General features: G+C 60.5%; 102 protein-coding genes, 2 tRNA genes, 1 pseudogene and 1 riboswitch (1 of these 106 running past the window's edge). Of the genes and pseudogenes, 51 read left to right on the forward strand and 54 right to left on the reverse strand.

Features of this window, described 5'->3' with window-relative positions; genetic code table 11:
* Window positions 1-447: 447 nt before the first annotated feature.
* The 3 genes from ADM64_RS00005 to ADM64_RS00015 all read right to left on the reverse strand — a co-directional run bounded on the left by ADM64_RS00005 (window position 448) and on the right by ADM64_RS00015 (window position 4,073).
* Window positions 448-1,785: a sodium/glutamate symporter gene (locus tag ADM64_RS00005; protein ID WP_053087322.1), complete on the reverse strand. Its 1,338-nt coding sequence runs from the start codon at window positions 1,783-1,785 to the stop codon at window positions 448-450.
* Window positions 1,786-2,010: 225 nt separating this feature from the next.
* Window positions 2,011-3,114 (reverse strand): trypsin-like serine protease, encoded by a 1,104-nt coding sequence (locus ADM64_RS00010; protein WP_049192833.1) that lies wholly within the window; start codon window positions 3,112-3,114, stop codon window positions 2,011-2,013.
* A 2-nt stretch (window positions 3,115-3,116) separates the two neighbouring features.
* Window positions 3,117-4,073: a DUF418 domain-containing protein gene (locus ADM64_RS00015; RefSeq protein WP_049192834.1), complete on the reverse strand. Its 957-nt coding sequence runs from the start codon at window positions 4,071-4,073 to the stop codon at window positions 3,117-3,119.
* 211 nt (window positions 4,074-4,284) lie between these two features.
* Between ADM64_RS00015 and ADM64_RS00020 the strand changes: the two genes are divergently transcribed.
* A complete protein-coding gene (locus tag ADM64_RS00020) occupies window positions 4,285-4,791 on the forward strand; it encodes a hypothetical protein (protein ID WP_049192835.1) in 507 nt (168 codons plus the stop codon).
* Here ADM64_RS00020 and ADM64_RS00025 read toward each other — a convergent pair.
* Window positions 4,788-5,216, reverse strand: a complete 429-nt coding sequence (locus tag ADM64_RS00025) for a low molecular weight phosphatase family protein (protein ID WP_048733886.1) — start codon at window positions 5,214-5,216, stop codon at window positions 4,788-4,790. The genes ADM64_RS00020 and ADM64_RS00025 overlap by 4 nt on opposite strands.
* Window positions 5,217-5,231: 15 nt before the next feature.
* A complete protein-coding gene (gene arsB / locus ADM64_RS00030; protein WP_049172185.1) occupies window positions 5,232-6,299 on the reverse strand; it encodes an ACR3 family arsenite efflux transporter in 1,068 nt (355 codons plus the stop codon).
* A gap of 72 nt (window positions 6,300-6,371) precedes the next feature.
* Between arsB and ADM64_RS00035 the strand changes: the two genes are divergently transcribed.
* Window positions 6,372-6,710, forward strand: a complete 339-nt coding sequence (locus ADM64_RS00035; RefSeq protein ID WP_016423238.1) for an ArsR/SmtB family transcription factor — start codon at window positions 6,372-6,374, stop codon at window positions 6,708-6,710.
* Between the two features lie 42 nt (window positions 6,711-6,752).
* On the opposite strand, the gene hisN is transcribed toward ADM64_RS00035, so the two are convergent.
* Window positions 6,753-7,553, reverse strand: a complete 801-nt coding sequence (gene hisN / locus ADM64_RS00040; protein WP_049172187.1) for a histidinol-phosphatase — start codon at window positions 7,551-7,553, stop codon at window positions 6,753-6,755.
* 10 nt (window positions 7,554-7,563) lie between these two features.
* On the reverse strand, window positions 7,564-8,448 hold the full coding sequence (locus tag ADM64_RS00045; RefSeq protein WP_049192836.1) for an inositol monophosphatase family protein: 885 nt from the start codon (window positions 8,446-8,448) through the stop codon (window positions 7,564-7,566).
* A gap of 47 nt (window positions 8,449-8,495) precedes the next feature.
* Here ADM64_RS00045 and prfB point away from each other — a divergent pair, with 47 nt between their 5' ends.
* Entirely contained in the window at window positions 8,496-9,608 is a 1,113-nt protein-coding gene (prfB, locus tag ADM64_RS00050; RefSeq protein WP_049192837.1) for a peptide chain release factor 2, read from the forward strand.
* Between the two features lie 2 nt (window positions 9,609-9,610).
* Here prfB and ADM64_RS00055 read toward each other — a convergent pair whose 3' ends face one another.
* A complete protein-coding gene (locus ADM64_RS00055) occupies window positions 9,611-10,993 on the reverse strand; it encodes an HNH endonuclease signature motif containing protein (RefSeq protein WP_224784263.1) in 1,383 nt (460 codons plus the stop codon).
* Between the two features lie 420 nt (window positions 10,994-11,413).
* Here ADM64_RS00055 and ftsE point away from each other — a divergent pair, with 420 nt between their 5' ends.
* The 4 genes from ftsE (at window position 11,414) to ADM64_RS00075 (ending at window position 15,257) form a co-directional block, all read left to right on the forward strand.
* Window positions 11,414-12,103 (forward strand): cell division ATP-binding protein FtsE, encoded by a 690-nt coding sequence (gene ftsE, locus ADM64_RS00060; RefSeq protein WP_016423233.1) that lies wholly within the window; start codon window positions 11,414-11,416, stop codon window positions 12,101-12,103.
* Between the two features lie 48 nt (window positions 12,104-12,151).
* Window positions 12,152-13,054, forward strand: a complete 903-nt coding sequence (gene ftsX, locus ADM64_RS00065) for a permease-like cell division protein FtsX (protein WP_049192839.1) — start codon at window positions 12,152-12,154, stop codon at window positions 13,052-13,054.
* Between the two features lie 83 nt (window positions 13,055-13,137).
* Window positions 13,138-14,043 (forward strand): polyphosphate kinase 2, encoded by a 906-nt coding sequence (gene ppk2 / locus ADM64_RS00070; RefSeq protein WP_048733906.1) that lies wholly within the window; start codon window positions 13,138-13,140, stop codon window positions 14,041-14,043.
* Between the two features lie 86 nt (window positions 14,044-14,129).
* Entirely contained in the window at window positions 14,130-15,257 is a 1,128-nt protein-coding gene (locus ADM64_RS00075) for a 3-hydroxyisobutyryl-CoA hydrolase (protein ID WP_049192840.1), read from the forward strand.
* 11 nt (window positions 15,258-15,268) lie between these two features.
* On the opposite strand, the gene ADM64_RS00080 is transcribed toward ADM64_RS00075, so the two are convergent.
* On the reverse strand, window positions 15,269-16,225 hold the full coding sequence (locus ADM64_RS00080) for a MinD/ParA family ATP-binding protein (protein ID WP_224784264.1): 957 nt from the start codon (window positions 16,223-16,225) through the stop codon (window positions 15,269-15,271).
* Between the two features lie 51 nt (window positions 16,226-16,276).
* A complete protein-coding gene (locus ADM64_RS00085) occupies window positions 16,277-17,071 on the reverse strand; it encodes a YwiC-like family protein (RefSeq protein WP_065428868.1) in 795 nt (264 codons plus the stop codon).
* Between the two features lie 109 nt (window positions 17,072-17,180).
* A riboswitch (FMN riboswitch) is annotated at window positions 17,181-17,350 on the forward strand.
* Between the two features lie 10 nt (window positions 17,351-17,360).
* Here ADM64_RS00085 and pnuC point away from each other — a divergent pair.
* Together pnuC and ADM64_RS00095 are read left to right on the forward strand one after the other, a co-directional pair.
* Window positions 17,361-18,080 carry a nicotinamide riboside transporter PnuC gene (gene pnuC / locus ADM64_RS00090; protein ID WP_049192843.1) on the forward strand — a complete coding sequence of 240 codons (720 nt, stop codon included), beginning with the start codon at window positions 17,361-17,363 and terminating at the stop codon, window positions 18,078-18,080.
* Between the two features lie 10 nt (window positions 18,081-18,090).
* A complete protein-coding gene (locus tag ADM64_RS00095; RefSeq protein WP_016423226.1) occupies window positions 18,091-18,750 on the forward strand; it encodes a hypothetical protein in 660 nt (219 codons plus the stop codon).
* On the opposite strand, the gene ADM64_RS00100 is transcribed toward ADM64_RS00095, so the two are convergent.
* The 3 genes from ADM64_RS00100 to ADM64_RS00110 form a co-directional block, all read right to left on the reverse strand.
* A complete protein-coding gene (locus ADM64_RS00100) occupies window positions 18,747-20,447 on the reverse strand; it encodes an FUSC family protein (protein ID WP_049192844.1) in 1,701 nt (566 codons plus the stop codon). The genes ADM64_RS00095 and ADM64_RS00100 overlap by 4 nt on opposite strands.
* A gap of 24 nt (window positions 20,448-20,471) precedes the next feature.
* Window positions 20,472-22,118: a peptide chain release factor 3 gene (locus ADM64_RS00105; protein ID WP_049172204.1), complete on the reverse strand. Its 1,647-nt coding sequence runs from the start codon at window positions 22,116-22,118 to the stop codon at window positions 20,472-20,474.
* A 98-nt stretch (window positions 22,119-22,216) separates the two neighbouring features.
* Window positions 22,217-23,110, reverse strand: coding sequence for a Cof-type HAD-IIB family hydrolase (locus ADM64_RS00110; protein WP_049172207.1), 894 nt, complete (start codon window positions 23,108-23,110; stop codon window positions 22,217-22,219).
* Window positions 23,111-23,293: 183 nt separating this feature from the next.
* Between ADM64_RS00110 and ADM64_RS00115 the strand changes: the two genes are divergently transcribed.
* Both ADM64_RS00115 and ADM64_RS00120 read left to right on the forward strand, forming a co-directional pair.
* Window positions 23,294-24,745, forward strand: a complete 1,452-nt coding sequence (locus ADM64_RS00115) for a glyceraldehyde-3-phosphate dehydrogenase (RefSeq protein ID WP_049172209.1) — start codon at window positions 23,294-23,296, stop codon at window positions 24,743-24,745.
* A gap of 78 nt (window positions 24,746-24,823) precedes the next feature.
* Window positions 24,824-25,135, forward strand: coding sequence for a hypothetical protein (locus ADM64_RS00120; protein ID WP_065421662.1), 312 nt, complete (start codon window positions 24,824-24,826; stop codon window positions 25,133-25,135).
* A 96-nt stretch (window positions 25,136-25,231) separates the two neighbouring features.
* On the opposite strand, the gene ADM64_RS00125 is transcribed toward ADM64_RS00120, so the two are convergent.
* Entirely contained in the window at window positions 25,232-26,053 is an 822-nt protein-coding gene (locus tag ADM64_RS00125) for a transposase (RefSeq protein ID WP_414630313.1), read from the reverse strand.
* A gap of 129 nt (window positions 26,054-26,182) precedes the next feature.
* Here ADM64_RS00125 and ADM64_RS00130 point away from each other — a divergent pair, with 129 nt between their 5' ends.
* The 11 genes from ADM64_RS00130 to ADM64_RS00180 all read left to right on the forward strand — a co-directional run bounded on the left by ADM64_RS00130 (window position 26,183) and on the right by ADM64_RS00180 (window position 45,352).
* Complete coding sequence (locus ADM64_RS00130; protein ID WP_224784316.1) at window positions 26,183-26,764, forward strand: ECF transporter S component; 582 nt, start codon at window positions 26,183-26,185, stop codon at window positions 26,762-26,764.
* A 107-nt stretch (window positions 26,765-26,871) separates the two neighbouring features.
* Window positions 26,872-29,073, forward strand: a complete 2,202-nt coding sequence (locus ADM64_RS00135) for an ATP-binding cassette domain-containing protein (protein WP_239660039.1) — start codon at window positions 26,872-26,874, stop codon at window positions 29,071-29,073.
* A gap of 174 nt (window positions 29,074-29,247) precedes the next feature.
* Window positions 29,248-31,020 (forward strand): AMP-binding protein, encoded by a 1,773-nt coding sequence (locus ADM64_RS00140; protein ID WP_049172216.1) that lies wholly within the window; start codon window positions 29,248-29,250, stop codon window positions 31,018-31,020.
* 10 nt (window positions 31,021-31,030) lie between these two features.
* Window positions 31,031-37,363 (forward strand): non-ribosomal peptide synthetase, encoded by a 6,333-nt coding sequence (locus tag ADM64_RS00145; RefSeq protein WP_049172315.1) that lies wholly within the window; start codon window positions 31,031-31,033, stop codon window positions 37,361-37,363.
* Complete coding sequence (locus ADM64_RS00150) at window positions 37,356-38,534, forward strand: saccharopine dehydrogenase (protein ID WP_239660040.1); 1,179 nt, start codon at window positions 37,356-37,358, stop codon at window positions 38,532-38,534. The genes ADM64_RS00145 and ADM64_RS00150 overlap by 8 nt, the downstream gene beginning before the upstream one ends.
* Window positions 38,531-39,574, forward strand: a complete 1,044-nt coding sequence (locus ADM64_RS00155) for an ABC transporter ATP-binding protein (RefSeq protein ID WP_049172221.1) — start codon at window positions 38,531-38,533, stop codon at window positions 39,572-39,574. Before ADM64_RS00150 ends, ADM64_RS00155 begins: the two co-directional genes overlap by 4 nt.
* Window positions 39,571-40,323 carry an ABC transporter permease gene (locus tag ADM64_RS00160; protein WP_049172223.1) on the forward strand — a complete coding sequence of 251 codons (753 nt, stop codon included), beginning with the start codon at window positions 39,571-39,573 and terminating at the stop codon, window positions 40,321-40,323. The genes ADM64_RS00155 and ADM64_RS00160 overlap by 4 nt, the downstream gene beginning before the upstream one ends.
* Window positions 40,320-41,057: an ABC transporter permease gene (locus tag ADM64_RS00165; protein ID WP_049172227.1), complete on the forward strand. Its 738-nt coding sequence runs from the start codon at window positions 40,320-40,322 to the stop codon at window positions 41,055-41,057. Before ADM64_RS00160 ends, ADM64_RS00165 begins: the two co-directional genes overlap by 4 nt.
* 106 nt (window positions 41,058-41,163) lie before the next feature.
* Window positions 41,164-41,847, forward strand: a complete 684-nt coding sequence (locus ADM64_RS00170) for an SAM-dependent methyltransferase (protein WP_049172229.1) — start codon at window positions 41,164-41,166, stop codon at window positions 41,845-41,847.
* Window positions 41,844-43,622, forward strand: coding sequence for an ABC transporter ATP-binding protein (locus ADM64_RS00175; RefSeq protein ID WP_049172230.1), 1,779 nt, complete (start codon window positions 41,844-41,846; stop codon window positions 43,620-43,622). Before ADM64_RS00170 ends, ADM64_RS00175 begins: the two co-directional genes overlap by 4 nt.
* Window positions 43,619-45,352, forward strand: a complete 1,734-nt coding sequence (locus tag ADM64_RS00180) for an ABC transporter ATP-binding protein (RefSeq protein ID WP_049172232.1) — start codon at window positions 43,619-43,621, stop codon at window positions 45,350-45,352. The genes ADM64_RS00175 and ADM64_RS00180 overlap by 4 nt, the downstream gene beginning before the upstream one ends.
* A gap of 178 nt (window positions 45,353-45,530) precedes the next feature.
* Here ADM64_RS00180 and pth read toward each other — a convergent pair whose 3' ends face one another.
* From pth to ADM64_RS00205, 5 genes are all read right to left on the reverse strand, one after another.
* A complete protein-coding gene (gene pth, locus ADM64_RS00185; protein WP_016423208.1) occupies window positions 45,531-46,139 on the reverse strand; it encodes an aminoacyl-tRNA hydrolase in 609 nt (202 codons plus the stop codon).
* Window positions 46,140-46,286: 147 nt separating this feature from the next.
* On the reverse strand, window positions 46,287-46,928 hold the full coding sequence (locus tag ADM64_RS00190) for a 50S ribosomal protein L25/general stress protein Ctc (RefSeq protein WP_049192845.1): 642 nt from the start codon (window positions 46,926-46,928) through the stop codon (window positions 46,287-46,289).
* Window positions 46,929-47,178: 250 nt separating this feature from the next.
* On the reverse strand, window positions 47,179-48,156 hold the full coding sequence (locus ADM64_RS00195; protein WP_016423206.1) for a ribose-phosphate diphosphokinase: 978 nt from the start codon (window positions 48,154-48,156) through the stop codon (window positions 47,179-47,181).
* Between the two features lie 7 nt (window positions 48,157-48,163).
* Window positions 48,164-49,654, reverse strand: coding sequence for a bifunctional UDP-N-acetylglucosamine diphosphorylase/glucosamine-1-phosphate N-acetyltransferase GlmU (gene glmU, locus ADM64_RS00200; protein WP_049172238.1), 1,491 nt, complete (start codon window positions 49,652-49,654; stop codon window positions 48,164-48,166).
* Between the two features lie 87 nt (window positions 49,655-49,741).
* A tRNA-Gln gene (locus tag ADM64_RS00205) sits at window positions 49,742-49,812 on the reverse strand.
* A 99-nt stretch (window positions 49,813-49,911) separates the two neighbouring features.
* Here ADM64_RS00205 and ADM64_RS00210 point away from each other — a divergent pair.
* From ADM64_RS00210 to ADM64_RS00250, 9 genes are all read left to right on the forward strand, one after another.
* Complete coding sequence (locus ADM64_RS00210; protein ID WP_141744756.1) at window positions 49,912-50,604, forward strand: TetR/AcrR family transcriptional regulator; 693 nt, start codon at window positions 49,912-49,914, stop codon at window positions 50,602-50,604.
* 44 nt (window positions 50,605-50,648) lie between these two features.
* Window positions 50,649-54,275: a transcription-repair coupling factor gene (mfd, locus tag ADM64_RS00215; RefSeq protein WP_049172242.1), complete on the forward strand. Its 3,627-nt coding sequence runs from the start codon at window positions 50,649-50,651 to the stop codon at window positions 54,273-54,275.
* Window positions 54,276-54,282: 7 nt separating this feature from the next.
* Entirely contained in the window at window positions 54,283-55,323 is a 1,041-nt protein-coding gene (locus ADM64_RS00220; RefSeq protein ID WP_049182369.1) for a MazG nucleotide pyrophosphohydrolase domain-containing protein, read from the forward strand.
* Window positions 55,324-55,394: 71 nt separating this feature from the next.
* Complete coding sequence (locus ADM64_RS00225; RefSeq protein ID WP_049172246.1) at window positions 55,395-56,255, forward strand: lytic transglycosylase domain-containing protein; 861 nt, start codon at window positions 55,395-55,397, stop codon at window positions 56,253-56,255.
* An 85-nt stretch (window positions 56,256-56,340) separates the two neighbouring features.
* Window positions 56,341-57,615, forward strand: coding sequence for a phosphopyruvate hydratase (gene eno / locus ADM64_RS00230; RefSeq protein ID WP_048733955.1), 1,275 nt, complete (start codon window positions 56,341-56,343; stop codon window positions 57,613-57,615).
* 112 nt (window positions 57,616-57,727) lie between these two features.
* On the forward strand, window positions 57,728-58,264 hold the full coding sequence (locus tag ADM64_RS00235) for an FtsB family cell division protein (RefSeq protein WP_048733957.1): 537 nt from the start codon (window positions 57,728-57,730) through the stop codon (window positions 58,262-58,264).
* Between the two features lie 139 nt (window positions 58,265-58,403).
* A complete protein-coding gene (locus ADM64_RS00240) occupies window positions 58,404-58,940 on the forward strand; it encodes a DUF501 domain-containing protein (protein ID WP_049192846.1) in 537 nt (178 codons plus the stop codon).
* Window positions 58,941-59,930 carry a Ppx/GppA phosphatase family protein gene (locus ADM64_RS00245; RefSeq protein ID WP_049172251.1) on the forward strand — a complete coding sequence of 330 codons (990 nt, stop codon included), beginning with the start codon at window positions 58,941-58,943 and terminating at the stop codon, window positions 59,928-59,930.
* Between the two features lie 12 nt (window positions 59,931-59,942).
* A tRNA-Leu gene (locus ADM64_RS00250) sits at window positions 59,943-60,019 on the forward strand.
* Between the two features lie 62 nt (window positions 60,020-60,081).
* On the opposite strand, the gene ADM64_RS00255 is transcribed toward ADM64_RS00250, so the two are convergent.
* On the reverse strand, window positions 60,082-61,665 hold the full coding sequence (locus tag ADM64_RS00255; protein ID WP_049172253.1) for a succinic semialdehyde dehydrogenase: 1,584 nt from the start codon (window positions 61,663-61,665) through the stop codon (window positions 60,082-60,084).
* Between the two features lie 71 nt (window positions 61,666-61,736).
* Window positions 61,737-62,069 carry a hypothetical protein gene (locus tag ADM64_RS00260; protein ID WP_048733964.1) on the reverse strand — a complete coding sequence of 111 codons (333 nt, stop codon included), beginning with the start codon at window positions 62,067-62,069 and terminating at the stop codon, window positions 61,737-61,739.
* A gap of 235 nt (window positions 62,070-62,304) precedes the next feature.
* Here ADM64_RS00260 and ADM64_RS00265 point away from each other — a divergent pair, with 235 nt between their 5' ends.
* The gene (locus ADM64_RS00265; RefSeq protein WP_048733966.1) at window positions 62,305-63,132 is read left to right on the forward strand and encodes a Bax inhibitor-1/YccA family protein; all 828 of its coding nucleotides are present in this window, start codon (window positions 62,305-62,307) and stop codon (window positions 63,130-63,132) included.
* Window positions 63,133-63,380: 248 nt separating this feature from the next.
* On the opposite strand, the gene greA is transcribed toward ADM64_RS00265, so the two are convergent.
* Together greA and ADM64_RS00275 are read right to left on the reverse strand one after the other, a co-directional pair.
* Window positions 63,381-63,893, reverse strand: a complete 513-nt coding sequence (greA, locus tag ADM64_RS00270; protein ID WP_049192847.1) for a transcription elongation factor GreA — start codon at window positions 63,891-63,893, stop codon at window positions 63,381-63,383.
* A 173-nt stretch (window positions 63,894-64,066) separates the two neighbouring features.
* On the reverse strand, window positions 64,067-64,534 hold the full coding sequence (locus tag ADM64_RS00275) for a DUF4307 domain-containing protein (protein WP_049192848.1): 468 nt from the start codon (window positions 64,532-64,534) through the stop codon (window positions 64,067-64,069).
* A gap of 261 nt (window positions 64,535-64,795) precedes the next feature.
* On the opposite strand from ADM64_RS00275, the gene mca reads away from it, so the two are divergent.
* The 4 genes from mca (at window position 64,796) to ADM64_RS00295 (ending at window position 68,191) form a co-directional block, all read left to right on the forward strand.
* Complete coding sequence (mca, locus tag ADM64_RS00280; protein ID WP_049192905.1) at window positions 64,796-65,650, forward strand: mycothiol conjugate amidase Mca; 855 nt, start codon at window positions 64,796-64,798, stop codon at window positions 65,648-65,650.
* A 27-nt stretch (window positions 65,651-65,677) separates the two neighbouring features.
* A complete protein-coding gene (locus tag ADM64_RS00285; protein WP_048733974.1) occupies window positions 65,678-65,962 on the forward strand; it encodes a hypothetical protein in 285 nt (94 codons plus the stop codon).
* Window positions 65,963-66,275: 313 nt separating this feature from the next.
* The gene (locus tag ADM64_RS00290) at window positions 66,276-67,367 is read left to right on the forward strand and encodes a 3-deoxy-7-phosphoheptulonate synthase (protein WP_049172260.1); all 1,092 of its coding nucleotides are present in this window, start codon (window positions 66,276-66,278) and stop codon (window positions 67,365-67,367) included.
* 38 nt (window positions 67,368-67,405) lie between these two features.
* Window positions 67,406-68,191 carry an isoprenyl transferase gene (locus ADM64_RS00295; RefSeq protein WP_016423188.1) on the forward strand — a complete coding sequence of 262 codons (786 nt, stop codon included), beginning with the start codon at window positions 67,406-67,408 and terminating at the stop codon, window positions 68,189-68,191.
* 30 nt (window positions 68,192-68,221) lie between these two features.
* On the opposite strand, the gene coaA is transcribed toward ADM64_RS00295, so the two are convergent.
* A complete protein-coding gene (coaA, locus tag ADM64_RS00300; protein WP_038626177.1) occupies window positions 68,222-69,157 on the reverse strand; it encodes a type I pantothenate kinase in 936 nt (311 codons plus the stop codon).
* 150 nt (window positions 69,158-69,307) lie between these two features.
* Here coaA and glyA point away from each other — a divergent pair, with 150 nt between their 5' ends.
* Complete coding sequence (gene glyA / locus ADM64_RS00305) at window positions 69,308-70,609, forward strand: serine hydroxymethyltransferase (protein ID WP_049192849.1); 1,302 nt, start codon at window positions 69,308-69,310, stop codon at window positions 70,607-70,609.
* A 71-nt stretch (window positions 70,610-70,680) separates the two neighbouring features.
* Here the strand turns inward: glyA and ADM64_RS00310 are convergent, their stop codons facing one another.
* Entirely contained in the window at window positions 70,681-71,898 is a 1,218-nt protein-coding gene (locus ADM64_RS00310; RefSeq protein WP_241486300.1) for an HNH endonuclease signature motif containing protein, read from the reverse strand.
* 158 nt (window positions 71,899-72,056) lie between these two features.
* A complete protein-coding gene (locus tag ADM64_RS00315; RefSeq protein ID WP_049192850.1) occupies window positions 72,057-72,602 on the reverse strand; it encodes a GNAT family N-acetyltransferase in 546 nt (181 codons plus the stop codon).
* 80 nt (window positions 72,603-72,682) lie between these two features.
* Between ADM64_RS00315 and ADM64_RS00320 the strand changes: the two genes are divergently transcribed.
* Entirely contained in the window at window positions 72,683-73,441 is a 759-nt protein-coding gene (locus ADM64_RS00320) for an enoyl-CoA hydratase-related protein (RefSeq protein WP_048733985.1), read from the forward strand.
* A gap of 42 nt (window positions 73,442-73,483) precedes the next feature.
* Here ADM64_RS00320 and metS read toward each other — a convergent pair whose 3' ends face one another.
* The 5 genes from metS to ADM64_RS00345 all read right to left on the reverse strand — a co-directional run bounded on the left by metS (window position 73,484) and on the right by ADM64_RS00345 (window position 78,586).
* Window positions 73,484-73,651, reverse strand: coding sequence for a methionine/alanine import NSS transporter subunit MetS (gene metS, locus ADM64_RS00325; RefSeq protein WP_048733989.1), 168 nt, complete (start codon window positions 73,649-73,651; stop codon window positions 73,484-73,486).
* Window positions 73,652-73,656: 5 nt separating this feature from the next.
* Complete coding sequence (locus ADM64_RS00330) at window positions 73,657-75,267, reverse strand: sodium-dependent transporter (protein ID WP_049190690.1); 1,611 nt, start codon at window positions 75,265-75,267, stop codon at window positions 73,657-73,659.
* A gap of 295 nt (window positions 75,268-75,562) precedes the next feature.
* The gene (locus tag ADM64_RS00335) at window positions 75,563-76,735 is read right to left on the reverse strand and encodes an acyl-CoA dehydrogenase family protein (protein ID WP_005510658.1); all 1,173 of its coding nucleotides are present in this window, start codon (window positions 76,733-76,735) and stop codon (window positions 75,563-75,565) included.
* Between the two features lie 634 nt (window positions 76,736-77,369).
* Window positions 77,370-78,143 carry an alpha/beta fold hydrolase gene (locus ADM64_RS00340; protein ID WP_016423180.1) on the reverse strand — a complete coding sequence of 258 codons (774 nt, stop codon included), beginning with the start codon at window positions 78,141-78,143 and terminating at the stop codon, window positions 77,370-77,372.
* A gap of 50 nt (window positions 78,144-78,193) precedes the next feature.
* A complete protein-coding gene (locus ADM64_RS00345; protein ID WP_042389451.1) occupies window positions 78,194-78,586 on the reverse strand; it encodes a DUF5997 family protein in 393 nt (130 codons plus the stop codon).
* A gap of 40 nt (window positions 78,587-78,626) precedes the next feature.
* Here ADM64_RS00345 and ADM64_RS00350 point away from each other — a divergent pair, with 40 nt between their 5' ends.
* Together ADM64_RS00350 and ADM64_RS00355 are read left to right on the forward strand one after the other, a co-directional pair.
* Window positions 78,627-79,379 carry a LysR family transcriptional regulator gene (locus tag ADM64_RS00350; protein ID WP_049172269.1) on the forward strand — a complete coding sequence of 251 codons (753 nt, stop codon included), beginning with the start codon at window positions 78,627-78,629 and terminating at the stop codon, window positions 79,377-79,379.
* Between the two features lie 64 nt (window positions 79,380-79,443).
* On the forward strand, window positions 79,444-80,076 hold the full coding sequence (locus tag ADM64_RS00355; protein WP_016423177.1) for a GNAT family N-acetyltransferase: 633 nt from the start codon (window positions 79,444-79,446) through the stop codon (window positions 80,074-80,076).
* Between the two features lie 30 nt (window positions 80,077-80,106).
* On the opposite strand, the gene ADM64_RS00360 is transcribed toward ADM64_RS00355, so the two are convergent.
* From ADM64_RS00360 to glpX, 5 genes are all read right to left on the reverse strand, one after another.
* Window positions 80,107-81,705: an MDR family MFS transporter gene (locus ADM64_RS00360; protein WP_049172271.1), complete on the reverse strand. Its 1,599-nt coding sequence runs from the start codon at window positions 81,703-81,705 to the stop codon at window positions 80,107-80,109.
* Window positions 81,695-82,390, reverse strand: a complete 696-nt coding sequence (locus ADM64_RS00365; RefSeq protein WP_049172273.1) for a TetR/AcrR family transcriptional regulator — start codon at window positions 82,388-82,390, stop codon at window positions 81,695-81,697. The genes ADM64_RS00360 and ADM64_RS00365 overlap by 11 nt, the downstream gene beginning before the upstream one ends.
* A 192-nt stretch (window positions 82,391-82,582) precedes the next feature.
* Complete coding sequence (locus ADM64_RS00370; protein WP_224783732.1) at window positions 82,583-83,878, reverse strand: TIGR01777 family oxidoreductase; 1,296 nt, start codon at window positions 83,876-83,878, stop codon at window positions 82,583-82,585.
* Window positions 83,879-84,105: 227 nt separating this feature from the next.
* On the reverse strand, window positions 84,106-85,506 hold the full coding sequence (locus ADM64_RS00375) for a class II fumarate hydratase (protein ID WP_016423173.1): 1,401 nt from the start codon (window positions 85,504-85,506) through the stop codon (window positions 84,106-84,108).
* A 163-nt stretch (window positions 85,507-85,669) separates the two neighbouring features.
* The gene (gene glpX, locus ADM64_RS00380; protein WP_005510610.1) at window positions 85,670-86,695 is read right to left on the reverse strand and encodes a class II fructose-bisphosphatase; all 1,026 of its coding nucleotides are present in this window, start codon (window positions 86,693-86,695) and stop codon (window positions 85,670-85,672) included.
* 370 nt (window positions 86,696-87,065) lie between these two features.
* Between glpX and ADM64_RS00385 the strand changes: the two genes are divergently transcribed.
* Window positions 87,066-87,695, forward strand: coding sequence for a DUF4245 domain-containing protein (locus ADM64_RS00385; protein WP_005510716.1), 630 nt, complete (start codon window positions 87,066-87,068; stop codon window positions 87,693-87,695).
* A gap of 118 nt (window positions 87,696-87,813) precedes the next feature.
* Here the strand turns inward: ADM64_RS00385 and ADM64_RS00390 are convergent, their stop codons facing one another.
* The 4 genes from ADM64_RS00390 to ADM64_RS00405 form a co-directional block, all read right to left on the reverse strand.
* Entirely contained in the window at window positions 87,814-88,104 is a 291-nt protein-coding gene (locus ADM64_RS00390; RefSeq protein WP_005510689.1) for an exodeoxyribonuclease VII small subunit, read from the reverse strand.
* A gap of 61 nt (window positions 88,105-88,165) precedes the next feature.
* Entirely contained in the window at window positions 88,166-89,401 is a 1,236-nt protein-coding gene (xseA, locus tag ADM64_RS00395) for an exodeoxyribonuclease VII large subunit (protein WP_005510622.1), read from the reverse strand.
* Between the two features lie 107 nt (window positions 89,402-89,508).
* Window positions 89,509-90,663, reverse strand: a complete 1,155-nt coding sequence (locus ADM64_RS00400) for a DUF6542 domain-containing protein (RefSeq protein WP_016423169.1) — start codon at window positions 90,661-90,663, stop codon at window positions 89,509-89,511.
* Between the two features lie 80 nt (window positions 90,664-90,743).
* Window positions 90,744-92,294: an AI-2E family transporter gene (locus ADM64_RS00405; protein ID WP_049172279.1), complete on the reverse strand. Its 1,551-nt coding sequence runs from the start codon at window positions 92,292-92,294 to the stop codon at window positions 90,744-90,746.
* Window positions 92,295-92,388: 94 nt separating this feature from the next.
* Here ADM64_RS00405 and ychF point away from each other — a divergent pair, with 94 nt between their 5' ends.
* Complete coding sequence (gene ychF / locus ADM64_RS00410; RefSeq protein ID WP_042389448.1) at window positions 92,389-93,468, forward strand: redox-regulated ATPase YchF; 1,080 nt, start codon at window positions 92,389-92,391, stop codon at window positions 93,466-93,468.
* Window positions 93,469-93,740: 272 nt separating this feature from the next.
* On the opposite strand, the gene ADM64_RS00415 is transcribed toward ychF, so the two are convergent.
* From ADM64_RS00415 to ADM64_RS00440, 5 genes are all read right to left on the reverse strand, one after another.
* On the reverse strand, window positions 93,741-95,633 hold the full coding sequence (locus ADM64_RS00415) for a heavy metal translocating P-type ATPase (protein WP_049192852.1): 1,893 nt from the start codon (window positions 95,631-95,633) through the stop codon (window positions 93,741-93,743).
* Window positions 95,630-95,989: a Cd(II)/Pb(II)-sensing metalloregulatory transcriptional regulator CmtR gene (gene cmtR / locus ADM64_RS00420; RefSeq protein ID WP_049192853.1), complete on the reverse strand. Its 360-nt coding sequence runs from the start codon at window positions 95,987-95,989 to the stop codon at window positions 95,630-95,632. The genes ADM64_RS00415 and cmtR overlap by 4 nt, the downstream gene beginning before the upstream one ends.
* A gap of 82 nt (window positions 95,990-96,071) precedes the next feature.
* Window positions 96,072-96,386 (reverse strand): DUF488 family protein, encoded by a 315-nt coding sequence (locus tag ADM64_RS11205; protein ID WP_005510592.1) that lies wholly within the window; start codon window positions 96,384-96,386, stop codon window positions 96,072-96,074.
* Window positions 96,387-96,575: 189 nt separating this feature from the next.
* Window positions 96,576-98,288: a SulP family inorganic anion transporter gene (locus ADM64_RS00435; protein WP_049192854.1), complete on the reverse strand. Its 1,713-nt coding sequence runs from the start codon at window positions 98,286-98,288 to the stop codon at window positions 96,576-96,578.
* A 287-nt stretch (window positions 98,289-98,575) separates the two neighbouring features.
* The gene (locus ADM64_RS00440) at window positions 98,576-98,884 is read right to left on the reverse strand and encodes a hypothetical protein (RefSeq protein WP_005510705.1); all 309 of its coding nucleotides are present in this window, start codon (window positions 98,882-98,884) and stop codon (window positions 98,576-98,578) included.
* Window positions 98,885-99,078: 194 nt separating this feature from the next.
* Here ADM64_RS00440 and ADM64_RS11070 point away from each other — a divergent pair.
* Window positions 99,079-99,177: pseudogene (locus ADM64_RS11070) on the forward strand (YtoQ family protein); the annotation flags it as partial.
* Window positions 99,178-99,193: 16 nt separating this feature from the next.
* Here the strand turns inward: ADM64_RS11070 and ADM64_RS11075 are convergent.
* Window positions 99,194-99,517, reverse strand: coding sequence for an amphi-Trp domain-containing protein (locus tag ADM64_RS11075; protein WP_049189370.1), 324 nt, complete (start codon window positions 99,515-99,517; stop codon window positions 99,194-99,196).
* A 322-nt stretch (window positions 99,518-99,839) separates the two neighbouring features.
* Here ADM64_RS11075 and ADM64_RS00450 point away from each other — a divergent pair, with 322 nt between their 5' ends.
* The gene (locus tag ADM64_RS00450; RefSeq protein WP_049189371.1) at window positions 99,840-100,334 is read left to right on the forward strand and encodes a 2'-5' RNA ligase family protein; all 495 of its coding nucleotides are present in this window, start codon (window positions 99,840-99,842) and stop codon (window positions 100,332-100,334) included.
* Window positions 100,335-100,433: 99 nt separating this feature from the next.
* Here the strand turns inward: ADM64_RS00450 and ADM64_RS00455 are convergent, their stop codons facing one another.
* The 5 genes from ADM64_RS00455 to ADM64_RS00475 form a co-directional block, all read right to left on the reverse strand.
* Window positions 100,434-101,318 (reverse strand): hypothetical protein, encoded by an 885-nt coding sequence (locus tag ADM64_RS00455; RefSeq protein ID WP_049192855.1) that lies wholly within the window; start codon window positions 101,316-101,318, stop codon window positions 100,434-100,436.
* A gap of 146 nt (window positions 101,319-101,464) precedes the next feature.
* The gene (locus ADM64_RS00460; protein WP_053092996.1) at window positions 101,465-102,706 is read right to left on the reverse strand and encodes an MFS transporter; all 1,242 of its coding nucleotides are present in this window, start codon (window positions 102,704-102,706) and stop codon (window positions 101,465-101,467) included.
* A gap of 51 nt (window positions 102,707-102,757) precedes the next feature.
* Window positions 102,758-103,282 (reverse strand): CBS domain-containing protein, encoded by a 525-nt coding sequence (locus tag ADM64_RS00465; protein WP_049189374.1) that lies wholly within the window; start codon window positions 103,280-103,282, stop codon window positions 102,758-102,760.
* Between the two features lie 295 nt (window positions 103,283-103,577).
* The gene (locus ADM64_RS00470) at window positions 103,578-104,450 is read right to left on the reverse strand and encodes a patatin-like phospholipase family protein (RefSeq protein WP_049192857.1); all 873 of its coding nucleotides are present in this window, start codon (window positions 104,448-104,450) and stop codon (window positions 103,578-103,580) included.
* 98 nt (window positions 104,451-104,548) lie between these two features.
* A complete protein-coding gene (locus ADM64_RS00475) occupies window positions 104,549-105,799 on the reverse strand; it encodes a glutaminase (protein ID WP_005510684.1) in 1,251 nt (416 codons plus the stop codon).
* 152 nt (window positions 105,800-105,951) lie between these two features.
* Between ADM64_RS00475 and ADM64_RS00480 the strand changes: the two genes are divergently transcribed.
* Window positions 105,952-107,385 (forward strand): GuaB1 family IMP dehydrogenase-related protein, encoded by a 1,434-nt coding sequence (locus ADM64_RS00480; RefSeq protein ID WP_005510682.1) that lies wholly within the window; start codon window positions 105,952-105,954, stop codon window positions 107,383-107,385.
* Between the two features lie 311 nt (window positions 107,386-107,696).
* Window positions 107,697-108,002: a YchJ family protein gene (locus ADM64_RS00485; protein ID WP_342585523.1), complete on the forward strand. Its 306-nt coding sequence runs from the start codon at window positions 107,697-107,699 to the stop codon at window positions 108,000-108,002.
* On the opposite strand, the gene ADM64_RS00490 is transcribed toward ADM64_RS00485, so the two are convergent.
* Complete coding sequence (locus tag ADM64_RS00490; protein ID WP_049192858.1) at window positions 107,999-108,952, reverse strand: DUF808 domain-containing protein; 954 nt, start codon at window positions 108,950-108,952, stop codon at window positions 107,999-108,001. The two genes, ADM64_RS00485 and ADM64_RS00490, sit on opposite strands and share 4 nt — an antisense overlap.
* 171 nt (window positions 108,953-109,123) lie before the next feature.
* Here ADM64_RS00490 and ADM64_RS00495 point away from each other — a divergent pair, with 171 nt between their 5' ends.
* Window positions 109,124-109,831 carry an isochorismatase family protein gene (locus ADM64_RS00495; protein ID WP_049170681.1) on the forward strand — a complete coding sequence of 236 codons (708 nt, stop codon included), beginning with the start codon at window positions 109,124-109,126 and terminating at the stop codon, window positions 109,829-109,831.
* Window positions 109,832-109,893: 62 nt separating this feature from the next.
* Here the strand turns inward: ADM64_RS00495 and ADM64_RS00500 are convergent, their stop codons facing one another.
* The gene (locus ADM64_RS00500) at window positions 109,894-110,448 is read right to left on the reverse strand and encodes a gamma carbonic anhydrase family protein (protein WP_005510604.1); all 555 of its coding nucleotides are present in this window, start codon (window positions 110,446-110,448) and stop codon (window positions 109,894-109,896) included.
* A gap of 106 nt (window positions 110,449-110,554) precedes the next feature.
* On the opposite strand from ADM64_RS00500, the gene ADM64_RS00505 reads away from it, so the two are divergent.
* The 4 genes from ADM64_RS00505 (at window position 110,555) to ADM64_RS00525 (ending at window position 114,188) form a co-directional block, all read left to right on the forward strand.
* Complete coding sequence (locus ADM64_RS00505) at window positions 110,555-110,878, forward strand: putative quinol monooxygenase (RefSeq protein ID WP_038629105.1); 324 nt, start codon at window positions 110,555-110,557, stop codon at window positions 110,876-110,878.
* The gene (locus tag ADM64_RS00510; protein ID WP_048732750.1) at window positions 110,878-111,495 is read left to right on the forward strand and encodes a hypothetical protein; all 618 of its coding nucleotides are present in this window, start codon (window positions 110,878-110,880) and stop codon (window positions 111,493-111,495) included. Before ADM64_RS00505 ends, ADM64_RS00510 begins: the two co-directional genes overlap by 1 nt.
* Window positions 111,496-111,682: 187 nt before the next feature.
* On the forward strand, window positions 111,683-112,549 hold the full coding sequence (locus ADM64_RS00515; RefSeq protein ID WP_016423138.1) for a 3-hydroxybutyryl-CoA dehydrogenase: 867 nt from the start codon (window positions 111,683-111,685) through the stop codon (window positions 112,547-112,549).
* A 280-nt stretch (window positions 112,550-112,829) separates the two neighbouring features.
* Window positions 112,830-114,188: an acid phosphatase gene (locus ADM64_RS00525; protein ID WP_048732746.1), complete on the forward strand. Its 1,359-nt coding sequence runs from the start codon at window positions 112,830-112,832 to the stop codon at window positions 114,186-114,188.
* An 8-nt stretch (window positions 114,189-114,196) separates the two neighbouring features.
* Here the strand turns inward: ADM64_RS00525 and ADM64_RS00530 are convergent, their stop codons facing one another.
* A protein-coding gene (locus ADM64_RS00530) for a MalY/PatB family protein (protein WP_049192860.1) crosses the window boundary here: on the reverse strand, window positions 114,197-115,343 show its 3' portion. The gene runs 5 nt beyond the window's last position; 1,147 of the gene's 1,152 nt are visible here — the last part of the coding sequence; its start codon lies off the right edge, out of view; the stop codon is at window positions 114,197-114,199.

Genomic DNA, 115,343 nt, shown 5'->3' on the forward strand with positions numbered 1-115,343 from the left:
CAGTAATGCTGAAAGTCAGACACACTTTTTGCTACTTAACCCCCGTTTTTCACCGTTTTTTTTGGGGGGGGGGTAAGTCGTTGGGTAGCCGTTGGGTCTGACGAACTCGCGCACTGCACAACCGGGCATTAAAGGGGCGGCCATCAGAAATGCGGTGTGAGGCGCTGCTCGATTAGTCGGCCTGAAGGTACTTAGCTTGAGGGGGTGCTGGGTTGATTCCGGTCGATTTGCCTCAGCTCATGTACGCGCTGCTGGCTTTCGGTTTCACATATCGATGAGTTATTCACTTATGGATACGCTGGAGCGCATCGATAGGTGAATTATGCATCGATAAGTGAGCGCAGCGCTAGAAAATAGCTGGCAGACGGGCCTAGTCAGTCCACGGTGGGGTCGCAACAGTAGAGGGCGGGAGAAAACTTTTCCTGTCCCCGCCCTCTATAAAGAACTCTACGAAGCCCTGGTCTTCGATTTCTTCAGCATGATCATCGGCGGAATCAACAGGGCTAGCCCGCCGATAAGCGCGACTCCACCGAATAGCCACACCAGTCCGGCGAGGATTGCGATGGGTGCGAGGATGGCTGCCGCGATCTCGAAGGGCGCGAATCCCACATAGGCCATGCCAAATTCCTCGAGCGTGCCGGATTTCTGCTCCGGGTCCACAATTTTCAGTACGGCGATGCCCGTGGCCACGGAGGCAGTTGCCCAGCCCCAGCTGAATACGGCGCGCTCGAACCAGCCATGTTCAAAGATGCGTGGTGCGACGTAGAAGAACAACACCAGGCAGAAGGCCAGGCCCACGACGAACAGGATAATTAGCGGGACGATGTAGGTGGCCACCACTGCCGGCACAATCGACGCGATGCCGACTGCAACCAGGAAGTCCGTCGACGCGCCGGAGACCGAACCCATCAACTTTGCATCCAGGTAGTGTGGTGCCTTAATCAGGTGCAGCACGCCTACACCTGCCAGGCCGACCAGGAATGCCATTGCGAATAGTGGGAAGCTCAGTGCAGGGAAGATGTCATTGACCCAGTTGGTCAGGATATTTGCCAGGAAGAGCGTCACCGCTAGTGCTGCAACGTGCAGCGCGATTGGTTCGATTGAGGACGGGCTTGTAGTCGCCCGCCCCACACTTGGGCGCTGACCAGGAAGGGAGATGATGCCTGTCCGCATATCCTCCGGCAGTTTATCCAAGTCTGGCAGCTCGTTGGTATGGCCCTTCTTCGAGCCCCATCGGGCGAAAATCACGCCACCGATAATTGCGGAGAACATGCCCACCGCTGCGGCCGTAAAACCCAAACTCGTGGCCTCGGTCATGCCTGCTGAGTCCAGCGCGCCACCAACTGCGGCGGCCACACCGAAGCCACCGACGAAACCAACGGGAAGCATGATGCCGAACCAGTCCGGCGTATTGAACAGTGGGGCGAAAATTATCACGCCGAGTAGCGCGAAGAATCCCCACTGCGCCAGGTACATGCCTACGGAATAGGACCACATCGTTCGCGCGCGCTGGCGCACCTTGGCATCGAAATCCATTGTGAATGGCAGGGCACCGAAGACTGCCGCGATGAGAATGGTCGCGTAGTCGCCGAAATGCTCGCTGAACTGGATTATTCCCAAAGCGTTGGGGCCTAGCAGCAAGCCGAGCAAGCCCGCAGTAATCGGTGCGGGGATGAGAAGCTTTTGGAACCAGGGGATGAACCGTCGCATCAAATTACCGATGATGAGCAGCAGCGAGATCCAACCGATATCCATCAAGACGTCGAAGGGTGTGTAGCCATCCACGTGAACTTATTGCCTTTCTCGTAGGTGGGGTTTCACCATTTAACAATTATGCGAACCACATCATGGATTCTAAGAAAAGGGTTAGAACCATAGGGATACGTTGCGATTGTATGTTAGCTACCGCGAGATTTTGAGGCTTCGGCCCCAGTTGAGCTCACTTCCTTTGCAGAAAAACCACCTACCCAGTTCCTTCTGGGAGGTGGTTTTGGTTGAGGTCAGACGGTTTTACTGTCGCCCATTCCTAATGCGCGACCAAGCCGCCGCGATAACCACGCCAGCGCATGCGATGGCGAGGTAGGCCCACACGTGATCACCGCTGGTCTGAATGGTCTTTGGCGGAGCAGGAGTGTTCTCCGCAGTCAGCACACTTTCTGTGTCACGGCCGGAGGTGATGTCATCGATCCAGTCAGCAGTGCCAGCGAGGGTAGTTATAGCCGCGCTGGGGGAGGGCAGGTCAGGGTCGCCATTGGAGGTTCCGGCGGTAGCGAGACCAGCGAGCTTTCCGTCGACGAAGAATGGGCCGCCGGAGTCGCCTCCCTGCATACCCGCGCCAGAAACGGAATGTGCGTCCAGGATGGCGCTTCGAATCATTGGCATCATGGCAGCGTCGGCTGGGATACTTTCTGTCCCTGCCGGGATCGACTCGGTTTTGGAGTCATCTGGCATGGCAGCTCCTGGCTGCATCTCCATTGATTCCATAGCGTCACCCGGAACAGCGCCGCCCGGAATAGCGTCACCCGGAACAGCGCCGCCCGGAATAGCCTCACCCGGAACAGCTTCGCCTGGAGTAGCGTCACCCGGAACAGCACCACCAGGCGCAGCCTCACCTGGAGTTCCATCAGCCGGTCCTCCGCCTAGCAACTCATTGACGACCATCTTGGTCATCGGAAGCTGCCCGGATCGTGCCATGGACGAACTGCTACTCCAGCCATAGAGAGTTCCCGTCTGTCCAGGTGTTGGGATATCGCGGGAAACATTCGCGGGTGTTGCGTCAGTGACCTTTTGGGTCAGGTGGAGCAACCCCGCATCAGACATTGGAGACAGCGCCCAAGAATCGGCATCGTAGACCTTCCCGCCGATGCGGGCCTGGGTCCCTTCGTTGTTCACAGACTCCAGGCAGTGGCGTGCAGTGAGCACCCACTGGTCGGCAACCAGCGTCCCGGTACAGTCACCGAAATTGCCGATTTTGCCAATCTTCAGCGCGGCCACAGAACTGCTTTCAGCATTCGCAGGTGCGGGTTCGCCGTTTTCCAATGCAAGAGCTGGGGCTGCAGATAGAAGCAGGGTGCTGCTAACAATTGCTGCGATGGAAAAAGATGTTTTCTTCACGGTTATTTCCCTTTCCCAGAAGGAACAATGGCCTTGATTGCGGTGGCAACGAGTTTTTCGGCAGGGCCCTGTCCGACAAATTTCTTCCAGAGGCTAGCAATGACGAGGAAGAATACGATGAAACCTGCTGCAGACAACGTGGAATGCAATACAACATTCTGCTGCCAATAAAACGCGGTGAGAACGTGCAGGATGTAGATAGTCAGTGACATTGTTCCCATAGCCGCGAATGGGTAAACCACAGCTGGGAAACGATCGCCTACGAACAGGCACAAGTGCAACACAATAGCGGCAACAGCGACGGAGAGAATGATTTCGCCGAAGACGCCAGTGTGTCCGGTAAAGCGGAGCCAGCCAGCAATCTCTGGATCAAATCGGAAGTACATGCCGACGGCAGTGACGACAACGCTGACAGCGGTAACAATCCAGCTCAACCGAGTATTGGCGTTGGTCTCAGAGGTGGAAGTGCTTTGCAGGCGACCGCGCAAGTAGACGTCGTAAAGCAGCATGCCGCCGATGAAATATGCAATCCACGCGAGTAGCGGATAGATCTGTGGCAGCGTCATAGGCGCGTACTTGATTGTGGCGGCGATGGTTGCGGCGATGAAGAAGCCGACTCGCCACCAAGTTCCGAGCGCTGGCATCCAGGAAACCAGCATCATTACCAGGCCCATGATGACGAGGACCACCTGAATTTCTCCACCGACCGGCAATAGTGCCAGGCCGATGAGAATGATCAGGGCGCCGCGAGTGATCAGGCGCAAGAAGGTAGTGCTGCTGTAATTGCGGCCGATGATCATCATTGTGGCGCCGGCGATAATGGCGAACAGTGATGAGGGGAGGCCAGAGAGCACAACCTTTGTGCTCCAAAGTAGTGAGGCCATATGGACAATGATCATGCCGATGATGGCGAGTGAGCGCGCTATATCAAGCCCCACGATTCGGGTAGGTTTATTCACCCCGGATTTCTCCTTTACTACAACTTATAGGGAGGTGCTCTTTGGTAAAAAGCACTCTCTACAAACGGCGTATTGAAAACGACTTTCTAGTTGTAGCAACCGAACCTGACAATACATTAAGTGATTATGTGTAAATCATAGTGGTTCGTCTGTGTTTTTACTGGGAAACTAGCGCGCTCAAAAAGCTAAGAGGCAGGCGTAGCCTGGTGGCATGACATCGATGCTGACGAGTTTCACCTGGGCTGAGGTGCCAGGTGTCTTCCTCGCGTACCTGTTGATCATTGCCATCCCCACCGTCCTCGCATGGGTGGGCGCCGCATGGTTGGCCAAAAAATACGGCGAGCGTATCGCATTTGGGCACACGATTTTCGTCTTTGTCGCAGCATTCCTAATCTGCTTTTGTACGCTCGCGTGGACGCTCGAGGGCGAATACGACTACTCGCCATGGCAGGTTTTCTGCAGTGGCTTCGCGATGGTCATCCTTACTGCCTCTGCCATGATGCGCGTGCCCGCCCCAACTCTGAACCTGCTGCCCACGTGGTGGGCAGCGGTCGCCGGCTATGCCCTGTGCTGGAGCATCATCGCCGGCACTGACGACACCACCGGGCTCTGGGCAGTCGGCCTGATGTTCCTGCTCCTCGGTCTCATCGCAGGCGTCGGCGCAGTCGTGTGGCTTACGCTGGCGATAAGGCGGCTTTTGTTGGATTCTGCCGCTTAGGGATTCTTAGTGGAACGGAGTTCGACAGCTAACTCGTCGATACGGCGCTCGAGGTCATCGCGAATCAGGTCCATGCGTTCTTTTCCGTCGATGCCTCGTTTTGAGGGCTCGTCAGTAAGCCAACGCTCGAGTGAGCCTTGAGCGTCCGAGGGGAGCTCTACATGAGCGGCATCGCCGATGATGACAACACGATCTGCAGTCCGGAGAATCGTGGGGGCAATGGGCTTTGGTGATGCACTGTCCATAGAGGCGCCGATTTCTGCAACTGATTTGGCTGCAAGCGCATTGGTAGTAGTTTTGGGGTTCGTTCCTGCTGAAAGGGCGATGAACTGCGTGGCATATTTTGCACGCGCAATGGCCTCGGCCATCTGGGATTTACCGGCATTTGCCACGCAGATGAAAAGTACCTTCGGGATTTCCTTCATTTCAGAATCCTTTTTCTATAGTTTGTCCGGTACGGAAAGGTCATTAGGGAAAAGGCGCGGCCCGAGCCAGCGGGTGACGTAGACAAGTGCAACGAGTACGGGTACTTCAATAAGTGGTCCAATCGTTCCCGCAAGTGCTTGCTGGGACAATGGGCCGAAGGTGCCAATCGCAACCGCAATTGCCAACTCGAAGTTATTTCCGGCGGCCGTAAAGGCAATCGATGCGGAGGTTGCGTAGTTCATGCCCGCGGCCTTGGCCGAAGTGAGAGCGATCGCGAACATGGCGAGGAAGTAGATCACTAGTGGTAGTGCCACTTTCGCAACGGTCCAGGGATTCTCAAGAATCTGCTGTGACTGAAGCGCAAAGAGCAACACGATTGTGTATAGAAGGCCGGCAAGTGCCAATGGTGAGATTTTGGGCAAGTACTCATTTTCATACCAGTCGCGACCACGGGTGCGTTCACCAATTATGCGTGATGCCGCGCCAGCCAGAAGCGGAATACCGAGGAATACCACTACAGATAGTGCGATTGCCCAAAAAGAAAAGGTGGCGGAAGTGGTTTCCAGTCCCAACCAGGAGGGCAGAATCTGCAGGTAGAACCACCCTAGAGCGCCGAACATGAAAATTTGAAATAGCGAGTTGACGGCCACCAATACGGCAGCGACTTCAGTATCGCCGCAAGATAGGTCGTTCCAGACCAAAACCATTGCAATGCAGCGGGCGAGACCGACGATGATCACGCCAGTGCGCAGTTCTGGACTATCACTGAGGAATATCCAGGCAAGGGTGAACATCAGTGCGGGGCCGAGAATCCAATTGAGGAAGACTGTGATGCCCATCAGCTTCCTTGATGTCAAAATTTTGCCCGTTTTGTCGTATCGAACCTTTGCGAGCGGTGGGTACATCATGACCAGCAATCCGATGGCGATTGGTACGGAAATTGTCGTAATTTTTGCCTCTGCCAGCCAGTTCACAAGTGACGGTGCAATTTTGCCCAGAATGAGGCCAATTGCCATTGCAGCTGCAATCCATAGCGGCAAGAAGCGGTCTAGGAAGCTGAGTGACTTTGTAGTCTGTGTCATAGTTTCCGGTGTAATCAATATATCGATGATTGTCAATATATTTAGAGGGGAGGCCGTGTAGCCTCAACGGGTATGGACGAAATCTCAGAATGCTGTGCACTTGGCGGTCGGCCTCTCGACGCGGCGGAAGCGCAGGCTGCGGCAACGCTCTTCAAAGCGCTGGCGCAACCGGCGCGCCTGCAAATTTTGTCTCAGCTCGCTGCCGCTGGCTGTAGTCCGATGACCGTAGGGGAGCTGGCCGCTGTTTCTGGGCTTAGTCAGCCGACGGTGTCGCATCATTTAAAGACCATGGCGGATGCCGGGCTGCTAACTAGGTCTAAGAGTGGACGGGTGGTAACCCATGAGGTACGCCCTGAGGTATTTGCTGAGCTGCGACGTATCCTGGATATCGGTCACGCGGACGGGAGATAGTGAGCCGCTCGTCGCAAATTGCGATAGGTTGGAAAACCCTGTTTACCCGCCCAGGCGCTTGACGACGGCGTCGTGAAGCACCCCATTCGTCGCAACTGCGTCCCCGCCGTGCGGCCCGTCGACTCCCACTAGGGAAGTGAAGTGGCCGCCAGCTTCCTCCACCAGGATCGCAAGCGCTGCCAGGTCCCACAGGGAAACCTCCGGCTCTGCGGCGACATCGACCGCACCCTCGGCTACCAGGCAGTAGGAGAAGAAGTCGCCATAGCCACGCAGGCGCCAGGCGTCATCGGTGAGACCGATGAAGTTGTCGCGCAGGTCGCGCTCGGCCCAGCCGGTGAGCGAAGAGTTGGAAATTGAGCAGTCCGCGATGTCTGCCACCTTCGAGACCTCAATGCGGCGCTGAGCGGCTTCCCGGCCACCGACGTGGGTGCGCTTGAATGCGCCGTCGCCCTTGGATGCCCACCAGCGACGGCCCAGTGCTGGGGCAGAGACTACGCCGACAACCGGCTTGCCGTCCTCCAGCAGGGCAATCAAGGTGGCCCAGACCGGGACATTGCGCACGAAGTTCTTGGTGCCGTCGATGGGGTCGATGACCCACTGACGGCCCTCAAACACAGCTTCGCCGCCGAATTCTTCGCCGAGAACTTCATCGCTCGGGCGCTTGTCCGACAGAATCTCGCGGAGCAGCTTCTCGCACGCGATATCGGCATCGGAGACCGGAGTCAGGTCGGGCTTGGACTCGACGATTAGATTGGCCGCCTCGAAGCGGGACATCGTGAGGTCGTCGGCTGCGTCGGCAAGCGAGAGTGCGAGGGCGAGATCTTCGGAGTAAGAGGTGGTCATGGCCGAAATTCTAGCGCAGAACCTCACTCAGCTCTGCGACCTGGCCACTCGAGCCCGCAAGCTTCCAGCGCCCCACCGACGTACATTCGCCGCCTGCGCCCGAGATAAGCGCATACCCAGGCAGCCAGTCCCAGGCTGCGACGTCGCGCTGGAACCATACGCCGATGCGGCCGTCGGCAACGCCTGCCATATCCACCGACGCTGAGCCCAGCATGCGCCAGGTAGCGCTGCGGGACACCGCATCCAGCCAGGACTTTGTAGCCGTGGCCTCGGATTCCTCGCTCGAGCTCACCACCGTGGTGTGGAGGTAGGTCGCTGCGCAGACTTCCGAGAGGGGGCGGTCAGTGACCCGGAGGTCATCAACAGTGCCATCGAGGTTGATACGAGTGGTCGGGAGATTGGGGCCACCAATCCAGCTCTCGCCCGTTGCCGGGCGGTGCACCGCGCCGAGGACGACCTCATCCGGATTGTTCGCATCGCCCATAACCAGCGCCAATGCGCTGCACCAGTAGTCCGAACCAGTGGTGAAGTTGTAGGTGCCATCGACAGGATCGATCACCCACGTGCGACCAGACTGGGACTCCTTCGCGGACCCTTCCTCGCCAAGAATGCCGTCCTCCGGGCGGAGCGCGGCCAAAGCCTCGACGACGAATTTCTCCGCTGCGCGGTCGGCCGCGGTGACGACGTCGGAAATCGATGTCTTGTACTCCGTGACCAGGCCTTCGTCGCGCATACGAGCGGCAATGGTAGCGGCACGCTTCACGATGGCAACCGCAACGCTGGTATCCGATGCCACAATCGACTCGGATACTTGGGAGAGAAAGAGTTCTAGGTCTTGGCTGGAATCTTGGTGCGGGTCTTGGCTGGAATCTTGGCTGGCGGTGGATTCAGACATACGTCCTATTGTGCACCGAAACAGGCGGTATAGCTAAGGTAGTACCCGTGAACCCGGATCTGAATGCTGACCTCAAAGAACTCGACGCGACGCTGACCACCATTGAGAAGGTGGTCGATGTCGACGAGCTTTCCGACCGGATCAGGGAGTTGGAAGCCCAGGCCGCCGACCCGTCGCTGTGGGACGACCCCGACCACGCGCAGCAGGTCACCAGCGCACTGTCGCAGGCGCAGGCGAAGAAGAAAAAGATCGACTCGCTGCGCGGGCGCCTCGACGATCTCTCCGTGATGTACGAACTCGCGGAAGAGGAGGGCGACCCCGACGCCGTCGAGATGGCCGATGCCGAACGCGCTGAGCTGCGTGCCGACGTCGAATCCCTCGAGGTCACGACGATGCTTTCGGGGCCTTACGACGAGCGCGAGGCGGTCATCAACATCCGCTCCGGTGCCGGTGGCGTGGATGCCGCTGACTGGGCCGAGATGCTCATGCGCATGTACCTGCGCTGGGCCGACAAGCACGGACATAAGGTCGAGGTTTACGACACGTCCTACGCTGAAGAGGCCGGCATTAAGTCCGCTACTTTCGTCGTTCATGGCGAGTACATGTACGGCACCCTCTCGGTCGAGCAGGGTGCGCACCGTCTGGTTCGTATTAGTCCTTTTGATAACCAGGGGCGCCGCCAGACTTCCTTCGCTGAGGTCGAGGTGCTGCCAGTTGTGGAGGAAACGGATCACATCGACATCCCCGAGTCAGATTTGCGTATCGACGTCTACCGCTCCTCCGGCCCAGGTGGGCAGTCGGTGAACACCACGGACTCCGCGGTCCGACTTACGCACGTCCCAACCGGCATCGTGGTGACCTGTCAGAACGAGAAGTCGCAGCACCAGAACAAGGCATCTGCCATGCGAGTTCTGCAGGCGAAGTTGCTGGAGAAGAAGCGCCAGGAAGAGCGCGCGGAGCTGGACGCTCTCGGCGCAGGCGGCAATGCCTCGTGGGGTAACCAGATGCGCTCCTATGTGCTGCACCCGTACCAGATGGTGAAGGATCTGCGTACCGAATACGAAGTCAACAACCCGCAGTCGGTCCTCGACGGTGACCTCGACGGTTTCATTGAGGCCGGTATTCGCTGGCGCATGGCTCAGCAGTCCGAAGGGGAGTAGCGCTAGAACGGCGGTTCGTCTTCGGGTGCTTCCGGTGTCTCGGGAGTTTCGGGTGCTTCCGGTGTGGTGGGCTCGTCGGCTTCTGATTTTCTCTCGTTTTTGTTCATTCCCAGTTCTTCGCGAGCCTGATTTGTCAGCTCCTGTGATTCGCGGAGGTTTTCCAACCTCTGCTCGTTGTACTCTTTGAGTGTCTGTGCTTTCTTTGTCTTGCGCAGGTCGAAGGAGTAGCGACCGTGGCCGGAGAGCGGCCCTGATTCTGTGCTGATTAGGGCAGCTTTTTCAGCGCTCTGATCAGTGGCGGAGGTCCAGTACTCCATGCCGTCGATATCGCGCACGACATTCCAAAGACCGGCCGTTTTTAGATTGTGGTGGCGACGGCATAGGCAATGGAGGTTGGGCGTCTCGGTTTGGCCACCTTCGTCGGGATTCTCGTGGTTATACGGCTGAATGTGGTCGATGTCGCACTTCGCCGCATCGACATCGCATCCGGGAAAGCGACAGGTGCCGTCTCTACCTTGGATGTAAGTACGCTGTCGCTCTGTTGGCGAGTACTTTTCCGTTTTCTCGTCCGCTAGTAGCCGGATGCTAGTGACCCGATCGAGCCAGGATTCAGTGGCGATTTTGTTGATCCACCCCAAGCCACCGATCCAGGCTTCTTGGGGCTTGTCTTGGGTTAGTGGGCAGTACAGATTCAGTGTGGCGGTGACCTGGGCAGTCCCGTGCAGAAGATGTGAAAAGGCCTCGACGAAGTCGCAGTCTTGATCAGCGGTGATTTCCTCCAAGACCTTCTGAAACTCAATTGCCCGCTCAGGCATCAGTTCCATGGTGACTTCAGTGAGGTTGTCCTTTAACTCGAACTTTATAGATTCGCCAGCTTTTTGCTCGATGCCTTTTTGAAACGAAGTGATCGGCGGGTCGTACTCATTCTTCGGGCGCAATAGCGGGCTGACTTCATCAATAAGTCGCTGAATATTCTGTTGAAGGCTCCGAACTCCGCGAAGAACTTCACCATTGACTCTCGGCGTGATCAGCTCAAGAAGATGGTCTTCGAAATATCTCACAGCCGAGGCGTCATCCAAGGGGAGGACGGCCGTGGCAATGACCCACATGTGGGGAAGCGGTAGCTGTGCGCGTTTGAGCAGAAGCTCTTTTAACCGCGGGAGTCGCTCTAGTTGCATTCCGACATCGATGTACTGGAGTGTTCTCCCACGTGACATGCCAAGAGCTGGAGCGATTTTGGCGATGTAATCTTCGACATCTTTTGTTGAAGAAGAGGGAACACAAGCAAGGGCAAGCTTCAAGTCAGCTCGATTGCGGTCAATTCCAAGACGTGCTGGTGCTGTTTGAGAAATCTCATGGTGAAAGCGTGGTGCCGTCGCTTCCATTGCCGCAGCGTAAGTGCGTTTGCGTGGTATATGTTCTCCGCTGGCCATTGGTGAATCCCCCTGAAAGATAAGGCCTGGACGTTGAAATGTTGAAATAAGGAAGAGGTAGGGAAAGTATTTTCGACTAACTCTGAGTGTCAATTTTCCAAGCTTGAAGCAGCTCGGCTACGTTATTTGATGTTTTCAATCCTCGCTTTTAATCTTTCATGGCTCATTTTAATCGAACAGGTAAGCGAAGTAAAGGGGCATTTAAAGATTTTTGGGGAAAATAGTTTCGAACATTGCTATGGCGTGAGCTTTCGTGCGGTCGCGCTCTGGGGTTAGCGTTCGACGCCGCCTGTTCCCGCAATCCCGTCACGGCGACCAATTCCACGCATTCCAGAGTGACTTGAGTGGCTTAAGTGATTAGAGTGTCTACTTATGATCACTTTCGACGGGGTTACCAAGTCCTACTCGACTTCTAGCCGACCAGCTCTCGACGACGTTTCAGTCCACATAGATAAAGGTGAGTTTGTCTTTCTCATTGGACCGTCGGGCTCTGGTAAGTCGACCTTCCTGCGCCTTATGGTGCGTGAAGAGAAAGTGGATTCAGGAAAACTGACGGTTGCAGACCAGGATCTAACCAAGATTTCTCGTCGCAACATCCCGAAATTGCGTCAAAAGGTGGGGTACGTCTTCCAGGACTTCCGCCTGCTGCCAAAGAAGACGGTGTACGAAAATGTCGCGTTCGCATTGCAGGTAATTGGCAAGCCGAAGGCGAAGATCGACAAGGCAGTTCCGGAAACGCTCGAAATGGTCGGGCTCTCGGGCAAGGAAAACCGCTACCCGCACGAGTTGTCTGGTGGTGAGCAGCAGCGCGTCGCCATTGCTCGCGCCTTCGTCAACCGCCCGCTCATCTTGCTTGCCGACGAGCCCACCGGCAACCTCGACCCAAGCACCTCCGGTGACATCATGCTCTTGCTTGACCGCATCAATCGCATGGGCACGACCGTTATTGTGTCGACTCACGACAACGATGCCGTGGACTCCATGCGTCGCCGCGTGCTGGAGCTGGAGCTGGGGCGTCTCGTGCGTGACGACGCCACGGGTGTTTACGGCCTGAACAATTAGCAGACAGTCCATCGGTAGAAGAACTCATTCGAAAGGTATTACTGACCTATGAAGACTCGCTTTGTCCTCGGTGAGGCTTTCTCCTCCTTGGGCCGAAACATCACGATGACCATCGCGATGATTATTACGACTGCGGTGTCGTTGGCGCTGCTTGCGACGGGCATCCTGGTTACTGAGCAGACCAGCCGCACGAAGGATCTCTATCTCGATCGCGTAGAAGTGCAGATTGAGCTGAATGAACAAATCTCCGCCGAAGACCAAACTTGCTCCTCGCCGGAGTGCGCTGACGTCGTCGGCAAGCTTGAAGAGGCTGACGGCATTGATTCGGTGACCTTCCGAAATCGTCAGCAAAACTTTGACCACTTCGTGGAGATGTTCAAGGACAGTGACCCCGTGCTCGTGGAAAATGCGACGCCGGAGTCGCTGCCGGCTGTCGTGATGGTGCGTCTGAGCGACCCGACCGATGTCAGCCCGCTCGATCCGATTCGGGAGCTGCCGCAGGTCGACCATGTTACTGACCAGCATGAAGAGATCGGTACTGCAGCTCAGAACCTGGACTCGGTGCGAAATGCGACCTTCCTGCTGGCTGCGGTGCAGGCCGTTGCCGCGGTGTTCCTGATTGCGAACATGGTGCAGATTGCGGCGTTCTCGCGTCGTAAGGAAGTTGAGATTATGCGCATGGTCGGTGCCAGCCGCTGGTTCACGCAGGCGCCGTTCGTCCTCGAGGCTGTGATTGCGTCGCTGATTGGTGGTGTGCTGGCTATCGGTGCGCTGTTCCTGGGCAAGGCGACGGTCATCGATCCGGCGCTGAGCAACCTGTACAAGGCACAGCTCCTGGCGCCGCTGACCAACGGCGATATTGGCGTAGTGGCGCCGGTTGTGGTGGTTATCGGTATGGTCTTTGCTGGGCTTGTTGCACAGGTCACGCTGCGTCTTTACTCACGTGACTAGGGTTGCAAAAAAGTTAGCGATTAGGCCCCGCGGTTAAACCCGGCGAATAGGGTCGTCGCGCCCTGCCGGGTAAACTGTGGACTATGAATAATGACGACGTCCAGCGCCCACCGAAGCTCGACAAGAAGGCTTATGAGGCCGAGCTCAAAAAGCTCCAGGCAGAGCTCGTCGAAATGCAGCAGTGGGTGGTAGAAACCGGTGCCCGAATTGTCATCGTGATGGAGGGGCGTGACGCTGCCGGCAAGGGGTCGGCCATTAAGCGCATCACGCAGTACCTGAACCCCCGTACCTGTCGTATTGAGGCCCTGCCGGCTCCGACTAGCCGTGAGCAGGGTCAGTGGTACTTCCAGCGTTACGTCGAAAAGCTGCCGACTGCTGGTGAAATCGTGATTTTCGACCGCTCCTGGTACAACCGTGCCGGCGTTGAGCGTGTCATGGGCTTCTGCACTTCGCAGGAGTACCGTCGCTTCCTGCATCAAGCGCCGATTTTTGAGCGTCTGCTGGTCGAAGACGGCATTATCCTGCGTAAGTACTGGTTCTCTGTGTCGGACGAGGAGCAGGTTGCCCGCTTCAAGTCCCGTCGTGAGGATCCACTGCGCCGCTGGAAGCTCTCGCCGATGGATCTGGAGTCCATCACCCGCTGGGAGGATTACTCCCGTGCAAAGGATGAGATGTTCATCCACACCGATATCCCGTCCGCACCGTGGTTCACGGTTGAGTCTGAGGACAAGAAGCGTTCGCGTATCAATGTCATCAACCACCTGTTGACGACCATTCCGTACGAGCGCATTCAGCGCGATGTTCCGGAAATCCCGGAGCGTCCGGAGTCGGAGGGAAGCTACGAGCGTCCGCCGCGCACGGAGTTCCGCTATGTGCCGGACGTTGCCGCCAATCTCGAGGCTGATCGCGTAAAGGGCGCAGGCAAGTCCGATAAGAAGGGCAAGAAGCACAAGAAGGACAAAAAGGACAAGAAGAGCAAGAAGAAGTAGCTCCTTAGTCTCAGTGAGGTTCTGGTCGTCAGAACCTTCCTGTCAGAACCTTTCCCTGGTTAGTTATCTGTGTCACACTGGGTGACATGACTGCTACTGATAACGGTTCTGGCACTGCACGCACCGAGGTCGATGAGCCGAAGGTGCTGCGAGAAGTCCACGGGCGATCTGGTCACCTTCGGCTGAATAGGCCGAAGGCACTTAATTCGCTCGATTTGGATATGGTCACCGAGGTCGTCGAGGGGCTCCGCGCATGGCGTGACGACGACTCGGTGGACCACATTGTTGTTTCATCCGGTCACCCCAAGGCGTTTTGTGCCGGTGGTGATGTGCGCGCAGTTCGGCAGGCTGTGCTCGATGGCGTTCCGGAGCAGGGGGAGGAGTTTTTCCGGGATGAGTACGAGATGAACGCGATGATTGCGGAATTCGCGCAGTCCAAGCCATATATCGCGATTATTGATGGCATCGCTATGGGCGGTGGCCTTGGTGTTTCCATGCACGGCTCCCACCGAATCGTGACCGAGCGTGCCAGCGCTTCCATGCCAGAAATGGCAATCGGCTTTATTCCCGACGTTGGAATTACCCACTTTTCGCAGCATGTGAACACGCGGTTAGGAGGGCCCTCGTCGGCAATCGCGAGGTTTACCGGGCTGACCGGTTACCGCCTAACTGCGGCGGACATGCTGTGGTCTGGATGGGCGACACATGCGGTGCCATCCGCGCAGCTGGACGAGTTTGTTGCGGCTCTGGACCGCGATGGAATTGATTCGGCGCTCGCGGAGTATGCGCTCGATGTGGACTCAGCTGAGGCTCGTGATCTGCTCGGGGATCCGCAGTTGGCCGAGTGGAGCGACTGCATTGAGGCTTGCTTTGGGGCTGATACCTGGGCGGAGATTGAGCGAGCTCTCAACGAAGCCGCTGAGGCGGGCTCCTGTGCATCGTCAACAGTGGAGACTTTTCGCGACCTGCTGGCACCCGCCAACCCGGAAAGTCTCGTAGCGGCCGTGGAACTCTATGCGGCTAACTCGGCCCACGAGGTCACCTTGCAGGAGGCGCTAGACCGGGAAATGAGGCTTGGCGCTTACATGCGTCAGCACCCCAATTTTGCCGAAGGCGTGCGGGCAGTGTTGGTGGATAAGGACCGCGACGCCGCCTTTAAGCCCGCTACCGTGCAGGAAGTTGATGTCGAAGAGATTCGACAGCACCTTCGTTAGCTGGCTATGCGTTAGACAAAGCTGTGGCGGCCAGTCGTCGGCGCGAAATCATCGGCAATCATGGCCGCCAATTCGAGATAACTCTGGGTGGTGGCGGGCTGGAGATTGTCCAGCTCGATATTGGCACCATTCGCGATATGCGGATCGTAGGGGATGACCTGCACTGCACGGCAGCGCTGGGCAAATAACTCGTGCACGGTCTCTGTGGACAGTCCCTGTTTATTTAGCTCGTTGACCACCACGACAGTGGTAGAAACCAACCGTTCGAAGCCGTGCGCTGAAAGCCAGTCCAATGTCGTCCAGGCGCTTTTCACGCCGTCCAGTGCAGGCGTGGTGACCAGCACCAGACAATTGGCCGCAGACAGAATCGAAGCGGAGATGGGCTGCGTCAGGCCGGTACCGCAGTCAGTCAGGCTCACGTTGTAATGCCGTCGAAGGATGTCGAGGGCCGCGCAGTATTCGCCGTCGGAAAGCGCGATCGTCGATGTCGGATTTTGGTCGCTGCCGACAACCTCCAGCCGTGACGGCGTGTGTGATGTATATGCGCGGACCTGCGCGTATTTGTCCGTATCCGGGGCTCGGAGCAGATCGCGAATAGATGCGGGATTGGCTGCGGTGACGCGTGCACCGAGGGTGCCAAAGTCCGGATTCGCGTCGATTGCGACGATTCGGTCACTGCGCAGGCTTGCAAGCGTGGCGCCCAGGCACATGGTTGTCGACGTCTTGCCAACGCCGCCCTTCACGCTGATAACAGCGATGTTGTAGTCACCGTAGATAGGCTGTCGCACCCGCTCTATCAGCTCGCGTTGCTTGCGTGCCGACGATGATTTCCGCGGTGAAATTGCGCCCCAGGTGGCCTTATGAACCCAGCTGCGCCAGCCCGACTGTGGTGCCTGCCGCGAGTTCAGGCTAGCGGCCAAGTCTGAGACGGAAACTGCGTGATTGACTGCGTGTTTGGTGGAAGCCATAGACTTCATCCCCTCCCCAAAAATCCCCAAAGTATGTCCCCGCCGTCGTTTTTACCACGCAGCCAGGACGACGGCGACTCCAAAGAAGGCATCGAGAATTCCGACCTGTTTCGGAGTCCACGGCCGAGCGCGGCGAGCGCCGGAGATTGGCATGGTAAAAGACCTGATGAGAAGCCCAATTGCGACGATGGGCACACCGATGCTGATGAGGTTCCGGTCGTGGAGGAGGAGCCACCCGATGATGGCCACGGCGGTAATGAGAACGTGATACGCGACCGAGCCAATGAGCCACTGGCGGTTGCCGCGCTTGCGAATCATAGTTTTTACATAGGGCACGGTGCCGACGAAATATCCAGCGTAGATAGCCGCAATTGCCCAAGCTTTCGGGGTTGGTCCGGCGATGATAGGCACCATGAGGCTAGCGGCCAGAACGGTGGAGACACCAGAGAGAAGTGAGCGCGGTCGGCGGCGGTAGGTCTCCCAAATAGCGATAGCGGCAAGAGGGGCAATGAGGGCGACCCAGGTGAGGAGGGAAACGTCGGCAAGCAGTGTGATGCAGCCGGCGACGGCAGTGAGCGCGGTGTACGTGGCGGCGGGTGCGAGGTGGCGGCGTTGGCGACGAGAGCGGAGCCAGACGCTCACGGCGAAGAATGCGAAGTAGCCGAGCAGCCAGGTCGCGGTGACGGCAAGGCCTGTCCATGTGGGGGTGAGGGCGAGAGCGGTCAGCGGGGGAATGGTGACCATGAACCAGGCGCCGTGCTGGTCCGGAACCCAGCCAGCGGAGCGCTTGTGATGGGAGCGGCGGGCGGGGCGGGGAGGACGTGGTTGGCGGGGCTTTTGGCTCATACTACGCATTGTAGATGCGTAATTATGTCGGGGCTGTATTAGAACCTCATATTGAAACCTCATTGAATAAAATGCACATGCGCGCAAGGCGACAGTGCTAACGTTGAACTCGCATTCTCAGGGCGAGGTGAAATTCCTCACCGGTGGTGATGCTGCGGCTGACGCAGACAAGTCCACGAGCGCCCTACCTGTGGCCAGAAGGGTCGTCAGGTAGGGGACAAGCAGATTTCGGTTGGAATCCGAAACCGACGGTCATAGTCCGGATGAAAGAGAAGGAGTTGAATAATTCGTGGAATACGTGTCGGATTTTTTGGTGGGTTTCCTCACTGCACAGCTCAGTGTGGCGGGAGCACCAATCTTGATTCGTGAAATTGTCGGTAACCTCTTTGGCCTGGCGTGTGCCTTCCTAGGTATGAAACGGAAGGTATGGGCTTGGCCGGTCGGCATTATCGGAAATGCCTTGCTGTTTACCGTCTTCCTCGGCGGAGTTTTCCACACGCCGCAAAATCTTGATCTCTATGGCCAGGCGGGGCGTCAGGTCATGTTTATCGTCGTCAGTCTCTACGGATGGTTCAGCTGGGTCAAGAGCCGCAATCAGAGCGGTGACGAGGTCGCAATTGAGCCTCGGTGGGCGACGGCATCGGAACGCATTGGGATGATTACCGTGGCTATCTTCGCCACTGTGATTTGTGCCAATATCTTTGAGATGCTGGGCTCGTGGGGGCCATGGGCCGATGCCTGGATTTTCGTCGGTTCGATGTTGGCGACCTGGGGTATGGCCCGCGGGTGGAACGAATTCTGGCTAATTTGGATTGCCGTTGATGCCGTGGGAGTGCCGTTGCTGCTCAAGGGTGGCTACTACCCGTCGGCGGCGCTGTACCTCTTCTACGGATGCTTCGTTATTTGGGGCTTTGTCTCCTGGGTTCGCCTCGAGCACCAGAGCGACAATGACCAGCAGAAGAGCTCCGCGACCGACCAAGTACCGGCTTTGGCAGCAGCCGAGCGGTAGGATAGTCCAGGTGAGCTTCCGACCAGATAACTCCCGTACCAACCGCGCCCATCAAGCCGAAGAGCGTGCCCGCAGTCTCGTGCAGGACGTCCTCGACCGCGAGGAGCGGGTACGCAACAATCTGGCCAGCGCTGATGTCGACCCGTGGACGATGCGTTTCGTCGTCGATGAGTCGATTTCTGAGGGCGCAATCATCACCTGGCGCAATGAGGCCACTCGTGCCCGCCGCATCATGCGCCGCTATGACATTCAGCGGGGCTACCGCGAGAAGTTGCGCGAAGTTGAAAAGCGCATCGATGCCATGTTGCACCTCGCGGAATCGCTGGAGGAGTCGTGGGACGCCGCGGCACACGCTTCGAAGAGGCTTTCCGACGCGGAGGCCCGCGATGTCGCCGCCTTTGAACGCGAGCGCGAGCGGCAAAATGACGCGGCAGAGACTAAGCGGCAGCGTGAGGAGAAGGTCCGCAAGTTCCGTCGGAAAGCGGAGAATATTGCTACCGACGCGTGGGACGCGGGCCGTGACGCGCTGGAGAAGCTGCCGCCGCTGTCGTCTTCGCTGAAGGACATCGCGGCTAAGTTCCGTTCGCGGGGCTCGGAGGAGGAACCGCGCGAGGTACGGCGGGCAACAGCCCGCGACCTGCGCAAGGAGCCCCCGCTGCCGGAGGACTAGCGCTCCTCAGCTTTAGCTGCCTGGACTACCTCAACGAGCTTGGAAATCTCCTCGTGAGAGGGGCGGATATCCGGATGCGTGCGACAGTAGTCCAGCAACAAATAGCCAGCCGTGCGAATGCGACGATGGCCGTCCCAGTGCGGAGCGGCGATTTTGGGGTCGTTGGTGGCCAAAGACGAGATGGCCTGGCGCTCGCTGAGCAGCTCGTACTGGAGGTCGCGACGAATATCGAGTGCCTGATTCGGAGTGCCGGTTAGCAGCGCGCCGAGAAGAGCACCCATCTGTCGATAGCAGCGCGGAATATGACGCAGGTAGTGCTTCTCAATGCTCTCGGTCGGCCAGAAGTGCAGGACAGCGAGAGCCAGCGCGCAGGCGATACCGACTTCCAAAACACGATCGGTCACAATCGGTGCGAGCTCGCCAGCGACATTTCCGCCCAGCAGCAGCGCCAGCGGAGTGGTGACGATCGTCGTCAGCGCATAGTTCTTCACCACGAGAATCTCCGCGCCGAATTGGCAGGCTGCAAGCGCGATAAGTAGCGTCCAGCTGTCCAGGCCAAAGGAAAAAAGCAGCGCATAGAGGAAAATTCCGATAATCGAGCCCACCATGCGGTGAATCCCTCGAATCGAACCGGCGGTGCGGTCGGGGCCCCACTGTAGAGTCATCAATGCGCTGACCACCGCCCAGTCAGGCCGGTCAAGACCGACGAGCACGCTGATGAGACCAGCTAAGCCGCCAGTAATAGCCACCTTTGCCGCAGTCATTGACGCATGGGAATAGCGATCGAAAGAGCGGAAGATTCGGTAACTCACGCTTGGTCGCGCGAGTGGAATGGTTGTCTGTGTCTCGTCGATAAGGTTAGGCGTGTCCACGATGTCCACAGCGCTGCCGTGCACGCCCAAGCGGCCGCGGATAGCAATCAGCCGCTGATGAGCAGCAATGACACGGTTGACCAGTTCCGTATGGGAGGGCTTGACGATTTTGCTGCCACGGATGATGCCTGCGTCGGCAAGCGATTCCCATGCGTCGGTGAGTGCAGTTTGCGCCTGGTGATGAACGGCGAACGATGTCGAGTCTGACTTTTCCATCGCCTCGATGGCTGATTCAAGGGATTGGACGGCCGCCATCTCGGGGCCGTGCGGATTCCACAACCGCGGTGCCATGCCGATGACTATCGCCGAAAGCACACCAACGGTAGCCCACATGGCGGTTTCAACCGGGTTGAAGCCAAGGCGGGCGACCATTGTTGTGCCGCCGGAGACCATCACAATGAAGAATGAACCTGGCGGTGGCAGGCGCAGTGCGTTTTGAATAAAAGCGCCGATGGTGGCCAACGCCGTGGTAAAAAGTGCGATGAGCAGCAGCCATAGATTGCTGCCGCCGGAAGCGATCTCACCGTGGACCACTGATCCGACAAAACTGCCGGACATAACTCCGGCGATCAGGCATAGCCCGGCGATGGCCATCACGCGCAGACGACTGCGGTAGGGGTGGCCTTCGCCATAGATGACCACGCACCCACCAGCGGCGATAAGGAGCATCTCCGAGCCATGTCCGGTGAGAAGTGCCACGGCACCCGGCAGGAATAGCGCGAGTGCTGCGCGGAGGGCACCTGGCCATCTCTGCGCACGGGAGTGGAAGGCAGTAAAAAGTTGCCATGCACTTGGTTGTGGAGGAAGCTCAACCGTTTGGCTCAATGTTGGTGAAATCTCCTTAAAACTCTAGTCAGCGACCAGCGTCTCGAGCGTGAACTCCGGGTGCTCCTTCTCAATGAAGGACAGCTTCCACTTGTCGCCGAAGAGGGCGATGAGGGCGCCGTCGGAACGCGTGAAGATCTCCACGCCGCGCTGCTTTGCCAGCTCAGGCGCGGTCTCTTCGTCCGTGCGGCGGGCGACGGAGTAGGGGATGGGCTCGGCGATGGTCTCGACGTTGTACTCGTTTTCCATGCGTGCCATCATGACCTCGAACTGCATCGGGCCGACCGCGGCCATCACCGGGGCGGCATCGCCGCGGGTATCGTTGCGCAGAATCTGCACCACGCCCTCGGCATCGAGCTGATCGACAGCTTTGCGGAACTGCTTGTACTTGCCCAGGCTCTTGGCGCGCAGAGTGCGGAAGTGCTCGGGCGCGAACTGCGGCATCGGCTTGAATTGAACCTTGCGGCCCTCGTAGATCGTGTCACCCGGCGCCAGTGAACCCGCATTGACCAGGCCGACAATGTCGCCCGGGTAAGCCGTCTCCACAGTCGAACGTGTCCGGCCGAAAACGGTCAAAGCATACTTTGTGGAGAAAGTACGTCCCGACTGCGCATGCGTGACCTGCATGCCGCGGTCAAACTCGCCAGAGACAACGCGCATGAAGGCCAGCTTGTCGCGGTGGTGCGTATCCATACCCGCCTGCACCTTGAACACGACGCCCGAAAAATCATCCGTCGGTTCGCGCTTTTCGACGATAGCCCCCTGGCCGCCAGCCGCTGCAGCGGCAACGGCAGCCGGGTCGGACTCGCGGGCACCAGGTGCCGGAGCCAGCTCGCAGAGAGTGTCCAGGATCTGGTGGACACCCCAGTTCAGCATGGCGGAGGCGAAAATCACCGGAGAGGTGTCGCCAGCGAGGTACATCTCCTGGTCGTGGTCAGCGCTATCGGCGGAAAGTAGCTCGGACTCCTCGGCTGCCGTCTCCCAGGCGTCGCCCTGCTCTGCGGAGGCCTCATCTGGGGTGAGGTGACGCTCAGCGGCAATAGTGGCGCCACCGGCAGTGCGCTCGAAGCCGATGAACTGCTTGGCTTCGCCGTCCTCACCACGCTCCAGCAGACCGCGGAAGTCGCCGGCCTCACCAACTGGCCAGTACAGCGGAGTCGGTTGCAGTCCAATCTCCGCGACAATCTCATCCATCAACTCCAGGGGAGCCTTACCCGGGCGGTCCCACTTGTTGATGACGGTGACGATGGGAATTCCGTTGGACTTACAAACCCGGAACAGCTTCAACGTCTGAGGCTCGAGACCCTTGGCACCGTCGACAAGCATGACAGCGGCGTCGACAGCGGTGAGCACACGGTAGGTGTCCTCGGAGAAATCAGCGTGACCAGGCGTATCGACGAGATTGATCATGTACGGCTCGCCGTCGTGCCCCTCTGGCTGGTACTCGAACTGCAGCGCGGAAGAGGCAATCGAGATGCCGCGATCCTTCTCCATGTCCATCCAGTCGGACACAGTCGACTTGCGGCCGGCCTTGCCGTGGACAGCACCGGCTTCGTTAATGACATGAGCATGTAGCGCCAGCGCCTCGGTGAGCGTGGACTTACCGGCATCCGGGTGTGCGATGACGGCGAATGTGCGGCGGCGTGCGGCTTCTTCGGCGAGAGTGGTCACAGGGAAACTACGCTTTCCTTAAAAAGAAAATCGGAATAAGGGAATCGGGTTCAACCTTTCTAACTTACCGCTCCAGTGGGGTAAGGGGTCAATTGCAGTTAGAGGTTGAACAGCTCGCGCAGCGTCGTGATGACGCCTTCCTCCGCGTTCGACGGTGAGATGTCGGTGGCGCGGCGTTTGATTTCCGGGTGACCGTTGGACATGGCAAACGAACGGCCTGCGTGGTCGATGAGCTCGAGATCATTCAGGTAGTCAACGAAGCAGACAGTTTCGGCAGGAGAGACACCTAGGGCCTCCTGCAGGGCGGCGAGTGCCGTGCCCTTGTTGGTGTTGGCATCGATGAGGTCGACCCAGTGGGCACCGGAGACTACCGCGCGCAAGTGCGAGCTTTGGGAACGCAGGTAATCGGCCGATTCCTCTTCGACGGAGTAAGGATCAAAGGCGGCAATTTTGACGATGCCGTCCTCGGCGGCAGCGGCGATGACATCATCGACCTTCTGCAGCTTCAGGTAGTACTTGGCGGCCTCGTTGAACTGCAGCTGCTGAACTTCCTCCGGAATATTGAAATGCGGCGGGAAAAACTCCACGTATGCGCTGGCAGCGCCGCAGATAATAACCGACAGGGGAGTACGGCCCGCCGCCACACGGTTGTCGTTGAACTGGCGGATCGCGTGTACCAACTGAGTGACGATGTCGTGGTCGATACTGGTAACCGAAACCACCTCGCCCGCATCCGCGACATAGTTGCCGTTTTCCGCAATGATTGGGATGCGGTGTGCAATGGGGGCGAACTGGTCGGCCAGAGTTGCGTACTGGCGGCCCGACGCGGGAGCGAAGTGGACACCGCGGTCGAGCAGCTCCGTGACTACCGGCCAAAAGGACTCCGGGATTTCCTTGTCTTCATTTAGTAGAGTCCCGTCCATATCCGTGACTACAAGGCGGTATGGCGGCTGGGCGGGAGATTGCTGCTGGATATCCAGGGGTTCCGTCATGGCTCTTATTCTAACGGGTAAGTAGGGTTCAATTTTCTTCCTTGAGGTGTCTCCCGGTGTCTCCCCCGATTGGGTGAAAGCTGGGCCACAATACGGGGTACCCAGTTGAGGGCGATAGCCGGTGAATAGCGTGTGCGGGGTATTTTGAGGGGGAACTCATACTCATTTAAGCCAGGAGGATTTATGTCGGATTCGGCCCCCATCAAGCGCAATGACTGGAATGAGCGCATCAGCCTTGCAGAGCAGATGATCCCCCTCCTGGGACAACTGCGCCGCAACAATGATGTCGTGACTTCAATCTTCGGCCGCCGACTGGAAAACGTTACCGAGACCGGCATCATTAAGTCGCACCGCTACGCCCGTCGCATCACCTCGCAGGAGCTGCCCCTGAGTCAGACCCTGCCGATTCTGCAGGAACTGGTGAAGATGGATCTCGGCACCGCCTCCATTGACCTGGGCGCCCTGGCTACCAGCTTCGAAGAGGAAGGCGGCGATCTGCGCGCATTCCTCGAGCGTGAGCTTGCCGACGTCATCGGTGCCGGGACACAGACCCCGAAGACCGACATTGTCCTCTACGGTTTCGGCCGCATCGGCCGTCTGCTGGCTCGCATTCTGCTGGCTCGTGAGGCACTGTTCAACGGCCCGCGCCTGCGCGCTATTGTGGTTCGCCAGAATGGTGAGGACGACATTGTCAAGCGTGCTTCGCTGCTGCGCCGTGACTCCGTCCACGGTGCATTCGACGGCACCATCTCGGTTGACCGCGAAAACAACATTATTTGGGCAAATGGCACCCCGATTCAGGTCATTTACTCCAATGACCCGGCAACTGTTGACTACACCGCCTACGACATTAACGATGCGATTGTCATCGACAACACCGGTCGTTGGCGTGACCGCGAGGGACTGTCACAGCACCTTCAGTCCAAGGGTGTTTCCAAGGTTCTGCTTACCGCGCCGGGCAAGGGCGATGTGAAGAACATCGTCTACGGAATCAACCACAACATCATCGAGGAATCTGACAACATTTTGTCGGCAGCTTCGTGTACTACCAACGGCATCACCCCGGTGCTGAAGGTCGTCAATGACAAGTGGGGTGTCGAGTTCGGTCACGTCGAGACCGTCCACTCCTTCACCAATGACCAGAACCTGATTGACAACTTCCACAAGGGTTCCCGCCGTGGTCGCGCAGCCACCCTGAACATGGTTCTCACTGAGACTGGTGCCGCAAAGGCCGTCGCCAAGGCTCTGCCGGAGTTCGAGGGCAAGCTGACCGGTAACGCCATCCGCGTTCCCACCCCGGACGTTTCCATGGCGGTGCTGAACCTGACCCTCGACACTGAGGTCGACCGCGACGAAGTCAACAACTACCTGCGTGAGGTTTCCCTCAAGTCCGTTCTGCGCCAGCAGATTGACTACATCCACTCCCCGGAAGTGGTTTCCACCGACTTCGTCGGCTCCACCCATGCTGGCATCGTCGATGGTCTGGCTACCATCGCCAACGGTAAGCACCTGGTGCTCTACGTCTGGTACGACAACGAGTTCGGTTACTCCAACCAGGTCATCCGCATTGCTGAGGAGATCGCAGGCGCTCGTCCGCGGGTCTACCCGAAGCGCAAGCACATCGACGAGCTCTAAGGCGGCGGACCTGAGCTTGAGCTGCTGAGCCCTCGAACGCCCTCTTCCCCCCCCTCCAAAACCACGGGGGTTGAGGCGATGGGGAGGGCAGGGGAGGGGGACGGGGAGGTTTTTCTGTCCATCGACGACGACCTGGATTCCGCGTATGAGCCGTTCGAGTTGGTGAGGATTGTGATCCTGCCGGAACTGAGCGACGAGGATCTGGTTTTCGGCCTCCAATTCCGGGCCTCCGGCGACATCGAGCACGGGCGGGGGATGAAGATTCGGGAAAGTGATTTCGGGATCGTCGAATACGGCTCGGCGGAAGTGGCCCTGTTCGGCGCCTTGGTGGCGGCGTCCGGCCGCCACTCGGTTCCAATCCGCGTGGGGCCCTATGTGGATTGTCAATAGTCAGGCGGGACTTTCACGTACATCGTATGGGAGGGGTGTAGCCATGACTGATCGCCGGGCCGCATCGTGCGGGCCGGCGGTGATCAGCGCAGCGGTCTACGCAGCCGTGGCGATGGTTCTAGCAGGGATTTCTCGGAAGAACTCACGCCGAGTCAACAGGGCATAGATGTCGTTGCAGCGGCTCCGGGCAAGCCACATCACCGCGGCATTGTGCTTCTGTCCTTCAGCCCGTTTACGCAGGTAGTAGTCGCGCGATGCGGGATGGCAGTGCGACGCGATCCACGCCGATCGAAACATCGCGTTTTTCAACTGTTTATTGCCGGCCCTGGTGGGAAACTCGCCGCGGACCGACGTACCCGACTGCCGGGTGGTCGGTGTGATGCCGGCGTAAGCGGCCAAGTGCGCGGCGTCGGCGAAGTCCTGGCAATCGCCGATGGGCAACACGATGTTAGAGGCGGTCTTGATGCCTACGCCGGGCATCGACATCAAGACCTGGGCAAGAGGGAACGATTCAAGCATCTCCTCGACTTGTCCGGCAATCGTGTCGCGCTGTGCTTGAAGCGCTTTGATGTTCGCCGCCAGCTGGGGAATGACCAATTCTGCTGCCGCAGTGTCGGGTACCGTGACGATTCGCTCGGCAAGGGCGGCGAAAAATGCGTCAACCAGGGCAGCAGGGTCCTTCTTGGCGCGGTTGCGCATCCACTTCAGGACCCGGCCTCGACCTGCGGCGGCCAGTTTTGTCGGACCTTCGTAGTGGATGAGCGAGTCCAGCACCAGCGTGCGGGAGAGAATCTCGCCTGCAAAGACGCGCTCGAGTACGGGGCGAATCTGTGTGAGCACGCTGGGAAGGCGGTTTTTCGTTCGGGGGGAGGCGGGGGTAATTTCAGTAAATTGAGCCTGGCGTAAGCCGATAAGCATTGCCTAACCTAATACTGTTTCAGGTGGTGTCCCCGATCGGGAATCGGCAACGGAAGCGAGGCGGCGACGATGAACGGAAAACGTGGATCGACCGGAGAACCCCTCTCCGGAGGGGGAGCCGGGGACGCGGTGGCGTCGCAGACGGATGACGGGTGGTTGGTGCACGTCGCACCGGTCGCAGCTGGTGGCCGACCATCCACCCGCGACATGCTCGTCGCCGCCGCGATCGGCGTCGCGGGGTCTCTCATCATCGTGCCCCTGACCTACCTGCAGGTGTTCGCCGGCATCGCCCACGTTTATCTCGTCGCGGCGACGCTCGGGTTGTGGTTCCTGCAGTGCGTTGTTCCCCTCATCGTCGTCCGCAAGCCTGGCGCGAGCCTTATCGCGTGCCTTGCCATGGGCGTCGTGTCCGCGGCGACCACCCCGTTCGGCGTCGCCGCAATCGGGGCGCTGACTATGGAAGGATTGCTCATCGAGCTTCCGTTCATGGTCACCCTGTACCGGCGGTGGACGCGTCCCCAGTTCGTGGCGTCGGCGATGTTGTTCTCCGCGCTGATGGGAACGATGGCCCCGCGCGCAGTCGGCGTCGACTCGCCGACCACGCCCATGACCCTGATTAGCTTCGCCGTAGCCTTGGCATCGAGCCTGGTGTTTTTGGTCCTGGGCTTTGCCGTCGCAAAGGGGCTTCGCAGCCGTGGGGTCACCCGGTGACCGGCGGAGCACCCGCGTGCGCCGGTGCGACACGCGGGACGGCCCCGGCCCGGTTACGGGTTAGTGGCGCGGGCGTCCGGCACGCCGATGGGCGATGGGCACCCGACATGGTGGATCTCTCCTTCGATTTCGGCACGATCAACGCCATCACGGGACCCGTGGGATGCGGAAAGACGAGCCTGGCCCACCTCATCGCTGGACTGATCCCCTCGCACATCCCCATCGACCATGCCGGATTCGTGCACATCGTCGATGCCGACGGCACCGAACGCCCCGTGGACGGGGACCGGGTCACCTTCGTCGGGCAAGACCCGTCGACGCAGGTGCTCACGCTCCGAGTCGTCGATGACGTGTCGATGGCCCTCGAGTTTTCCCTCGTGGAAGCCGGCATCGTCGCCAAGCAATCAGCCGAGGCCCTATCGGAGCTCGGGCTGTCAGAGCTCGCGGAGAAGGATCCGTGGGCTTTGTCGGGTGGGCAACGCCAGCGGATGGCCATCGCCGGTGCTGTGGCCAGGGCGCCGGAGGTCATGATCTTCGACGAGCCCGCGGCCCACGTTGACGAGGACGGTCGTCGGTCGCTGTTCGCCGCCATCCGTGATTTGCGGTCCCCGGGGCGCGTTATCCTGCTCATCGAGCACGACCTCCGCCCGTTCGACGGGTGGGTCGACACGGTGACAATCCTCGATGCGGACGGGAGCGTCGCCGCGCACGGAGCACCGGAGGGCATCGCGGTGAAGGGCATTGCGACGTCGGCCGCGCCCGCCGGAGCGCCGGACGCCAGTACGCCGGGCACGGGGGCACCGGACCGTCCCGATTTGGAATCGGAGGCGGATGCCGTTCCACTGCTGGCCTTGACCGGAACCCACGTGGCCCGAGGCGGGGAGAGGATTCTGGACGGGGCCGATCTGACACTGGAACGGGGCGAGATTCATGCCCTAGTCGGCGCCAACGGAGCCGGTAAGTCCACCTTGCTGGCGGTGCTGTCAGGCCAGATGAAGGCGGGAGCGAACTTCCGGATCGACGGCGCGTCCGCCCGGCGCGTCCCCGACGCCTTCGCGTCGTGGGCGTTCCAGAACCCCGAGCACCAGTTCACCCGCGCGACCGTCGCCGCGGAAATCGACTCCGCGCTGGCCGGCACGGACCCGCACGGACCACTCGGCGCCGATGAGCTGCGGAAACTGCGGGAAGCCCTGTGCCCCAGGGCACTTGACCCCGTCTCGCCGTTCGTCCTGTCGGGCGGACAGAAAAGACGGTTGGGCATCTTCCTGGCGGTGGCGGCCAATCGCCGTTTGCTGCTTCTCGACGAGCCGTTGGCGCACCTGGATTCGCCGAGCTCGCGCATCGTACTGGATGCGCTAGCGGAATACGCCGGGGCCGGCGGAACCGTTGTGTTCACGTGCCACGACCGCCGTGTCGCGCGAACGTGGGCAGATAGGGCGAGCATCGTCGCCGAAGGGAAGGTCGTCTGGTCCGGTCCCGCAGCCGACCTGCCGGCTTCCCCGGAGTCGTCCCGGCGGGATCGCCCACTGCCCGCGGCCGGTGCACGGACGTCCTTGGACGAAAGCCCCTGGACCAATGAATCCGCCGCTAGAAGGCGCGCGGGGTTGAACGCCATCACGATTGTCGCGGCGGTGATGTTCGTCCTCGTCGCCGGGCTGCTCTCCGGCGGAGACGCCGTTCTCGCCCTGACGGTGGTCGCGTTCCTCGCACTCGCTGCGATCGCGGAACGCGACGTTCGGGCGACGGCGGGGAAGGTCCTTTTTGTCCTGTTAATCGGGGTGTTCTTCGGCCTGCTCGGGTGGCGCTCCGAGTTCTACGGAGGTGGGGATGCGTCGGAAGCCGTCCGCCACGGCATCCATCACGGACTGCTGTTGATGGCCGTGTTCGCGGGGACGGTCCTGGTCTCCGCGTGCATGCGCGTCGAGGAGCTTTTCGACGCCATGGTGCAACGCCTCCGGGTGCCCTACACATGGTGCACCATAGCGATTTCCGGGGTGAGCATCGCAGCGTTCCTGCGCAGTGAAATCCCCCAGCTGACATGGGCGATTAGATTGCGCTCGATGCGACCGGAGCAGTCTTTCCGCTCCGGTTTCATTCGCGCGACGACGCCCGCGCGCATCGCTTTCCCGTTGTTCGTCAGCGCCGTGCGCTGCGCCGAAAAGCTGTCCCTGACCCTGGCGATGCGCAACTTCGGCCTCTATCCGCGGCGTACCTTCCGCACCGATCACCCCTGGCGAGTGCGTGACGGGTTCGCGGCCGCAGCGTCCGCCGCGGTCTTCGTCGCCGCCCTGGTGTCCGCAGTGACTTGACGGGCGCCTGGAACCGGCGGGTCCCGGGCCCGCGAGCGTTTCTGAGCTTGTGCGGAGACGCGCCCCACCCAGTTGCTTCACCCTTTCAACCCTTCAGACACATCCTCCGGGTCACGCCATGCGGGCCCGGTCCGCCTGGCACCGGCATGGCGCCGACAACCGAAAGAGGTACCAATGAACACGATCCGGACCATCAGCGACGTGCTTCGGGACAAGGCCGATGAGACGAAAAAGGGGATCACCTTCGTCGAGAATCGGCGGGACGTCTTCGTCCCGTATGGCCGGGTCCATGCGGAGGCGGTGGCGGCTGCGAATCGGTTGGCCGAAGCCGGCATCGGCCCCGGCGATCGCGTGATCTTCCAGGTTTCGGAGAACCGCGGGCTCATCCGGGCGTTCTGGGGCTGCGTCTACGCCGGCGCGGTTCCGGCGCTTGCGCCGCCGGTGTCGGGCCCGGTTGACGTCGACAGGGTGCGGACGCTCTCGGACATGATGCCCGGGGCCCCGATCCTGGTCGACGAACGCAGTTACACGCTGCTCACCGGCGCAAACGGTGCCGTGGTCGTGGGCGAGGATCGGCTGCTCGACGTGTCCATCGTCAATGACGCTGCCGCGGAACCGGATGCGGCGATGCCGGGTGATGCTGAATCGGACTTCTCTCAGGCGGGTGACGTGGATTCCGGGGATGGCGCCGGGGCGGTCCCCGCGTTCCCGGTGCGAGGTGGGACGGCAGGCGAAGCCCTCATCCAGTTTTCGTCCGGCTCCACGGGATCGCCAAAGGGCGTCATCGTAACCAACGAGTCCGTGCTGAACGGTCTGCGCGCGACGATCCCACGCCACGCGCACCGGTACGAGAACAAGATGCTCACGTGGCTGCCTTTGACCCACAACCTTTCGCTGATCGGCTTCCACGTCTACGCCCTTTTTCGTGGGTACGACCAGGTGTTGCTGCCGGTTTCCGAGGTGGTCGCCGATCCCCCGAGGTGGTTCGAGGCCGTGACCAGGCACCGGCCGACGGTGACAGTGTGCCCGAACTTCGCGTTCAAGCATTTCCTGCGCCATCTCGAGCGCCGGCCCCTCGGGGATGACCACGGTTACGACTTCTCCAACGTCCAGAAGCTGATGAGCGGTTCTGAGCCCATCGACGCTCCATTGGCCCGGAAGTTCCTCGCGGCGATGTCCGCCATGGGCCTCCGGGAGGATGCCCTGACCTCCGCCTACGGAATGTCCGAAGCTTGCCTGCTGGTCACGACCCGGGATATCTACTCGGGTCTGTCCACGGTGCGACTTGACCGGACGGGCATCGCCACGGGGCAGCGTTTCGAGGACATCGAGAGCGAGTCCGGAGCTGAGTTCGTCGCCTTGGGCAAGGCCGTCCCGGGGATTTCCTTGACCATCCGCGATGACGGGGGCGGGGTCCTCGGCGACGGCACCGTCGGTGAAATCCACATCGCCGGCGCTCCGATGACCCGCGCCGCGATCACAGCAGAGGGGATCGTGGAGCACGAGCTCACCGATGATGGGGCGTTCGCAACGGGGGACATGGGCATTCTCCGCGACGGCGAGTTGTTCGTCCTCGGCCGGAAGAAGGACATCATCTTCGTCAACGGCCGGAATTACTATTCGGCTGATTTGGAAGCCGTGCTGGAGAATGTGCTTGACCGCGATGTTGCCGTTCTCGGCCGGAGCAACCCAGCCACGGGCGAAGAGGAGATCGCCGTGTTCTTGGCCAGGCGGACCCCGACCGATCGTAAGGCCGACGATGCGACCGGTGCCGGGCAATCGGACGGGGATGAACCTCCGATCGATGAACAGGCGGTGGCCCGGTCCGCGACGACCGAGCTGATGCGCGTCGCCGGGGTGCCCGTCTCCAGGGTTCTGTGGGTCGACGAGCTGCCCGTCGCGTCGAACGGCAAGAAGCTCCGCCGCAAGCTCGAGGCTCTGCTCTGAGGCGATGACGATGACCAATGAAACGATCGCGCCGGCCGTCGCATCTACCGCCGTGGGAAGAGCCCGCACCGGGGCTCGAGTCGCCCCCGAACGGCTGTCGGAGTCCATCGCCGACGCCATCGGCGTGCACCTGGATTCGGCGGACGTGAAACTCCGCGACCACATCCCGAACTCCCTGACTTTCCTCCAGATGCTGCTGGCGCTGGAGGACGAGTACGGGGTCACCATCGATTACGCGGCGATGGACCCCGGGGTCACGGTCGCTGATTTGGCGGCCGTCATCGACGCCGCCCGGGGTGGCGCTGATGCCGGATCTGCCGCAGGCGCCGCTGCCGGGGCCGATCCCGCTGTAGCGACGGGTGAGTCGGATGACGGCTGTGCCGGCAAAAATGGGGCTGGTCCCGCGGATGCGGTCCCGCTCAATCCAATCCAGACCGCCTACCTGCTCGGCGCGGACGAGGACATCGAGCTTGGTGGCCAAGCGACGTACATCTACGCGGAATCCCGGCACGACTATTCGTTGCCGCAGGTGGAGGAGGCCGTGCGGGCGGTCTTCGGGCGTCACGACGTGCTGTTCCATCGGCTCGACGTCGATGCCGGGGTCTTGAGCCCGACCGGCGTGTGCCTCGCCACCGTCGAGGTAGTCGGGTCCGGCGACGATATCGACGCGGCGGTGGGGGAGATCCGTCGGGACATGCGAACCGCGGCGCGATCGTCGAACGAGGACGGCCCCATGGTCGCCGCGAGGCTGCTCGCAGATGCGGGCGGGTGCAGGATGTTCATCTACTTCAACATGATCGTCATGGATGCGGGTTCGGTGTACCTGTTCTTCGACGAGCTCGAATCCCTGCTGGCCGGGGAGCCGCCGGCTCCGGCTTCCAGATATGGGGATGCCCTGGCGGCAATCTCTGCGCGCCGGCGCGACGGGAAACGGGCCGAGGACCTCGCCTACTGGGAGAAGAAGGCCGCAGATCTGCCGCGGCGTCCGGAGTTCCCGGCGGCCGTGGGGGGTGGCGACGATTGGTCGACCCGGCGCTTGGGCACGGTGCTCGACGCGGAGGTCACCGCCAAGCTCAGCGAACGTGCCCGCCGCATTGGAGTTACCCTGTCGTCGCTGGTGATGGCCGTCAACGCCGCCGTCGTCTGCAGGTGGCTGCCCGAATCCGCGTTGACGGTCAACGTGACTGTCAGCGAACGCAGCGGCCTCGCCGCGGGCACGAGGGTGATGGGAGATTTCACTTCATCGATGCTTGTCGGCGTCGACGCCGGGAGAGCCGCGACCATCGACGGGTTGGCGGAGGCAATCGACCTGGACATCCGCGAAGGGCTGTCCCACCGCTGCGTTTCCGGTGTGGAGGTGCTACAGCGATTCCTCCGGGACGCGGCCAATCAGTCCCAGGCCACCGCTCCGGTGGTGTTCACCAGCTACCTCGGCGGCGAGCGGGGAAGCGGGCGCAGCCCGGTCATCGAACGCGTCTACACGCAAACCGCGCAGGTGTGCCTCGACATCCAGGTGATGCCGGCATCGGGCGGGATGGCGTTGTCGTGGGACGTGGTCGACGATTACTTCCCTGCGGTAGATGCGATGTTCGGAGCCGTTGCGGAGGCCCTGGACGTGGTGGCGGAGGGGGGAGAGGCTCTGCCCATCCGTCATGCGGAGACGGAGAGGGCCGTCGCCCGCTACAACGATGCTGCGGGCCCGATCCACAATGACACCCTGGTTTCGCTTGTCGAAGCCGCATGCGCGGCGACTCCGGATGCGCCGGCCGTGCGCCTAGCCGCCCGGGGCATCTCGTACACCTACGCCGAGGTCTGGGCCAGGGCCGGACGCATCGCCCGCCAACTCTCGGATTCCGGCGTCGGGGCGGGGGATGCGGTGATCGTGCGCTACACCAAGCATCCCGACGACATCGTCAACATGGTCGGCGCATTGCGTGCGGGAGCCGCATTCGTGCCTGTCGACGCGGGCATGCCGGCCCAGCGACAAGAATACGTAGTGGAAGCCTCAGGTGCGGCGGGCCCGATTCTGGACACCGGCGTGATCGATGAACTGGACCAAAGCGGAGTAGAGGGCGTCGGCAAGCCCGCAGCCGCGGAAGTCTGCGACCGCGCGGGCAGCGCGGGTGCGCACTCTTCGCCCGGCACTGCCCCTGACGACCTTGCCTATGTCATCTTCACCTCGGGGACCACGGGCCGGCCAAAGGGTGTGCGGATCAGTCATCGCAACTGTGTCAACACCATCCTCGACGTGAACCGGCGGTATGGGGTCACCTCCGCTGATTGCATCATCGGATTGTCGTCGCTGGGATTCGACCTGTCGGTCTACGACGTGTTCGGTGCGTTCGCGGCAGGCGCGACGGTGACGATGGTCGGAGACGAACGCAACGCCGATGAAATCCTCGACGTCTTGCGGGAAGAGCGGGTCACGCTGTGGAACTCCGCGCCCGCCCTGTTGGAGCTCGCCCTGGTCCGGGCGACGGACGACGACGTGTTCCCGGATGTGCGCACCGTATTGCTCAGCGGCGATCGCATCGCAGCGGGGCTTCCGGCGCGCGCCATGGACATGTTCCCGAACGCGTCGATTAATAGCCTGGGCGGTGCGACCGAAGGAAGTATTTGGTCCATCCAGTACCCGCTGCAACGCGACAGCCTGGAAAACCGCATTCCCTACGGGTACCCGCTGGCGAACCAGGGCATCCACGTGCTCGCGCCCGACGGGGTGCATTGCCCCGTCGGGGTGCCGGGGGAAATCCACATCAGCGGCCTCGGCGTCGCGCAAGGGTATGCGGCCGATCCGGAGCGGACCGCTGCCGCCTTCGGGTATGTCCCAGGCATCGGTCGCTGCTACCGGACCGGAGACGTGGGCATGTTCAACGCGGAGGGTTTTGTGGAATTTCTCGGCCGCCGCGATCGTCAGGTGAAAATCGCGGGCTTCCGCGTCGAACTCGGAGAAATCGAATCGGTCCTCGAGCGGTCCGGCCTGGTGACCGCGTCGATGGCGGCCGTCGTCGAATCGGGCGATCGGGGACTACTGGCGTGCCTCTACGTTCCGGTGGACGATATGACCGGCTCGCGGGATGCCGTCCGGGCCGAGCTTGCCCGCTGCTTGCCAGCGTACATGGTACCGACGGTCCTGCTGCCGGTGGCGCATCTGCCCGTTACCGTCAACGGGAAACTGGATCAGGAGGAAATTCGTAGGCACGTCGGCGCCGCGGGCGGCGGGGCAACGGCCGATGGCGAGGTCGCCGGGGCGGGGGCCGGAGCCGTGGGCTCGGCTGGTTCCGTCGCCGACCCCGGGGCGATCGAGTTGGTGTCCGGAGTCTTCGACGAGATTCTCGGGGAAGCCCCGTCGACGGGTGCCGCGGATCCGGCGTGCGGCGCGGGAGAGTCCTTCTTCCGCCGCGGCGGCGATTCCCTGCAATTCCAGGTTATGATGCGCGCGATCCGGCAGAAGACGGGAGTCCGGCTCCGTTTCCGCGACGTCATCGAAGACCCGACCATCGCGCACATCGCCGGCCTTGTCTCAGATGCCATGCGGGAGTCCGGGGCCGAGTCTGAAGCCGTCTCCGAGGCAGTGCCTTCCCCCGATTGTGCCGTCGGTGCCGGTTCAGCCGCAGGAGGCGCCCGAGAATGCCCCGCGAGTGCCCACGGAAAGGATCCGGTGGAACAATTCGGGGATGACCCCCACGCGCCGTTCCCCTTGACTGACATGCAGAAGGCCTACTACGTTGGCCGGAACTCTGGGTTCGAGCTGGGCGGCGTCACCGAGCACTACTACATCGAATCCGTCACCGAACCCGGTACCGACATCGATCGCCTGGAAGACGCCCTCGACAAGCTAATCCGCAGGCATCCGATGCTGCGCGTCGTGTTCACCGCACAAGCCACGCAGCGGATCCTGCCGGAGGTTCCGCGCTACCGTATTGATGTCGCCGACTACCGGACCGCCGATGAGGCGACCGTGGTCGAGGCGGTGCGGCGCAAGCGCGATGAGCTGAGCCACCAGGTATTCGATCTGGGCAGCTGGCCCTTGTTCCATCTGTCGGCGTTCGCGCTCCCGGACGGGCGGCACCGCCTGTTCTTCAGCGTGGACATGATCATCGGAGACGGGGCGAGCCAGCGGATTTTCATCGACGACCTGGACAAGCTGTACCGAGGAACGGAGCTTCCGCCCGTCACTGGCGACTACCGCACGTACGTCTTGGAGATGAAGCGTCGGGAAGCTTCGGCGGTCGGGCGGGGCGAAGAGACGTTGACTCGGACGGTGGTCGAGGAATTCCCGCCCGGCAACACCCTTCCATCAAGCGGTGCGGCCGCGGACGTGGATGTGCCGCGGATGCGTCGCCTGTCGTACACGTTCACCGCTGAGGAAACCGCACTGTTGCGGGAAAGGGCCAGCGCCGCCGACGGCAGCGTGTCCGCACTGCTTCTCGCCTGCTATGCGACGAGCCTGTCGCTGTGGTCGAAGGGGGATTCGGTCGGCATCAACATCACCACGTACAACCGTGATTCCGAAATCGCCGACGTCGCCGGCGTCTTCGGTGATTTCACCGGCGTCATTCTGATGCCTGTAAAAGCGGCCGCCGACCATGATCTCCGTTGGTGGACGGCGGAACTGCGCAACCGGCTGCTCGGGCACATGGCGGCCGGGTACTCCGGGGTGTCGTTGCTCGGCACCATCGCGCGCCACCGGGGTCTGCCCGTCGGACAGGCCATAGCGCCGTTCGTGTACACCTCGTTGCTGTTCGGCGAGGGGGCCGCGGCAGGCGATGGCTCGGGCAAGGATGCCCACGTCCTGGGAGACGTCGATTACGCCATCTCCCAGACTCCGCAGGTGCTGTTGGACAACCAGGTGATGGAGGTCGACGGGCGTATCAACGTCGCCTGGGATTTCGTCGAGCAGATCCTGAAACCGGAACTGGTGGAGGACATCTTCGACCATTACATCAGGTCGGTGTCGGGCTTCGCCGGGGGCTGCTCCGAAGCGGCGCCGCTGAGCGTCGGCCAGGTTCGGCACCTGCGCCTGGCGGTCGGGGGCACTTCTTCCGGCGGTGGGGTGATCGACGACGGCGTCGCGGGCGTGTTATCGGCAGAGCGCGACAGGGCGGGCGCGATCTCGAGGATCGCATCCGGGGACCTGATGGGCCGAGTTCGCGGATACCTGACGGTCATCACTGGGATAGTCCGGGCCGACCTCGGCGGCGCCGAAGCCGGCGCGGACGACAACCTGTTCCTCCTCGGCTACGACTCCCTGGGATTCGTGAAACTGATGCAGCGGATCCAGGACATCACCGGGGCGTCGGTGCCGCTCGCGGAAGCGCTGGCCAAGCCGACGCCACGTGGCGTGGCAGAGCTCGTCGGCCAGTCGACGGCCACGCCGACCGACCGGCGGGACGCGGATGACCCCGGCGCGTCGGCCACGGACCGTTCGCTGGTTCTATTGCGCAGCGGTGATGAGGCGCGCCCGATCTTCCTCGTCCACGGCGGATTCGGCACCGTCGACATCTACCGAGACCTGGCACTCGCGATCCCCGGTGGCGGGCAGGTGTGGGGTGTCGGCTTCGCGGAGTTCGAGAGACCATTCCCCCACGCTATCGGCATCGGCGATATCGCGGCCCACTACTCGGGCCGGGTCCGCGAGGTGCTCGTCGACGGTGCCGCCCCTGCGATCGTTGGATGGAGCCTCGGCGGCACCATCGCGGCCGAGATGGCGCTCCGTTTGGCCGATCTCGATCCTGCGCTGGTGTTTCTCGACAGCCTGGCTCCGGGGATCGCGGTCGACGTCGGGGATTTCGACGCGGAATCCGAAAAGGGGCTGCTGTCCCGGGTGATGCCCTCGATCGCCGATCTCCCGCACGGAACGCCGGTTGCCCGCCTCTGGGCGGAGTTCGGCGGGGTCGACGAGACCGATGAGGAACGAGGGGCCCGCCTGCGTGCCCTGGCCGCAGCGGTCGCACCGACGCTCCTGGAGGACCTTGGGCTTTCCGGCGACCGGGTGACAGCGACGGAGTTCAACTCGCTGCGCTCGCTCATCGATGCCCGCACTCGGTACCGGCCCGAGGGGCGGGTGAGGGAGGCGCTGTTCGTTTTCCCCGATGACGGCGAGGCTCACAACCACGACCAGTGGCGGGACCACCTCGTCGATGACCTCTGCGTCGCCGGCGTCGCGGGAAACCACTATTCGTTCGTCCTCGGAGAGGATGCCGCGCTGACTGGGGCTCTCATCGGGGAGTACATCGAACACCGGCGCCGGGCGCCGGAAACGGACGACAGGGCAGTGGACCCGTCGTCCGATGGAATCGACCGGTCGCGGGACCGGGGAAACGAGATGGAAAGTGACTGATCGACGAAACGGCGGGGAAGCACGGGACCGCGACGCGGGCGAACCTGTGAAAGTGCTGGTGGCCGGAGGTACCGGCGTCACCGGACGGCTCGTCCGGGGGATGCTCGGCGCCGTCGACGGGATCGAGCTGGCCTACACTTCCCGAAAGAAACCGGACGATGGCCCGGGGCGGCACTTCCCGCTGAGGATCGCCGCCGGCCACAACGAGATCTGCAGGGTATTCCGCAAACACGATTGGGTGGTCAACTGCACCGGCCCGTTCGAGGTGCACGCAGACTCACTCGCCCGTGCTTGCATTGACTCAGGCACCGGATACATCGACGTCAACGATTCGATCGACGCCCGCCGCGCAATCATGGCCCTCGACGGGGATGCCCGGCGGGAGGGGGTTCCCGTGCTCACCGGGTTCGGCCTGTGCCCGGGCTTGTCGACGGCACTGTTGATTCTCGGGGCCCGCGCTGCGGGGGTCGAAGAGGTCCGCGATGTGCGGGTCGATCTGAGAATCGGCGCCGACCAGGAATCCGGGGCCGCGTCGGTCGAGTCGATGTTCCGGACCATTCGCGGCGGATACCGCGCGATGCTCGGCGGCGCCATTGTCGAAGTGCGGCGCAACCCGGTGTCGTCGCAAAGCGGAATCGGCTACGAATGCCCGGACGTCGACGTCGTACGCGAGGTGTGCCCTTCGATCCGTGGATATTCCTACCACGTCGCCTTCGATGCCCTCCCCGATGCGTTGGTGGAGAAGATCTGCACGTCGAGACTGTACGCGATGCCCGTTGTCTCCGGTCTGCTCGCCCGTCTCGGGGCGGCCGTGACATCGCGGAAGGCGCGGGCGAAGGGCACTCCGCAACCCGCCGAGCTGGTCGCCGCACTGTCGTCCGCCGGCGCGGGCGATGCGGGGCCGTCGGCCGAGACGACCGTCGTCCGGGCGACCGGCCCAGGTTCCTACAAAATGACCGCGGCGATTGCTGCCGCCACCGTTGTGGCGGTGGCGGGGAAGCCGGTCACGCCGGGGTGCCGGGATCTCGTCGGCCACCCCCGGCTCCTCGAACCGGTCCTCGCCTTCGCCCGCGATGCGGGCATCCATATCGAGGTGCCGCATGACAACCCGACCACGGGGCCGCTGCCGACAGCGGCCCACTGCGATACCAAAGAAAAGGGGAAACGATGACGGAGAAAGCTGAACGAGGTGCGGCGATCGTCGTCCGCAACCTCACGAAGAGCTACCCGATTGCGGGCAAAGCGGGCACCGCGCCCGAAGGCGGTGCAGGTGCCCCGCCGGACGGCGGGCGTAAGGGAAAGCGCGGTGCCCGGATGCGCAAGCATGTGCTCGACGGCGTGAGTTTCACCGTGCCCGCCGGGGCGATTGTGTCGTTCCTCGGCCACAACGGCGCAGGCAAGACCACTCTCATCCGAATCCTGTCGACGCTCATCACCGCAGACTCCGGCGAGGTGAGCATCTTCTCGCGCGATGTGAAAGAGGATCCTGTGGGCGTGCGCGCCGACATTGCCACCACCGGCCAATTCGCGGCGATCGACGAGAACCTCACCGGCCGGGAGAACCTGGAGTTCTTCGGGCGGCTGCGCGGACTCGACCGCGCCGACGCGGCCGCCCGCGCGACGGAACTACTCGCGCAATTCTCGCTCGCAGACAGTGCCTCGACGTTGGTGTCGGCCTATTCGGGTGGCATGCGGCGGCGCCTCGACATCGCCGCGTCGCTGTGCGTCGTGCCCAGGCTGCTGTTCCTCGACGAACCCACGACGGGGTTGGACCCGGTCAGCCGCGAAGAGCTGTGGGGCTTCATCCGGCAGCTGCGGGACGACGGAATGACCCTGGTGCTGACCACCCAGTACCTGGAAGAGGCGGAGGCGCTGGCAGACCACGTCCATCTGCTCAAGGACCGCCGCATCGTCGCCAGCGGAACGCCGGAGGAATTGCGCCGCGACTTCGGGTCGCACGTGCTCCGCGTGTCCTTCGCCACCGCCGCCGGGGCGGAGGCGTTCGCCCGCTGCCTCGGGGGAACGTGCCTGGACCGCGCCCGCGTCGCGGGGAAGTCGGTGTCCCTCGACGTCGACCCCGGACCGCGGATCCTCGAGGCGGTGGCGCGGGCGATGGAGGCCTCGGAAGCGTTGCCGGATTCGCTGAGCGTGTCGCCGCCCACCCTCAACGAGGTGTTCATATCGATGAACGCAGGGGGTGCGGCGCGATGAGTGCGACGTCGGTCGCGGCGTTTCTCCATCGGGATCTGCTGCTGTTGCGACGCAACACCGCGTCGCTGATCTCCATGTTCGTAGTTCCGCCCCTCTTCCTGCTGTGCCTGTACGCGGTGTTTGGGTACTCGGCGGGGCAATCCGGCTTCGGGTACCTGCGTTTCGTGCTCGGCGGCTGCCTGTTCCAGGCGGCGATGTTCACCGCCGCGGCGTCGGCGATGGCGGTGGGACAGGACGTCGAATCCGGGCTTGTTGACCGCGTGCGCGTGTTGCCCGGGGCCACAGGCGGCTATGTCGCCGGCAGGCTCGCCACCGATTTGCTGCGGATGTCCGCGTCGATCGCGGCGCTGCTGGTCGTCGCGTGGGCCTGTGGCCTCGACATGGCTGTCGGTGACGTCGCGTGGACTGTCCTGTGGTCACTGCTCGCCGCAGCGGTTCTGTCCCTGGTCACGGACGGGGTGATCCTGATGGTGCCCGCCCCGGTGTCGACGGCCTCATCGATCCAGGCGCTGGAAATGCTGCTGCTTATGTTCTCCACCGCGTTCATTCCGGCGACCGCTTTGGACGGCTCCCTTCGCGACGTCGTACGTCACATGCCGTTTTCGCCGATGATCGAGGTGATCAGGGCAGCGTCCCCGGACGCCTTCCCGGATAGCGCCGGGGAAGAGGCAGCCCTGTGGCTCGGTGTCGCGGTGGTCGCCGGAATCGTCCTGTTCATCCGCCGGTTCACTTCGAGGAGCGAATCATGATCGACGCCATCTTCGTGCATTTGCGGCGCATCGCCCACATTTGGCTGCGGCGCCCCGACTTCTGGTTCATGACGTTCATTGCTCCGCTCGTGTACCTGTTCATCGTCAACCGCATGTTCGGTGGCCTGGTCAGGCAGCTCACCGGAGAGTTCGAACTCCGGAACGCGGTCATCCTGGTCGTGACGGCGTGGGCGTTCATCCTGGCCATCACGGGATCGTCCACCGTGTTCGTTGAACGCAGCAATGGCTTCCACGAGCGGTTAATCACCATGCCGTCACCGTACGCGGCCGTGCCGGCCGCACGGATTATTGCCGAGTTCATCCGGATCATGGCGATGACGGTCGTTGTTGCGGCGGTGGCCGCCTTGCTTTCCGACGGCCCCCCGGAGGTGTCCTGGTGGTGGAGGATCGCGGTGACCGGCACGATGGTTGCCGCGGCGGCCGCATGCACCGGCACGTACATCGCGTTCTCCATCACCAGCCCCCAGGGTTCCGTGGCCCTCATCCCGTTAATCATCGTTGCGATGTTCGTCAACACGGTGCTCATGCCCGCCGACCACTTCCGTCCTCTCCTGCGCGGAATCGCCGGGCACACCCCCGTATCCGCGGCCGGCGAGGCCGTCAACGGCACCGGGGCTGCGGGTCTGGTGGTCTGCGCGGCCTGGTTCTTAGGCATCGCCGTGCTCGCGGCGTGGGGCATCGCCGTGAAAACGAGGCCGGGGGAGTCTGCATGACGGGCACGTCCACGGGCGCGGCGCCGCCGACGACGGCCCGCGAACCCGAGCACCTAACCCGAAACCGCCGCGTGGACGCGGCCCACACACCCGGAGGCAGAACCAGATGAAGTCGATTGCCCAGATCGTCCAGAACAACCGCAGACTCCTCGTGGCCTACGAGGACAAGGTCCAGCCGAGGTTCCTCAGCCGCTATGCGCGTGAACCGATGGACGCCGCCGCCGTGTATCGGCAGCTCCGTGCGCTGGATCCCGGGCCGGATGCGCCGGCCCGGGTTCTCGACCTCGGTTGCGGAACCGGGTGGCTCTCCCGCATGCTCGCCGCCGAGCCTCGCTATCGCAGGGCGAACATCGTCGGCTACGACCTGTCGCCCAATGCGATCCGCATCGCCCGCGAACGCGCCGCCGTCGAAGGGCTCGGGGCCCGGACGGAATTCCACGTCGCCGACGTCCTCGCGCCGCTCGCGGGAGAGACCGGCGGGGCCGATGAAATCTGGGTGTGCGGCGCGCTCCACCAAATGAAGGATGCGGGTGCCGCGCTCGGCAGGGTCGCCGGGCTGCTCGCCGACGACGGCATCGCTTACGTGCAGACGTTCGCCGAGGATCCCGACGTGAACGAGCGGGTCGACATGGCCATCATGGCGAAGATGGGCCACCGGGTGTTCCGGGACAGCGAGCTCGAGGACCTCGCCGAAGCCAACGGGCTGAAGCTGGGCGGAGCCTCACACGCCGGCATGGTGTACTTCTGTACTCTCACGAAGAAAAGCGCAATCGGGGAGGCGGGCAAGTGAGCGCCGTGGACGGGACTGTAGGCCCGTGGTCACTGCTCGCCCCGATCCGGACACGGATGCGTGCGGTGGTCGCGTTATCCGTCCTGTCGTCGGTGGCTACCGTCGCTTCTCTGGTCGGCATCATCGACATCGCGATGACGTACCCGGAGGCCCCGGAGCATCGGACGTGGTTGGCCGTGGCTATCATCGTCGTCGCCGCAACGGTGCGCATGGCCGCGGACGGCGCCGCCGGCATGCTCTCGCACCGGGCGGATAACGACCTGCAGCTCCACCTTCGGCGCCGGCTGGTCGCCCAAATCCGGAAGTTGCCGCTGGGCTGGCTGGACGCCCGGCGCTCGTCGGGAATCATCGGGTCGGTTGAGAAGGACGTCGCGGCTATCCACCAGCTCATGGGCCACACCGTCGGTGAGACCGTGGTGGCGGTGCTGGTTCCCATGCTTTCCCTCATCGCGCTCGTTGCGGTGGATTGGCGGATTGCGGCGGTGGCGGTCGTCCCGGTGCTGGTCACCTTCGCCCTGATGGGCGTGATGATTTCGCGCGGAGCCGGTCTTCAGCGCGACTACGAGCGAGCCTCCGAAGGAGTGACGGCCGCGGTCATCGAGTTGGTGCGAGGTATCTCAGTGATGAAGTCCTTCGGACGCGCCAACCAGGGCGCGGGTCGCTACGATGCCGCGGCGCTGTCGTTCGTCCGTGCGTGGTCTGCCTGGTCCCGGCAGTCGAACATCTATCTCGGGGTCATCGACGTGGTGACGTCCCCGATCACAGTCCTCGCAGTGGTGTGCGGGGCCGGCCTCGCTCTGAGGGACGCCGCGGGCGGCCTACCGGAGGGGCTCGTCGCCGGGCTGGTTCTCGGCCTTGGACTCTCCGCGGCGATCGTGCGGGTGGCCATGAACTCCGAACCCATCATCGCGGGGATCGCTGCCCTGAAGTCCATCGCGGAGGTGCTGGGCACGCCGCCGATCGTCGAGCCCGCCGATCCGGTGCCCGCGCGCGGAGGCGCGCTCGAGGCCCGGAACCTGGTCTTCTCCTACGGCGATGGGCCGCGGGTCCTCGACGGGATGTCCGCGACGTTCGAACCGGGGACCCTCACTGCGCTGGTGGGGTCCTCCGGTTCCGGAAAGTCCACCGTCGCCCGGCTGTTGGCGCGTTTCTACGACCCCGTTGAAGGCTCGGTGCTGCTGGGCGGCGCCGATCTTCGCGACATCGCCGTGCGTGACGTGCACCGCTCGGTGTCGGTGGTGTTCCAAGATCCGCAGTTGCTCACGCTGCCGTTGCGGGAGAACATCCGGCTGGCCAGGAGAGACGCCACCGACGGCGAAATCATGGCGGCCGCGAAGCTCGCGAACCTCGATGCGGTCATCGCGGCGCTGCCGAAGGGCCTGGATTCGGTGGTCAACGTCGACGTGACCTTTTCCGGTGGTGAGGCGCAGCGCGTGGCCATCGCGAGGTCGATCGTCACGGACGCGCCGGTGCTCATCTTCGACGAGGCAACCGCTTACGCGGATCCGGCTTCCGAGGCCCTCATCCAGTCCGCAATCGAGCGTTTGGCCCGTTCACGGACGGTGATTGTGATCGCGCACAGGTTGAGCACGATCCGCAACGCCGACCGCATCCTCGTTCTCGACGGGGGAGCGGTCGCGGAGGCGGGTACCCACGACGAGTTGCTTGCGCGCGGTGGCCGCTACCGGGATTTGTGGCGCGCGTTCGCGCTCGACGACGAACCATCCGCCCCGCGGGGCACTGAATTAGACGATGAAAAGGCGGGGAACCGATGATTCGGGACTTGTGGTCGATGACGGATCGGCGCTCGAGAATGACGCTGGCGTGGCTCATTGCGTTGGCCGCGCTTGCCGCGCTGGCTCACGGAGCGGCGTTCGTCGCGCTGCTGCCGCTGCTGTCGGCTCTGGCCGAGGGAGATGATGCGACGGCGTGGCGTTTCACCGGCGTCATCGCCGGCCTCGCGGCCGCCCATGCGGTGCTGTCTCTCGCCGCGGGGACGGTCGGCAGGGCGAATTCCGCAGCGGTGCTGTCGTCCCTGCTGCGTTCCCTGGGCGAACGCGTGCTGACGTTGCCACTCGGGTACGTCACCAAGTCCACGGCCGGCCGCTTTTCGGAGATGGCATCGTCGGGTATCGCGTTCGCGGCGTCCGTGCCGCACGTGATCCTGCGGCCTGTCATCGCCGCGGCGGTTGCGCCGACCGTCATCGCCTTCGGAATTCTGGCGGTGGATTGGCGCGTCGGTTTGGTTCTCGTCGCGTCGGCGCCGGTGATCTTCTTCGCCTACCGGGCCATTGGTCGGGTCGGCGGGGAGTCGGACGAAGCGCATGCTGACGCCGTCGCTGCCGTCTCCGGCAGGCTGATCGAGTTCACCCGCTGCCAGCAGGCGATTCGCGCCGCGGGCGACGGTTCGGCGGCGGACGCGATGGTGGATGAGGCAATCCGGGCCCAACACGATGCGTTCGCGAAGGCGACGTCGACGCAGGGGGCGGCCATCGGACGACTGGGTTCGGTCGTCCATGCGGTGTTCACGGCGGCGGTGATAGTCGCCGTGGCAGTCGCCGCGACGGGCGGGATGGCGCCGGCGCATTTGGCGCCGATGCTCATCGTGGTCGTCCAGTTCACCGGACCGATCACCACGGCGGGAGCGTTGTCCGGCGGTTTCGGTGCGGGCCGCAACACGTTGGCTGCGTTGCGTGACCTGCGGGCAATCCCCGCCCTTCCCGAACCTGCCGCACCGGAGCTGCCCGACGGGCATGACGTGGAGTTCCGCGACGTGAGCTTCGGGTACGGGGATAAGAAGGTTCTCGACGGCGTCAGCTTCCGTGCACCTCAGGGAGCGCTGGTTGCCGTAGTGGGACCGTCGGGGGCGGGCAAGACGACGGTCATGCGGCTGCTGTCGCGTTTTCATGATCCGGACTCGGGGGAGGTCCTCATCGGCGGGGTACCCTTGCCTCGGATTGGCACCGACGGCGTGAACTCGCTGGTGACCCCGGTGTTCCAAGAGACGTTCCTTTTCGACTCGTCCGTGCGGGACAACGTGGTCTTCGCCGATCCCGGATTCGGTTCCGAGCCCGGTGACGGGGATCGCTTGCGCGAGGCCGCCCGGCGTTCCGGGGTGGACCGCATCGTGGAGCTGCTGCCTTCCGGGTGGGATACCCCGGTGGGGGAGGAGGGGACGCTGCTGTCGGGAGGCGAGCGGCAGCGCCTCGCCATCGCCCGGGCGCTTCTGAAGGATTCCCCGGTGGTGCTTCTCGACGAGCCGACGTCCTCGCTGGATGCGGCCACTGAGCGGGCGATCGTCGGCACGATGGAGGCGTTGCGCGGCGATCGCACCGTGATTGTCGTCGCCCATCGCCTGCACACCGTTCGCGATGCCGACCTCATCGTCGTGCTTTCGGAGGACGGGACGGTCGCAGAACGGGGCACGCACGATGAATTGCTGGCGAAGGGCGGCCGCTACGCCGAGTCGTGGGCGTGCCGGACGGGGAGCTCCTCGGGCGCCTGATCCTCATCACCTGGTCGATGCCCTCACGGGCGCCCTGCCGCAGCTTCCCGAATCCCACCGCCAGGCGCTCGGTGGACAGAGCGAAAACGCCGACGAAAACGCCGAGCAGCACGAACACCGACGAGCTGTAAAGACTGAAGCTCCCGGGAACGTGAAAATAGCCCCCTTCCCGCTACTGCTACCGCCCGTGAATCTGGTTCTGCGCAATCTCCAGCCCGTGGCTGGCGATTAGCTCCACCGCCTCCGCAGCAGTGGGCAGAGTGAAAGCGAGCTCCTCGCGTTCCTTAGCATTGAAATTACGCAGCACGTAGTCCGCCGGATCTTGGCGGCCCGGAGGACGGCCAATGCCAATACGCACCCGCATGTAGTCCTTCGTGCCCAACGACTTCGTGGTCGAGCGCAGGCCATTGTGGCCATTCTCGCCCCCGCCGCGCTTAAGCCGTACCACGCCCGGGTCCAGGTCCAGCTCATCGTGGACTACCACGACGTCGGTAGGCGCGACGTTGAAGAACTTGGCCAGCGCCGCAATCGGACCACCCGACAGATTCATGTAGGTCCGGGGCTTAGCCAGAATCACCTGTCGCTCGCCGCCATCGGAGGTCTTAAACCGAGTCTGCACAATCTCAGCGTTGGACTTCTTATGCACGCTAAACGACGAAGGCATCGGAGAAGTGCGGCTCGCTAGTTCATCTAGCACCAGATGCCCGACGTTATGGCGGGTGAGTTCATATTTGGGCCCAGGGTTGCCGAGCCCCACGACAAGCAGAGGTGTGGTGGAGGCGTTCATGAATTCAATCTTGGCACACGGTGCGCGGTCTGTTGGCTTCGGGGAGTTTCAAGAACAAAAAAGGGACGGACCAGAGTGTCCGTCCCTTTTTAGCTAAACGTGAAAGCCTGTACTGGTTCAGTCAGATAGAGCCATTCAGCGTTTGAATTACTCAGCCTCTTCCTCAGCCGGCTCATCCGGGGTCTCAGCCTTGCCCATGCCCTCGATGTCGGCATCGACGTCACCAGCCGGCTCTTCCTCCGGCTCGACAATGTTGAAGATGAGCAGGTCAGCGTCGTCGGTGAGGACCAGGCCCTCCGGCAGGGTAACGTCGCCGGCGTGAACCATGGTGCCGACCTCTGCACCCTCGACGGAGACCTCGATCTCTTCCGGAATAGCCAGAACCGGTGCGTTGACCAGAATGGTCTCGGCATCCTGCATGAGCAGGGCGCCCGGAGCGAGCTCGCCAGTCGGAACGACCGGAACCTCAACCTCAACCTTCTCGTCACGGTGAATGGCGAGCAGGTCAGCGTGGTCGATGTCGAGGGTCAGCGGGTTCTGGTCAACAGCCTTGACCATGGACAGCTGGGACTCACCCTCGATGTTGACGTCCAGAACAGCGTTGACACCGTGGTTACGGATGACAGCGTGGAAATCCAGAGTGTCAACGAGGATGTGCTTCGGGGCATCCAGGTCAGCGCCGTAGATGACAACCGGGATGTCGCCAGCAACGCGGGCACGGCGAGCGGCACCCTTGCCGAACTCGGTGCGGTTACGAGCATCAATCTTGATGATGTTGGGCTTTGCCATGAAAATGGACTCCTAAACGATTCGATATTGAGTCGTCGAGTCGAGCACGTGCCGCATCCATGCCACCGTGGGCGCAAAAGTTGGGCTGCGAGCGTCGCGTCGATAACGGCAACCACCTACTGTGGCCGCCCTCGCCGAGACTTACCGGAGAAATTGTAGTGGACTAACAGGTCAAACAGCAAACCCCGCCACCACCAGCAAAACTAGGTTGCTGGTCGCGGCGGGATGCCCGTCGGCAAGCGGAAAGAACTTATGCCTGACCCTCGAAGAGGGTGGTGACGGAACCGTTTTCGAAGATCTCGTGGATCGTCTTAGCCAGCAGTGGTGCGATTGGCAGGACGGTCAGGTTGTCCCAGCCCTCGGTGGACTGCGGCAAGGTATCGGTGGTGATGACCTCGCGGGCACCGCACTTCGACAGGCGCTCGCGAGCTGGGTCGGAGAAGACGCCGTGCGTGGTAGCGATGATGACATCCTCAGCGCCAGCCTCACGCAGCACCTTGACAGCGCCGGCGATGGTGCCGCCGGTGTCAATCATGTCGTCGATGAGCAGACAGGTCTTACCGGAGACCTCGCCGACCACGCGGTTGGCGACAACCTGGTTTGCGACATCGACGGAACGGGTCTTGTGAATGAAGGCCAGCGGGGCGTCGCCCAGGGTGTTGGCCCACTTCTCGGAAACCTTCACACGGCCGGCGTCAGGGGAGACCACGACCAGGTTGTCCAGGGAGTAGTTCTTCTTGATGTACTCCGACAGAATCGGCATGGCGTGCATGTGATCGACCGGGCCGTCGAAGAAGCCCTGAATCTGGTCGGTGTGGAGGTCCACGGAGACGATGCGGTCAGCGCCTGCGGTCTTGAGCAGGTCAGCGACCAGGCGAGCGGAAATCGGCTCACGGCCACGGTGCTTCTTGTCCTGGCGGGCGTATGGGAAGAACGGCAGGATAGCGGTGATGCGCTTGGCTGAACCGCGCTTGAGCGCGTCAATCATAATCAGCTGCTCGATGAGCCACTTGTTCAGCGGTGCCGGGTGCGCCTGCAGTACGAAGGCATCGGAACCGCGGACGGATTCCTCGTAGCGCACGAAGATTTCGCCGTTGGCAAAATCACGAGCGGTCATCGGAGTCAGCTCTGTGCCGAGCTCCTTGGCAACTGCCTCGCCCAATTCCGGGTGTGCCCTTCCGGAGAAGAGCATGAGGTTCTTTTGGTTATCGATCCACTGGCCGGTCATCTGCCGTCTAGCCTTCCTGGTCTTCCTTGTTGTTGTCAGCGTTGTCAGCTACCTGCGCCGCCTGCGCTGCCTCAGCAGCAGCGGTACCTGGACGCTTCCGCTCGACCCATCCCTCGATGTTGCGCTGACGGCCACCACTGACCGCCAATGCTCCCGGAGGAACGTCGTCCTTAATAACAGTACCTGCACCTGAGTACGCACCATCACCCACGGTCACCGGAGCGATGAACATGGTGTCGGAGCCGGTGCGAACATGCGAGCCGATAACGGTGCGGTGCTTGTTGACGCCGTCGTAGTTCACGAACACGCTGGAGGCACCAATGTTGGAGTGCTCGCCAATCTCCGCATCGCCGACGTAGGTCAGGTGCGGAACCTTCGAACCGTTTCCAATCTGCGCGTTCTTCGCTTCTACGAAGCCGCCGAGCTTCGCGCCGACACCGAGTTTGGTGTTCGGGCGAATGTAGGTGAACGGTCCGACCGTCGCATCCTCGCCGATCTCCGAATCGGAACCGTGTGTACGTACGACGCTGGCGCGCTTGCCGACGACCATGTTGGTCAGCGTCGTGTCCGGTCCCACGGTGGCCCCGTCGCCAATCACGGTCTTGCCGTGCAGCTGCGTGCCCGGCAGAATCGTGACGTCGCGGCCGATTTCCACCTCAACGTCAATCCACGTGGTGTCCGGATCGACGATAGTGGCGCCCCCGCGCATAGCTGCCTCGCAGGTGCGACGGTTGAGCTCACGGCCAAGGGTAGCCAGCTGGACGCGGTCATTGACACCGGCGACGACGGTGGCGTCGGCGAGGCGGTGACCGCGTACTGAGCGGTCGGCCTCACGGGCGATGCCGATGACATCGGTGAGGTAGAGCTCGCCCTGGGCATTGTTGGTGTCCAGCTGCTTGAGAGCGTTTGCCAGGGTCTCGGCATCAAATGCGTAGACACCGGAGTTGACCTCGGTGATCTCGCGTTCCTCGTCGGAGGCGTCCTTTTCCTCCACGATGCGCAGAACTTCGCCGTCGGCGTTGCGAACGATGCGGCCGTAGCCGTGCGGGTTGTCAGCAGTGGAGGTCAGCACAGTCACGGCAGCGCGTGGCTTGCGGTTGTGCTCTTCGAGCAGTGCCTGGAGCGCTTCGGAATCCAGCAGCGGAACATCGGAAGTGGTCACCAGAATGGTGCCATCGAAGTTCTGCAGCTCGGGGTGCTCCAGCGCGCACTGAACAGCGTGGCCGGTACCGTTTTGCTCGTCCTGGTGGGCAATGACGACACCGTTGGAGTGCTCGGTATCCGAAGCCCAAGTCCCGATGGCGTCGATTACCTTTTCGCGCTGGTGGCCAACGACAACAGCAATCTCATCCGGATTAATGCCCTTGGCGGCATAGAGCGCGTGCTCCAACATGGTACGACCGCCGATAGCGTGCAGCATTTTCGGCGTATCGGATTTCATTCGGGTGCCTTGACCCGCGGCGAGAATGACCACAGCGGTGGCCGAACCGTTCGACATGAAACTTGCTACTCCTCGGTCAGGGTGCATCACGGTCACGGCGGGGCGAAAAGTCACTTCTTAATTAAGGGGCCGGCCCCCCGCTTGCTCTCCCACCAGGACTCGAACCTAGAATGCCGGTACCAAAAACCGGAGTGTTGCCATTACACCATGGGAGAATGGGGCAAACGCGAAAAATTGCATGGCTGATTCGACTCAGCCAACTCGCTTGCGCCTGCGATATACGATAGCAAGACTTTAGCCACTAATCTAAAAGCATGGCCTCCAATTCTCCGAGACGACGTATGACCGGTCCACAGCGCAAAGCTCAGCTGACAGAAGTCAGCCGTGGAATCTTTGCCGCCAAGGGGCTTGATGCCGCCTCAATGGAGGAGATCGCTGCCGCAGCCGGGGTCTCAAAGCCGGTTGTCTACGAGCATTTCGGCACCAAAGAGCGGCTCTACCAGGCAGTCGTCGACCAGGAGATGAAGACCCTGGAGGCCACGATTAGGGAAGCGTTGTCCCTGGGACGCTCGCGTTACCGCATCGAACAGGCGGTGTTGGCACTGCTGACTTATGTGGAGGAAAACCCGGAGGGATTCTCGATTATTTCTCGCGACCCCGGCGTGGCGGGTGGCTATGAGACGCTGCTGAATAATGCCACTGAGTCGGTTACGCCTATCCTCGCCGAGGCTTTCAAACGCGCCGGCTTCGACCCGGCCATGTCGGTGCTCTACGGAAACTGCATGGTCGGTATGGTTTCGCAGACCGCTCGCTGGTGGATGGAGAAGCGCAGTCCGGATAAGGAGACAGTGGCGGCGCACATCGTAAACCTGTGCTGGAACGGGCTGGCCGGCATGGAGGGTTCTCCGACTCTGCATGGTTCCGCTGATGTGCCAGCGGCCGCTGAGGGCGCGAAGTTCGGGGCAGGTGCTGCAGCAGACCCGATGCAGGTGGCGGAGAACGGCTAACCAGCACGCAGGGTGGATCCGGGGTGCATGGTTATATTGGGGCTATGCCAACTTCTGCGTCCTCCTCGGCGAAAGCCACACCCAGCATTCTGCCGAACCCGCTGTCGGGGCTGGAAAGCCTCGTTGTCACGGATCCTCAATTTGTCGGCGTGCTCGGGCGCATCGGCGAAGACGAGCTGGCGCTCACGGGTGCGGACGCGGTGCGTTCGCACCTTATTTACGCCATGTCTACGAAGGTGCCGGTGCTGGTCGTCACGGCTACCGGCCGCGAGGCGGAGGACCTGACCGCCGAGGTCAAGTCGATGATCGGCGACCGTGTAGCTATGTTCCCCTCGTGGGAGACGCTCCCGCATGAGAAGCTTTCGCCGGCCGTGGATACTGTGGCGCAGCGTCGTAAGGCGCTTTACGACGTTCGCCGGGGCAAAGTCGACGTTCTGATTGCGGCGGTGCGCTCGTTGGTGCAGCCGATTGTGGACGACCTCGAGGCTGAAACCAGTGCCCCCATTCACGTTCAGCTGGACCAGGACTGCGAGAACCTAGTTGAGCGGTTGGTGCATCACGGCTATTCGCATGTGGACATGGTCGGCAGGCGTGGCCAATTTGCCGTGCGTGGCGGCATCGTCGATGTTTTCCCTGCGACCGAAGAGCTGCCGGTACGTATCGAGCTCTGGGGTGACGAGGTCACCGACCTGCGCGCCTTTTCCGTCGCTGACCAGCGCACGATCTCTGAGGTAGAGGTCGACCAGCTGGATATCTTCCCGTGTCGTGCACTGCTTATCGACGACGACGTGAAGGCCGCCGCGGAGAAACTCGCCACCACGCGCTCTGGCCAGGTCCAAGAAATGCTCACCCGCATCGGCGATGGCCAGTGGGTGGAGGGCATGGAATCGCTGATCCCACTGATTAGTCAGCATCCGATGAAGATGCTCACCGAGGTCATGCCGGAGAAAACGCATGTGCTCATGTGCGGGCCGGAGCGCATTCGCTCCCGCGCACAGGACCTTATCAGTGCAGGCGAGGAGTTTATGGCCGCAGCGTGGGAAACTGCTGCGATGGGTGGCTCGGCGCCAATCGCCACGGATGGGCTGGAGCCCAGCGCGTACCGCAGCTTGGCCTCTATCCCGATGCCCACTTCGTGGCATATTTCCCCGCCCGGCATGCTGGAGGCGGGAGTCACCGAAGATGATGTGCTGCCACTGACCTTCGAGCCTGGGCCCGCGCCACGCGGAGACTTAAAGGAAATTGGTCACCTGATGAAGCAGCTGCGCGATGCCACGGTCGCGGGGGAGCGAGTGGCGTACGTGGCGGCGACGCCCGCGGGGGCGCGTCGGCAAGCGGAAAAGTTTAGGGAAGCCGGAATTGCGACGCGCATGGCGGCAGGTCCGGAGTATCCCGAGTCCGGAAGAATTACCGTCTACCAGGGTGTTTTGCACGGTGGTCTGGTATTCCCGCGTATTCCCGGTGGCGCGCTGACTCTGATTACCGAGCAGGACATCACAGGTAACCGCATCGCGGAAGGTGCGCTTGGTGGGCGCCGCAAGCCGGCGAAGCGCCGTGGTCGCGTGGATCCGCTGGCGCTGAAGGCCGGTGACTATGTCGTGCACGACACGCATGGCATTGGTCGGTTTGTGAAGCTCACTGAGCGCACCATCGGCACGGGCGAGGATCAGGCACGCCGCGAGTACGTGGTGCTCGAGTACGCACCGAGCAAGCGCGGAGGTCCCTCGGACCAGCTCTACGTGCCGATGGAGAGCCTGGATTTGCTGTCGCGCTATGTCGGCGGCGAAAAGCCCACCCTGTCGAAGATGGGCGGGTCGGACTGGAAGTCCACCAAGCGCAAGGCCCGTGGCGCTGTCCGCGAGATTGCGGAAGAGCTGGTCAAGCTCTACGCCGAGCGCCAAGCCGCGCCGGGCCACGCGTTCGCGCCGGATACGCCATGGCAGCAGGAGATGGAGGATAACTTCCCCTTCACCGAGACCGAAGATCAACTGCAGGCCATCGACGAAATTAAGTCCGACATGGAAAAGCCGGTGCCGATGGATCGCGTGCTCATCGGCGATGTCGGCTACGGCAAGACCGAGGTGGCACTGCGTGCTGCCTTCAAGGCTGTTCAAGATGGCCGTCAGGTGGCAGTGTTGGTGCCGACCACACTTCTGGCGCAGCAGCACTTGACCACTTTCACCCAACGTATGGAGGGCTTCCCGGTCACCATCCGTGGACTGTCCCGCTTCACCTCGCCGAAGGACTCCAAGGAGGTCCTCGAAGGGTTGAAGAACGGGACGGTCGACATTGTTATCGGCACGCATCGTCTCCTGCAGACCGGCGTGCAGTGGAAAGAACTCGGCCTGGTCATCGTTGACGAGGAGCAGCGTTTCGGCGTCGAACACAAGGAACACATCAAGGCGCTACGGCACCACGTCGACGTACTCACCATGTCCGCAACGCCAATTCCGCGCACGCTCGAAATGTCGATTGCTGGCATCCGCGAGATGAGCCAGATTCTCACCCCGCCGCAGGATCGTCACCCGGTGCTGACATACGTCGGCGCGCAGTCCGACAAGCAGGTCGCCGCAGCTATCAGGCGAGAGCTGCTTCGCGACGGCCAGGTGTTCTACCTGCATAATAAGGTGGAAACCATTGACAAAGTCGCCCAGACTATCCGCAATTTGGTGCCCGAGGCCCGCGTGGTAGTGGCCCACGGTCAGATGGGGGAGGAGCAGCTGGAGCGCACGGTCGATGGCTTCTGGCAGCGCGAGTACGACGTGCTGGTGTGTACCACCATCGTGGAGACCGGCCTGGATATTGCCAACGCCAATACGTTGATTGTGGAAAACGCCCACCATATGGGTCTTTCCCAGCTGCACCAGCTGCGTGGTCGTGTGGGCCGTTCCCGCGAGCGCGCCTATGCCTACTTCCTCTACCCGGAAAATCAGACGCTGACGGAGACTTCCTACGACCGTCTGTCCACGATCGCGCAGAACAATGACTTGGGTGCCGGCATGGCTGTGGCCATGAAGGACCTGGAAATGCGTGGCGCCGGAAATATCCTCGGTGCGGAGCAGTCCGGTCACATTGCCGGCGTCGGCTTCGACATGTACGTCCGACTGGTTGGCGAGGCCGTGGCCGCACTGAAGGCAGTGGCCGATGGTGAAACTCCGGATGCTTCCGATAACGAACCGAAGGAAGTTCGGATCGATTTGCCGGTCGATGCGAATATTCCGGCCGAATATGTGTCGTCGGAACGCCTACGTCTAGAGGCGTACCGCAAATTTGCTGCTGCCAGTGCGCTGGACGATATCGACGTAGTGCTCGAAGAGCTCGTTGACCGTTACGGAACCCCACCCATTGAGGTGGAGAGATTGGCGGTTATTTCACGACTTCGAATTATTTGCCGGGAATTCGGCGTGCATGAAGTTCAAGCCATGGGTGCGCACATTAGAATAACCCCTATGGAGCTTGCTGACTCCAAGCAGGTGCGTCTCAAGCGCCTGTATCCACAGGCGACCTATCGTGCGGCAACGCGCACGGTTTCCGTCGGAATGCCGAAGGAAGGGCGAGGGTTGCGGGCAAAACCTGTCCGCGACATTGCATTGGTGCAGTGGGTAGCAGACTTCTTGACATCGATGGCGGGAATTCCACGTATGGATATCTCGCACATGGGAAAGGACTAGAAACCGTATGACTATCATCAAGCTCGATAGCCGCTTTCCAACAGCGATTCCGCTGGAAGCCGCTAGCCTGCTGACCGGTGAAGTCAGCTACACCGAAGAAGTCCCGATCCGTGTGCGCTGGGCAATCGCCGACGCCGGTGGGCACTCGGTGTCCCAGGCGGAGATTCTGGTCACCACCGATATGGAAAACGACGAGGTACTCGATCGCCTCGATGCGGGCGAGAAGGTCTACTCGGTCGAGCTGGATGATGCGCAGGACCCAGCAGCTCCGGCAGCTCAGGTTGCGGCGGCTCCCCAGCAGGACTCGGTGAAAGAACCTGAGTCAGAACCGGTTGCAGAGCCAGGGGCAGAGCCTGTTGCAGAACCGCTGACTCCGCAGGAACAGCTTGCCGCAGCTCGTCTGCCCCACGTCGTCGAGGCCGTGGACATCATGGCGGCAGCACGGCGCACGGGGCAGTGGGAAGCTCGCCAGACGCACAAGAGCCTGCTGCCGTATCTCATTGAAGAGACCTACGAGTTTGTCGACGCAGTCAACGAGGGCGGTGACATTCGTAGCGAGCTGTCAGATCTGCTGCTGCAGATCCTCTTCCACGCTGAAATCGCGGAGGACTTCGACTTCGACGATGTGGCGACCGACTTTATTTTGAAGATGCGCGCTCGTCAGCCGTACCTCTTCGACGGCACTGTGGCCGAGGGAGAGATGGTGTCGGAGGAAGAACAGGAGCGACTGTGGGCTTACGGCCGCGGACGTCCGCGCTCGAACCCGGCCACACAGCTGCCAGCTCTGACTTTGGCTGAGGAAGCCATCCGCCGCGCACGTGCACTGGGACTGTCCGATGCAGACATTCCAGTGGAGATTCTGGTCCCGACCCCGGGGCTGGAGACTGAGTCCGGTGCGGAAGAACGGACCCGACAGGCTTCACGCGCATTCCTGACTGAGCTGGCCCAGATGGAGAATCAGCAGGCCGGCAGTGCTGAGCAGTGGGCAGCGGGCAGCGAAGATAACGAAGAGGCTGAGGACTTCGGCCCGTCGGAAAGCGACAGCTAGTTTCCAGCAAAAGTGATTTCTGTCCTCGAGTTTGAGTGATTTTTACGGTCTACCCCGTAGAGTAATTCCCCATGCCTTCTAATTCTCCCTTTGATGAATACGCGCACCCCGCACCCCGCGGGGCGAAGCCGCGTGGCCGCAGTAAGGGGAAAAAGAAGTCCTCGAGAGGCTGTGGCTGCCTCGGTCTAACCTCCCTGGCGGTGCTGATCATCATTGGCACGGTTGGGGCGTTGGCTATGTTCACTGGACCCGTAATCCCGTCGTTGACCAAGAAGCCGATTCCGGATAATGTGCCGCCTGCTGCGGCTGAGCCACCGCCGATGATTGATGTCAACGCGCCCGGGCGCACCTCGGAACAGCTCCGACAGTGGGCGCAGCAGATTTCCCCGAAGACGGGTATTTCTGAGGACGCTCTCCGCGCCTACGGCAACGCATATGTGATTGCGGCAGAACAGTTCCCGAACTGCCACCTGGAGTGGAACACGCTTGCAGGACTGGGCAAAGTGGAGACTAATCACGGCACGTACTCGGGCAATTGGCTCAAGCCGGCTCATATCGGCGCCGATGGGGTAGTCAGTCCGACGATTATCGGTCCGCCGCTGGACGGCACGAGTGGGTTTGCTGAGGTTCTCGATACTGACAACGGTGAACTCGACGGTGACACAGAGTATGACCGCGCTGTGGGGCCGATGCAGTTTATTCCCGAGACCTGGCATCGTTTTGCGATGGATGCTTCTGGTGATGGCGTCGCCGACCCCAACAACATCGACGACGCAACTGCGACCACCGCACGGATGCTCTGCAGTGGGGAACGCGACCTCGCCACCCCGGAAGGGTGGGCATCTGCAATTCGCTCATATAACCAGTCTGAGCAGTATCTTCGCGATGTTCGGGACGCTGCGGCGAACTATGCGCTGAATCAGCCCGCATAGGGTGAAAAGGATTTAAGGCGAAGGTCGGCAAACCGTGCCACAATTGGAGTCATGTGCCGGAACGGTTCCGGCGGAAAGGTGACCTATGGCTGCAATCATCGAGTTGAACGCACGCGAAATTCTGGACTCCCGTGGTAACCCGACCGTTGAGGTTGAGGTGCTGTTGGAAGACGGCGCTGTGGGCCGCGCTGCGGTTCCGTCCGGTGCCTCCACCGGCGTTCATGAGGCACACGAGCTCCGCGATGGCGGAGACCGTTACCTGGGCAAGGGGGTCGAGAAGGCTGTCCGCGCTGTGCTCGAGGAGATTGAGGACGCAATTATTGGCCTCGAGGCTGAGGACCAGCGTCTGGTTGACAAGACCATGATTGAGCTGGACGGCACCGACAACAAGTCCCGCCTGGGTGCTAACGCAATCCTGGGTGTTTCCATGGCTGTTGCCAAGGCTGCTGCTGAGTCCGCTGGCCTGGATCTGTTCCGCTACGTCGGCGGCCCGAACGGTCACGTTCTGCCGGTTCCGATGATGAACATCCTCAACGGTGGCGCACACGCTGACTCCGGCGTTGACGTCCAGGAGTTCATGATTGCTCCGATTGGCGCCCCGACCTTCAAGGAAGCACTGCGCGTCGGTGCTGAGGTCTACCACGCACTCAAGAAGGTCATTAAGGACAAGGGCCTGTCCACTGGCCTCGGTGATGAGGGCGGCTTCGCTCCGTCGGTTGACTCCACCAAGGCTGCACTGGACCTGATTGTTGAGGCAATTGAGGCCGCAGGCTACAAGTTGGGCGACGATGTCGCTCTGGCTCTCGACGTCGCTTCTTCCGAGTTCTTCAAGGACGGCAAGTACCACTTCGAGGGCGGCGAGCACACCGCTGAGGAGATGGCAGCTGTCTACGCTGACCTGGTTGAGAACTACGCCATCGTCTCCATCGAGGATCCGCTGCAGGAGGATGACTGGGAGGGCTACACCACCCTGACTGCTCAGCTTGGTGACAAGGTCCAGATCGTCGGCGACGACTTCTTCGTCACCAACCCGAAGCGTCTGGCAGAGGGCATTGAGAAGAAGGCCGCTAACGCTCTGCTGGTCAAGGTCAACCAGATCGGTACCCTGTCCGAGACCTTCGAGGCCGTCGCAATGGCTCACAACGCCGGCTACAAGTCCATGATGTCCCACCGCTCCGGTGAGACTGAGGACACCACCATCGCTGACCTGGCCGTCGGCCTGAACTGTGGCCAGATCAAGACCGGTGCTCCGGCTCGCTCCGAGCGCGTTGCTAAGTACAACCAGCTGCTGCGCATCGAAGAGTACCTCGGCGATGCCGCAGTCTACGCTGGCCGCAGCGCTTTCCCGCGCTTCAAGTAAAGAGCTGAGGCGCTGCGAAAGCTGCGTCTAGCACTGCCCGTCCGCACCACGCACGTGGTTGTGGGCGGGTTTTTGTTATTTCATCGGCTGGCGGTCGGGTAGAGTGTGGGGCATGAGTGCATCGGACCGATCTCGCCGCGGAACACAGTCGCGCCCTGCAGGGGCGGGGCAGCGTTCGGCAGCGGCAATCGCATCGGGAATGCGCTCGCTGAGCACAGCACAGAAGATCGGCATTGGTCTGCTGGTGCTTTTCTTAGTATCTGTTCTCGCAATTCCGCTGCGGACTTTTGCACAACAACAGGCGGATGTCGCCGCCACGCAGGACAATATTGCTCGCATGGAACAGCGAATTAAGCAGTTAGAGGATGAAAAGGAGCTGTACTCCAACCCCGCCTATGTTAAGGAGCAGGCACGTCTGCGCCTGGGGCTGGTAGAGCCGGGGGAGACCCCATTCCGTATCCTCGATCCGGCCGTGGGCGAACAGCCTGTGACGCAGCCGGAGGAAATTCCGCAGCACCAGGCTAAGAAGTGGTACGAGACGCTGTGGGATTCCATTTCCATCCCGCCCGAACCCGAAGAGACTCGCCCTAATCCGGGGCGCGATCAGGCAACGAGGCCAGAGAGCTTGCCGACGGTACCGGAGTCCTAAACCTCCGTAGGGCTACCTGGGGCCTCTCGGTGAGGTTGCATGCGCGGCGGAGTGTGCCGTCGTAAAGCGAAGCAACGCGCTTGTAAGGCGACTGTGAGATTATGTGTCAGTAAAAACGGAAGCAAAAGGAGTGTGACCGATGTCTGTGGATACCGCAGATTTGGAAGTGATAGCGGAGCAGCTCGGACGTGAACCGCGGGGTGTAGTGGACATCTCTTACCGCAGCCCCGACGGCACTCCTGGTGTGGTCAAGACGAAGCCGCGCTTGGACGATGGCACTCCGTTTCCCACGCTCTTTTACCTGACTGATCCGCGACTCACCGCGGAGGCCTCCCGGTTGGAGACGACTGGCGTGATGAAGGAAATGACCGCGCGTCTGGAAAGCGACGAAGAGCTCGCCGCCGATTACCAGCGTGCACATGAGGCGTTTCTGGCAGAGCGCAATGAGATGGAAGACCTGGGCACGGACTTCTCCGGTGGCGGCATGCCGACGCGCGTGAAGTGCCTACACGTTCTTATTGCCTACGCGCTGGCCAAGGGGCCGGATCACTTCCGACTGGGTACTGAGTCGGTGGCGCTGGCGGCGGAGAACGAGAAGCTGCGCGGCACCGCGATTCCTGCAGATTGGCCCACGATTGCCGAGCTCGGTGTTGCGTACCCGGGGGTGGAGGGATAAATGACGACCCTCGCTGCCGTCGACTGCGGCACTAACTCGCTTCGCCTGCTTATCAGCCGGGTCGAGGTCGTCGATGGAGTTCTCGAAATCACAGAACTGCACCGACTGATGGAAATCGTCCGCCTTGGCCAGGGCGTGGACGCCACTGGCATGCTGGCTCCAGAGGCGCTGGAGCGCGTGCGGGAGGCTCTGACGAAGTATGCGGAGCTTATGCAGGTCGAAAAAGTGCAAGCAGTCCGAATGGTGGCGACATCGGCGACACGCGACGCAAGCAACCGCGACGATTTCTTCGCCATGACCCGCGAGATTCTCGCTCCGTGGGGTGCAGAGGCCGAGGTTATTTCCGGCGACGAGGAAGCCGCGCTGTCCTTCCGCGGGGCGGTAGATGACTTGGAGCCCGAGCTCGGTCCGTATTGCGTCATTGACGTCGGCGGTGGCTCCACCGAGGTAATTGTCGGTGACCACGATGGTACGGTAGCCGGTTCTGATTCCGTGGCTATGGGCAGTGTGCGCTTGACCGAACGGTTCCTGCAGGCCTCGCCACCGACGGCGGAACAGGTCCAGGAGGCGCGTTCGTATGTTGCGGAGCTGGCCGACGAGATTGTTGCGAAGGTGCCTGTCGACAAGGCTCGCACCATCGTCGGCTGCGCCGGGACCTTCACCACGCTGTCGGCGCTGGCGCAGGGCCTAGAAACCTACGACCCGGAGGCAATCCACCTGTCGCAGCTGCGCTTTGCGGCGTTGCGTGCGCTGACCGCGTCCGTGATTGAGACCGACGCGGAGTCCCTCGCTGCCAATCCCGTGATGCATCCGAAGCGCGCGGATGTCTTCGCCGGCGGTTCCATCATTGTGGACGGTCTGATGGACATGTTTGAGGCGCTGCCGCTTTCCGAGGCAGCGAAGGAAGAGCAGCGCTTTTTCTACATCAGCGAGAAGGATATCCTCGACGGAATTGTGGCGAGTTTGGTAGACACCCATATCGCCCATTAATCTTTCTTAGGGGCCCCTATAGCCCAATTGGCAGAGGCAGAGGACTTAAAATCCTTTCAGTGTGGGTTCGAGTCCCACTGGGGGCACCAAAAGGCCAGGTCAGAGAGTTTTCTGACCTGGCCGTTTGCTATTTGTGCGCGCTACATGCGGATTACGGCAGGACGTTGAACTTCTTGCCGAGGACAAGTGCCGTGTTGAACACCTTCGAGTACAGCTCACGCGGCATCTGCGGCATCGACACCGGGGAAAGACGCTGCACGGTCACTGTCTGCTCATCGGTGTACTTCAGCAGGCCGCCCGCTGCTTGACGACGGCCCACACCCGAATCCTTGAAACCACCCATCGGGGCATCGACAGACGCGAAGGCCGCAGCAAAACCATCGTTGACATTGACGGTACCGGCCTCAAGCTGTGGAGCCAGCTCCTTTGCGCGACGCGGGGAGGTCCACAGCGAAGCGTTGAGGCCATAACGGGAATCGTTGGACTTGGCGATAGCCTCATGGACGTCCGAGACACGCTGGAGGACTACCACCGGGCCGAATACCTCTTCGGTCAGCAGGGCGACGCCCTCCGGGACGTCGGTAAGCACGGTCGGCTCGTAGAACAGCGGTCCCAGATCCGGGCGAGGACGACCGCCGGCCAGCACGGTGGCGCCGGCCTCGATAGCCTCGTCGACCATGGACTTGACGGTGTCGAACTGGCCCTGCGACTGCAGGCAGCCCATCTCGGTTTCCCACTCGTAGCCAGCGCCGATGGACATTGCCTTCACGCGGTCGGTGAATGCCGGGACGAATTCGTCCCAGACTGAGTCCACGACATAGATTCGCTCAATGGACACGCACAGGTGACCGGAGTTGGTGAAGCAGCCAATGCGTGCGCCCTCGACCGCGCGGTTGATGTTGGCATCTTCAGCGACAATCAGCGGGTTCTTGCCGCCGAGCTCCGCGGAGAAACTGATCAGGCGTTCGCCGCACTGCTGTGCCAGCGAGCGGCCGGTCTCGGAAGAGCCGGTGAACATCAGGAAGTCACACTGACCGACAATGCCCTGGCCGACAACGCGACCGGGACCTGGAATGACCTGGAAGAGATCCTCCGGAAGGCCAGCGCGGTAGAGCAAATCGACAGCGAAGAGAGCGGTAAACGGAGTGGTGCTGTCCGGCTTGAGCACGATGGCGTTACCGGCCATCAGTGCAGCCAGCGCATCGGAAACCGCGAGGGTCAGCGGGTAGTTCCACGGAGCAATAACACCGACGACGCCCTTTGGGTGGTGGTAGACGGTGGTCTTGGAAAGTACCGGGACCGCGCCGTGCGCTCGCTTCGGCTCAAGCAGTTTCGGGCCCTGATTGCCGTAGTAGCGGGCGGTGATAGCGGTGTGTACGAGCTCCTCGTGGGCACTGGCGCGGTTTTTACCGGTCTCGGCCTGCAGCAGGTCCAGCACCTGGTCGCAGTGGGTAAAGAGCAGGTCGTGGAAGTGGTGCAGCACTTCGCCGCGCTTTTCCGGCGCCATGCGGGCCCACTTCTTCTGCGCGGCACGGGCACGCTTGAAGGCCTCGTCGACATCGGCCTGGGTACCGACAGGAATCTGCGCCAGCTCCTGGCCGGTAAATGGTGCCGAGATAGTGGCGGTCTTCGACTTATCAGCTACCGTGACGCGCTGAAGAAGGCGGGCAACGAGCTCGTCGTTAAGCGGATTGCGGATGGTAGTTCGGTTTGTCGTAGCAGTAGATGCTGTCATGGCACAGATACTACTGTTGCGCGGCGCCCCGAGATAGTAAATTTGGCAAAACTACAAAAACTTAGAAAACTTTAGTAAGTAGTCCAGCCCATCCGACGGTTGCGGTCCGGGTCGCGCGGGCCATCGTTGCCGAACTCGAACGGTTCGTGGCCGTCGACATCGCCGTAGCGCATCTCCGGGTCATCATCCAGATCGTCGTCGACGTCGATGTCCGGCTTTTCCTCGGCCAACCGCTTGCCGAGGGTGTCATGCGGAGAAGCGCCCCGCCAGCGGTCCGGCGGATCCATTACATAATTCTCGCCATCACCGGTGAGGAAGTCGCCATCGAGCCCTTCCGAGCCATCGAGCGTGGTCTCGTCGAAATCACCAGTGGTATCCGGATCGTAGTCAAGGCCATCAGACATCTTGACCAACCTCCTGTTTCATAATCACTCATGTGGTGCCCACGCCTGGCGACTGTGAGTGTTTCCGCGATTACAAAATCACCGCCAGCAGGCGAGGAATTACCTTGATACTAACTGTTTTTCAGGGTTGGGAACAATACCTTTACATCGCCCGTTGTAGAAAGTGTAGGCAAACGTACGCGCGTGTGCCTGAATACAAAACGTAAGAAAAACTGAGAAAAGAAAGAAGGACGACGTGCGCGAAAGCAGCAATCCTGCATTCAGTTCACTTACTAAGACCGTCGCCCGCGGACAGGCGGGCGCACATCACTACGGCCAAGGTCAGATGGGCGCTGGCTACGGGGATAACCCGTACCAGTCGCAGGTTGCCGCCGACTACCGTCCGATGACGGTCGACGATGTCGTTTCCAAGACCGGCATCACGCTGGCAACCATCATTGTTCTGGCTGCAGTCAACTTCTTCATTGCCGTCAGTGTCTCCACCAGCCTGGCCATGATTCTGACCATTGTCGGCGCCATCGGTGGTCTGATTACTGTTTTGGTGTCCACCTTCGGCAAGAAGTACGGCTCCGCGCCGGTTACCCTCACCTACGCGGCCTTCGAGGGGCTCTTCGTCGGTGGCATCAGCTTCATGTTCACCGCTCCAATTCAGGGCGTTGCCGCAGGTGCGCTGATTATGCAGGCAGTGCTGGCCACCCTGGGTGTCTTCATCGGTATGCTCTTCGTCTACAAGTCGGGCGCTATCCGCGTGACCCCGAAGTTCACCCGTTTTATGAGTGCGGCTCTGATTGGTGTCCTGGTCCTCATGCTGGGCAACCTGGTGCTCTCCCTGTTCGGCCTGGGCTTCCCGCTGCGTGACGGCGGCATGCTGTCGATCATCTTCTCGCTGGTCTGCATCGGCCTGGCAGCCTTCAGCTTCCTGATTGACTTCGATCAGGCTGACCGCCTGGTCCGCGCTGGCGCTCCGGCTCAGTACGCCTGGGGTGTCGCCCTCGGCCTGGCTGTGACCCTGGTCTGGCTCTACACCGAGATTCTGCGTCTGCTGTCCTACTTCAGGGACTAAACGCTAGAAAACTAACTAACGCACAAGCGCCGGTTAGCCCGTTATTACGGGTGGCCGGCGCTTTGTTGTTGGCAGTCGACATATTGACCGATCAGGCTGTTCAGTGTGACGTCGTAAAGCGCGTTATTGAAGCGGGAGAGGGCACAAAAAATGGACCGATAGGCCATATGGGCTTCTATCGGTCCAAGAATCGGGCACTGTGGCCCGAAGTTGCCGCCTGGGTTGAGGCGGTCTAACGCCGGGAGCGCTTAGGCGTCCATCTCCGGGTCGTACGGCTCAGCCTTGACCACAGTGACAGACACTTCGTCGCCGCTCGGGGAAGCGTAAGTGCGGGTCTCGCCCTCCTTAGCGCCGACCAGAGCCTTGCCCAGCGGGGAATCGGTGGAGTAGGTCTCCAGGTTCGGGTTGGAGGAGTCAGCGCCACGGGTACCGATGAGGAAGGTCTCGGTGTCGTCTTCGTCGCCGTCGTAGTAGACGTGGACCACGGTGCCGACCAGAGCCACACCGGACTCCTGCGGAATCTCGCCGACGGTGGCGCGCTGGAGCAGGTCTTCGAGGTAGCGGATGCGTGCCTCTTCCTGTCCCTGCTGCTCACGAGCGGCATCGTAGCCGGCGTTTTCCTTCAAGTCGCCCTCTTCGCGGCGCTCGTTAATCTCGGCGGCGATGACCGGGCGGTTTTCATATAGCGCCTCAAGCTCGCCCTTGAGCTTGTCGTAGGACTCCTGGGTGAGCCATGGGCTATTGTTCTTTGCCTCAGTCATGGTTCCTCCTGTGTTTTGGCTATTTAATACAAAAGCGGCCCCGCTTGGGGCCGTCGGCTGCGTCACAGGATAGCACTGTCACGCCACATGGCAATAACAGGCGCGTCGGAGTGTTGTCGCGCACGCTTTACGACGTGCCGTGGAAGCGCATAATCCTCAGTTGCGAAAGGAGGTTACTTCGCAGGTGCGAGGAACTCCGGAATGTCGGTGGAGCAGCCGTAGACATCGCCTGCGACGGCCAGCTCGCGGGTGGCAATGGGGACGTCCATACGCACCGTAGCGGGGCCGCCGCCCGGGATGAATACGTCGCGACGGCCGACCTCTGCCACGTCATAGTTCAGCGCGTAGATGATGCAGTAGCTATCCAGCTCCGGCTTTTCGCGGGTGACGTCCAGCGTGAAGATGAACTGCTCATCTTCCTTACCTGGAGTGCGGCTCCAGCCCGCTTGCGTTGCAGAGACATCCGGGGCGGAGACGCGGTTCATCTGAACGAAGATGTATGCGCCGGCGATGACGAGCATGCCAACAATAGCGATGACAACCAATTTCGCAGGGAGAGTGCGATTATTATCCCCATAGCGCTCGCGCTGTCGCTTCGGCGCTGCGGTATTTCGGGTGTTTCGCTCCGAACTTTCAGCCATGTTTTTTAGCCTATCGGAGTTCTTGGTCGACGTGGTAAAATGTTGACAGTTAAACAATCTTTCTGGTGTGGCGCAGTGTCCTGCTGCTATGTTGTTCCACCGAGTAGCGATGCTGCGTGGTCATATGATGGTGCAGCGCTATAGTGGGGCGGTATTGAAACGGTGCTGTAGTAGCATCGTTGCGGTCGAAGGGCCCCGGCCTCGGCCAGAAAACATGGACTGAGATAGTAGCGGGAGTGACTTCAATTGGCACTTCGTCTGATGGCGATTCACGCTCATCCTGATGACGAATCGAGCAAGGGCGCCGCAACAATGGCCCGATATGCGGCGGAAGGGCATCGCGTCAAAGTGGTGACCTGCACCGGCGGTGAGGCCGGTAGCATTCTCAACCCGGCGATGGATCGGCCGGAGGTGCGGGAGAATATCGCCGCGGTGCGCGTTAACGAAATGGCTGCAGCCGCTGAGATTCTCGGTGTTGAACATGAGTGGCTCGGCTTTACCGACTCCGGTCTGCCTGCGGGCAACCCGGTGCCGGTGCTGTCGCACGGTGTGTTTGCTCGCCAATCGGTCGAGGATGCGACGAAGCCTCTCATCCGGGCCATCCGGGAATTCCGCCCGCACGTCGTCATTACTTACGACGAAAACGGTGGCTACCCGCACCCGGACCACATCATGACCCATATCGTGTCCATGCGCGCTTGGCTGGAGTCCGGAACGGATAAGTACCCCGAGCTCGGTGAACCATGGGAGATTTCCAAGCTCTACTACACCCACGGTTTCATCAAGGCGCGCCTCATCGCGCTGGATAACTACTACCGCGACAACGGCTTGGAAAGCCCGCTGGCCGAGTCCTTCCGTCGTTGGACTAAGACTCCCGGCGACATCATGACCCGCGTGACCACGCAGGTCGAGTGCGGCGATTACTTCCAGCAGCGGGATCAGGCGCTGCTGGCGCACGCCACGCAGATCGATCCGAACGGGCCATTCTTCGCCGTGCCGGTAGACATTCAGCAGCGCGTTTGGCCGACCGAAGAGTTTGAACTCGCCCGCACTCGCGTGCAGACCGAGCTGCCAGAGACCGATCTCTTCGCTGGTATCGACCCCGACGCGGAATAGTCCGGAATTAACGCTAAGCTGGAACTCATGATTGAAAGCTTCGATGCCTTGGCGGCTCGCACGACAATTTTCCTGGCGCAGAACCCCACTGGTCCGCGGGGTGCTGACTTCGGTAAGGCCTCTCCTATTGGCCTGCTCATCATTGTCGTTTTGCTCATCGTCATCCTGGCTCTCGGCTGGGATCTCTCGCGCCGCGCGAAGCGCATGGCTGCTCGCCGGAAGTTCGCAGAGGCGCACGGCATGGATCCCTTCGATTCCGAGGCCGTGGATAAAGCGATGGCTGCAGCAGAGCAGCGTCGTGAAGCGGAGTAGTTAGCGTCAAGGCATGTGCGCGCCGCTTGACGACGGGCGATGTGTGCACCCCTGATTGCGTCCCATGTGGCGGGATTTGGAGTTCGAATTGCGGGATTCTAGGCAGTGCGCTACAGTCAAGCGCATGCGTATGTGGCGATTTTATTTTTCGAAGGCTCCGGAGGCAGTGACGACATAGTCACAGCCGGCGGCTAATCGTCACGTCGCCACCAACCGGAGCCAAAGGCAGCAGCCCCAACCAATCGGGGCGCTGCCTTTTGTCGTATCTACAGCCAAAATGCGCAACTAATCACCCAGAGAAAAGAGACCTCAGATGACCCCTCCAACTTCCCTCGAAGCCCCCGCCTCGACCGCGAACCGCCGCGTCGTAGCCTTCCACGACCTGCCCTCCCCAGAAGAGGTCATGGCCAAACAGCCACTGACCCCAAACCTGGTTAACGAGGTAGAGCAGTCGCGACTCGACGTCGCCCGCGTCATCGCCCGTGAAGACGATCGTCTGCTGGTCGTTGTCGGCCCGTGCTCCATTCACGACCCTGAGGCCGCCATCGACTACGCCCGCCGCCTGAAGGCCACCGCCGATGAGCTCGACGAGGACCTGCTGGTCGTCATGCGCGTCTACTTCGAAAAGCCGCGCACCACCGTCGGCTGGAAGGGACTCATCAACGACCCCGACCTGGATAGCTCCTTCAAAATCAACAAGGGCCTGCACATGGCCCGCGAGGTACTCATCGAGGTCCTGCGCACCGGCCTGCCCGCCGGCGCCGAATTCCTCGAGCCCAACAGCCCGCAGTACATTTCCGACGCCGTCTCCTGGGGCGCGATCGGTGCGCGTACCACGGAGTCGCAGGTCCACCGTCAGCTCGCTTCCGGACTTTCCGTGCCCATCGGCTTCAAGAACGGCACCGACGGCAACGTCCAGGTCGCCGTGGACTCGCTGGTCTCCGCAGCAAACCCGCACTTCTTCTTCGGCATGAACGACCAAGGCCGCGCCGCCGTCGTCGAAACCGCCGGCAACCACAACTGCCACATCATCCTCCGCGGTGGCACCTCCGGCCCGAACTGGGACGAAGAATCGCTTAACGACGCCGAAGCGCGCCTGAACAAGGCCGAGCAAACCGTCAGCATCATGGTGGATGCCTCCCACGCCAATTCCGGAAAATCCGAGGTGCGCCAGGCCGAGGTCGTTGAGGAGCTCGGCAAGCTCATCGGGGGCGGCGACGAGCGCATCACCGGCATCATGATGGAGTCCTTCCTCGAAGCCGGCGCGCAAAAAATTACCGATGGTCGTAAGGGCCTCGTATACGGCAAGTCCGTCACCGATGCGTGCATGGATTGGGAAACCACCGACCGGCTGCTGCGTACGCTTGCGGCAGAAGTTCGGAAGCGTCGGCAGGCACGCGACTAAGCACAAAGTGGCCGTGCCCATTGGGTAGGGTTACATATGTGAAAGAAAACCAGCCGTCCTCACTCCGGCGGATCGCCTATCCGCTCTACGAGCGCAAACTAGCCCAAGAGCTAGAAGGAAAACCTCGCCCCAAGCACGTTGCCATCATGGCCGATGGCAACCGCCGCTGGGCGAGGGAGGCTGGATTCACCGACGTCAGCCACGGCCACCGCGTCGGCTCCCGCAAAATCGCAGAATTCGTCGGCTGGTGCGCCGAGCAGGAAATCGAGCTGGTCACCATCTACCTGCTCTCCACCGAAAACCTCGGGCGAGACCCCGAAGAGCTGGAATTACTGTTCGACATCATCGCCGACGTCGTCGACGAATTGGCGCAATCGCCTAACGACGTGCGCCTGCGCATGGTCGGCCACCTCGAGCTCCTTCCGGAAAGAATGACCGCCCGGCTGCGTCACGACGAAGAAGTCACCGCGAACAACACCGGCATCCAGGTCAACATCGCCGTTGGCTACGGCGGCCGGCAGGAAATCGTCGACGCAGTACGCAGAATCATCCGGGAATCAGTCGCCGAGGGAATCGATGCTTCCGAGCTTGAGGAGCGCATCACCACCGATGCCATTTCTCGCCGCCTCTACACATCCGGACAACCGGACCCCGATCTAGTCATCCGCACTTCCGGAGAACAGCGGCTCAGCGGCTTCCTTCTCTGGCAAACCGCCTACTCCGAGATTTGGTTCACCGATACCTACTGGCCCGAATTCCGCCGCATCGACTTCCTCCGCGCACTTCGAGACTTTTCGCAGCGCTCACGCCGCTTCGGCAAATAACCTCCCTACATCCGGAAAAATTTCCGGATGTTAGAGTTTGCGCATCCGGACCCTCGAAACCTTGTGGTCCCGAGACTTCGTAAGAACTAATGACGCCCGCACTCGAGTGGGCAAAATATTTTCCGTCAGGTTCGGCAAGTTCACCTGCTGCCAAATGCGTCGGGCCACCTCGGCCGCAGCTTCGTCGTCAAGCGTGGCGTAATCCGCGAAGTGCGCGCCCGGAGCGCGAAACGCCGTCTGGCGGAGACTGAGGAAACGATTAATGTACCAGCGTTCGATGTCCGCGCGCGGGGCATCGACGTAGACACTGAAATCGAAAAGATCGGAAATCATCAGCGTCGGGCCCGTCTGCAAAACGTTGAGCCCCTCGAGAATGAGAATGTCCGGACGATCGACATCGACGAACTCATCCGGCACCCGGTCATAGAGCGTGTGCGAATACACCGGCGCCTTCACATGCCGCGCCCCCGACTTCACCGCCGTGACAAACCGCATCAACGCACGCTGATCATACGACTCCGGATACCCCTTGCGCTGCATAATGCCACGGCGATTCAATTCCTCAGAAGGGTAGAGGAAGCCATCAGTGGTGACCAAGTCCACCCGCGGATTAGTCTCCCAGCGCTCGAGCAGTACCTGCAGCAAACGCGCCGTCGTTGACTTGCCGACCGCCACCGAACCCGCGACGCCGATAATAAACGGCACCGACGCCCCCTTCGAAGGATTTTCCCCAAGGAAGTTCGACGTTACAGCGTTCAGCTCCCGATGCGCCGCCACACGCATATGAATCAACCGGGAAAGCGGAAGATAGACCTCGGCGACTTCGTCCAGGTCGATGTTTTCACCGATACCGGAAAGTCGTTCAGCTTCCTCTTCCGTCAGCACCAGAGGCATATTCTTGCGCATTTCGCGCCACTGCTCGCGTTTGAACTCGACGTACGGGCTGGGGGATGTTGCGCGCGTCATACTTCCAATTGTGCCAAGGGGGTGCCGAAAACCGGAAAACGAGTCAATAAAGGGGGCATGCTTGATTGGTGCTGCTTTCGTGGTTTGCCCCATAAAGGGCTAGCATGGCCTGTGGCATTGAAGTTTTATTGAAAGGTCGAAAACCTACTCATGACCGGGGCTAACAATAACGATGTCCGCTACCAATCGCTGCGTGAACTCGATCCCGACCTCGCAGAGGCAATGGCAGGGGAGCTCTCTCGTCAGCGTGACATGCTCGAAATGATTGCTAGTGAGAACTTTGTTCCACGTGCAGTGCTGCAGGCTCAGGGCTCGGTTCTGACCAACAAGTACGCCGAAGGATACCCGGGTCGTCGTTACTACGGCGGCTGCGAATACGTCGACGTCGTCGAGGACATGGCACGCAACCGCGCCAAGGAGCTCTTCGGCGCTGAGTTCGCCAACGTTCAGCCGCACGCAGGCGCGCAGGCCAACGCTGCCGTTCTGCATGCGCTAATCAACGCCGGTGACAAGATTATGGGCCTCGACCTGGCACACGGCGGTCACCTGACCCACGGCATGAAGCTGAACTTCTCCGGCAAGCTCTACCACGTCGCCGCATACGGTGTGGACAAGGACACTATGCGGATCGATATGGACAAGGTGCGTGAGCAGGCGCTCGCAGAAAAGCCGGATGTCCTCATCGCAGGTTGGTCGGCGTACCCGCGCCACCTCGACTTCGAAGCTTTCCGCTCCATCGCCGATGAGGTCGGCGCGAAGCTGTGGACGGACATGGCGCACTTCGCAGGTTTGGTTGCCGCCGGTCTGCACCCGTCGCCGGTTCCGCATTCTGACGTTGTGTCGACCACCGTTCACAAGACTCTCGGTGGCCCTCGTTCGGGCATGATTTTGGCCAAGCAGGAGTACGCCAAGAAGCTGAACTCCGCTGTTTTCCCGGGGCAGCAGGGTGGTCCGCTGATGCACGCTATCGCCGGCAAGGCCGTGGCGCTGAAGATTGCTGGTACCGAGGAGTTCAAGGAGCGCCAGCAGCGCACTCTCGCCGGTGCCCGCATCCTGGCTGAGCGTCTCACCGCTGCCGACTGCGCCGAGGCTGGCGTCGATGTTCTCACTGGCGGCACCGATGTCCACCTGGTTCTGGCGGATTTGCGCAATTCGGAGATGAACGGCCAGGAGGCCGAGGATCTACTCCACGCTGTTGGTATCACCGTCAACCGGAATGCTGTTCCGTTTGACCCGCGTCCTCCGATGGTTACATCCGGACTTCGTATCGGTACTCCGGCGCTGGCCACCCGCGGTCTCGACGAGAAGGCCTTCACCGAGGTCGCCGATGTCATCGGTACTGCTCTCGCCGCCGGCAAGAATGCGGATGTTGACTCCCTGCGTGCTCGTGTTTCGAAGATCGCTCAGGAATTCCCGCTTTACGACGGCATCGAGGACTGGAACCTCATCTAATTCTGCGTTTTTGCAGCGCAAGTACCCGTTCTAGCAGTGCGCTAGGACGGGTTTTCCCATACATCCGGGTTTTAGTCCGGAGGTGGTGGCTCCGGCCCAAGCTGTTTCGTCGTACCCGCTCGATACCCCGCGTACGACCTCCCGGACATTGACGTCACAAACGAGTTACTAAACAGGGGCGGTCGAGTTTTGTCCGGCGGGCGCCATCGAATATGTCCGGACGTGGGGATGCGTTCGAGGTGGCCGTTGCGTCCTTCCCGGTCGTCGTCGTTAAGCCCGTTGTGTTCGCGGCAGACCATGGTGAGGTTGTCCAGCGTGGTTGTGCCGCCGTGTTTGTGGGCGACTAGGTGGTGCGCTTGTCCGCTATAGGCGGGGCGTTCACAGCCGGGCCAGGCGCAGATGGGGTTGTCGATGAGCATCGCGATGCGCTGCTCTTCAGTCGCCAGGCGGGGGTTGCCGATGGGAAATAAGTCCGTAATGGCGCTGTGTTCGTCGTAAAGCACGGCCCACCCGGTGTCGGCGAGTAGGGCGTTGAGGAAGACGTCGGGGGCGAGCGCAGAGCCGTTGGTGGTGGCGGCGAATCGCGGGCTGTAGTCGATGAGGTCTTGTGCGGTGATGATGATGGCGGGTTGGTAGCGCATTTCATCGAGCTTGTCGACGGGCGTTGCGGCATCGGCATGCTCGAGGCGCTCGGCAAGCGCTTGGCCGACGCAGCGGTCGTGGGAAAACTCCGGATGGGACTTCCGGATTTCTGCGGCACGGATGGTAAGCGGCGACAGGAGATTGTCGAGCATATCCGAGGGGCCGGAGATGTGGAAGTGCTTCATTCCCCGGATGTCTACCTTCCGGGAAAATCGGGCGCGCAGATGCTGGGGTGGCTCGTCTTCGGTGTTGAGCTCGGTGAGAGTTTCCCGCATGTAGAGATCGAGTTCTTCGAAGCCGAGGCGTTTGGCGGCAGCGACGAATGTGAGGCGGAGGTTGTCGTGGAGTTCGGCGTTGTTGGCTTGGCGGCTGCGCTTGTCGATAAGCACGCAGGTGTCCAGGCTGAGGCCGAGCTGGCGCGCAAGGGCGGTGGCGTCTTCGCGGGCTTTGGTGTTTTCCTCGGTGTCAGCGGGTTGGAGATAGTGGGCGGCGACGCGTAGCAAAAGCCGGAGGCGCGCCGGGTCAAGGCCGAGGGTTGCCGCCAGGTGGGAGGTGGCGTCGTGGCCGTCGGGACGCGCGGCGTGGAGTTCCGCTAGCGTGTCCATTCCGCGCGAGGCCAGTGCGGCGAGCGTCCCAAGAACTGTCATGCCTTTGAAGGTAAAAGTCCGGATGTAGGGGGACAACGCCTATGGGGGCAGGCTGTGGATAAGTCAGCCGGTTTAGCAGTTATCCACATCCGGACTTTTCACCGCGCAAACGCACCGCAGCTGCACCGCCGTACCGCCGCACCACGCGCTGCCGTCTGTTACGCCCCGAAGTCACGCAGGGCGCTGCCGGTGAGGCGGAAGGTGTCCCATTCGTCCATGGGGAAGGCGCCGAGGGAGCGGTAGAAATCGATGGAGGGTTGATTCCACTTCAGGACGCACCACTCGACACGTGAGTAGCCTCGCTCCACGGCAATTCGCGCGAGGTTCTGCAGCAGTGCTTTGCCCTTGCCGGTGCCGCGTGCCTCGGGGCGGACGTAGAGGTCTTCGAGGTAGATGCCGTGGGTGCCTTCCCAGGTGGAGTAGTTGAGGAACCACAGTGCAATGCCGTCGAGGCGCGGGCTGCCTTCAACACCGCCACCAACGCCATCGCCACCATCACCGCCACCGGCGCCGTCGTCCAAATTTCCGGATGTGGAGTCGACGACGTGGCAGAAAATCGCAGGGTTGTCCCCGAAGAGCTGTTCGCGCAGGCGCTCGGGGGTCAGTCGGACGGCATCGGGTTCTTTTTCGTAGGCCGCCAGGTCTTTGATGAGGTCGACGATCTCGTGGACGTCGTCAGGCGTGGCGGGGCGTGGAAGTGTCATGTGTCCCTTGTTACTCGCGGCGAGTGATTTGGTGCAAAAGTGCGTCCGAGGCGGGGGAGATTGCGATAACCTGCGAGGTTATGAGCAACGTTACTCAAGACTTTTCCGACGGCATTCTAGCCATCACCATCGACCGCCCGGATGCCTATAACTCCCTGGATAAGAATCTCCGCTTGGAGCTGAAAGCCGCTTTTGAGCGTGCGCAGGAGCCGGATGTGCGCGCTGTTATCCTGCTCGGCGGGCCGAAGGCGTTTTGTACGGGCCAGGATTTGAAGGAGCACATTTCTGACCTGCAGTCCGGCGCCGGCATGGGCAAGGTTGTCGAGGAGTACAACCCGATGGTCGCGGAGCTGACCGCGATTAACGTTCCGGTTATTGCAGCTATCGAAGGTGCTGCGGCGGGTGCCGGCTGGTCGTTGGCGCTGCACTGTGATTTCCGTATCGCGGGCCCGAAGGCGTCGTTCAAGGCGGCGTTCCCGTCGATTGGCCTGGCCACGGACTGTGGCATGTCGGCGCTGCTGCCGCGCATGGTCAGTGACGCGAAGGCGCGTGAGCTGTTGTTCTTCGATAAGAAGGTGCTTGCCGACGAAGCCCTGAGCCTCGGCCTGGTCACTGAAGTGGTGGATAATCCAGCGACTCGGGCACGTGAGTTGGCTGCCCAGTTTGCGGCGGGGCCGACGGCCGCGCTGAAGGAGATTAAGGCTCTGCTGCGCCGGGATACCTTGTCTGCCGCTGCGGCGGAGGCGGACGCGCAGGCTCGTTTGGCGGTCTCGGCCGACCATAAGGAAGCGGTGGCCGCGTTCTTGGAGAAGCGACCACCGCATTTCGTAGGTGAGTAAGGCAGATACCTGGAGTGGCAGGGGAGAGATAGTAGTGAAGAACTACTGCTCTTCCTGTGCTCCTAGTACTTCACTGGTGAGCTCTGGGTGATCTCCCAGCTCACCGGAAACCTCGTCAGGGTGCTTGGATAGGCTGACCAGCGAGACCGCCAGACCGCCCCAGATGACGATGATGAACAGTGCCATCATGACAATTGCGATACCGGACATTTGGCTTAAACCTCCTCGGTTTCCGGAGTGTGCTTGCGTGGCAGGTGTGAGGACCGCTTGAAATCTGGCGTCACACCGAAGTCCGAGCCCGGAGGGCCATCGAGACGGTGTTGGCCGCGCCAAGGCAGGATGGCCATAATCAGAGCGCCGATGAGAATCACGCCGATGACACCCCAGCCAAAGATGTCGATTTGGGTGTCGGAGTAGCCTTCGTAGTTTTCCTGGAAAAGTCCAATGAGCTCCTGGAACAGGATGACGGCGAGAATGACCGGCGTGATGTTTCCGACGAAGATCTGCCACATGGTGCCGACCTTGAACGAGGACACGGCGTTGAGGTGCATGGCGAACTCGTTGGTGCGGCGCAGGATCCAGTCGATTGCGATGATGGTCAGCAGTGCAACCAGGACGATACCGACGTTGTTGGTGAACTTATCTACGATGTCGAGGGTTACCAGACCTGAGGTGGTCGGGAAGGCCAGCAGCGAGATGACGGCCATGGCGCCACCGACGGTGAGGGTGGCCTGGACGCGGCCGAGGTTCAGCTTGTCCTTGACTGCGGAGACGACGACCTCGAGCAGCGACATCAGGGAGGTCACACCGGCGATTGCCAGGGAGAGGAAGAACAGCAGCCCGAAGACCGAACCGATGACCTTGGGCATCTCAGAGATGACCGTCGGGAATGCGATGAAGGCAAGACCAATACCGGAGGTTGCGACCTCGTCAACGGCCTGACCCGACTGCGCTGCCATGAAGCCCAGGGTGGCGAAGACACCGATACCGGCGAGAACCTCGAAGGAGGAGTTTGCGAACGCGGTGACCAGGCCGGAACCGGTGAGGTTCGTGCGTGGCTTCAGGTAGGAGGCGTAGGTCAGCATAATGCCGAAGGCCACGGACAGGGAGAAGAAGATCTGGCCGTAGGCGGCAATCCATACGCTGGAGTCAGTCAGTGCGGACCAGTCTGGGGTGAAGAATGCATCCAGGCCCTTTGCAGCGCCGTCGAGCGTCAGGGAGTAGATGACCACTGCGACGAAGAGGATGGTCAACAGCGGGATGAAGATAATCGAGACCTTGCCGATGCCCTTGTCCACACCAGCGGCCAGAATGCCGATGACGAGTACCCAGACAATGAGCAGGACGATGGAAATCGAGGGGACGAAGTCCAGAGAGAAGACGCTCTCGGTGTCTACTTGGAGGAAGTCCTTCATGAAGTGGGTCTCGGCATCTGGGCCCCAGCTCTTGCGGATGGACTTCCAGGCGTAGATGAAGGACCACGCGATAATAACGGCGTAGTAGACGGTAATGAAGAAGGCGATACCGACCTGGATCCAGCCGATTGGCTCAGCCCAGGGCTTGATGCGACGCATCGACTTCGGTGCGGACCCTCGGAAGCGGTGGCCGATGGCGAAGTCGAGGAAGAGCAGTGGGATACCCGCGGTCAGAAGTGCGACCAGGTAGGGGATAAGGAAAGCGCCACCGCCGGAGTCATACGCGACATAGGGGAAACGCCAGATGTTTCCAAGCCCGACTGCCGAGCCGATAGCGGCGAAAATGAAGGCTGCTCGGGTGGAAAACACCTCCCTTCGCTGAGGGGTAGCGGTCGAGTTGGTTGTGCTCATACCTCTGGAACTCCAATCCTTCATCTCCGGTCACGCGCTCGCGCGGCCTAGGAGGGAATTTGGTGAAGTGCATCACCATTACCTAACAGAATCTTAGTATATGAGATGGGCATCTCATTGTATAGTTTCGGTTTTGTAGGGGGTAATGTTTTTGGTGAGGGGTATGGCACAGGGGAAGGGAGCTCTAATCCAGCCTCGTAAATAATCGCCAGCCACCTACTTTGAGGTATGCAAAAACCCCGCCAGGAAGACCTGACGGGGTTTGGGGCGAATCGGCTAGACCGACGTGCGCTGTTTACTCTGCGCCGCCCTTGGCGATACGACGGAAGATGATCTCCTTCATGATCTCGTTGGTGCCACCGTAAATGGTCTGGACCTTGGAGTCGAGGTAGTGAGTGGAGATTGGGTACTCGAGCATGAAGCCGTAGCCGCCGAACATCTGCAGGCAGCGGGTAACGATGTCCTGCTGCTCCTCGGTGGTCCAGTACTTGGCCATGGAAGCACCGGTCTCGTCCAGCTGGCCAGCGTTGTGGGCCATAACGGCCTGGTCAACGAAAGCCTGCAGGGCGGTGACGCGGGTGGCGATGTCAGCCAGGTAGTGGCCGTGGACCTGGTGCTGGATAATCGGGCGACCGAATGCCTCGCGCTCCTGAGCGTACTTGTAAGCCAGGGTCCAGGCGCGGCGGGAAGTTGCGACAGAGCCGCAAGCCAGGGTCAGGCGCTCGTGAGCGAGGTTGGTGCGCAGGTAGCCGAAGGCAGCGCCCTCTTCGCCGAGCAGGTTCTCGGCCGGAACGCGGACGTTGTCGAAGTTGAGCTCAGCGGTGTCCTGAGCCTTCAGGCCGACCTTCTGCAGCGGGCCAGCCTTGGTGAAGCCCTCGAGATCAGCGTCGACGATGAACATGGAGACGCCAGCGCGGCCCTTGGATGGGTCGGTGATAGCTGCGACGAGAGCGAAGTCGGCCATCATGCCGTTGGAGATGAAGATCTTGGTGCCGTTGAGGACGTAGTGGTCGCCGTCCTTCTTGGCGAAGGTGCGCATACCTGCCAGGTCAGAACCGGCGCCCGGCTCGGTCATAGCGAGGCAGCCGATGGTGTCGCCGGCGTTCATGGAAGCCAGGTACTTCTGCTTCTGCTCTTCGTTACCGAACTTGGCCAGGTACGGAGCGACCAGGTCGTTGAGAACGCCGAAGGAAACGACGATGGAGCCACAGTCAGCGTTGGAGAGCTCCTCGTTCAGGACCTGGTTGTAGCGGAAGTCCATCTCTCCGCCGCCGCCGTATGCCTCCGGAGTGGACATACCAATCAGGCCCAGCTCGCCGGCCTTCTTGAAAATCTCGCGGTCCGGCTGACCTTCCTTGTGCCAGCGCTCTACGTTCGGGGTGATTTCCTTCTCGACGAAGCCGCGAACCATGTCGCGGAACATGTTGTGCTCTTCTTCGAAGTGAGTACGGGGCAGAAAGTCCTTCATGACATGCTCCTAGAAATATTGTCGTGGAATTTTTGTCTTAAGGCCTTTTCGTACGTCGCAGATAAACGCTGCAGATAAACGCGATGGCCTCGGTTCATCGTCATAGTGACTATGACTGTTGTACCCCATTATGCATGAGTGTGATGAGAGACACTTGTTTTTTTAAAAGTTTTTTCCCGATTGATGATGTGAAATCGCTTGACGACGGATATTGTGCCCAACCTTCCCGGAAAACTACCCCCGTTGCGGTTGGGGGTTGCTATTGAATCCAGACTATCCCCGACAGTCGGCAATGTTAGGTAATGCTAACCTACAAAGCCAGGTGAATGGCTATTTTTGTCATATCTGACAGGCGGGACCCTGGGGCTTTGGGGTCGATAGGGTAGGCGTTTTGGATGGTCATCATGGGGGTGATTAACGAAACATTCTCGTTTTCTTATTCCCATTAGTGCTGGTGGTAGTTAGTATGAGCATCAGGTGGAGACCGGTTCCCTTGATTATCCGAGCTTCTTCCACTGCAGTCATAGCAACCTCCAATTGCACTCGAAAAAATGACGCGACCTGTGCGCCGTCCCCGTGGAATGGACAGCGAGCAGGTCGCGTTATTTTTATTTTTTATTGCTGCGATTAGGCGCTAGTCGGCAATCCCATCAATGTGCGCCAGCAGGGCCGAGTTGTAGTACTCCGGGGTTTCCTGGTTGAGCAGGTGCTTGGCCGGCGAAATGACGACCATGGTCGAGCCCGCGATGCCGTCGTGAAGCGAAGTGACGACGTCGAGAGACGTAGAGGTGTCCTGCTTACCGGCGATGACCAGCGTCGGAGCGGTGATCTCGGCGAGGCGCTCGCGGGTGTCGAAGCGAGAGAGTGCTCCGCAGGCGCCGATGTAGCCGTCATCGGGGCAATCTGCGATCATGTCGCGGAAGCGGGCGGGGAGCTCAGGGGTAGTGTCGAAGCACTCGTCGGTAAACCAGTTGCGGACGACAGTGTCCGCGAGCGCGCCTGTGCCCTTGTCACGCACGAGCTGGGCCTTTTCCTGCCAGGCCTCGGGTGTGCCGAATTTCGGCGCCGTCGACGACAGTGTCAGACTGACCACGCGATCGGCGTGTTCTAGTGCGATGGTCTGGGCGATAGCGCCGCCGAGAGATAGTCCCACAAAATGTGCACGGTCAACATCCTCCTCATCGAGGACCTCGATGATGTCGGCGGCCAAGTGGCTCATGTCCCACTCACCCTCGGGGATAGGGGAATCGCCATGGCCGCGGACATCTGGCGTGATGACCTGGTACTTTTCGCTCAAAGCGGCTACCTGGGGCTCCCACATCTCCTGTGTGGTGCCCAGCGAGCCAATCAGGACAACCGTACCGTTGTCCTTGTGGTTGATTGCATGTGCGGTGTAGTCGATGGCCACGAGATCCTCCTTGAAGGTGTTGGCTGTGTCAGCTGTGCCAGCTGTGTCTGCTAATTCTCGGCGTTGCGAGCAGCTTCAGCGGCAGCCCGACCAGGGCCGTCGTCCTTCTTGGCCTCTGCCTCAGCGGCTTCCACGCGCTGCTTCGCCATGGACTCACGAGCGGCCTCCAGCCACTCCGGCATCTGCTCGAGCAAATCCTTAATCTCCGCCGTTGTCAGCGGCTTGTCCATGTCGTTCTTCTTCAACGCCGTGATAGTGATGCCCAGCTTGCGGGCAACTTCTGGACGCGGGTGCGGTCCGTTGCGGCGTAGCTCAGCGAGCCATTCCGGCGGATTGGATTGCAGTTCGGCAAACTGCGCGTGCGAAATCTCACCAGTGCGAAATTCCTCGGGTGTGGCCGGGAGGAAAATGCCAAGTTTTTTGGCTGCGGTTAGGGGTTTCATGGGTTCAACGCTAGCACCCATTCGAGTAACCTTGCGGAGTATGTCGACTCCTGAACCCGCCGTCCTGCGCATCGTGTTCGCCACCGGCACCAGTCCCGAGAAGTGGTTTCGCCGCTTTAGGGATCGAATTCCGGCAACACTGCACACCCACGCCGCCGACGATCCGATGTCCGACCTGGTCGGCGGCGCCGCTGACATGGCGCTGGTTCGGTTAGAGTCCGAAAGCTCGCTGCCCGAGTCGCTCCATCGCATCCGGCTTTACGACGAAGCCTGGGGCGTGGCCTTCGAGAAAGAGCACGTGTTCTCCCTCACAGAGTCCGTGCCGGAGGAGCTGTTGGCGGACGAAACTGTGCTGTTGACCTCCGTGGATCCGGATGAGCTGCGACAGATGCTGCCCGTTGCGGCCACTGGTGCAGGTGTCGTGGTGGGACCTCGCACGATTTTGAAGGCGCTGTCGAAGAAGGCGGTGGCCTCATCGAACTTGGTGGCCGAGGAAGGCGCCACGGAACCGCTGTCTCGGACAGCTATTTGGTTGGTATGGCCGAAAGTAGAGGACGACGAGCTCCGGCAGGAGTTCGTCGGCATTGTCCAGGGGCGCAGGGAGGGCTCGACGCGCACGCAGTTGGGGCGCAAGAAGGCTGATGAAGCTCCAAAGAAGTTGTCGGCCCGAGAAAAGACGCTTGCTAAGCAAGCCCGCCGGCAGCGCGCTGGGGCCGTCGTAAAGCATGCGCGTAGTAGCCGTAGCGGGCGTCGAAGCAGCGGTGGAAGCGGTCGACCGCGCAGGCGAAAGTAATCTTTTTACAATATTTTTGCCGTTTCGTTCGACGTGCGCGGAAAAATTAGCCACACTTGTAGTTATGGCTGAAAAGAAGCGCGATTTCACGATTCGAATGATGCGTGAAGAGGACTATCCACAGATCCAAGAGATCTACGAGATTGGCCTGGATACGGGGCACGCGTCCTGGGAGCACTCCGCTCCCGAGTGGGACGAATTCATCGCACTCAAACGAGTGGATTTGTGTTACGTCGCCGTCGACGCAGAAAACCCGGACAAGATTCTGGCTTGGGCATCGGCAGCGCCGGTATCCAAGCGCCCGATTTTCAATGGCGTCATCGAAGACTCCATCTACGTCCATCCTGACGGGCAGGGCATGGGGCTGGCGGCGACGCTGCTGCAGAAGCTTATCGACGATGCCACGGAGCTCGACTGCTGGTCGATTCACTCGTGGGTCTTCCCGGAGAATGTGGGATCGTTAAAGCTGCATCGAAAGCTCGGCTTCCGTGAAGTGGGGATTTACCACCACATGGCAAAGATGACCTACGGCCCAATGGCGGGGCAGTGGCGCGATGTCATTATTTTGGAAAAGCTCCTGGAAAAGCCAGAGGAGCGCGCACTGAAGCGCGTCCAGGAAGAAGCAGAAGCCGCCGGTGAGCCGAACCGTCCGATTCTGGACAAGCTCGACCGCGCCGACGGCCAGGTGGGGGCATAGCTGCCGGGAGCCGCGGCTCCCGCGAATTAATTATTCGACGGTTTCCTTCAACGGATCCTCGCGAACAAAGAACACAATGATTGCTGCCAGAATAATCACTGGCATTAGTACCAAGAAGATCGGCGTCAAACCATCGTTGTAGCTGGAGATCAGCGCTTCATGGATTGGCGCCGGCATGCTATCCAGCACATGCGGCGTCAGTGAACCAATCGACTTAGAGGAAAAGCCCTCCGGGCCCATCTGCTTTGCGAACTCTGCTGCAGCCTCCGGTGATGCGGCCTTGATCTGTTCGACAGCAGCCGGAACGCGTTCGCCTGCCAGGTCCTTCATGCGGTGGATGAAAATCGAACCCACAATGGAGGAACCGACCGCACCACCAATCTGGCGGAAGAAGTTATTCGCAGCGGTAGCGGTACCGACCATCGCGACCGGGAAGGAGTTCTGCACGATGAGAACTAGAACCTGCATGCCGGTGCCCAGGCCGAAGCCCATGATGAACAGGTACACACCAACCTGCCACAGCGGGGTGGTGGTCTCCAGCGTGGACAGCAAGTAGAGGGAGACAGCCATAATCATCAGGCCGACGAAGGGGTAGAAGCGATACTTACCAGTCCGCGAAATAATCTGGCCAACGCCAATTGAGGTGAGCAGCATGCCGACCATCATCGGCGTCATCATCAAACCTGCAGCGGTCGGTGACATTGAGTGCACCATCTGCAGGTAGGTCGGAATATAGGCCATAGTGCCGAACATCGCGATACCCAGAATGAGACCCGACACAGTCGTGAGCACGAAGTTCCGGTTATTAAACAAGTGCGTCGGAATCAGTGGGTTGGAAACGCGAGTCTCGGTGAGGAAGAACAGCACCCAGGAAACGACAGAGGCAACGATAAGCGAGATGATGACCCCGGAGTTCCAGTCGTACTGTGTACCGCCCCACGTGGTGGTGAGAATTAGCGTCGAGGCAGCGGCAGTCAAGAACATCGTGCCGATGTAGTCGAAGTTTCCTTCACTCTGGCGTCGGGGCAGCTTCAGGAAGGCCGCAGCTGCCGATAGTGCAACCACGCCCATCGGGACGTTGATCCACAGGCCCCAGCGCCAGCCCGGGCCGTCGGTGAACCAGCCTCCCAGCACTGGTCCCAGCACGGAACTCAGACCGAACACAGCACCCATGATGCCCATGTACTTACCGCGCTGGCGTGCGGGAATAACCTCGGCCAGGATGGCCTGTGAGGAAACCATCAATGTACCGCCAGCAAATCCCTGAAAAGCGCGGGCGGCGATGAGCAGGCTCATGGAGTTGGTGATTGCACCCATGACGGAACCGACCATGAACAGCGCGATGCCCATCATGAACAGGCCCTTGCGCCCAATCATGTCACCGAGCTTGCCGACAATCGGCATTGCCACAGTCTGTGCCAACAGGAATGCAGAAATAACCCACGACATGTGGTCAACTCCGCCGAGCTCGCCGACGATGGTCGGCAGGGCAGTGGCGAAAATCATCTGCCCCAGCGAGCTCATCAGCATAGTGAGAATGAGCGCGAAGAAAATGATTCCCAAGTGGGACTTGTTGTCAGAAACCGTGGTGTCGGTTTGATCTTGAGCAGTGGTGTTGCTAGCTGTCACTATTCCTCCTCCAGAAATTTTTAACGACGTCGGCGGCGTCGTGAAGCGGTGTATCTGTTGTGAATTCGTCCCGATGAGCCGATGAGTACAGCACGCATTCGCGGACGAAACCGACCGACAGTGCTACCTCGTGCCCGACGGGCAGCTCGGGGTGCGTGCGCGACTGTGGATTCATCTCGAAATAGCGCTCAAAGGCAGAACGGACGCGGCGCATTGAGTTGCCAAAATTCGAAATGACAACCGTCGATAGCTTTGGCTCATTGCGCAAAATCTCGCGGATACGCTCCTTGAGCAGACGGTGAAACTCTTCGGTTGCCCCCAGCTCTTTATATCGGAGTAGCTGGGATTGCTGCTTTTTCTCGATGAAATCGAGCATGTCCGCGATGGGGTCTTGGTGAATTTGGGCGAGGAATACCTCTTCATCGTCAGCATCGAATGACATGATGCCGTTGCCGAAGATGGCTTGATCCTTGGAGTCGAAGTAATTGAAGAATGTGCGTCGACTGATATTGACCCGCTGACAGATGTCTTCGATGTTGACTTGGTCGTATCCGCGATCCAACACAAGGGCGGTCGCGGCATCGGCCAAAGCGCAGTGTGTTTGAAACCTTTTGAGCTCCCGGAGACCGCACTCGGGGTGTTGGCCCGGATCCAATCTGTGATAGGTATTCTCATCAATTTGCACGAGGTGCAAAGTTACACCTAGTGCAATGTGATGGCAAGTTGATGAGTCAACAGGTGTTTAAGTACCTATGCAGAGAGCATCTTTGGGTTGTTCAGGATGCCGTGGACTCAGGCGCAGGGGTCGGGTTGTTGATAGTCGCAACGCGCCATTCAATTACACAACCTTCGTGTTTTGTGTAGGCACGGTGGAAGGCTACCTCTCCTTCAATAGCTCGTGGCGCAGGGCGTCGTTAAGCGAAGTGAAGCGGAACCTGTGCCCCGCCTTTTGCAGCGCTGCTGCCTCTACTCTCTGATTCGCGAGAGCCAACTCCGCAGCACCGCGTTTGCCCAGCAGTACTGCAGGCCCCAGTGAAGGAATCGGAACCGCCGTCGGGCGGTGCAAGACCTCTCCCAATACCCTCGTGAACTCCGCATTATTCACTCCGAAAGCCAGTGGCACCACCGCATTGACAGGTCCGGCAAGGCCGGAATCTGCCAACGACCGGTGATAGATGTCCAACAGGTCGTCCAAAGCAATCCACGGGAACCACTGCTCGCCCGACCCCAATCTGCCTCCAAGCCCGGTGAACACCACGCCCGCTAGTAGCGGCAAGAGACCGCCGCCACCAGCAAGCACGAGACCAGTGCGGACGTTTACGACCCGCTTGCCTGCATCGCGAGCGGGATCCCATGCATTTTCCCAATCGCGCACAATAGCCGAGAGACTGTCCGCGGCGGCGCTGCCGTCGTAACGCTGCGCTTCCGCGCCAGGGCCAGCGTCCTCGGTGAGCACCTCTGGGCCACGATCCGCACCGTAGAACCCCACCGCCGACGCTCCAACCGCGACCTTCACGCTGTCAGTAGATGCAACGAGCTTTGCCAGAGCTCGCGTTGGTTCGACACGGGAATGGCGAACCTTTCGAAGATGCGCCTCCGTGAAGCGCCCCGCAATCGGTGCGCCGGCCAGATGGATGACCGCGTCGACTCCCTCCAGCAAGTCAGCTGCGGGTGCCGCAGTATCCCAATATCGCTTGTCCACACCCGTCTGTTCACGTGAGCGCACCAGCAAAATCACCTCATGTCCGGCCGTGGTCAGTAGCGCGCGCAGCTGCGTTCCGACGGTCCCCGTAGCTCCACTGATCGCCACTGTCAGCGGCTCCGGCACATGCCCCAAATACTCCGAAAGCCTATCGACGGCCGCAAGGTCGCCAGCAACCTTCGTAGCACGGTAGGCGAACATCGAATCCAACCCGGGTACCGGAACCTTGGTGTCAACGGTGTCCTCTAAAACCGTGCCAGCGCTGCCGTCGCCAAGCGGAGTATCGGAGAGAACGTGGGTGTGCTTCCACCCCGTGATGCGGCGAAAGGGCTCGCTGGTGACTTCGTCAATGAATCTCTGGCCGGGGAGGAAACCGGCCGGGTCGTGACGTGCAATCCATTTGAGGCCAGCCGGCATGGAGAATACGGTCGTGCCGTCGGCGAGGTTGGCGGATTCGGATTTCGGTGACATCGGGAGAAGCCCCGGTGTTAGGCGGGTGACAGCGCCTGGGCGGGAGAACCACTCGGCGACGCAACGGCGAGGAAATGCGATGGTGTGGCGATAGGTGGGAATAGTTAGTCACTCTCTGAAACTTGTCCGACGTTAAGGAAAAATAGTAGACCCCGAAGTCTTTCAGCGAAGTGAGACTACGGGGTCTTATGCGTAAGGTGCTCTCACACCTTCGAGTTCAGAAAGAACTAGTCACGATCAGTGTTGGCCATTGCCAGCACGTCGAGGCGCTTGTCCAGCTCTTCCTCGGTCAGCTTCTCGCCGTCGACGAAGCCCATGTCGATAACAGTCTGACGGATGGTCTTACCTTCCTTCAGAGCAGTCTTAGCGACCTTAGCTGCGTTCTCGTAGCCGATGGCGGAGTTCAGCGGGGTCACAATCGACGGGGAGGACTCAGCCAGAGTCTTCATACGCTCAACGTTCGGCTCGATGCCGTCCACCAGCTTCTCGGCGAAGACGCGTGCGGTGTTCGCCAGCAGCTTAGCGGACTCCAGCACGTTACGTGCCATGACCGGGATGAAGACGTTCAGCTCGAATGCGCCGTTAGCGCCAGCAAACTCAACAGCGGTGTCGTTGCCCAGAACCTGCGCTGCGACCTGGGTGGCAGTCTCGCACAGAACCGGGTTGACCTTACCCGGCATGATGGAGGAACCCGGCTGCAGATCCGGCAGGTGAATCTCAGCAAGGCCGGTCAGCGGGCCGGAGCCCATCCAGCGAATGTCGTTAGCGATCTTGTTCAGGGAGACTGCGACGGTGCGCATAGCGCCGGAGAATTCGACCAGGGCATCGCGGTTAGCCTGAGCCTCGAAGTGGTTCTGAGCCTCGCGCAGCTCCTTGATGCCGGTCAGTTCGACGAGCTCAGCGGTGACCTTGGCACCGAAGTCCGCCGGGGTGTTCAGGCCGGTGCCAACAGCGGTACCACCGATTGGCAGCTCGCCCAGACGCGGCAGGGTGGCCTCGATGCGCTCAATGCCAGCCTCAATCTGGCGAGCGTAACCCGAGAACTCCTGACCCAGGGTCACCGGGACAGCGTCCATCAGGTGAGTGCGGCCGGACTTAACAACGGTCTCCCATTCCTTGGCCTTCTTAGCCAGGGACTCCTGCAGAACCTTCAGTCCCGGGACGAGGTCCTTGACAGCTGCCTCGGTTGCTGCGACGTGAGTGGCAGTCGGGAAGGTGTCGTTGGAAGACTGACCCATGTTGACGTGGTCATTCGGGTGAACCTCAACGCCGTTGGCCTTTGCGATGGACGCAATGACTTCGTTGGTGTTCATGTTGGAAGAAGTGCCCGAACCGGTCTGGAAGACGTCAATCGGGAACTCAGCATCGTGCTTGCCTTCGGCAATTTCCTTGGCAGCGGCGACGATGGCATCTGCCTGCTCAGCAGACAGCAGGCCGCGCTCCTTGTTGACGATGGCGCAAGCTGCCTTCAGCAGACCCATAGCGCGAATCTGTGCAGACTCCAGCGGACGGCCGGAAATCGGGAAGTTCTCAACTGCACGCTGAGTCTGTGCGCGCCACAGGGCGTTAACCGGAACCTTAACCTCGCCCATGGTGTCGTGCTCGATGCGGAACTGCTGCTCTGTCATTCGTTGCCTCTTTCAGTTAGGGGAACTTGAGTGCGCGCAGAACGACCCCTCATTGCGCATGCAATTTTCATGCGATGCAGAACCGTTAGCGCATTCGTCTTCAAGTATGAATCAGTTTGTTAAAAAAGTGGTGCCCTGAGGGCACCACTAAAGGGGTAGTTACTTACAGATCGATGTCAGGCATCTCGCCCTTGCCGTAGTCGATGCTGGCGTACTTGCGCAGCTTCTCCAGGGAGTGGAAAGCCTCGATGCGACGAATGGTGCCGGACTTGGAGCGCATAACCAGCGAGCGGGTCCACGCGCCGTTACCGCGGTAAGCGACACCGCGCAGCATGTCACCGTTGGTGACACCAGTGGCAACGAAGTAGCAGTTGTCGGATGCGACCAGGTCATCGGTGGTCAGAACACGAGAAAGATCGTGCCCAGCGTCGAGAGCCTTCTTAATTTCGGCCTCATCGCGCGGGTGCAGTTTGCCCTGGATTTCGCCGCCCATACACTTCATGGCGCATGCGGTGATGACACCTTCTGGGGTGCCGCCGACGCCCATCATGATATCGACCGAGTTCGTGTTCTGAGCTGCGGCAACAGCGCCAGCAACGTCACCATCGCCAATCAGTCGAACCTTGGCGCCAGCTTCGCGGATGTCACGAATCATGTCAGCGTGGCGCGGGCGATCCAGCACGACAACAGTGACATCTTCCGGACGCAGCCCCTTGGCCTTAGCAACGACCTTGATGTTGTGCTCAACTGGAGCCTCGATGTCAATCTTGCCGGCAGCCTCCGGGCCAACAGCAATCTTATCCATGTAGAACACAGCCGACGGGTCGTACATGGAGCCGCGGTCTGCAGCAGCAAGAACAGCGATAGAGTTCGGGCGGCCCTCTGCCATCAGAGTCGTGCCGTCAATCGGGTCAACCGCGATGTCAACGGCCGGGCCTTGGCCGTTGCCGACCTTTTCGCCGTTGAACAGCATCGGGGCTTCGTCCTTTTCGCCCTCGCCAATAACAACGACACCGTTCATAGCCACGGTGTTGATGAGCTGACGCATGGCATCGACGGCAGCGCCGTCGCCCTTTTCCTTCTGACCACGACCGACCCACTGACCAGCTGCCAGTGCAGCGGACTCAGTAACTCGGACGAGCTCCATCGCAAGGTTGCGATCTGGTGCTTCAGGATTCGAGGCGTTCATTGACTTCTGGCCCTTCCGTGGTTTTTGAGAACTCTTTTGAGGTTTGAGAATGTGCTGGGAGACGCCACGCCAGGAAACTGGGGTTTAGCGTTGCAACAATTTCTATTGATTGATGTTTGGCGCATCAGTTTTAGCGCCTTTGCATCTGTTACTAGTGTTCCACCTTTTTGGTGTTCGGGGGTGGACGCAGCGCCAAAGTGGGGGGAGTTTCAGGGCTAAACCCCCACATCACGCGGTTATCAAAAGTTTGTTCCGGTGTCAGTTCGCTTGACGACGTCGACAGCGTCCGTCATCAAGTATTGCTAGCTGCAGCTGTGCGGGTGCGAATGATGACTAGGTTCGTTGCGGGGCCTTTGGCATACTTGAGCGCGTGGCGAATGAGAAACCTAGGATTTTGCAGGACAGTCGAGACATGATTCTCACCCTCGTGGTGATGTTTCTTGCGGTGGCTGTCACCATTGGCTTTACCGGCCTGTGCAGTTTTAACCCCGGGAAGCCGGAAAACGGTCCGGTGCACGAAGTCGATGCTGCCCCATTCGTGAACGTGGAGGCTCGGCGCGTGGACTATCCAGTTCGCCTGCCGAAGGTGCCTGAGGGCTGGACTTCAAACTCGACCCGCGCGGGTATGGCGGCGGGGAAGCAGACGACCATTATTGGCTATGTCACCGCTAGCGGAGCATTCATTCAGGTCACGCAAACAGATGCGGAAGCAGGTCAGCTGCCGGATGATGGTAAGAACCGTCTCCGGGACGGTACTACTGACGTGGAAGGTACAACCTGGACTAAGTATGAGCCGGCTGAGGACAACGTGCGTCGCGTATGGGTTGGGGACCTCGGTGACTCCCGCGCAATTATCGAGGGCACTGCCAACGACGAGGAGTTCACACAGTTGGCGGCGGCTATGCAGAAGGCCGAGCCAATCGATCCGGACGCGACAATGCCGGATTCGTCACAGCCGCAGCCGACTGCGTCCGAGATGCCGTCGGCACCAGCAAAGTAGGCCGAGTCGAGCACTCACCTGGAGTGGTAATCCCGACTAGAGCCATAAAATAGCTGAACTCAGCTATCAGCGAAGAGACGAGAAACGATATGAACCGACGATCGTTTCTCGTCTCTTTTTAGTCCTCATCGCCCACATTCTCGGCAGAAGCCGAGACATCCTGATTCTTGCTGGCCAAGGCGGCTTCAACCTTTGCCCGGGCGCCAGCCAAATGCTCCTCGCAGCGGCGGGCCAGCGCCTCGCCTCGCTCCCACAGCGCCAGGGATTCATCCAGGCTCATCTGTCCGAGTTCTAGGAGCTTGACGGTCTCGACCAGCGCATCTCGAGCCTGCTCGTAGCTCAGGTTCTCCACCGGTACCTGTTCCTCCGAAGAGGGAGCCTGACCCGCGCCGAAAACATTGTCATTCATTAGCGAATACGTCCTTCACATTTAGTAGTTAAAGCTTCAAGGTTGGAAAAGTCATTGCTTACTAATTCGCCGGCTTCGTAGCTAGCGTCGCTGCAGAGATGGAGCCGTCACTGACGCGAATTCGCAGTTGGGAACCCATCGGAGCATCTGCAATAGAGGTCACAATCTGTGGTTCCGGCTGAGTAGCCGATTGTGCCTGCACGATGGCATAGCCGCGAGCGAGTGTGGCAGAGGGGCCAAGTGCTGAAACCTTGCCGCGCAATCCCGATACCACTGCCTCCTCGCGTTCCAGACTGCGGTGGATGAGAAAACGCAGCCGATCCACTTGCGCCGTGACAAACTCTTCACGCACGCGGATGGGAGTGAGCGGATCGCGCAGTACCGGCCGCGACGTTAAATCCCTCAGAGTAGCTACTTCACGGTCAACCCATCGCCGCAGGGATGCCGAGGAGCGCTCACGCAGCTGTGCAATGAGGCGTCGTTCCTCAGCAGCATCGGGCACTGTTTTCTTTGCTGCATCCGTCGGTGTGGCAGCACGTAAATCAGCGACGTAATCCAACAGCGGAGTATCCGGCTCGTGCCCGATTGCAGAAACCATCGGTGTTGTCGCCTTACTCACCGCACGAATCAGAGCCTCATCTGAAAAAGGCAGCAAATCTTCGACACTGCCACCGCCACGGGCGACGATGATGACATCAACCTCCGGATCGGCGTCGAGCTGTGCAAGCGCCTCAATAATCTCCGGAACAGCCTTGGCGCCCTGCACAATTGTGTTGATTACCCGGAAATCCACTTCGGGCCAGCGGGCACCCGCGACCGAAAGCACATCGCGTTCAGCCGCCGAACCGCGACCAGTAATCAACCCGATCTTGTTGGGGAGGTAGGGCAGAGGGCGTTTCAGCCGTGGATCAAAAAGTCCTTCCGCCGCTAGCGCCTGGCGCAGCTGTTCCAGCCGCGCCAATAGTTGCCCCAACCCCACGGGCCTCCACTCCGTAGCCCACAGGGAAAACTGCCCCCGCCCGGCATAAAACGCAGGCTTGCCCAAAACCACTACGCGGTCGCCGTTGCGCAACGGATTATTGCGCAGAGCCGCCGTAGAACAAGTCACCGACACCGAAAACTCCGCGGAGGTGTCACGCAGAGTGATGTAAGAGAGCTTCCAGCTCGGCTTGGAGTTGACCTGGGCGATTTCCCCCTCTACCCAAATCTGTCCAAGGCGCTCAATGTAGTCCTTGACTAACTGGTTCAGGCGTCGAACCTGAACCGGTTTCTCGGCCGACGTTTCCAATTTCGACATACATCAACACTTACACGATGGTGCGGATCGCCCTGCTAATAAACGCACGTTGCCCACAGGCTAAATCTGCCTGTGGGCAACTGTGACGGTAAAAGTGCAAGCCCGAGCTACTTGCGGTAACGAGACCTGCTATCGCGCCCGGTTATGCGTTCCTGGCGAGGGCGCTGCTGTCGCGGTGGCCACTCCTCGGTGCGACGGTGGTTGCTCCCCGGGCGTGCGGGACTCTGTTGAGGCTTTTCGGACCGAGACTCCGGCGAAGACTGTTCTCCCCACATCCGTGCCGTTCCTGCCGCTTGACGACGGGGAAACTCCTGCGTTGGCCGCTGCGGTGCGTTTGGCCGTTCAATCGGACGACGAGGCTGCTGTCTAGTCGAGTTCGGCGAAGTGGAATCCTGAGTGAACTGCGCCTGTCCCGGATGCGGGCGAGACTGCCAACGGGATGTTGGCTGCTGGGCCCGCTGTGCGAAATTCGAGCGCTGCTGGGCGCGCTCCCCAGAGCGGTCAACTGGTCGCTCACGCAGTTGCTCGGCGTTGCGCGATGCCGAGCTGGCGCTCGCTGCCGGTCGGGCACCAGAACGAGAAGTCTCCTGCCGAGAGCGTGCAGCCTGCTGGCGCGCCTGGCGGCGAGCTTCGGCATCTCGGATAATGTCCGCAGCGGGACGTCGTGAAGCAGGGCGTTCCTGAGAGCGAGAAGCTACGCGGCGATCAGATTCGGCGAGACGACGGCGCACCTGAGAGCTGGATTCGACAGCGGCTTCGTCACGATGCTGGCGCTGTTTAGCGGCCTTGCGCTGGGTGTTGAGGGATTTCTCCTGGGTGCGGGTGATTTCGAGGTAACGCCATACTGCGATGATGACACAGATGATCATCAAGATCAGCAGCCACGGGAACTGCTGGATGATGGGATATGCCGAGGTCACCAGGCGAGCGCGTTTAGAGGTCGTCGCGGTCGCGCCACCATTTTCGGGATCGGCGAGAGAACCGGTAAACCACGCTGTGAAAAACGTGACAAGCGCGAACAAAATGGGGATTTGAGCGACGGTAACTACCAGGCCGCGAGGAACCACCAACAGTGTTCCGGCGACAGCAGCCACGGCAAAAGCAATGAAGTAGGGCTTGCCAAGCGAACCGTTGGGAACAGAAAAGAGCAAACCAAAAACTCCGGCCAGAAGCATCAGCAACGGCGGCACAAACATTGGCACGCGTGGAAGCAGGGGTTTGTTCCCACTGCCTTTACGGGTTATTGCTGATCTGTTCGACACGAATGCGTATCCTACCGGTTATTAGTGATAAAAACGGGCAAGCCCGGTATAAGAGCCTGCCCGTGTCTTGGAATCTCGCCCTACTTGTTTTTCTTAGAGAAAGGCCCGGAGACGACTTCAGTGACCTTGTGGAAGGCCTTGGTCATCGTTCCCTCTTCCTGCTTGGTCGGACCAGCATCGGGGGAAACCTTACCGGCGGTGCGAGCATCTGCCTTCACAGCGCTCTCCGCGGAGCTGTCGGAGTCATCACTGCCCAGACGGAACGAAGCCAGTCGGTCGCGCATCGCACGGCCGGCAGCTTCAATCTGAATGCCGGAGATTGATCCGGCGTCCGTGGCGAACTCGATATCCTTTGCAGTCTTGTCGCCCGTACGCAAATCAGTGAGGTCGCCGAGGTAGCGGAACCAGACCGCGACGACTGCAGTGACCGGCACCGCCAGGAAGGCGCCGATGATGCCGAAGATACCGCCACCGAGTAGGACAACCAGCAGGACGATTGCGGCGTGCAGGTCCATAGCCTTGGACTGCAGAATCGGGGAGAGAATATTGCCCTCAATCTGCTGGACGGCAATGATGATGAGCAAGACAAAGATTGCTGTGGTCAGGCCGTTGGCAACAAGTGCGACAACCACCGCAATGAAGCCGGCGGTGAACGCACCGACAATAGGAATGAAGCCAGCGAAGAAAGTCACCACGGCCAGGACCATTGCCAGCGGCACATTCAAAATCGCAAGACCGGCACCGATGAAGACCGCGTCGATAAGCGAAACGATAGCCTGCGTGCGGATGTAACCCGACAGCGTGTTCCAGGAGCGGGTGAGCACCTCCGTGAGATGCCAGCCGAGGCGACGTCCAGTCAGGCGGCGGAGCCACGGCAGGAAGTCTTGGCCGTCCTTGATGAAGAAGAACGTCAGAACCAGCATTGCCATCAAGGTTACGGCGGCCGAGGAGACCACCGAGATGCCCTGGAAGACTGTGTTGGCGATATCGCCGGAGCGCTCCTGAAGCCATGTGGACCCCTGGTCCAGTGCGTCGAGAATCTGCTCATCCTTGACGTTAAATGGTGGAGCCTGAATGATGTTCTGGACTTCCTGAATGCCGTCGGTGAACTGGCGACGCAATTCTGGGAATTGCGACTGCACAGTCGGTGCGAGGAACGCGACAACGCCGCCAAGCAGCGCCAGCGCGCCTAGGATGACCGTCAGTGCGGAGAGTGCGCGGGGCCAGCGGTGCTTCATCAGGAACACGGCGGGCGGGGCCAGCACCGTGGAGACAATCAAAGCCAACAGAATCGGCAGAACGCCAGCCCAAATCTTTCCCAGAATCATAGCGCTGACGTACAGCGCCGCTGCGGTGATGAGGAAACGCAGGCACCAACCTGCGAACCATCGGGCGCCCTCGCCAATGACGTCGGCGCGGTCGATGGACTCGGAGTCATTTTCGCTCATAAGCTCATCGAGGTTTTCAGCATCTTCCGGCAGATCCGGTTGCGTTGCCGCTGACTTATGGGCGTCGGAGGGGATAGACAGAGACTGTTCTATCCGCAGAGGCTCCGATCCCATTACGTGATCGATAGCGTCTTTTTCGGACTGCGCAGTCCACTCTTCGCCTTCATTGGGTTTATTGCTCACGTATTCATTATGGGGGTTCGGAGGGGATAGGGGGCAACTTCACGAAGTTAGGGCGAGTTCAAATCTTTCTCCCCGAGCCCGTAAGATGAGCAATGTGAGTCTTACACTTGGAATCGTCGGTCTGCCCAATGTCGGAAAGTCAACCCTGTTTAACGCCTTGACACGCAACGATGTGCTGGCTGCGAATTATCCGTTCGCCACCATCGAGCCGAACGTCGGCGTTGTGGAGCTTCCCGATCCCCGTTTGAATAAGCTCGCCGAAATTTACGGCTCCGAGCGTATTCTTCCGGCTACGGTGTCGTTTGTGGACATCGCCGGCATCGTCAAGGGTGCATCGGAGGGCGAAGGTCTTGGTAACAAGTTCCTCGCCAACATCCGCGAGGCTGACGCTATCTGTCAGGTCGTCCGTGTCTTCAATGATGATGACGTTGTGCATGTCGACGGCAAGGTTGACCCGGCCTCTGACATCGGTGTGATTGAAACCGAGCTTATCCTGGCTGATATCCAGACTATTGAGAAGGCGCTGCCGCGTCTGGAAAAGGAAGCCAAGAAGGATAAGGAAAAGGTCGGTGAGGTTGAAGCCGTCAAGCAGGCTCTCGCTGTGCTGGAAGAGGGACGCACTCTCTTCGCAGCTTCCGATGACGTGAAGCTCTCCGCTCTGCGCGAGCTGCACTTGCTCACCGCAAAGCCGTTCCTCTACGTCTTCAACGCTGATGAGGAAGTGCTTGCCGACGAGAACCGCCGCGCGGATCTGGCCGCTGCTGTGGAACCGGCGGACTGTGTGTTCCTCGACGCCAAGGCTGAGTCGGACCTTCTGGAGCTGGATGAGGAATCCCGCAATGAGCTCCTGGCTGAAATTGGCCAGACCGAGCCGGGTCTGCATTCGCTTGCTCGCGCTGGTTTCCGCACTCTTGGTCTGCAGACTTACCTGACCGCTGGCCCGAAGGAGTCTCGCGCCTGGACCATTCCGAAGGGTGCTACGGCCCCGCAGGCTGCCGGCGTGATTCACACTGATTTCGAGCGTGGCTTCATTAAGGCTGAAATTGTGTCCTTCAATGACTTGGTTGAGGCCGGCTCAATCGCTGAAGCGAAGGCCAAGGGCAAGGTCCGCCAGGAGGGCAAGGACTACATCATGCACGACGGTGACGTGGTTGAATTCAAATTTAATGTGTAACGCGGAGCGTTAATGACGTTTCGCGTTATTGGGGGGGGAGGTTGAAGAGCGCTGTCTCTAACTCCGGTTTTCGTTCGGCCTCGGTCCATTCCGCTACCTCGTGTGTAGAATCTGCAAGCGGTATCGGGCCGTTGAACTATTAGGTTCACCCACAGTTCCCGTGCCTGCACGCATCGAGAAGGACCAGGTGGTGAACTCGAATGACTCGCCTGGTCCAACGTGTGTGCGCTCGGCGCGTGGTTTAACTCTTATAAGACTTGCCGGTCACAGCCTCAGCGTTTCGCTCGTGCAGCCCGCAGGCCGTTCAAGATCACGATGACTTCGGCGACTTCGTGAACCAACACGACGGCGGCCAGGCCCAGCACACCGCTGATCGCCAGTGGCATCAACACGATGATGATGGCCAGGGACAGCACGATGTTTTGGTTGATGATCCTGCTGCCTCGGCGGGCGTGCTGCAGCGCCTGCGGGATCAGCCGGAGGTCGTGGCCGGTGAAGGCGACGTCAGCGGACTCGATTGCGGCGTCAGAGCCGGTTGCTCCCATCGCGATGCCCACCGTCGCGCCCGCCAATGCCGGCGCGTCGTTGATGCCGTCGCCGATCATCGCCGTCGGCGTCTTGGAGGAGAGCTCGGCGACGATGCTTGCCTTGTCCTCTGGACGCAGCTCGGCGCGCACGTCGTCGATTCCGGCGATTTCAGCCAGCGCCCGGGCGGTGCGAGTGTTGTCGCCGGTGAGCATGCTCACTTCCACGCCGTTGGCGCGCAGGGTCTGCACAGCTTCGGGCACCTCGGGCCGCAGTTCGTCGCGGACCCCGATCGCCCCGGAGAGGGCGTCATCGACGGTGACTAGGACGCAGGTTTGGCCCTCGGACTCCATGCGCTCAACGTCTGCCTTCAGTGGCCCGGCGTCGATCCACCGGGGACTGCCCACAAGTACCCGTCGACCTTCGACGGTGCCGCCGATGCCATGTCCGGCTTCCTCGCTGATGTCCAGGGCAGCGGGCGCTTCGGGCCCCGCTGCCGCGATCGCCGCGGCGAGGGGGTGCGTCGATTGCTGCTCAACTGCCGCCGCGAAAGCAAGCACCTGAGCCCGATCGAATCCGTCTGCCGGGACCACGCCGGTAACCTCGGGCTGGTTGCGGGTAAGGGTTCCGGTCTTGTCCACCGCCAGGTGACGGATGCCGCCGAGCCGCTCGAACGCCGCGCCGGACTTGATGACCACGCCGAACTGGCTGGCCGCGCCGATCGCGGCCACGACCGTCAGCGGCACGGAGATTGCCAGCGCGCACGGCGATGCTGCGACCAGAACCACCAACGCACGGGTGATCCACGTCTCGGGGTCGCCCAGCAGCGAGCCAATCATGCCGACCAGCACCGCCAGGATCATCACCCCGGGCACTAGGGGTTGGGCAATCCGGTCGGCGATCCGGGCGCGGTCGCCCTTTTCCGCCTGCGCCTGCTCGACCAGGTCCACGAGTGTGGTCAGCGAGTTGTCCGTTCCAGCTGCGGTCGTCTCGACCTCCAGCACGCCGGCGGAGTTGATCGCTCCCGCGGGCACCTCGTCGCCGGGCGCAACCTCCTCCGGAATGGATTCTCCGGTGATCGCTGAGGTGTCAAGGCTGGAGCGCCCAGACCGAATGATGCCATCCGTGGCAATCCGCTCTCCGGGGCGCACGAGCATCAGCTCGCCAGCCACGAGGTCCTTCGCTGCGACCTCAACCGACGTGCCGTCGCGCAGCACCGTCGCGGTCTGCGGTACCAACTTCAACAGCGCCCGCAGTCCGCCCTGTGCCCGATCCATCGCCTTGTCTTCCAGCGCCTCGGCGATCGAGTACAGGAATGCTAGCGCCGCGGCCTCCCCGACGTAACCGAGGATCACCGCGCCGACCGCGCTGATCGTCATCAGCAAACCAATGCCGAGCTTGCGCTTCGTGACAAGGTTTCGGATCGCGCCGGGCGCGAACGTATATGCCCCTAGCAGCAGGCCGACCCAGAACAGTACTGTCGCGGGTGTCGCTAGCCCGGACCAGCCCAGCGCCAGGCCTACGCAGAGGGCTACGCCGGAGAAGATCGGCAGTAGCAACTCGGGGTCCTTCCACCATGGCCGATCGAGTTCTTCGATCTCTTTGGCGGGTTCGTGTGCGCATCCACATGCCGAGCTCATGCGTCCGCTCCTTTTCCGTCGCAGCCGGGCACCGAGCACTCAGGGTCGATGCACGGGGCGTTTTCGTCGACAGCCAACGTCGCGTTCACTAACGCGTTGAGCGCTGCCGCGAGGTGCGGATCGGCGATTTCGTAGCGTGTCTTGCGGCCCTCCGGCTCGGCGACGACGATGCCGCAGTCACGCAAGCAGGTCAGGTGGTTCGAGACGTTCGAGCGGGTCAGGTCCAGGTCGCGCGAAAGCACGGCTGGGTAGCTCGGGCCGTCGAGTAGGGTCAGCAGGATTCTGGAGCGCGTCGGATCCGCCATGGCCCGGCCGAGCCGGTTCATGACGTCGAGGCGTGAAGCAATAGTCAGCATGTACTGAACTATACAGCAATTGCTGAACTATTCAACGCGCGCTGAACTGACATTGAAGCGAAGAGCTGGCGACCTGCAGGAATTAGTCGATGGGATAGCCGGTAACTGGGCCTTCGTGATTCGGCTGCCAACCCAACGCGGGGGCGACATGCGTGGCGAAGTTGTCCAAGATCTTCACGTTGACGTCCACGCCCATCCCGGTGAGGCCCTCGCTTCTGCTGTAAGTGATGCCACATGTAGGAAGGTGTTCGGCAAGGTGGTCGCCGTTGAACCACGGGTACTTCCTGGACCCGGGAAGCTTGCGCACATCCACGATGGATGCCACACCGGCAGCCTCGATCATTTCAGCGAAGTCCTCGAACTCGAGGTTGGAGTGGCCCACGGTGAAAATGCGCATGTCGCCAATGCTACGCGCCAAGCGGTTACACCCACATCGGCTTCACGAATGAGAAGGTGACTTTGCAACGACACGTCGAGGAGTTTAAGTGCAACGTGTAAAGGTTTTTCAAGCATCGCGCGATGGGGATGTGGACCCACGATCGCAGGGGCGACTGCGACGGAGTGACCATTGTCTGGCTCAGCCAAGCTATTGACTCTGCGGCGTCCCGGGTGCGCCATCAGACTCTTCATGCTGAATGCGTGCGGCATGCAGTCGGGCGTGGGCGATGGCGTCGAGAGTGTTGTCGAAGACGTGATTCTCGTGCGCAAGTTGGTCGAATACGCCGAGTTCGCGCAACACCGGAATATGTTCGGGCTTCGTGGCTGCGAGCAGGACCCTGGTACCGCGGCGTTCGAGGCGCCCAATCGTGTCGGCGAGCATCTGGGCGCCGGTGGCGTCGATCGTCGTAACGTAGCGCATGCGGAGCACGACAACCTTGACCGACGAGACATCAGCGAGCTCGAGGAGGAAATCGTGCGCTGCGCCAAAGAAGAGAGGGCCTTCCATACGGAAGGCGGCGATGTGCTCGTCGAGGAGCTCGCGTTCCTTGTCGCGGTGGTCCCTCTCGTCTAGTGGGGCGGCTTCCAACACCGCAGTGCGGGCGGTCTCGCGCAGTGCGAAGAAGCCCGCCATTACAAGGCCGATGAGTACGGCGACGACAAGGTCGAACACGACGGTGGCGGCAGCTGTGATGAGCAGGGTCGCCCCGTCGCCCTTGGTGGCGCGTATCACCGAGCGGAGGTTCCGCGGGTGGATCATCTGAATCGCAGTGGCGATGAGCACGCCGGCGAGCGCGGCGAGAGGAATCTCGCCCACCCACCGGGCCGCGACGAGCACGGCCACGAGCAGGAGCAGCGAATGGAACACCGCTGCCAGGCGTGTGCCTGCGCCTGCACGCACGTTGACGGCAGTTCGGGCAATCGCGGCGGTTGCGGGAATCCCGCCGAACAGGGGCGCGACGACGTTGGCCACGCCCTGCCCGAAGAGTTCGCGGTCGGGATCGTGCCGGTCGCCGACAGTCATTGCGTCGGCAACCGTCGCAGACAGCAACGATTCCAGCGCACCGAGAGCTGCGACGGCGACCGCTGCAAACAGCAATGAATCCAGGTGCTCCCACGGAATCTCTGGCCAGCGCGGAGCAGGCAATGTCGACGGGATGTAGCCGATTGTCTTCAGGCCGCTGTCTGCCAGCATGTTGATGGCTGTCGCTGCAGCTACCAACACTAGCGCCGCGGGGAAGCCACTACGGACGCGCGCAGCAAGCACGATTCCAGCCGCTACTGCAAGGGTCATCACGGGCGCCTGCCATGCCGGAGCATCTAACCAAGCATTGATTGAGCCCCACGCCAACCCGAGGACTTTCTCGCCCTCCACGTCAACACCAAGTGCTGCAGGCAGCTGTTGTAAGCCGATGATTAACGCAATACCGGCGGTGAAACCTTCGACGACAGGTAGTGGCATGTACTTCATCGCGCGGCCAGCGCCGGTGAACGCCAGTACGAGCAGCATGAGCCCTGCCAGCACGCCGACGACGAGAACCCCATCGGCACCATGGTTGGCCACGATGGGGATTAACACGACGGTCATTGCGCCGGTCGGGCCGCTTACTTGGACGTTACTACCGCCGAAGATCGCGGCCAGGATACCCGCAACGATGGCCGTCGTAATTCCGGCCGCCGCGCCGACACCGGACGCAACGCCGAAGCCGAGCGCGAGAGGGAGTGCGACGAGGGCCACCATGAGGCCTGCCGAGAGGTCGCGCCCAATCGTCGCGCGGGACCAGTCCGAGCGGCGCGGTGCGAAACGCAGGGCACGAGATTGGAAGCCCACCGTAGAGGCGGCGGAGGAGGGGCGGGTCATGCTACTTTCTTGCTCCTTCAGGGCTCAATGACACTCAAAGGATACACAAGGTATCATCCTCCGACGGCCGCATTCCCGGTTCTGGCCGAGGCCTCATGTCGACGGAATAAAACTTCCTGACCTGGCGGGAGTTCGCTGGAGCGTTGTCGCGGTGCTTGGAGTGACGCGTGTGAGCCGGTGTCCGAAGAGCAGACAGCCCGGGAGAATCGGTACCAGTGCCATACAGTGCGCGACACCACTGCTCATAGGACGGGCCCGACGGCGGGCTGGGGGGGGGCGAGGACCGGCTACCGGATTCGGGCTTTCGCGGCGACGAGCAGCAGGGCGGCATGGTCGACTTCGCCGTTTTTGATCTCGCGATTGAGCTTGTGTAGCACCACGGGGCAGCGCAGGCAGCGGATGCCGGATTTGCAGCACTTCTTCTTCGGCGTCATCGCAGCCAGTTTAAAGGGGTCCTTGCCGGCGAGCTTTTTCGCGGCTTTGGCCTCGGCCTTCGAGTATTCGGGCAGGCGTAGCGAGGTCGTTGCCGCAGCCTTCTTCTTGGCTTTGGCGGCGTCCTTCTTCTTGCCCTTGTCGCCTTTCTTGCCCTTGGCCATGCGCGTTCCCTTCGTCGCGAATTTTCCTGAATTAGGTTAGCGTCACCTCATGCGATGTGGGGAGGCGTGGGTGCCTGACGGGTGTAATTGGGTGTTGCTTGACGACGGCTTGCTTGTCGGCCAGTGCCGCAGCGGTAAATGACAGCCAAAGGACGCAAAACCGACCAAAACGACTCAGGTCTGTTTACTGTGACCTGCGGAAATGGCGAGCGGTAGTGAGTTGTTTCGGCGACCAGTACAAACAGTGGAACGCCGCCTTCGATGCAGGTTACTGTGCTGCGCGGAACAAACCGGACAGCAACAAGCCCGCTAGGAGATTGCGAAGCCAGATGCTGGTCCAGGTTTTTCAACGGGCTCGCCAGCCTCGTCGACCATCCAGTCAATTTCCAGCTCCAGCTCGCGCTCGATGCCAGCACGCTTTCGAGAATCGACGACTTCCATCGTGGTATTAAACGATGTCGGCATGGTCATCGTCACCGCGGACTCGCCAGTGCCGAGAGTCATTTCCCCGGCGCGGATGCGAGCTGCCAGCGTCTCCAGTAGATCCGCGAGCTCATCGCGGTTGAAGCTTGCCTTGCTCTTCACCAGCTTTTGATTCTTCGGGGGCGTAATCTTTTTAGGTTTCGGTGCCATGTCTTTACTTACCTTTCCAGCCGTGTCGGTATTTGTGCAGTGCGGAGAATTGGCCGTCACTCCACACTGTCTTTGAAGATGGTCTAGAAAGCTTTCAGGAAGCTTATCCATCTCCATTATCCCAATAAAAGTAGTTATTACCAGGAGAAATAATAAGAGGCTAGAAATGTCTATAGGTAGGTTATAAATTGTGGAAAATCCCTACGCTATGCTCTGGGGTGCAAGGTCCTAAGTGCCTTAGGTGAGGAGCTTTAGTAACGGCGCCCTTGGAAAGTGCTTCAAACGTGTCGACCGACAGCAATAGGGGAGGAGTAAACGTCACATGGTGTCACCCGACAACATCCTGATGTACCTTCTGCCTGAGCAAGAGGCGCAGATTAAAGAGATCTTTGTGCAACTGGCAGAGCGTGGATTCCCGCAGCAGAATCAAAAGCCCCACATCACCGTTACTTTCGCACCGACCATGAGCCCGGAGGTAATCCAACGAGCAGCCGAAATTCTCCCACCGCTGATGCCTGCGGAATTTCGCAGGGTAGGAACGGTGGTGTTCGGGACAAAGAGTAAACAGACTGTCGCATGGTTATTAGAAACAAGCGATGAGCTGGAAGAAGCTGCTCGCGAGATCAGTCGTCTTAACCCTGAAGGTCGCGGCTCCCGCTGGATTCCGCACCTGACTATGGGGCTGCGAATCCCGCGGGATATGGTTCCCGGTTACGTCCGGGCTCTTGATGAACTAACAAGCCCGCACTTCAAAACTCTTAGTGCACCACGCGCTGCGTTCTGGAGTCCCAAAGTGCAGGAATTAACGGAGTTCTAGGGAGACTCCAGTACTTGTGTGCTGCTGTGCCTCAGCGATTACGTCCCCGCTACTTCACAAAAACTGTGGTTTCAGAAAACAGTAGCCTAAGAAGAAAAACTAAGCGGCATCCATAATCTTCTTTGCCTGGGCATCGAAGACCTCCAAGGCGCGCTTCTTTGCCGCTTCCTTGGACTCTGGGGTCGCCTCTGGAATCTGCATGGGATCCGTCGTGTTTTCCATGTTGCCAGCTGATGCATCCGGAGTCGGGGCGGCGGACACCATTACCATTACGCCGTTGACGATGCCGACAATGTCGTAGCTGGTGGCCGTAGTATCCGTGCCACCGGCGTTGATGTTCGCACTGGTCTCGTGTGCAGTGAATTCAGCTGGCTTGACGGAAAGATTTGGCTCCCACTTTTCTCGGTGCAGTTTCATTGTGGTCGTCATGTCCATGTCATTAAACATGTCCTGCATCTCAGGAGAAATCTCCTGACCTTCCATGGAGTCTTTCAGAATGTCGGAAGCATCCATCGTAGCTGTCACGTCGGAGCACTTTTCGAGGCTGTCTTCGTACTTCTGGTACGCATCAGTGTTCTTCAATACTGAGACGCTGACAGCGACGTTCTCTTCCTTAATGTCCGTGTAAGCACCGGCAGCATTCTCCAATTCCTCAGTTGAGTTGGTGAAAGTGGCACATTCGGCCGGCTCTATATCTAAAGAATCCTCCGAAAACATCTCCATTGCGTCCTTGTACCCATTAATCCTGTTGTTGGAGAAGTCCACACCTTGAACTTCATTAGTGAGCAGGAGCTGATCTTCGGCTGCAGCTGGAGCTGACCCGTCTGCCTTTGTCATCTTGCTGGTCGACTCTTTGCCTGCCTCGCCACCGGCATTGTTGCTTTCTTCCCCCGAGCCGCATGCGGTGAGCAGGGCGGCGCTTGTACAACCTGCGACGACGGTTGTCGCAATTTTCTTCCACATTCCAGAGCTGCGCTGCTTCATGATTCCTCATTCCATCGAGCTGAATTTCAACAACCTATGCAACCTGCTCAGATGTCCTGAGCCGGAGCCAATATTTTGTGAAAGAAAGAATACAAGAGCTCGCCTCGGCACGCTTCCCAAAAACAAGAATTTCAGTCGCGTCTGCTTTACGACGCTCCGTCGGACCTCACCGCAGACTGTGCAACCTTTGCCACGGGATACGTGGATACCAACGCAACAATCGCACCGAAGATGAAAACGGGCACGAATCCGAATTTCGGTGCTGCGAAAGAAATAACAAAAGGGGCGAAGAAACCAACATAGGTCAGCGAATAGTAAATAGCGGTGGCAGCACCCAACTCGGCTGGCGGTGCGATAATTTGCACTTCGCGGAGGCCGGAGACCATCATCACGCCGTACGCGGCACCGAGAGCCAGGGCAGCGGGGAAAACGCTCCACACATTCTGGGTGAGTGCGACGATGAGGCTGAGCAGCATTCCGACCGTCGTTAAGCCAAGACCGAAAATAGCTGGCGGGATAAAGCTGCTGGAACTGATGCGAGTGACCAGTGGTTGCACCAGAACACCGGTGCCCATCGTAAGGCAGGCGATGAGTCCTGCGAAGGCGATGGGGTAGCGGGATTCGGCGATTGTTGGCAGGACGACGAAGGATGTGCACGCAGCGCCGAAGACCCACGGTGCCCAAGCGGCGACTGCCCACAGGAACCTCGGGCTAAGCGTGGCGGAGGAGAAGAACCGTTGCGGAGAGTCGCTGTGCGCTGCGTTTGGAAGTCCTCCGGAAGCGTTCCATGTTAGTGGTGCGATAAAAAGCAGCAGTGCGAGATGAACAAGATAGGGGATGACATCAGGGCGCGGGGTGAATTCTGCGACCAACCCGGAAGCCAGGGGGCCGAGGGAGAATCCGGCGGAGAGTGCAACGGTTGCGCGCCGGGCAGAAATTTGAGGTGCGACGGGCGCAATTTCTTTGATCCACGAGGCACCGGCGGCCATTACCATGCCCATCGAAATGCCGATGATAAGACGTCCTACCAGAAGTGATGGGAAGTGGAACCAGATGCCGGTGAGTAGGACGGCTGAGCCAACGGCAGAGGTTATGAGTGCAGGCCGGATGATGGCGCGACGGCCGAGCCGGTCGGAAAGTGGGCCGCAGATGAGTAGCGCGGGGATGAGTCCTGCGACGTAGATGGCGAAGAGAAAGGTGACCTGGGACTGGTTGAGAGCATCGGTTATTCGATACGCGGGCAGGAGTGGTGCGAAGAGGTTGGCTCCAAACGCAACCGCGAACATGCCCAGGGCTACCCGAATCCAGTCTCGTATCACGGTTGCCTCCTGAGGGCTCTCATCTGTGGGGATAGAACAGTGTGGTAACAACAATAGGCCAGCTAACAAACGCTAGCTGGCCTATTGAGTTACTCGGGTCGTCTACCCAAGTTAGTCGCCCTAGTTATTGGCGGCGCCGAAAAACGCGGTAATCGGCGAGAAGAATCCCTTGGACTTCTTTGACTTCTTAGCTGCCTTTGTCCTGCCAAGAATGCGCTCAGAGATGCGGTCGGTGAGGACACCTACCAGCTTGCCGCTGCGGACGACGGGCAGCTCGCTGAGGGGCCCGTCAATAAGCTGGCGAGCCCTGATTGCAGCTGGATCCTCGGGCTTGACAAAGACCTTCACCGGGGCGCCGACGGTGTTCATGTAGGCATCGCGGTCGGCGTACTCACGGAGTTCCTTCAGCGTAATATCGCTGGTCAGGTAGCCTTCATCGTCGACGAGGAAGACACAGGTATCGTCATCGAGACCAGCAAATTCGGCTGCGTAGGTGCTCAGTGCCTCACCGACAGTGATGTCCTCCGGCAGCGCAATGTAAGAATCCGTCATGTGCATGCTTACGGTGTCAGGCAGGAGGCTGTACGGGCTGATTGAAGATTTCGGCTTGAAGAAGTTGGCGATGGTGTTCTGTGTCTGTGTCATTGTGGATCCTTTTCCAGGTATCCCAGCTCCTTTGCTAGGAGGGAATTTCTGTTGATTGAAAAATTATGGCTCCCCGCCTAAGAGTGTTGGCAATGTAATGCCGTAACTAAAGGTGGCCACTTGAGATGGAACCTTGCTTCGAGAGGCTTTCGAAACTCTCGATGAAGTGCAGGGTAGCGGCCTATGTGGATATAGGAGCCTTACCTAACGAGGTTGTTCGCTACGCAAAGGTTAACACAAGGTTACGTACACAGTAAAGAGGAATGAACGAAAAGCTTCCTAAAGGTGGCGGAAGTTATAAGCCCATGAACTCTCGAATTGCTGGCCACTCGGCATCGGCTTGCGCCCGGCCGAGCTCGTAGTTGTGCAGCAGCTTCGACCGCCTCCGCTCCGCCTTTGTGATGCTCATGTTATTGGCGTAGAAAACATATGCTTGGCCTTTTCGTTCAAGCTCAGCAGCCCAATCGAGAGAAGCGTTGTAGCGCTCGTGTCTAGTGATAAGCAGCTCAGCCACCACCGGGTTACTGCGGAAAATCTGGCGCAGTAGCTGTGGGCGCTTAGGGGCGGTGCGGCGGAATCCCTTCGGGCGAGTCAGAACGATGAGGAACTTCTTGAAACCATCTGCTTCGGCGGCATTAATGGGAATGCCACCTGATGATCCCAGTGCACCGTCGACGAACGGAACGCCATCAATATAGGGCATACGCATGACACCCGGAATCGTCGAACTGGCGCGAGTGTACTTCATCAGCGTAGGTAGATCTGGGATATCGTCTGGCCCCCAGTTGATGGTCTCGCCCGTATCCGCTCGGACAGCAGAAATCCGGTAGGGAGTTGGATTGTTCTTAAAAGTCTCGTAATCCAGGGGCATGGCGCCGTCGGGAAGTCCCGCGTCTTCGTAGATGTACTCGGCATCGAAGTAGCCGCGTCCGCGCAACATTGGGCGCCAGCCACTGCTGTCCGGCTGCGCGATGAAGTCAGTGAAGCTATTTATAGAGCGCTGGATATCCCGGGAAAGGTAATTGACCACGTGAGAGGCGCCGGCGCTTACGCCACCGACCCAGCCGACATCGATGCCCTCGCGAAGTAACCGTTCGACGAAAGGTGCCGTGTAACTATTGCGAGTCCCTCCACCCTCGAAGACTAATGCTACATCGCTGACCTGCATTTACATCCCTCCGGTTGTTCTCGCGCTGCTGCTTTTCGGGCGTTACGATCGTTCAAGACTACCCGAACGTCACCATATTGGATTTCGGTTAGCGTAGTTTACGGCGCATCCTGGAGGATGACCGGCAGCAGCCCCTCGCCCATATCTGGGTTAGGCAGTACGCCCTCCGGGTCGTAGAACAAGATCTCCTTGCCCTCGTGGCTCAGACGTCGCATCGCTTCCAGAATCAACGTGCGTCCCACCGGGTTGACAACGCCAACGCGGCTGACGTCGAAGACAACTTCGCTTTCCGACGGTGTGGAAGTCGCCAACCTGTTGAGAATGATCTCGGCCGCAGTGAAGTTGACTGGGCCCTGAATCTCGATGATCGAGCGGCCATTGCTGACGCGTGTACCGCGCAGCGCACGCGAACCAATCGCATCGGCATCCATGAGATGAAGACCCAAATCTTCGGAGAGCTTCCGGAAGATGGCAATGCTGCGGACGCTGTTGCCGTGGTCGTTCAATCGCGGCGAAAAGGCTGCGAGACCCGCCTGTCCAGGCAGCGCTCCCAGCAAGCCGCCGGCGACACCGCTCTTGGCGGGAATCCCGACCTCGGTAAACCATTCACCGGCCTCGTCATACATGCCGGCAATAGCCATCACGGACAAGACTCTGCGAACAACCGAGCGGCCGAGCACAGTCTGATTGGTGACCGGGTTAACGCCACCGTTGGCCAACACTGCGGTCATCATGGCGACATCGCGAGTGTTGACCAGCACGGAGCACTGTGCGGTGTAGCCGCGGACAGCATCGTGGGGCGTGGTTTCGATGAAACCGTAAGCTGCCAGCATATGTGCGATGGACATGTTTCGATGGGCAGTGTCCATTTCGCATTCATAGGCATCGTAGTCAACGCGGAGCTTACGGCCAGCCAAAGTTGAGAGAAGCTCCACCATGTGCTTCGTGCGAGTCTTCCAGTTGGCACCTGGCTGGCATACGAACTGGTTGATGGTCAGTGCACCGACATTAATCATCGGATTCTTTGGTCGGTGCGTGCCCTGCTCCAGCGACAGCTCGTTGAAGGCCTCACCGGAAGGTTCGGTGCCCACAATGCTGTCGATTTTGTCTGTGCCGTGCTCGGTGATGGCTGCGGCATAAGCGAAGGGCTTGGACATCGACTGAATGGTGAATTCAGTATCGGTGTCGCCCGTGGCGTAGGTGCGACCTGACACGGTGGTCATAGCAAGTGCCAGGCGGTCGGGATTAGCTTGGGCAAGGGTGGGAATATAGTCCGCTACCTCGCCAGACTCATCGGGGCGGACGGATTCGACGATTTCGGACAAGTAATCTTTGATCGGCGTTTTCATCAGATTCTGCTAAGCATCTTTCCTGGGCTGAAAAATCCCGGTTGAGTCAATGGAGTCCCGTTCGAACCTACACCAGGCGAGGCCGGTCACTGATGCTCACCTCGGTGCACTCTCACCGTGCGCGCCGGAAAAATCGGCATATCCTGGGGTGTGTGAAATTTCTCAACAATCAGTCCGCGCCCTACGAGTTGACCTACAGCGATGTCTTCATGGTGCCGTCAAAGTCATCCGTCGGCTCTCGCATGGGTGTCGATTTGTCCACCAATGATGGCACCGGCACAACCATTCCGATTGTGGTCTCCAATATGACGGCTATTTCCGGGCGCCGGATGGCCGAAACCACCGCTCGCCGAGGCGGAATTGCCATCCTGCCGCAGGACGTCCCAGCTGACATTGCTGCTGAGACCATCCGCAAGGTCAAGTCCGCTGGGCTGGTTTTCGACACTCCAATCGTCGTCAAGCCTCACCACACCGCGGGGTATGCGCGCCATCTTCTGCCGAAGCGCGCGCACGGTGCGGCAGTGGTGGTGGAAGACAACAAACCGGTTGGTCTGATTACCGGCCGTGACCTGGCGGGCGTTGACAACTTTGCGCAGGTGGGGACGCTCATGTCCACTTCGCTATTTACGCTTCCGGCCGATATTGAGCCCCGTGACGCTTTTGACCAGCTCACTGCTTCCGGTCGCAAACTCGCTCCAGTGGTGGACGCCGATGGCGCGCTGGTGGGTATTCTCACGCGTAAGGGCGCGCTGCGTGCGACGCTTTACAAGCCCGCTGTCGACGCTGAGGGCAAGCTGCGCGTCGGTGCGGCGCTTGGCATCAACGGTGATGTTGAAGGGCGCGCGAAGACACTGCTCGACGCAGGTGCCGACGTGCTCGTTGTCGATACCGCCCACGGTCATCAGGAATCGATGCTCCGTGCTTTACGACGAGTCCGCGCGCTCAACCCACCTGTGCCAATTGCCGCTGGCAATGTCGTGACCGCCAATGGTGTTCGCGACCTAGCGGAGGCGGGAGCCGACATTATTAAGGTCGGCGTCGGTCCGGGTGCGATGTGCACAACCCGAATGCAGACCGGAGTTGGGCGTCCACAGTTTTCTGCCGTGCTCGAATGCGCTGCAGCTGCCCGTGAATGCGGCGTGCATGTCTGGGCTGATGGTGGAGTGAAGGATCCTCGCGATGTTGCGCTTGCGTTGGCTGCGGGTGCGTCCAACGTGATGATTGGCTCGTGGTTTGCCGGTACTTTCGAGTCCCCAGGGGATGTCCAAAAGGACGTCGACGGGCGCATGTTCAAGGAGTCCTTTGGCATGGCTTCACACCGTGCGGTGGAGAGCCGAAATGCACAGGTAGAGGCCTTTGAGAAGGCCCGGCGCGAGATGTTCGAAGAGGGCATCTCGACTGCGAAAATCTACCTGGAGCCAGGCCGCGAAGGCGTGGAGGACCAGATCGATCGCATTATCTCGGGCGTACGTTCTTCGTTCACATACGCGGGTTCGGCCACCATCGAGCAGTTCGCTGAGCGGGCAGTGGTGGGAATTCAATCCGCTGCGGGCTTTGCGGAAGGAATGCCGAGGGCGACGCGGTAGCCGTCGTCAAGCCTCTCGGGGCTAAGCCGACTAGCGGTGCTGCGGGCCAATTGGTAGGTATGTAAAGACGTTGTTAGGACGTGTTTAGTACCACGTGCGAGATTGGGGAGGGGCTGGCGATTATGGGTCGGCAGGTAAGAGAAAATAGTGCTGTAACGGAGTCTGGATTGGTAGCAGGAAACGGTGCTAGAGCAGGAAGCGGGAACGCATTTTTCGCTCGCGCCCGCGTTACTGATTCCGATTTGTGCCCGTGTGGTGGGGGACTCTACGGGCAGTGCTGTGGCCCGCTGCACCGCGGTGAGCGGGAGGCGGTGACCACAGCTGAGCTGATGGCAGCGAGGTACAGCGCTTACGCTGCCCACGAGGCGGATTACATCTGGCGGACGTGGCATCCGCGCTACCGCCCGGAAGTTATCAATGTCGATGACGGTGTGGAATGGGAAGGACTCACCATCATCAACGCTGTCGATGGTGGTGAGGATGACCGCGAAGGCATCGTGGAATTTGAAGCGGCTTTTCATGACCATGACGGTGTCGGTACGATGCACGAGCGTTCCCGTTTTGTTCGTCGTGCGCGACGGTGGGTGTACGTCGACGGTGAGGTCACGTACTCCTAAGCGTCAGACTTGTTGTGCTTGCCGTGGCCGAATGGCAGCACGGCGACAATCGCCACAATGATTGCTCCCCAGATGGCGCCGAAAATCAGTGAGCCGGTGGTGTTGGCCAACCAGCCGAGGAAGCCGCCGGTAAACAGCTGCTCAAGGTTGTGGACCAGCTGGTAGGGGAGATGCCAGCCCAGCTCGTCGAGGCCGACCACCATGATGTGTCCACCGACCCACAACATGGCAAACGTTCCGATAATGCCGATCGTGTTCAGAACGATTGGCATGGCTTTGACCAGTGCCGTACCAAACTTACTGATACCGGCTGACCTCTTGGACTGCAGGTGCAGGCCAATGTCATCAATCTTGACCAAGAAGCCCACCACACCGTAGACCGCAAGCGTGATGATGAGTGCCACCACAATAAGAATCAGCGCGCGATTGAGCAGTGGCTGATCAGCGACCTCATTGAGAGAAATCACCATGATTTCCGCAGAGAGAATCAAGTCTGTGAAAATTGCAGACTTCACCAGGGAATCTTCATTCTGTGGTGTGCGGTTGGTCGCCGCCTCCATTCGCTCCTGCTCAGTCTGATCGGGAGAGATCCGGTGCTTAATCTTCTCCCAGACCTTTTCCATGCCCTCAAAGCACAGGTATGAGCCACCGAGCATCAAAATCGGCGTCAGCGCCCAGGGCAGAAACTGGCTGAGCAGCAGCGCAATCGGCAGAATAATGACAATCTTATTGATCAAAGAGCCCTTGGTGATACGCCAAATAATCGGCAGCTCGCGTTTCGGCGAGACACCCTCGACGAATTTAGGCGTCACCGCAGCGTCGTCGACCACAACACCGGCGGCTTTAGCGCTAGCTTTGCCGGCCGCAGCCGCAATATCGTCTGTTGTTGCCGCTGCAGCGCGTGCAATCGTGGCAACGTCGTCAAGCAGCGCGACAAGTCCGCCTGCCATAAAAACCTCCTGTATTGGAGGACGCGACCAGGAGCCGTCGTCGTATCAAAGAATTACCGGAGCAATTTTAACCGCTTTCCCGGATTGACTCTGTGTTGTCGGTAGGGCGTCGATGTCCGGTCGATAGTTCACGTGCTCCTCTGAACGTGGGCACGTGGCAAGATATAGGCCATGAACGCTTCCTTCTCCGAAATCTACCGACAGGTCAATGCGGACAACTCGGACAACGCTGGCACCGGGGCAGACACCAGCAACGAAACCCGCTCCGAGGAACAGCAGCGCCCGGCGCGTCCCCGCATGGCACTGGTAGTCGTCGACGCTCAGAATGATTTTTCCGCGGGTGGCGCACTTGCCGTCGACGGTGCTGAGGCAGCGTACACCGCTACATATCTGCATGTTGCGGGCACGGCTAACAAGTACTCGGTTCTTGCGACCACCCGTGACAATCACATCGACCCGGGCACGCATTTCTCTGAAACCCCGGATTTCGTCGATACCTGGCCGAAACACTGTGTTGCAGGTACCCCGGGCGCAGAGATTCACCCCGGCATGCAGCGCGCCATCGCGTTTTTTGAGCAGCTCAACCCCGCTGCTGTGCGTATCGATGTCACAAAAGGGGAGTACGCCGCCGCCTACTCCGGTTTCGAGGGAACAACGGAGGCTGGCGTTTCGCTTGCCGACGCTCTCCGCGCCTCTGACATCGAAGAAATCGATGTGGTGGGAGTTGCGACTGACCACTGCGTCCGCGCCACAGTGCTCGATGGCCTCAAGGAGGGCTTTTCCGTTCGTGTTCTGAGCAATCAGGTCGCGGCGGTGGACCCGGAGCGCGGCAAGGCTGCACTAGCGGAATTGGCCGCGGCGGGCGCGACAGTGGTGTAGTGCTGCGACGCTGACCGTCAAACAATCCGCCTAGCCGCTTAGCTAGGCGCCTCGGCAGCCGCCTAGTTAAAAGTCACCATATCCAGGTCGACCTCGCGGAGGTGGCGGTGGTTGGACGCTGTTTCCACATAACGCCCTGCATGGGCGATGAAGCCCTCTGCTTCCTCGGCGGAGAGTTCACGACGCACCTTGGCGGGAACGCCTGCAGCCAGCGACCTGGGGTCGATAATCTGATCTTCCAACACCACGGCACCTGCAGCAATGAGGCTGCCAGCGCCGATACGGGAACGCGAAAGCAGGGTGGACTTCATGCCGATGAGGCAACCATTTTCAACCGTGGTGCCGTGGACCAAGGCCATGTGTCCGACGGTGACATCATCGCCGAGAATTGTGGGCACACCTCGGTCGACATGGACTGTGGAGTTGTCCTGAATATTGGTGCGCTGGCCGATGCGGATCGGTGCGACGTCTCCTCGGAGAACAGAACCGTAGAACACGGAGCTATCCGCACCGATTTCGACATCACCGATAATGACCGCGCCGGGCGCAATCCAGGCGCTGGAATGAATGCGTGGGGTCTTATCTTGGTAGGTGAGAATGAGCGGAGTGTTCATCATACAAACCAATATAACTGTCACCTGAGGTCAGCGTAAGAAAAATTCTCAGCGAAACTCTATTCGTCGAAGGGTGCAATTCTGCTTGGACGCGCCTACAGTGGGCGACATGATTTTTATCGTTGTGAATTACCAAGTTAAGCCGGAATTTGCCGACGAATGGATGGACCACGTCGCTGAGTTCACCGCTGCCACCCGCGCAGAGGCTGGCAACAAGTGGTTTGAATGGTCCCGCAGCGTAGAAGACCCCAACCAGTACATCCTCGTCGAGGCATTCGATGATGACGCTGGTGAAGCCCACGTCAATTCCGAGCACTTCGCCAAGGGCCTGGAGGCGATGAAGCCGCTGCTCGCTGAGACCCCGAAGATTGTCTCGCAGGTACTGCCAGATAAGCAGGACTGGGATCGCATGGGCGAGCTGCAGGTCGACTAATGTCCTCAGACACCATTCGCGATAGCGCAGCCGCTTCCAGCAGTGACACCTATTCTCTGATTGGGCGTGGCCTGCGTATTGGCTCCGCTGTGCTGGCCTCTGCTCTCGTCGTTGGTCTCAGTGCTTGTGGGGATAGCGATGAGGCAGCCCTGGAGGGTAGCCAAAATCAGTCAAGCCAGGAGCAGAGTGCTGTTGCCTCCACTGCCGCCATTCGGGATAACTTGGCTCAGCTGGCGGCAGATACTGCGGCGCTGAAGAAAGCATCGCAGACACTAATTGCAAAGGAATCGGTCTCGGAAGAGACTCGAAAGATTGCGCAGCAGGCGGAGCCAATCTTTGCTGAAGAGGAAGCGCAGCTAGTCAAGACTCTCGGCGTCGATGTTGATCCGTCGGAGACCAAGCTCGACACCGCCACCATGACTCGCCTCGAGAACGAGGAGGGGCCACACGCAGATATGGCTTATCTGACGTTGATGGAAGGCAGCCTGGATAAGATGCTCGGACAGTGGGAAGAGCTGGAAAAGCATGGCGGAAACGACCTGCAAGAGTTGGCACGCTCTTCTCAGCAGCAGCTGGAAGATATTCAGCAGGCGCTGGAAAAACGTATGCAGTACTAGCCGCTGCCCAAAGCTCGTGGGGGGGGAAATTCAAGTAAAAAGTCCTGCAAAGCGTGCCCGGGGAACCGGGGAAGTGAGTAGCGTGTAAATAAAGCCAGTGCGCTGTGATCGTCGTCAAGCGAATGCGCACTCGGATGAAGCACAATGCTGGCTAATAACCCAGAGTAGAAGGTAGGAAAACACGCCAATGGCAAATAGTATCTCGCGAGTAGGTATCGTCGGCGCCGGTCAGATGGGCTCCGGAATTATTGAGGTCTGTGCGAAGGCCGGTAGCGATGTCAAGGTCTGGGAGGCCAAGGAGGAGTTCCTTGAGTCCGGTCGCGCCCGTATTGAAAAGTCGCTGGATAAGGCCGTTTCCCGTGGCAAGCTAGAGCAGTCTGCACGTGATGAGATTCTGGGGCGTATTAGCTTCACCACCAAGCTGGAAGACTTCGCTGACCGTGAGCTGGTCATCGAGGCCATCGTGGAGAACCCAGAAGTAAAGGCCAGCGTATTCTCGCAGCTCGATGAAATTGTTGAGTCGGAAGATGCCATCCTGGCTTCCAACACCTCCTCGCTGCCGATTCAGTCCATTGCTGCAGCTACCAAGCGCCCGGAGCGCGTCATGGGTCTGCACTTCTTCAACCCGGTTCCGGTTCTGCCTCTGGTAGAGCATGTCGTTACTCTGACGACCGGTGATGTTCAGTCGGAGCGTGCGTACGAGTACGCTTCCGAGGCGCTGGGCAAGACCGTCATTCGCGCTAAGGATCGCTCGGGCTTCATTGTTAACGCCCTGCTGGTTCCGTACATCCTCGGCGCTATTCGCATGCTGCAGGACGGCATTGCTACTGCAGAAGACATCGATGCCGGAATGGTCAATGGCTGTGCGCACCCGATGGGTCCGCTGACTCTGGCCGACATGGTTGGTCTGGACACCATCAAGTTCATTGCCGATGCCATGTTCGATGAGTACAAGGAGCCGACTTACGCGGCACCTCCACTGCTCAAGCGCATGGTTGAGGCGGGTCACTTCGGCCGCAAGTCCGGCCGTGGCTTCTACGACTACTCCAAGTAGTCCACGCTTTTAGCCCCGTTTGGGGCGAGTATTGAGTTCTTACCGGTTGACGGGCGTTTCTCCCGCCAACCGGTTTCTTTTATGCATTTATCAGTGAAAACCCGGAGTCTGATGGGGACAGCTCCCACGATCGGCGCTAGCATTTTGAAAACTTGTTTCTTTTCAACGCGCCGAAACCTCACAGTGCGCTTAACATAAGTGAAGATTTTGTCAGACCTTGGCTTATAGAGCACTTCACAACTGGTGCCTCCCACGCAGCAATCTGGAAAGGAATGCTTCAGTGTCTTCTTTGAAGCCGCACAAGCGCACTGCAACACGTACTCGCGTCGGCGCTGCTACCGCAGCAATGGCAGTTGTAATGGGGCTTACACCGGCAACGGCCGTGGCAGCTCCGGTCAACCCGTTGGCCGAGCACGGCAACCGCCTGGACTCTGTTTCTGATCTTCCAGCTAATGTGGCAGCTCCAGAGGGAATCAAGCTCCCCGGCGGTGGCTTCGAGGTCCCGGATTCCATCTCGCTGCCGTCATCTTCCGGTGAAAACACCGACCCGAATGCGCCGAAGCCAACCTCGTATCGCCCGGACCAGATTGCACGCGCGTACCCGTCGGATGCCGCCACCGATAACTGGTTCTACTTCTACGTTGTGCATCCTTTCGTGGAGCTGGAGAAGAACCACCCAGAGGTTATGGACCAGAACCTCGAAACGGTCGTCCGCATTAACAACGCTGCCAAGAATGACCCGCAGGCACAGGAACTCGCTCTTGATGACGACTACCTGGACCCACTGGCCAATATTTCCACTGCTTTCGGTGCAAACCTGGGCCAGCACTTCCGTGATGCCTATGACGAGGATCGCCTGCCGAAGGTAAAGGCCCTGCTGTCCGGCAACCTTGCTCGCGGCGGCGGTCTGGTCAGCTCGACCTTCTTCGAGAAGTACGTCTACGGCTACGATCGCCCGTTTGTGGTGGCGCCGGAGCGCATCGAGCGCTACTACCGCGAAGGTCAGGACGACCCGTACTCGACCACCCCGTCCTACCCGTCGGGCCACACCAACAAGGCTGCATGGACTTCAACCATGCTGGCCATGATGCTGCCGGAGGTTGCACCGCAGATTCAGGCGCGTGCGTCCGAGGCTGGTCATTCTCGCCTTGTCATGGGCGTCCACTACCCGCTGGACGTTATGGGCGGCCGCATGATGGGCAACCAGGCCGCAGCTGATCGTTGGGCAGACCCAGAGTTCCGCCCACTCATCGAAGAAGCCATGGATGAGCTGCGTACGGAGCTCGAGTACCGCTGTGGCGACACCATCGCCAACTGCGTTGCCAAGGACACTCCGTACATGAGCACCGCAGCTGCCGTTCAGCAGTACACCGAACGCATGACCTACGACTTCAAGCAGGTTGGCCCGGCTAACGAGCCAGTTGTTGTTCCGAAGCGGTACGCAGGTTTGCTGGAGACCCGCTTCCCGCAGCTGACTGAGGAACAGCGCAGCTCCGTCCTCGCTCAGACCGCAATCCCATCCGGCTACCCGCTCGATCGCACTGACGGTGAGGGCCAGCACGTTCGCATGAACCTGGCTCGCGCTCTGGCCGCCAACGTTGTTGTCAACGCCGACGGCAGCGTCACTGTCACCAACTAAAACGTCAACTACAAGCGCAGGGCCGCGTCAAGACGGTCCAGGGCCTCACCGAGGATTTCCGGGGAGGTCGCAAAGTTAAGCCGCACATGCCCAGCCCCGCCTTCGCCGAATGCGAAGCCGGGGTTGAGTGCTATTTTGGCGTTTTCAACCAGCCACGCAGCTGGGTCCTCACTGGCAACACCAGGCACGTCACCCAAGTCCAACCACGCCAAAAATGATGCTTGCGGTGGGGTAAAGCGAGCCTGCGGCGCAATAGTGGACAAACGTGTTCGCAGAGTCTCACGGTTGGTGCGCAGGACATCGACAAAATTGTCCAGCCAGGGCACGCCATCGCTGTAGGCGGCGGTGGCCGCGGCGACACCAAGAATAGAAGCGCCTTCGCGAACAATGAAGGGCAGCTCCAGCCAGGTTTTGGCATCTTCGTCGTTAAAGATGATCTGCGCACACTTGAGGCCGGCGGTATTCCAGCCCTTCGAGGTAGCAGTCACCGTGATAGTCACGGCCGCCGCGGTATCCGACACCGACGCGGTTGGAGTGTGAGTGCCATCTAGAACAACTGGGCCGTGAATCTCGTCTGAGATAACGCGCGCACCAAAGCGAGCGGCTAAATCAGTAATCTCACGAAGTTTTTCGGGGGAGTAGGTAAAGCCGAGAGGATTATTCGGGTTACACAAGATCAGGCAACCGGCACCGTCGGCGAAGGCGCGTTCGAGGGCGCCGAGATCCGGGCCGTCGGCAAGCGTGGGAATGCACACTGTCTCGCGTCCCAGCGCGGGACCTACCTGGAAAAACGGCATGTAGGCGGGAGTGGGGACGACAATTGCGGAATCGGGGCGGGTGAAGCGTTCAACCGCGAGTGTGACACCGCGGACGACGTCAGCGACGGCAAAGATATTGTCGGGGTTCGGGCGCCATCCGTAGCGTTGTGCAGAAAAGTCCGCGGTTGCGGTCGTAAGCGCGGTGATGTCCTGCGAGAGGTATCCGAATTGTTCGCGCTGACACGCCTCGTCGATTGCGGCACTGACGGCAGGACAGGTTGTGGCATCGGATTCGGCGACCCACAGTGGCAGCACGTCCGGTGAATATGCGGTCCATTTGACTGTCCTGCGGGAGCGGAGTTCATCGAGGGAGGGGAAGGTGACAGCGTTATTTACA

Origin of the sequence: Corynebacterium sp. 401_CJEI (assembly GCF_001076435.1) — a bacterium.
Taxonomy (GTDB): domain Bacteria; phylum Actinomycetota; class Actinomycetes; order Mycobacteriales; family Mycobacteriaceae; genus Corynebacterium; species Corynebacterium jeikeium_D.

What these genes read in the sequence shown, in the direction of transcription:
- ADM64_RS00260 (WP_048733964.1), bottom strand. Translation starts at nt 62,069, where the DNA reads ATGTCTGATGGCCTTGACTACGATCCGGATACCACTGGTGATTTCGAC.
- glyA (WP_049192849.1), top strand. Translation starts at nt 69,308, where the DNA reads ATGACCGGGGCTAACAATAACGATGTCCGCTACCAATCGCTGCGTGAA.
- ADM64_RS00335 (WP_005510658.1), bottom strand. Translation starts at nt 76,735, where the DNA reads ATGAAGGACTTTCTGCCCCGTACTCACTTCGAAGAAGAGCACAACATG.
- ADM64_RS00125 (WP_414630313.1), bottom strand. Translation starts at nt 26,053, where the DNA reads ATGCTTATCGGCTTACGCCAGGCTCAATTTACTGAAATTACCCCCGCC.
- ADM64_RS00255 (WP_049172253.1), bottom strand. Translation starts at nt 61,665, where the DNA reads ATGACAGCATCTACTGCTACGACAAACCGAACTACCATCCGCAATCCG.
- glmU (WP_049172238.1), bottom strand. Translation starts at nt 49,654, where the DNA reads ATGTCGAACGGTTCGGCCACCGCTGTGGTCATTCTCGCCGCGGGTCAA.
- greA (WP_049192847.1), bottom strand. Translation starts at nt 63,893, where the DNA reads ATGACTGAGGCAAAGAACAATAGCCCATGGCTCACCCAGGAGTCCTAC.
- ADM64_RS00080 (WP_224784264.1), bottom strand. Translation starts at nt 16,225, where the DNA reads ATGGCTTCCACCAAACACGCAGTCAATCACGCAGTTTCCGTCTCAGAC.
- ADM64_RS11205 (WP_005510592.1), bottom strand. Translation starts at nt 96,386, where the DNA reads ATGCGCATTTTCACCGTGGGCCACTCCAACCTCGAGTTCGAGGACTTC.
- pth (WP_016423208.1), bottom strand. Translation starts at nt 46,139, where the DNA reads ATGAACGCCTCCACCACACCTCTGCTTGTCGTGGGGCTCGGCAACCCT.
- xseA (WP_005510622.1), bottom strand. Translation starts at nt 89,401, where the DNA reads ATGTCGAAATTGGAAACGTCGGCCGAGAAACCGGTTCAGGTTCGACGC.
- ADM64_RS00350 (WP_049172269.1), top strand. Translation starts at nt 78,627, where the DNA reads ATGTCGACTCCTGAACCCGCCGTCCTGCGCATCGTGTTCGCCACCGGC.
- glpX (WP_005510610.1), bottom strand. Translation starts at nt 86,695, where the DNA reads ATGAACGCCTCGAATCCTGAAGCACCAGATCGCAACCTTGCGATGGAG.
- mfd (WP_049172242.1), top strand. Translation starts at nt 50,649, where the DNA reads ATGCCAACTTCTGCGTCCTCCTCGGCGAAAGCCACACCCAGCATTCTG.
- ADM64_RS00505 (WP_038629105.1), top strand. Translation starts at nt 110,555, where the DNA reads ATGATTTTTATCGTTGTGAATTACCAAGTTAAGCCGGAATTTGCCGAC.
- ADM64_RS00500 (WP_005510604.1), bottom strand. Translation starts at nt 110,448, where the DNA reads ATGATGAACACTCCGCTCATTCTCACCTACCAAGATAAGACCCCACGC.
- ADM64_RS00180 (WP_049172232.1), top strand. Translation starts at nt 43,619, where the DNA reads ATGATTCGGGACTTGTGGTCGATGACGGATCGGCGCTCGAGAATGACG.
- ADM64_RS00510 (WP_048732750.1), top strand. Translation starts at nt 110,878, where the DNA reads ATGTCCTCAGACACCATTCGCGATAGCGCAGCCGCTTCCAGCAGTGAC.
- ADM64_RS00075 (WP_049192840.1), top strand. Translation starts at nt 14,130, where the DNA reads ATGACTGCTACTGATAACGGTTCTGGCACTGCACGCACCGAGGTCGAT.
- ADM64_RS00245 (WP_049172251.1), top strand. Translation starts at nt 58,941, where the DNA reads ATGACGACCCTCGCTGCCGTCGACTGCGGCACTAACTCGCTTCGCCTG.
- ADM64_RS00515 (WP_016423138.1), top strand. Translation starts at nt 111,683, where the DNA reads ATGGCAAATAGTATCTCGCGAGTAGGTATCGTCGGCGCCGGTCAGATG.
- ADM64_RS11075 (WP_049189370.1), bottom strand. Translation starts at nt 99,517, where the DNA reads ATGGCACCGAAACCTAAAAAGATTACGCCCCCGAAGAATCAAAAGCTG.
- ADM64_RS00330 (WP_049190690.1), bottom strand. Translation starts at nt 75,267, where the DNA reads ATGAGCACAACCAACTCGACCGCTACCCCTCAGCGAAGGGAGGTGTTT.
- ADM64_RS00375 (WP_016423173.1), bottom strand. Translation starts at nt 85,506, where the DNA reads ATGACAGAGCAGCAGTTCCGCATCGAGCACGACACCATGGGCGAGGTT.
- ADM64_RS00225 (WP_049172246.1), top strand. Translation starts at nt 55,395, where the DNA reads ATGCCTTCTAATTCTCCCTTTGATGAATACGCGCACCCCGCACCCCGC.
- ADM64_RS00495 (WP_049170681.1), top strand. Translation starts at nt 109,124, where the DNA reads ATGAACGCTTCCTTCTCCGAAATCTACCGACAGGTCAATGCGGACAAC.
- ADM64_RS00415 (WP_049192852.1), bottom strand. Translation starts at nt 95,633, where the DNA reads ATGAGCTCGGCATGTGGATGCGCACACGAACCCGCCAAAGAGATCGAA.
- ADM64_RS00490 (WP_049192858.1), bottom strand. Translation starts at nt 108,952, where the DNA reads ATGGCAGGCGGACTTGTCGCGCTGCTTGACGACGTTGCCACGATTGCA.
- ADM64_RS00370 (WP_224783732.1), bottom strand. Translation starts at nt 83,878, where the DNA reads ATGTCACCGAAATCCGAATCCGCCAACCTCGCCGACGGCACGACCGTA.
- ADM64_RS00220 (WP_049182369.1), top strand. Translation starts at nt 54,283, where the DNA reads ATGACTATCATCAAGCTCGATAGCCGCTTTCCAACAGCGATTCCGCTG.
- ADM64_RS00275 (WP_049192848.1), bottom strand. Translation starts at nt 64,534, where the DNA reads ATGGCTGAAAGTTCGGAGCGAAACACCCGAAATACCGCAGCGCCGAAG.
- ADM64_RS00210 (WP_141744756.1), top strand. Translation starts at nt 49,912, where the DNA reads ATGGCCTCCAATTCTCCGAGACGACGTATGACCGGTCCACAGCGCAAA.
- ADM64_RS00450 (WP_049189371.1), top strand. Translation starts at nt 99,840, where the DNA reads ATGGTGTCACCCGACAACATCCTGATGTACCTTCTGCCTGAGCAAGAG.
- ADM64_RS00110 (WP_049172207.1), bottom strand. Translation starts at nt 23,110, where the DNA reads ATGACGGAACCCCTGGATATCCAGCAGCAATCTCCCGCCCAGCCGCCA.
- ADM64_RS00240 (WP_049192846.1), top strand. Translation starts at nt 58,404, where the DNA reads ATGTCTGTGGATACCGCAGATTTGGAAGTGATAGCGGAGCAGCTCGGA.
- ADM64_RS00045 (WP_049192836.1), bottom strand. Translation starts at nt 8,448, where the DNA reads ATGTCTGAATCCACCGCCAGCCAAGATTCCAGCCAAGACCCGCACCAA.
- metS (WP_048733989.1), bottom strand. Translation starts at nt 73,651, where the DNA reads ATGTCCGGTATCGCAATTGTCATGATGGCACTGTTCATCATCGTCATC.
- ftsE (WP_016423233.1), top strand. Translation starts at nt 11,414, where the DNA reads ATGATCACTTTCGACGGGGTTACCAAGTCCTACTCGACTTCTAGCCGA.
- ADM64_RS00290 (WP_049172260.1), top strand. Translation starts at nt 66,276, where the DNA reads ATGACCCCTCCAACTTCCCTCGAAGCCCCCGCCTCGACCGCGAACCGC.
- ADM64_RS00310 (WP_241486300.1), bottom strand. Translation starts at nt 71,898, where the DNA reads ATGACAGTTCTTGGGACGCTCGCCGCACTGGCCTCGCGCGGAATGGAC.
- ADM64_RS00155 (WP_049172221.1), top strand. Translation starts at nt 38,531, where the DNA reads ATGACGGAGAAAGCTGAACGAGGTGCGGCGATCGTCGTCCGCAACCTC.
- mca (WP_049192905.1), top strand. Translation starts at nt 64,796, where the DNA reads ATGGCGATTCACGCTCATCCTGATGACGAATCGAGCAAGGGCGCCGCA.
- ftsX (WP_049192839.1), top strand. Translation starts at nt 12,152, where the DNA reads ATGAAGACTCGCTTTGTCCTCGGTGAGGCTTTCTCCTCCTTGGGCCGA.
- ADM64_RS00160 (WP_049172223.1), top strand. Translation starts at nt 39,571, where the DNA reads ATGAGTGCGACGTCGGTCGCGGCGTTTCTCCATCGGGATCTGCTGCTG.
- ADM64_RS00085 (WP_065428868.1), bottom strand. Translation starts at nt 17,071, where the DNA reads ATGAGCCAAAAGCCCCGCCAACCACGTCCTCCCCGCCCCGCCCGCCGC.
- ADM64_RS00055 (WP_224784263.1), bottom strand. Translation starts at nt 10,993, where the DNA reads ATGGAAGCGACGGCACCACGCTTTCACCATGAGATTTCTCAAACAGCA.
- ADM64_RS00115 (WP_049172209.1), top strand. Translation starts at nt 23,294, where the DNA reads ATGTCGGATTCGGCCCCCATCAAGCGCAATGACTGGAATGAGCGCATC.
- ADM64_RS00140 (WP_049172216.1), top strand. Translation starts at nt 29,248, where the DNA reads ATGAACACGATCCGGACCATCAGCGACGTGCTTCGGGACAAGGCCGAT.
- ADM64_RS00435 (WP_049192854.1), bottom strand. Translation starts at nt 98,288, where the DNA reads ATGACCCGCCCCTCCTCCGCCGCCTCTACGGTGGGCTTCCAATCTCGT.
- ADM64_RS00355 (WP_016423177.1), top strand. Translation starts at nt 79,444, where the DNA reads ATGGCTGAAAAGAAGCGCGATTTCACGATTCGAATGATGCGTGAAGAG.
- ADM64_RS00120 (WP_065421662.1), top strand. Translation starts at nt 24,824, where the DNA reads ATGGGGAGGGCAGGGGAGGGGGACGGGGAGGTTTTTCTGTCCATCGAC.
- ADM64_RS00465 (WP_049189374.1), bottom strand. Translation starts at nt 103,282, where the DNA reads ATGACACAGACACAGAACACCATCGCCAACTTCTTCAAGCCGAAATCT.
- ADM64_RS00235 (WP_048733957.1), top strand. Translation starts at nt 57,728, where the DNA reads ATGAGTGCATCGGACCGATCTCGCCGCGGAACACAGTCGCGCCCTGCA.
- ADM64_RS00165 (WP_049172227.1), top strand. Translation starts at nt 40,320, where the DNA reads ATGATCGACGCCATCTTCGTGCATTTGCGGCGCATCGCCCACATTTGG.
- ADM64_RS00145 (WP_049172315.1), top strand. Translation starts at nt 31,031, where the DNA reads ATGACCAATGAAACGATCGCGCCGGCCGTCGCATCTACCGCCGTGGGA.
- hisN (WP_049172187.1), bottom strand. Translation starts at nt 7,553, where the DNA reads ATGACCACCTCTTACTCCGAAGATCTCGCCCTCGCACTCTCGCTTGCC.
- ADM64_RS00285 (WP_048733974.1), top strand. Translation starts at nt 65,678, where the DNA reads ATGATTGAAAGCTTCGATGCCTTGGCGGCTCGCACGACAATTTTCCTG.
- ADM64_RS00470 (WP_049192857.1), bottom strand. Translation starts at nt 104,450, where the DNA reads ATGCAGGTCAGCGATGTAGCATTAGTCTTCGAGGGTGGAGGGACTCGC.
- ADM64_RS00455 (WP_049192855.1), bottom strand. Translation starts at nt 101,318, where the DNA reads ATGAAGCAGCGCAGCTCTGGAATGTGGAAGAAAATTGCGACAACCGTC.
- ADM64_RS00195 (WP_016423206.1), bottom strand. Translation starts at nt 48,156, where the DNA reads ATGACCGGCCAGTGGATCGATAACCAAAAGAACCTCATGCTCTTCTCC.
- ADM64_RS00190 (WP_049192845.1), bottom strand. Translation starts at nt 46,928, where the DNA reads ATGGCAAAGCCCAACATCATCAAGATTGATGCTCGTAACCGCACCGAG.
- ADM64_RS00475 (WP_005510684.1), bottom strand. Translation starts at nt 105,799, where the DNA reads ATGAAAACGCCGATCAAAGATTACTTGTCCGAAATCGTCGAATCCGTC.
- ppk2 (WP_048733906.1), top strand. Translation starts at nt 13,138, where the DNA reads ATGAATAATGACGACGTCCAGCGCCCACCGAAGCTCGACAAGAAGGCT.
- ADM64_RS00135 (WP_239660039.1), top strand. Translation starts at nt 26,872, where the DNA reads ATGGTGGATCTCTCCTTCGATTTCGGCACGATCAACGCCATCACGGGA.
- ADM64_RS00035 (WP_016423238.1), top strand. Translation starts at nt 6,372, where the DNA reads ATGGACGAAATCTCAGAATGCTGTGCACTTGGCGGTCGGCCTCTCGAC.
- ADM64_RS00315 (WP_049192850.1), bottom strand. Translation starts at nt 72,602, where the DNA reads ATGACACTTCCACGCCCCGCCACGCCTGACGACGTCCACGAGATCGTC.
- coaA (WP_038626177.1), bottom strand. Translation starts at nt 69,157, where the DNA reads ATGACGCGCGCAACATCCCCCAGCCCGTACGTCGAGTTCAAACGCGAG.
- ADM64_RS00025 (WP_048733886.1), bottom strand. Translation starts at nt 5,216, where the DNA reads ATGAAGGAAATCCCGAAGGTACTTTTCATCTGCGTGGCAAATGCCGGT.
- ADM64_RS00320 (WP_048733985.1), top strand. Translation starts at nt 72,683, where the DNA reads ATGAGCAACGTTACTCAAGACTTTTCCGACGGCATTCTAGCCATCACC.
- ADM64_RS00020 (WP_049192835.1), top strand. Translation starts at nt 4,285, where the DNA reads ATGACATCGATGCTGACGAGTTTCACCTGGGCTGAGGTGCCAGGTGTC.
- ADM64_RS00345 (WP_042389451.1), bottom strand. Translation starts at nt 78,586, where the DNA reads ATGAAACCCCTAACCGCAGCCAAAAAACTTGGCATTTTCCTCCCGGCC.
- cmtR (WP_049192853.1), bottom strand. Translation starts at nt 95,989, where the DNA reads ATGCTGACTATTGCTTCACGCCTCGACGTCATGAACCGGCTCGGCCGG.
- ADM64_RS00170 (WP_049172229.1), top strand. Translation starts at nt 41,164, where the DNA reads ATGAAGTCGATTGCCCAGATCGTCCAGAACAACCGCAGACTCCTCGTG.
- ADM64_RS00390 (WP_005510689.1), bottom strand. Translation starts at nt 88,104, where the DNA reads ATGAATGACAATGTTTTCGGCGCGGGTCAGGCTCCCTCTTCGGAGGAA.
- arsB (WP_049172185.1), bottom strand. Translation starts at nt 6,299, where the DNA reads ATGACACAGACTACAAAGTCACTCAGCTTCCTAGACCGCTTCTTGCCG.
- eno (WP_048733955.1), top strand. Translation starts at nt 56,341, where the DNA reads ATGGCTGCAATCATCGAGTTGAACGCACGCGAAATTCTGGACTCCCGT.
- ADM64_RS00440 (WP_005510705.1), bottom strand. Translation starts at nt 98,884, where the DNA reads ATGGCCAAGGGCAAGAAAGGCGACAAGGGCAAGAAGAAGGACGCCGCC.